The organism is Flavobacterium sp. RHBU_3, assembly GCF_046613565.1.
Classification (GTDB): Bacteria; Bacteroidota; Bacteroidia; order Flavobacteriales; family Flavobacteriaceae; genus Flavobacterium.
Window position 1 is genome coordinate 403,701 of sequence record NZ_JBKJHC010000001.1, and the last position, 84,892, is coordinate 488,592.

At 42.2% G+C, this 84,892-nt stretch carries 69 protein-coding genes, 1 tRNA gene and 1 pseudogene (1 of these 71 running past the window's edge); 43 read left to right on the forward strand and 28 right to left on the reverse strand.

The genetic code is table 11. The features are described 5' to 3' along the window. The 3 genes in view from ACLI1A_RS01885 to ACLI1A_RS01895 are tightly spaced (each overlapping or abutting the next) and all read left to right on the forward strand, a layout consistent with a single transcriptional unit that may run on beyond the window. Positions 1–954, forward strand: partial view of a polyamine aminopropyltransferase gene (locus tag ACLI1A_RS01885; RefSeq protein WP_411405496.1) — the 3' portion only. 567 nt of this gene lie to the left of the window's left edge; the window shows 954 of its 1,521 coding nt (coding positions 568–1,521); its start codon lies off the left edge, out of view; it ends in the stop codon at positions 952–954. Beyond that, positions 902–2,548 (forward strand): FAD-dependent oxidoreductase, encoded by a 1,647-nt coding sequence (locus tag ACLI1A_RS01890; RefSeq protein ID WP_411405498.1) that lies wholly within the window; start codon positions 902–904, stop codon positions 2,546–2,548. The genes ACLI1A_RS01885 and ACLI1A_RS01890 overlap by 53 nt, the downstream gene beginning before the upstream one ends. Then, positions 2,526–3,551, forward strand: a complete 1,026-nt coding sequence (locus ACLI1A_RS01895; protein ID WP_411405500.1) for a hypothetical protein — start codon at positions 2,526–2,528, stop codon at positions 3,549–3,551. Before ACLI1A_RS01890 ends, ACLI1A_RS01895 begins: the two co-directional genes overlap by 23 nt. Here the strand turns inward: ACLI1A_RS01895 and purU are convergent, their stop codons facing one another. After that, on the reverse strand, positions 3,552–4,379 hold the full coding sequence (gene purU, locus ACLI1A_RS01900; RefSeq protein ID WP_411405502.1) for a formyltetrahydrofolate deformylase: 828 nt from the start codon (positions 4,377–4,379) through the stop codon (positions 3,552–3,554). Positions 4,380–4,946: 567 nt separating this feature from the next. Here purU and ACLI1A_RS01905 point away from each other — a divergent pair. The 5 genes from ACLI1A_RS01905 to ACLI1A_RS01925 are packed head-to-tail and all read left to right on the forward strand — an operon-like array spanning position 4,947 to position 9,479. Beyond that, positions 4,947–5,807, forward strand: coding sequence for a prephenate dehydratase (locus ACLI1A_RS01905; RefSeq protein WP_411405504.1), 861 nt, complete (start codon positions 4,947–4,949; stop codon positions 5,805–5,807). After that, the gene (locus tag ACLI1A_RS01910; RefSeq protein ID WP_411405506.1) at positions 5,804–6,949 is read left to right on the forward strand and encodes a pyridoxal phosphate-dependent aminotransferase; all 1,146 of its coding nucleotides are present in this window, start codon (positions 5,804–5,806) and stop codon (positions 6,947–6,949) included. The genes ACLI1A_RS01905 and ACLI1A_RS01910 overlap by 4 nt, the downstream gene beginning before the upstream one ends. Positions 6,950–6,998: 49 nt before the next feature. Beyond that, positions 6,999–7,898 (forward strand): prephenate dehydrogenase, encoded by a 900-nt coding sequence (locus tag ACLI1A_RS01915; protein ID WP_411405508.1) that lies wholly within the window; start codon positions 6,999–7,001, stop codon positions 7,896–7,898. 35 nt (positions 7,899–7,933) lie between these two features. Beyond that, the gene (locus ACLI1A_RS01920) at positions 7,934–8,362 is read left to right on the forward strand and encodes a hypothetical protein (RefSeq protein WP_411405510.1); all 429 of its coding nucleotides are present in this window, start codon (positions 7,934–7,936) and stop codon (positions 8,360–8,362) included. A 34-nt stretch (positions 8,363–8,396) separates the two neighbouring features. Next, the gene (locus tag ACLI1A_RS01925; protein ID WP_411405512.1) at positions 8,397–9,479 is read left to right on the forward strand and encodes a chorismate mutase; all 1,083 of its coding nucleotides are present in this window, start codon (positions 8,397–8,399) and stop codon (positions 9,477–9,479) included. A 74-nt stretch (positions 9,480–9,553) separates the two neighbouring features. Here the strand turns inward: ACLI1A_RS01925 and ACLI1A_RS01930 are convergent, their stop codons facing one another. After that, complete coding sequence (locus ACLI1A_RS01930; RefSeq protein ID WP_411405514.1) at positions 9,554–10,876, reverse strand: phosphatidylserine decarboxylase family protein; 1,323 nt, start codon at positions 10,874–10,876, stop codon at positions 9,554–9,556. A 264-nt stretch (positions 10,877–11,140) separates the two neighbouring features. Between ACLI1A_RS01930 and rsgA the strand changes: the two genes are divergently transcribed. The 13 genes from rsgA to ACLI1A_RS01995 all read left to right on the forward strand — a co-directional run bounded on the left by rsgA (position 11,141) and on the right by ACLI1A_RS01995 (position 29,756). Then, a complete protein-coding gene (gene rsgA / locus ACLI1A_RS01935; RefSeq protein WP_411405516.1) occupies positions 11,141–12,115 on the forward strand; it encodes a ribosome small subunit-dependent GTPase A in 975 nt (324 codons plus the stop codon). Then, positions 12,115–12,567 (forward strand): D-aminoacyl-tRNA deacylase, encoded by a 453-nt coding sequence (dtd, locus tag ACLI1A_RS01940; protein ID WP_411405518.1) that lies wholly within the window; start codon positions 12,115–12,117, stop codon positions 12,565–12,567. Before rsgA ends, dtd begins: the two co-directional genes overlap by 1 nt. A gap of 57 nt (positions 12,568–12,624) precedes the next feature. Beyond that, on the forward strand, positions 12,625–14,520 hold the full coding sequence (locus tag ACLI1A_RS01945; RefSeq protein ID WP_411405520.1) for a DUF3857 domain-containing protein: 1,896 nt from the start codon (positions 12,625–12,627) through the stop codon (positions 14,518–14,520). Between the two features lie 18 nt (positions 14,521–14,538). After that, entirely contained in the window at positions 14,539–16,497 is a 1,959-nt protein-coding gene (locus ACLI1A_RS01950) for a transglutaminase domain-containing protein (protein ID WP_411405522.1), read from the forward strand. 21 nt (positions 16,498–16,518) lie between these two features. Then, positions 16,519–18,459, forward strand: a complete 1,941-nt coding sequence (locus ACLI1A_RS01955; protein ID WP_411405524.1) for a DUF3857 domain-containing protein — start codon at positions 16,519–16,521, stop codon at positions 18,457–18,459. 17 nt (positions 18,460–18,476) lie between these two features. Next, positions 18,477–20,489 (forward strand): DUF3857 domain-containing protein, encoded by a 2,013-nt coding sequence (locus tag ACLI1A_RS01960; protein WP_411405526.1) that lies wholly within the window; start codon positions 18,477–18,479, stop codon positions 20,487–20,489. Positions 20,490–20,545: 56 nt separating this feature from the next. Further along, positions 20,546–20,962, forward strand: coding sequence for a hypothetical protein (locus ACLI1A_RS01965; protein WP_411405528.1), 417 nt, complete (start codon positions 20,546–20,548; stop codon positions 20,960–20,962). A gap of 71 nt (positions 20,963–21,033) precedes the next feature. Beyond that, positions 21,034–21,360 carry a nucleotide pyrophosphohydrolase gene (locus tag ACLI1A_RS01970; protein WP_411405530.1) on the forward strand — a complete coding sequence of 109 codons (327 nt, stop codon included), beginning with the start codon at positions 21,034–21,036 and terminating at the stop codon, positions 21,358–21,360. Next, complete coding sequence (locus ACLI1A_RS01975) at positions 21,360–21,569, forward strand: hypothetical protein (RefSeq protein ID WP_411405532.1); 210 nt, start codon at positions 21,360–21,362, stop codon at positions 21,567–21,569. Before ACLI1A_RS01970 ends, ACLI1A_RS01975 begins: the two co-directional genes overlap by 1 nt. Before the next feature lie 6 nt (positions 21,570–21,575). Next, on the forward strand, positions 21,576–22,892 hold the full coding sequence (locus ACLI1A_RS01980) for a 3-phosphoshikimate 1-carboxyvinyltransferase (RefSeq protein WP_411405534.1): 1,317 nt from the start codon (positions 21,576–21,578) through the stop codon (positions 22,890–22,892). A 187-nt stretch (positions 22,893–23,079) separates the two neighbouring features. Continuing rightward, on the forward strand, positions 23,080–23,397 hold the full coding sequence (locus ACLI1A_RS01985) for a hypothetical protein (protein ID WP_411405536.1): 318 nt from the start codon (positions 23,080–23,082) through the stop codon (positions 23,395–23,397). Positions 23,398–23,504: 107 nt separating this feature from the next. Then, entirely contained in the window at positions 23,505–24,554 is a 1,050-nt protein-coding gene (gene queA / locus ACLI1A_RS01990) for a tRNA preQ1(34) S-adenosylmethionine ribosyltransferase-isomerase QueA (RefSeq protein ID WP_411405538.1), read from the forward strand. Positions 24,555–24,920: 366 nt separating this feature from the next. Then, positions 24,921–29,756, forward strand: coding sequence for a T9SS sorting signal type C domain-containing protein (locus ACLI1A_RS01995; RefSeq protein WP_411405540.1), 4,836 nt, complete (start codon positions 24,921–24,923; stop codon positions 29,754–29,756). 77 nt (positions 29,757–29,833) lie between these two features. Here ACLI1A_RS01995 and ACLI1A_RS02000 read toward each other — a convergent pair whose 3' ends face one another. Further along, the gene (locus tag ACLI1A_RS02000; protein ID WP_411405542.1) at positions 29,834–30,598 is read right to left on the reverse strand and encodes a hypothetical protein; all 765 of its coding nucleotides are present in this window, start codon (positions 30,596–30,598) and stop codon (positions 29,834–29,836) included. 93 nt (positions 30,599–30,691) lie between these two features. On the opposite strand from ACLI1A_RS02000, the gene kynU reads away from it, so the two are divergent. The 5 genes from kynU (at position 30,692) to ACLI1A_RS02025 (ending at position 37,644) form a co-directional block, all read left to right on the forward strand. Continuing rightward, a complete protein-coding gene (gene kynU, locus ACLI1A_RS02005) occupies positions 30,692–31,975 on the forward strand; it encodes a kynureninase (RefSeq protein ID WP_411405544.1) in 1,284 nt (427 codons plus the stop codon). A gap of 119 nt (positions 31,976–32,094) precedes the next feature. After that, entirely contained in the window at positions 32,095–35,019 is a 2,925-nt protein-coding gene (locus ACLI1A_RS02010) for a BspA family leucine-rich repeat surface protein (protein ID WP_411405546.1), read from the forward strand. A 62-nt stretch (positions 35,020–35,081) separates the two neighbouring features. Then, positions 35,082–35,921 carry a zinc-dependent peptidase gene (locus ACLI1A_RS02015; protein WP_411405548.1) on the forward strand — a complete coding sequence of 280 codons (840 nt, stop codon included), beginning with the start codon at positions 35,082–35,084 and terminating at the stop codon, positions 35,919–35,921. A gap of 81 nt (positions 35,922–36,002) precedes the next feature. After that, complete coding sequence (locus ACLI1A_RS02020) at positions 36,003–36,722, forward strand: zinc-dependent peptidase (RefSeq protein ID WP_411405550.1); 720 nt, start codon at positions 36,003–36,005, stop codon at positions 36,720–36,722. Between the two features lie 91 nt (positions 36,723–36,813). Next, the gene (locus ACLI1A_RS02025; protein WP_411405552.1) at positions 36,814–37,644 is read left to right on the forward strand and encodes a zinc-dependent peptidase; all 831 of its coding nucleotides are present in this window, start codon (positions 36,814–36,816) and stop codon (positions 37,642–37,644) included. 3 nt (positions 37,645–37,647) lie between these two features. On the opposite strand, the gene ACLI1A_RS02030 is transcribed toward ACLI1A_RS02025, so the two are convergent. The 5 genes from ACLI1A_RS02030 to ACLI1A_RS02050 form a co-directional block, all read right to left on the reverse strand. After that, a complete protein-coding gene (locus ACLI1A_RS02030) occupies positions 37,648–38,148 on the reverse strand; it encodes a DinB family protein (protein ID WP_411405554.1) in 501 nt (166 codons plus the stop codon). 107 nt (positions 38,149–38,255) lie between these two features. Next, positions 38,256–38,714 carry a VOC family protein gene (locus ACLI1A_RS02035; protein ID WP_411405556.1) on the reverse strand — a complete coding sequence of 153 codons (459 nt, stop codon included), beginning with the start codon at positions 38,712–38,714 and terminating at the stop codon, positions 38,256–38,258. 25 nt (positions 38,715–38,739) lie between these two features. Then, the gene (locus tag ACLI1A_RS02040) at positions 38,740–39,204 is read right to left on the reverse strand and encodes an SRPBCC domain-containing protein (protein ID WP_411405558.1); all 465 of its coding nucleotides are present in this window, start codon (positions 39,202–39,204) and stop codon (positions 38,740–38,742) included. Between the two features lies 1 nt (position 39,205). After that, the gene (locus ACLI1A_RS02045) at positions 39,206–39,739 is read right to left on the reverse strand and encodes an SRPBCC family protein (RefSeq protein ID WP_411405560.1); all 534 of its coding nucleotides are present in this window, start codon (positions 39,737–39,739) and stop codon (positions 39,206–39,208) included. Between the two features lie 30 nt (positions 39,740–39,769). Next, entirely contained in the window at positions 39,770–40,192 is a 423-nt protein-coding gene (locus ACLI1A_RS02050) for a DoxX family protein (RefSeq protein WP_411405562.1), read from the reverse strand. Positions 40,193–40,354: 162 nt separating this feature from the next. On the opposite strand from ACLI1A_RS02050, the gene ACLI1A_RS02055 reads away from it, so the two are divergent. After that, positions 40,355–41,320 carry a GlxA family transcriptional regulator gene (locus ACLI1A_RS02055; protein ID WP_411405564.1) on the forward strand — a complete coding sequence of 322 codons (966 nt, stop codon included), beginning with the start codon at positions 40,355–40,357 and terminating at the stop codon, positions 41,318–41,320. Between the two features lie 156 nt (positions 41,321–41,476). On the opposite strand, the gene ACLI1A_RS02060 is transcribed toward ACLI1A_RS02055, so the two are convergent. From ACLI1A_RS02060 to gap, 3 genes are all read right to left on the reverse strand, one after another. After that, positions 41,477–42,049: a Crp/Fnr family transcriptional regulator gene (locus ACLI1A_RS02060; RefSeq protein ID WP_411405566.1), complete on the reverse strand. Its 573-nt coding sequence runs from the start codon at positions 42,047–42,049 to the stop codon at positions 41,477–41,479. Between the two features lie 48 nt (positions 42,050–42,097). Further along, complete coding sequence (locus ACLI1A_RS02065) at positions 42,098–42,445, reverse strand: nuclear transport factor 2 family protein (RefSeq protein ID WP_411405568.1); 348 nt, start codon at positions 42,443–42,445, stop codon at positions 42,098–42,100. A 74-nt stretch (positions 42,446–42,519) separates the two neighbouring features. After that, positions 42,520–43,518, reverse strand: coding sequence for a type I glyceraldehyde-3-phosphate dehydrogenase (gene gap / locus ACLI1A_RS02070; RefSeq protein WP_411405570.1), 999 nt, complete (start codon positions 43,516–43,518; stop codon positions 42,520–42,522). Positions 43,519–43,650: 132 nt separating this feature from the next. On the opposite strand from gap, the pseudogene ACLI1A_RS02075 reads away from it, so the two are divergent. Continuing rightward, positions 43,651–43,827 (forward strand): annotated as a pseudogene (locus ACLI1A_RS02075) (DUF2683 family protein); the annotation flags it as partial. Between the two features lie 4 nt (positions 43,828–43,831). Here ACLI1A_RS02075 and ACLI1A_RS02080 read toward each other — a convergent pair. The 4 genes from ACLI1A_RS02080 to ACLI1A_RS02095 all read right to left on the reverse strand — a co-directional run bounded on the left by ACLI1A_RS02080 (position 43,832) and on the right by ACLI1A_RS02095 (position 46,409). After that, positions 43,832–44,371 (reverse strand): GNAT family N-acetyltransferase, encoded by a 540-nt coding sequence (locus ACLI1A_RS02080; RefSeq protein ID WP_411405644.1) that lies wholly within the window; start codon positions 44,369–44,371, stop codon positions 43,832–43,834. A gap of 11 nt (positions 44,372–44,382) precedes the next feature. Next, positions 44,383–44,835 (reverse strand): hypothetical protein, encoded by a 453-nt coding sequence (locus ACLI1A_RS02085; protein WP_411405572.1) that lies wholly within the window; start codon positions 44,833–44,835, stop codon positions 44,383–44,385. A gap of 27 nt (positions 44,836–44,862) precedes the next feature. Further along, positions 44,863–45,753, reverse strand: coding sequence for a lipoyl synthase (gene lipA, locus ACLI1A_RS02090; protein WP_411405574.1), 891 nt, complete (start codon positions 45,751–45,753; stop codon positions 44,863–44,865). Between the two features lie 218 nt (positions 45,754–45,971). Next, positions 45,972–46,409 carry a retropepsin-like aspartic protease gene (locus tag ACLI1A_RS02095; RefSeq protein ID WP_411405576.1) on the reverse strand — a complete coding sequence of 146 codons (438 nt, stop codon included), beginning with the start codon at positions 46,407–46,409 and terminating at the stop codon, positions 45,972–45,974. A gap of 113 nt (positions 46,410–46,522) precedes the next feature. On the opposite strand from ACLI1A_RS02095, the gene ACLI1A_RS02100 reads away from it, so the two are divergent. The 5 genes from ACLI1A_RS02100 (at position 46,523) to ACLI1A_RS02120 (ending at position 50,789) form a co-directional block, all read left to right on the forward strand. Further along, the gene (locus ACLI1A_RS02100) at positions 46,523–47,296 is read left to right on the forward strand and encodes a TatD family hydrolase (RefSeq protein WP_411405578.1); all 774 of its coding nucleotides are present in this window, start codon (positions 46,523–46,525) and stop codon (positions 47,294–47,296) included. Positions 47,297–47,370: 74 nt separating this feature from the next. Then, a complete protein-coding gene (locus ACLI1A_RS02105; protein WP_411405580.1) occupies positions 47,371–48,504 on the forward strand; it encodes a 1-acyl-sn-glycerol-3-phosphate acyltransferase in 1,134 nt (377 codons plus the stop codon). After that, a complete protein-coding gene (locus tag ACLI1A_RS02110) occupies positions 48,497–49,522 on the forward strand; it encodes an asparaginase (RefSeq protein WP_411405582.1) in 1,026 nt (341 codons plus the stop codon). Before ACLI1A_RS02105 ends, ACLI1A_RS02110 begins: the two co-directional genes overlap by 8 nt. 40 nt (positions 49,523–49,562) lie before the next feature. Beyond that, positions 49,563–49,650: transfer RNA gene (locus tag ACLI1A_RS02115), tRNA-Ser, on the forward strand. Between the two features lie 53 nt (positions 49,651–49,703). Further along, on the forward strand, positions 49,704–50,789 hold the full coding sequence (locus ACLI1A_RS02120; protein WP_411405584.1) for an SGNH/GDSL hydrolase family protein: 1,086 nt from the start codon (positions 49,704–49,706) through the stop codon (positions 50,787–50,789). A 20-nt stretch (positions 50,790–50,809) separates the two neighbouring features. On the opposite strand, the gene ACLI1A_RS02125 is transcribed toward ACLI1A_RS02120, so the two are convergent. Further along, a complete protein-coding gene (locus tag ACLI1A_RS02125) occupies positions 50,810–51,121 on the reverse strand; it encodes a winged helix-turn-helix transcriptional regulator (RefSeq protein WP_411405586.1) in 312 nt (103 codons plus the stop codon). A 176-nt stretch (positions 51,122–51,297) separates the two neighbouring features. Here ACLI1A_RS02125 and ACLI1A_RS02130 point away from each other — a divergent pair, with 176 nt between their 5' ends. Further along, positions 51,298–52,218 carry a DsbA family protein gene (locus ACLI1A_RS02130; RefSeq protein WP_411405588.1) on the forward strand — a complete coding sequence of 307 codons (921 nt, stop codon included), beginning with the start codon at positions 51,298–51,300 and terminating at the stop codon, positions 52,216–52,218. A 76-nt stretch (positions 52,219–52,294) separates the two neighbouring features. Here the strand turns inward: ACLI1A_RS02130 and ACLI1A_RS02135 are convergent, their stop codons facing one another. Beyond that, on the reverse strand, positions 52,295–55,459 hold the full coding sequence (locus tag ACLI1A_RS02135) for a DUF4450 domain-containing protein (RefSeq protein ID WP_411405590.1): 3,165 nt from the start codon (positions 55,457–55,459) through the stop codon (positions 52,295–52,297). Between the two features lie 188 nt (positions 55,460–55,647). Here ACLI1A_RS02135 and ACLI1A_RS02140 point away from each other — a divergent pair, with 188 nt between their 5' ends. The 4 genes from ACLI1A_RS02140 (at position 55,648) to ACLI1A_RS02155 (ending at position 59,519) form a co-directional block, all read left to right on the forward strand. Next, positions 55,648–56,523, forward strand: a complete 876-nt coding sequence (locus ACLI1A_RS02140; RefSeq protein WP_411405592.1) for a T9SS type A sorting domain-containing protein — start codon at positions 55,648–55,650, stop codon at positions 56,521–56,523. Between the two features lie 51 nt (positions 56,524–56,574). Next, entirely contained in the window at positions 56,575–57,864 is a 1,290-nt protein-coding gene (locus tag ACLI1A_RS02145; RefSeq protein ID WP_411405594.1) for a M43 family zinc metalloprotease, read from the forward strand. 92 nt (positions 57,865–57,956) lie between these two features. Next, a complete protein-coding gene (locus ACLI1A_RS02150; RefSeq protein WP_411405596.1) occupies positions 57,957–58,568 on the forward strand; it encodes a peptidylprolyl isomerase in 612 nt (203 codons plus the stop codon). Positions 58,569–58,652: 84 nt separating this feature from the next. Next, positions 58,653–59,519, forward strand: a complete 867-nt coding sequence (locus ACLI1A_RS02155) for a DUF808 domain-containing protein (RefSeq protein WP_411405598.1) — start codon at positions 58,653–58,655, stop codon at positions 59,517–59,519. A 66-nt stretch (positions 59,520–59,585) separates the two neighbouring features. Here the strand turns inward: ACLI1A_RS02155 and ACLI1A_RS02160 are convergent, their stop codons facing one another. Further along, a complete protein-coding gene (locus tag ACLI1A_RS02160; protein ID WP_411405600.1) occupies positions 59,586–59,948 on the reverse strand; it encodes a heavy-metal-associated domain-containing protein in 363 nt (120 codons plus the stop codon). Positions 59,949–60,402: 454 nt separating this feature from the next. Beyond that, entirely contained in the window at positions 60,403–62,397 is a 1,995-nt protein-coding gene (locus ACLI1A_RS02165) for an ATP-binding protein (protein WP_411405602.1), read from the reverse strand. A gap of 280 nt (positions 62,398–62,677) precedes the next feature. Between ACLI1A_RS02165 and ACLI1A_RS02170 the strand changes: the two genes are divergently transcribed. Then, entirely contained in the window at positions 62,678–63,325 is a 648-nt protein-coding gene (locus tag ACLI1A_RS02170; protein WP_411405604.1) for a response regulator, read from the forward strand. A 73-nt stretch (positions 63,326–63,398) separates the two neighbouring features. Here ACLI1A_RS02170 and ACLI1A_RS02175 read toward each other — a convergent pair whose 3' ends face one another. From ACLI1A_RS02175 to recF, 9 genes are all read right to left on the reverse strand, one after another. Then, positions 63,399–64,256, reverse strand: a complete 858-nt coding sequence (locus tag ACLI1A_RS02175) for an energy transducer TonB (RefSeq protein ID WP_411405606.1) — start codon at positions 64,254–64,256, stop codon at positions 63,399–63,401. 207 nt (positions 64,257–64,463) lie between these two features. Next, positions 64,464–65,027 (reverse strand): RNA polymerase sigma factor, encoded by a 564-nt coding sequence (locus ACLI1A_RS02180; protein WP_411405608.1) that lies wholly within the window; start codon positions 65,025–65,027, stop codon positions 64,464–64,466. After that, positions 65,018–66,124, reverse strand: coding sequence for a glycosyltransferase (locus ACLI1A_RS02185; protein WP_411405610.1), 1,107 nt, complete (start codon positions 66,122–66,124; stop codon positions 65,018–65,020). Before ACLI1A_RS02185 ends, ACLI1A_RS02180 begins: the two co-directional genes overlap by 10 nt. Positions 66,125–66,182: 58 nt before the next feature. Continuing rightward, the gene (locus ACLI1A_RS02190; protein ID WP_411405612.1) at positions 66,183–67,664 is read right to left on the reverse strand and encodes a LytR/AlgR family response regulator transcription factor; all 1,482 of its coding nucleotides are present in this window, start codon (positions 67,662–67,664) and stop codon (positions 66,183–66,185) included. Next, positions 67,661–68,221, reverse strand: a complete 561-nt coding sequence (locus ACLI1A_RS02195) for a hypothetical protein (RefSeq protein WP_411405614.1) — start codon at positions 68,219–68,221, stop codon at positions 67,661–67,663. The genes ACLI1A_RS02190 and ACLI1A_RS02195 overlap by 4 nt, the downstream gene beginning before the upstream one ends. Positions 68,222–68,574: 353 nt before the next feature. Beyond that, positions 68,575–69,588 carry a UDP-N-acetylmuramate dehydrogenase gene (gene murB / locus ACLI1A_RS02200; protein ID WP_411405616.1) on the reverse strand — a complete coding sequence of 338 codons (1,014 nt, stop codon included), beginning with the start codon at positions 69,586–69,588 and terminating at the stop codon, positions 68,575–68,577. A gap of 43 nt (positions 69,589–69,631) precedes the next feature. After that, on the reverse strand, positions 69,632–70,300 hold the full coding sequence (locus ACLI1A_RS02205) for a DUF2461 domain-containing protein (RefSeq protein ID WP_411405618.1): 669 nt from the start codon (positions 70,298–70,300) through the stop codon (positions 69,632–69,634). Between the two features lie 74 nt (positions 70,301–70,374). Next, positions 70,375–70,962: a hypothetical protein gene (locus ACLI1A_RS02210; protein ID WP_411405620.1), complete on the reverse strand. Its 588-nt coding sequence runs from the start codon at positions 70,960–70,962 to the stop codon at positions 70,375–70,377. Positions 70,963–71,063: 101 nt separating this feature from the next. After that, positions 71,064–72,143, reverse strand: a complete 1,080-nt coding sequence (gene recF / locus ACLI1A_RS02215) for a DNA replication/repair protein RecF (protein WP_411405622.1) — start codon at positions 72,141–72,143, stop codon at positions 71,064–71,066. Between the two features lie 141 nt (positions 72,144–72,284). On the opposite strand from recF, the gene ACLI1A_RS02220 reads away from it, so the two are divergent. From ACLI1A_RS02220 to ACLI1A_RS02235, 4 genes are all read left to right on the forward strand, one after another. Further along, the gene (locus tag ACLI1A_RS02220; RefSeq protein WP_411405624.1) at positions 72,285–73,085 is read left to right on the forward strand and encodes a tetratricopeptide repeat protein; all 801 of its coding nucleotides are present in this window, start codon (positions 72,285–72,287) and stop codon (positions 73,083–73,085) included. Positions 73,086–73,087: 2 nt separating this feature from the next. After that, on the forward strand, positions 73,088–73,579 hold the full coding sequence (ribH, locus tag ACLI1A_RS02225) for a 6,7-dimethyl-8-ribityllumazine synthase (protein ID WP_411405626.1): 492 nt from the start codon (positions 73,088–73,090) through the stop codon (positions 73,577–73,579). Between the two features lie 650 nt (positions 73,580–74,229). Next, a complete protein-coding gene (locus ACLI1A_RS02230) occupies positions 74,230–80,088 on the forward strand; it encodes a pre-peptidase C-terminal domain-containing protein (protein ID WP_411405628.1) in 5,859 nt (1,952 codons plus the stop codon). A gap of 311 nt (positions 80,089–80,399) precedes the next feature. Beyond that, positions 80,400–84,892 (forward strand): GEVED domain-containing protein (locus tag ACLI1A_RS02235; RefSeq protein ID WP_411405630.1); only part of this gene is annotated, 4,493 nt, incomplete at its 3' end.

Consider the following 84,892-nt stretch of genomic DNA (forward strand, 5'->3'; position numbering starts at 1 on the left):
AATGAATTAAAGCGCGTGGCATTCCTTAAGGCGCGTGCCATTTTATGTTTTGGTATTTTAGTAACCGTGTTTATTTTCTCCGAAGATATATTGTCGTATTCGGAGGGTAAGCTTTATGGGGAAAATATCATTTACACCCATTCCACACCCTACCAGCGTATAGTGCTTACGCATAATAAAAGTGATTACCGCCTGTACCTAAACAACAACCTACAGTTTAGTTCTATGGACGAGTACCGCTACCACGAAGCCTTGGTGCATCCGGTTATGGCTGCTGCCAAGAGCGTAGAAAACGTACTGGTTATGGGTGGTGGCGATGGCCTAGCCGTGCGTGAAATCCTGAAATACCCTGAAGTAAAAAACATAACGCTTGTCGATCTTGATGAGGGGATGACCAATCTTTTTAAGACCAATACCATACTTACGGGTTTCAATAAAAACTCCCTGAACAACCCTAAGGTTACCGTGATAAACAGCGATGCCTACATTTGGGCAAAAGTAAGCAAAAAGCAGTACGATGTGGTGATTGTCGATTTTCCTGACCCGTCTAATTACAGTCTGGGCAAATTGTATTCGCTAAGTTTTTACAGAGCGTTGCAGCATATTTTAACGCCCGATGCATTGGTAGTTATACAAACTACCTCACCTTATTTTGCACCCAAATCGTTTTGGTGTATTAACCAAACACTGGCGCAGGTAGTTCCGAAAACCGATGCTTATCATGTATATGTACCATCGTTTGGCGAATGGGGCTACACTATAGCAGCAAATAATGGCAAAGCCGACTTTAATAAACCTGTTCGCAGGGCTAATGAAAAGCTGCGTTTTTACGATTATAACTTCAATAGTCTTAACGGTTTTACTAAAGATATGCGGGCGGCAAACGTAGAAATTAATCGCCTTGATAACCAAATCCTCGTACGCTATTTCGATGAAGAGTGGGGCAGGCTATAACCGTAGGCGCTTTGTAAAGCTGGCTGCTCTTGGCGCACTTGCAGTGCCCATATTAAAGGCATGCGGACAAAAAGTAGCTGCTATGATAGTACGCCTTACGGGTACACGCCATGTGCTGGGACACAGGCTCTGGGCTAAGGATTTCCCGAAGCCTACAGAGAAGATTAGTATACCCTATTTAATTATAGGAGGGGGGATTTCCGGATTAAGTGCTGCGCGCCAACTCACCCAAAAAGGCATTACCGATTTCCTCATTATGGAAATGGAAAGCCATACGGGAGGAAACTCCTCTAATGGTGAAAACAAATATTCTAAATATCCGCTGGGTGCGCATTACCTGCCATTGCCAAATCCTCACGATAAAGAACTGATACGTTTTTTGCAGGAGTCAAAAATCATTACCGGTTTTGATACAAACGGATTACCAGTGTTCGATGAGGAGCAGCTAAGTTTCGATCCTCAAGAGCGCTTGTATTACCGCAATACCTGGCAGGAAGACCTAATTCCGCGCTACGGGAATACAAAGGCGCAGGATACGCAGTTTGCCAAATTTTTTGCTGAAATGAAGCGATTCCGTGAGGGTAGGGGCGCTGATGGTAAGTATTGGTTTGATTTGCCAATTCGTAATGCTTCGACTGATGCAGAAATAAAACAACTCGATACCCTGACCATGAAACAATGGCTGGATAGCAATGGTTTTACAGACGATTCATTACAGGAGTATGTGGACTATTGTTGCCGGGACGATTATGGTTTGGGTATTGCTGGGGTCTCGGCTTGGGCGGGTGTACATTACTTTGCTGCCCGCAAGAACGGTGCTTATAACAAAGACAGCGTGCTTACCTGGCCTGAGGGGAATGCCCATTTGGCTTCATATTTAAAAGAGTATACAAAAGACAAAGTCTTGCTGAACCATCTTGCTTACGATGTAAAAACGGAACGAAATGGCGTAACAATACTGGCTTTTGATGCCGATAAAAAACAGTCAGTATACATACAGGCTGGTAAGGTAATTATGGCTACACCGCAGTTTGTAAACCAATACCTTTTTGATAATAGAAAACCGTTTACTAAAAAATTTACTTACGCACCCTGGCTATTGGCTACACTTACCCTGCGTGATTTGCCCAGCGATGGCTCCTACCCGTTGTGTTGGGACAATGTGATTTATAAAGGCAAAGGGTTGGGGTATATTTACGATCAGCAACAAACCGTAAACCAACTTAACGACCGTATTGTAATTACATACTACTATAGTTTTTCGGATGTTGATACTAAGAAGTCGCGCAAAGAACTGTATAACCGTAATGCAGAGCATTGGAAAGAATTTGTGTTTACCGACCTCGAAAAAGCCCATCCCGGATTGCGAGAATACTGCGATGAAATTCAAATTCACCGCTTGGGTCACGGTATGATTAGCCCGGTGCCGGGTTTTGTAACTTCCAATGAAAAACAACAGGCAGCAATGCCAATTGATGATAAAATATATTTTGCCCACAGCGACCTCTCGGGTATTTCGGTATTTGAAGAGGCGTTCCATCAGGGTATAAACGCTGTAAACCAATTATTGCATGGCTCAACCGTGGATACATAAGGCTAAGACCGACAGCCTGTTCATCCTTTCGCCACCGTTTGTAACGCTGGCGGTGGTACTGTTATGCCAACCCCTGCTCACCCGCCTGGAAAACCATTACTCGTTTTATACCTGGCTGTTTTTTGTGGTGTTTATAGATGTGGCGCACGTTTACGCCACGCTGTTTAAAACCTATTTTGTGCCCGCCGCCTTCCGCGAACGAAAGAAGTTATTACTGGCATTACCGGTTATTTGCTTTGTAATCGGGTTGGTGCTGTTTTTACTGGGCAGTAAGGTATTCTGGGTAACTATGGCGTATGTGGCGGTGTTCCATTTTATACGGCAGCAGTACGGTTTCATGCGGCTGTATGCCCGCAAGGAACCCAAGACGAAATTCAACCGCTATACCGATAGTTTAATTATTTACGCCGCTACGGGCTACCCTATGCTGTACTGGTTTATGAGTCCGCCACGCCAATATACCTGGTTTATGCCGAATGAGTTTTTCTCGTGGCACAACCCTCAGGCGTTACAGGTGTTAACCTGGGTGTATTACAGTATACTTGTGTTTTATGTGCTGCGCACAGCTTACATTGGCTTTAGCCAAAAATATTTCAACATCCCTAAAAATGCCATAATCATCGGTACCGCCCTTTCGTGGTATTTTGGAATTGTGTATTATAATAACGATTTGGTTTTTACACTGCTCAACGTGATTTCGCACGGTATACCTTATATGGGGCTTATTTACCTTAAGGAAATACAACAGCCATCGCAGCCTGTGCCTACCGCATACGGCTACCTGAAACGCTACTGGGGCATTATCCCGTACGTGGCGGTGTTACTGCTGTTTGCCTTTTCAGAAGAATACCTGTGGGAAATCTTCGTGTGGAACGGTCATTTTAACGTTGGCTTAGGTAGCGCAATGCAAAGCTGGCAATTCCTGCTGGTGCCGCTGCTTACTGTTCCACAGTTCACTCATTACATTTTAGACGGCTTTATCTGGAAAAGCAAGAAAGGTTAGTTATTCAAAAACCACCGTTTTGTTACCGTATACAAACACCCTGTCCTGCAATATCAGTTGTACGGCTTTCGCCAAAACGGACTTTTCGATTTCCTTGCCGGCCTTAACCATATCGGCAGGGGTAAACGTGTGGTTTACCGAAATGGTTTCCTGTGCAATGATAGGGCCTTCGTCCAGGCTGTCGGTAACAAAGTGTGCGGTAGCGCCTATGAGTTTTACACCGCGCTCAAACGCTTTTCTATACGGGTGCGCCCCGATAAACGCAGGGAGAAAAGAATGGTGTATGTTAATGACCTGCATAGGATAGGTTGCTACAAAAGCGGGCGACAGTATGCGCATGAATTTGGCTAAAATGATATAATCAAATGTGTAGCTATTTAGTGTACTGATAATTTCCTGCTCAAAGGTTTCTTTGTTCTTCTCTTCATGACTAACAAAGTGGAACGGTATGGAAAAGCGGTTGCACAAATCCTCCAAATCCGGGTGGTTGCCTATAACACACTCCACCGAAGCGCCCAGTGTGCCAAAGTGGTTGCGTACCAGTATATCGCTAAGGCAATGGTATTCTTTAGTTACTAATACCGCTACCTTTTTATCAGGGTTAGGGTTTATGGTAATGCTTGCATCCTGGGGCAGGGCTATAGTAAGGTCGGTTTTAATAGCCGTATAGTCGGCACTGCCTTCGCATACAAAGCGTGCAAAGAACTGGTTGCTGTCCTGGTCTACAAATTCGCGCAGGGTGGTAATGTTCAGTGAATATTCGGCCAATACGTTAGCTATGGTGGCTACAAGGCCTTTGCGGTCGGTACATTGTATCAGTAAAACCATAATGGATTTAGTTTTTGGCAATATAATATTAAGACGTGAATTACACTAATTATTTTATTTCAGGATGGTAGAAGCACACCCCGGCTTTCAGCCACCCACCTTCGGGCTATGGTGTGGACACAAATCGCTTTGTGAACTTTTTTGCTTTCCAAAGGAAAGCCTTCGTGTTCGTATTAAGCATAATTTAGGTCTTTTGTGCCCTTTGTGAAAAACTTTGTGCACCTTGTGGTAGAAAATTCCTCGCAAAGCCGCTAAGTCGCAAAGATGTGTCCACACCATAGTCCTTCGGAGGGGTGCCCGCGGCGGCGGGTGGGGTGGTAAAAGAAATCTTTGGTTAAACAAAAACAACACTTTTCCTTAAAAAAGTTAAAAAGTACTTGCGTGTATTAAAATAATTACTAAATTAGCCTCATACACATAGTAAATATGAACAGCTCAATTTTTTATAACACCTATTTTTATTTCTTCTGGAAAGAGGACAGGGGTTATATGGCTGTATAGTAACAACAGAATTAATACAACAGATATATAATCCCGATGCAAATCGGGATTTTTTTTTGCCTGAAAATGAATACAACAGAAACAACAGCCGCCACGAGCGTAGCCACCAAAATAGCGATACAGGGGATAAAAGGGAGTTTTCACCACCAGGTAGCCGGTGCATGGTTTGGCAACGACGCTCCGCTTGCCGAGTGCATGTCGTTCCCGGCGCTAGTGCAAAGCCTTGTAACTAAGGAGTCGGGGCTGGGCATCATGGCCCTGGAAAACTCTATTGCAGGGAGCATCATCCCGAATTATGCGCTTATAGACAACAACAACCTGCACATTATAGGCGAACATTACCTGAACATCAGCATGAACCTGATGGCGCTACCGGGGCAGACACTAAGCGATATTACCGAGGTACATTCGCATCCTATGGCACTGCTGCAATGCACTGAGTTTTTGGGTCGGTATCCGCACATAAAACTGGTGGAAAGTGCCGATACTGCCGAAAGTGCCCGCTATATCTTCGAAAAAGAAATGAAGGGTATAGCAGCTATTGGTAGCCCCATAGCAGCCGAGTTGTTTGGGTTAGAGGTGTTAGCAGGGAGTATCCACAACATTCAGAATAACCAAACGCGCTTTGTAATTGTAAAGACCCAAAACAGCGTGCTGCCGCCGGAACAAATAAACAAGGCATCGGTAAAGTTTACGCTTGAAGATACACCCGGTAGCCTGGCTACAGTACTGAATGTGATGAACAATTGCAAGCTGAACTTGAGTAAGATACAAAGCATGCCGATAGCCGAAACGCCTTTTAAGTATTCCTTTTTTGTGGATGTGGTGTTTGAAAAATACAAGCATTACCAAAAGGCAAAAACGATTTTAGAACTGATGACTACCCAGTTTAAGGTACTGGGCGAATATAAAAACGGAAAGTTATGATAACAGCAGCCAAAAGGCTCGATGAGGTGAAGGAGTACTACTTTAGCGGAAAGCTGAGGGAAGTGCGCCAAATGATAGCAGAAGGTAAAAAGGTAATCAATATGGGAATAGGCAGCCCGGATTTGCCACCCAGCCCCGCGGTGCTCGATGCGATTTCGGGTTCGTTTAACGATGCCAAAGCCCACGAGTACCAGAGTTATCAGGGACTACCCGAATTGCGTGAAGCCATAGCTTCTTTTTATGCAAACCATTTTGGTGTAAGCCTTAACCCGGTTAACGAAATACTACCGCTTATGGGCAGCAAGGAGGGCATAATGCATATTAGTATGGCATTTCTTAACGAAGGCGACAAGGTGCTGATACCTAATCCGGGGTATCCTACCTACACATCGGCCACTAAGCTGGTAGGTGGTAAGCCTGTGTATTACAACCTAAGTGAAGCCAACGACTGGGAGCCTGATTTTGAGGCGTTGGAACAGTTGGATTTGGCAGATGTAAAAATAATGTGGGTCAACTATCCGCACATGCCCACAGGAGCTAAAGGGAGTAAGGTAATGCTGCAAAAATTGGTTGATTTTGCCAAAAAACACAGTATATTGCTGGTAAACGACAACCCGTATAGCTTTGTTTTGAATACAGACCAGCTTTCTATTTTTCAGGCGGAAGGCGCTAAGGATGTAGCATTGGAACTGAATTCCTTAAGCAAAACCTTTAATATGGCGGGCTGGCGTGTAGGTATGGTTTCGGGTAATGCAACGTTGATTGATGCCGTGCTGAAAGTGAAAAGCAATATGGACAGCGGTATGTTTTATGGTATACAAAAAGGAGCTATAGCTGCACTAAACAGCAGTGATGAATGGTTTAGTAACCTAAACGAAACGTACAACAAAAGGCGCGAGCTTATCTTTACCCTGGCCGATAAATTGGGGTGTACGTATAACCGCAATACCGCTGGCTTGTTCGTATGGGCTAAACTACCCGCAGGCATAGAAAAAGCCGAACCGTATGTAGATAGCATTTTGTACGATAAGCATATTTTCCTAACGCCGGGCACGGTGTTTGGTAGTGCAGGAGAAGGATATGTACGCTTCTCGCTGTGCGCATCTGAAGATGTAATTTCTCAGGCAATACAAAGATTTTAAGGTACAGAACCTGAAACTTTAAACTTTAAACCTGAAACAAAACAAATTAATGAACGTAACCATAATAGGCTTGGGGCTCATAGGCGGTTCCCTGGCGCTTGATATAAAAACAGCCTTTCCTGAGGCGAAAATTTTGGGAGTAGATGCCAGCGATAAGCATGTGGAGGAGGCGTTATTGTTAGGGTTTATCCATCATGGAGTTTGCCTGCACCACAACAATCCGGTAGGCCATGCCGAAACACCGGAAACCCGATTGGCGCACGCCGTAAAGGATGCGGACTGGGTTGTGGTAACCGTTCCGGTTAACCATATTACTATAATGCTACCTGAAATCCTGGATAATATTAAAGACACAGCAATAGTGTTTGATGCCGGGAGTACCAAAGCCGCAATTTGTAAAGCCGTAGAACACCACCTGAAAAGGCGCAATTTTATAGCAACACACCCTATAGCAGGTACCGAGTTTAGCGGGCCATCGGCAGCGATACACGGACTGTTTAATGGCAAAACAAACATTATTTGCGAGGTTGAAAAAACAGCCTTTAAGCTACAGGAAAAAGCGTTGGAATTGTTTAAAAAAATAGGAATGCGCATCCGTTATATGGATCCTGTATCGCACGATACGCACATAGCGTATGTATCGCACCTGTCGCACATCAGTTCGTTTATGCTGGGTAAAACGGTTATTGAAAAAGAAAAGGACGAAACCGACATCTTTGATATGGCGGGCAGTGGTTTTGCCAGTACGGTAAGACTTGCCAAGAGTTCGCCTACCACCTGGGCAAGCATCTTTAAAGAAAATAAAGGCAATGTAACCGAAGCACTGCGGCTGTATATTGCCAACCTACAAAAGTTTCAGCAGCTTTTAGAGCAGGATGATTTTGAAGGTATATATCAGGAAATGGAAGATACAAACAGGATAAAAGATATACTAAACGGGATTAAGTAGGTATTTAGACCCTGAGATAAAAGATAATAGACGATATGGAGAATCTTGATTTAGATGATTTTACGAGTGGTTTTTCTGTTAAGAAATGGAAAATTGAAAAAGGTAGCTTAACTAAAAACAATTTTGATTCTTTCAATATTGTTATACCGATATCAAAATTTGTGATAGACGGCGAAATCGTTGAAACTTCTATTCGTCTTGAATTTATAGAACTTGTAGAGCCAATTTCAAATTTGGTTGGCAAAACGGTTGTGTTTCCTCTTAATCCTGAAGAGGGATATATAGACGGTTCGGTTTATCTTAGAAGTGTACACAATCCTGTAGATGTAACAGAAATTCGGTTTGATAATATTGAGAGTAATATTCTTTCATTAGAAATAGTAATGCGATTTGATTTTGAATATGAAGGCATTGGTTTTGAGAATGAAAGTCTTACAGAAAAATTTGTTTTAGAGTTAGTATAAAAAATAGACAATAAAAAATATAAAATAAAGAGTTATGGAAAATAGCACCGCCCTACGCACCTGGTTAGATGATTTTAAACTAACACATCCGCTGGTTATAGCGGGTCCGTGCAGTGCCGAGACCGAAGAACAGGTTTTAAAAATTGCCCACGAGCTTAAAGATAGTGATGTAAGTGTATACCGTGCCGGTATCTGGAAACCGCGTACCCGTCCGGGTGGGTTTGAAGGTGTGGGTGCCATAGGGCTAAAATGGTTGCAAAAAGCCAAAGCCGAAACGGGCCTGCTTATGGCTACTGAGGTGGCTAATGCTACCCACGTGAAACTTGCCCTTGAGCATGATATTGATGTGCTTTGGATAGGGGCACGTACTACCGTAAACCCATTTGCCGTACAGGAAATAGCCGATGCGCTTGCCGGAACCGACAAGATAGTTTTGGTGAAAAACCCGGTAAACCCGGATCTTGCCTTATGGCTGGGTGGTGTAGAGCGCTTGTACAATGCAGGGATTAAAAAGCTTGGTGTTATTCACCGTGGGTTTTCTACGTACGAAAAAACCAAGTACCGTAACATACCGGAGTGGCAGCTTGCCATTGAACTGCAAAATAAGTTCCCGGACCTGCCGCTAATTTGCGACCCGAGCCACATTACCGGCCGAAGGGATATGATTCAGGAGGTAAGCCAGCAGGCGCTTGACCTGAATTACGACGGACTTATTATAGAAACACACATTGACCCTGACAATGCATGGAGCGATGCTGCACAGCAGGTAACGCCTACTAAGCTGAAACAAATTTTTGAAGACCTGCGTGTACGTAAAGAAACCGAAGCTAATGCCGACTACGATAGTAAAATGGCGGGTCTTCGTGTTAATATAGATGAATACGATAACAAGATCATCGATTTGTTAGGTAAACGTATGAAAGTGTCTGAGCAGATAGGGGCGGTTAAAAAAGAGTTTAACGTAGCCGTACTGCAAAACAAACGCTGGAGCGAAATACTTGAAAAAATGACCGCCCAGGGTAAAGAAAAGGGACTGAATGAAGAATTTATCATAGATATCTTTAAGGCAATACACCAGGAAAGTATCAGTCATCAAGAGAAGGTGATTAACAAATAGTAATGCTAAAACATAACAAAACCGGCAGTAGCAATACTGCCGGTTTTTTAATAACCCTTATGAAAATAAAATACTTACTTTAATACTGCTATTCTTGCTTTTACAGGGATGTTAGATGTGGTTAATCCCGGGGTTTGATTGTGAAAATCAAATTGCAGGTTAACACCCGGCCTAAAAATAAGGCAGTGCGTGGAACCACCAAAATGGAAGGTGCCTATGGGGTCGCCTTTTTTAACGTATTCGCCCGGCTGTACTGTGATTTCGCAACTTGAAACCTCCGCCATACCTATGGCTACAAAGCACATTAGGCCTATACCGGGATTGTTGCTTTCTATAAAAATAAGTGCCCGTGCCGCTATTTCGGCAATATATCCTTGTGAGTCGTTAGGGCCTGCCGGGTCGTAGCCTTCTACGGGTGCTTCAGAATAGTATGTGCCGGGTATGTTTTGTATTTCTACTATAGTCCCTTCTACAGGGCTGTTCCACCTATGGTAGGTTTTGGCACAAAGAAATGCTTGGTAAACGGTGCTGTTGTCTCCAAATTTACTTGCAAGGTAATGGTTTGCCATTATATCCTGAATGGAATAGGGTTGCCCCTTCATCCAGAACTTGTCTTTCATTTTTGCGTTGGTTACACAATTGTACGGTGCCGATTCGCAGGCGTTTACCACTACATTCCAGTCCTGGTCTTCCGGTGCTACTTCCCTTACTCCGGGATTAAATTCCCGGGTAAAAAAGCTGTCCCAGCTGGTATAGCCCAGGTAGGGTTGCGTAATATCGCATTTGTAGTTGTATATAAAATTGGCACATGCATCGTAGGGGTCGTTTCCCTGTCCGCGCAGCGGATCCATTGCGGCAATGGCTTCCAGGGCCTGGGGCGAAAACCATCCTATAGGATTGTCATAATCCGGCTGGCTGGGATATACCGGGCCGTCTACCAGTACATATTTTGAGGCATCAGATTGTAAAAAGGTTTTCCAGTCGTTTAATATATTCTGTAGTTTTTGGTTTACAACAGGGTTGGTAAACGTCATAAAGCCATATGTGGCACCCATAGCCCAGTCCAGTATGGCATTTATAGGAAAACCTACCAGGCCTATCTGGTCTTCAATAACGCTATAAGCAGGTGCTTCGGTAAGAATAAGATCCATGATTTGCAGCATGGTTTCAAAGTTTTTTACCTGCTCGTTGTATCCCTGCGGTATCTGGTCGTACATGGCTGTAAACCCCATGTACAAAATCGGGTCGGCATAAATAGCATTGCGCAGTGCAGCAACCGATGGACTCAGTGCAGTGTTTTTGTCGGTTGCCTGCCGTGCTTTTTTAGCAATCCATTGGTTAAGAAAATCCCTGTCTGAGGGGAGCCATTTACCCACTCTGTACCTTACATGTTTCATAATTTTGGTTGTCGTTAATGGTTTAAATTTGTTTATTTTCTGTAAGAGGAGTTGTTTTTTAGCGCGAATTTTCTTTCGCTTTTATCAAAGCTACTAAAAATGGCAAAGATGTCACTGCGTAGAATTACCTGTTTTTAAATCAAAAATGCATAGGTAAAACTGCTTTATAGTAATTAATTACGTAAAGTTTAGTTGTTTAGTTCTTGGTTAACTTTTGCTTTTACTAAAGGTGTTTTTTTTTAGGGGTATTACTATCTTTGCGGCATGACAGGACTGGTTTATAAATCTACGGGAAGCTGGTATTCGGTAAAAACCGAAGACGGCGCTGTGTACGAATGCCGCATTAAGGGTAAGTTCCGTATTAAGGACATTAAGAGTACAAATCCCGTGGCGGTGGGTGATGTGGTGGATTTTGAACTTGACGAAAGTGCTGATACAGTTACAGGGCTTATTCATAACATTCATGAAAGGAAGAATTACATCATCAGGAAATCAGTAAACCTAAGCAAGCAGGTACATATCATTGCCGCAAACATTGATAAGCTTTTCCTTATTGTTACCATAAACAATCCGCCTACTACTACCAGTTTTATAGACCGTTTTTTAGTTACTGCCGAAGCGTATGGTGTAGAAGCCATTTTGCTGTTTAATAAGATAGACACTTTTGATGATGCTATGCTCGATGAGCAGTTGTATCTGCAGTTTATATACAGCCGCATTGGTTACAAATGCCTGCGGGTATCGGCCATAAGTGAAAAAGGTATAGAAGAGCTGAAAGCTGAAATGAAAGACAGCGTAAGCATGTTCAGCGGGCATTCGGGTGTGGGTAAAAGCACTTTGGTTAATGCACTGCAACCCGGCCTTGAGCTAAAGACCAAGGCTATAAGTGAGCAGCACAGCCAGGGGCAACACACCACTACTTTTGCCGAAATGTTTGACCTTGATTTTGGTGCACAGATTATCGATACGCCGGGTATACGCGGTTTTGGTATTGTAGATATGGAAAAGGACGAGCTGGGCGATTATTTCCCTGAGTTTTTTGCGCTTAAAGACCAGTGTAAGTTTAATAACTGCCTGCATAAGGAAGAACCGCACTGTGCCGTGAAGGAAGCGCTGGAAAATGATGAGATAGCCTGGAGCCGCTACCAAAACTACCTGAAAATGCTGGAGGGCGATGAGGAACACTACCGTCAGGATATTTATGCTGAGGGTAAAAATAACGACAATACTGAAGAATAATGCGTGCCGTAATACAACGTGTAAGCCGAGCATCAGTAACCATAGAGGGTGAAAAGACTGCCGATATACAAACCGGGCTACTGGTACTGGTGGGTATAGAAGATGCCGATGCGCAGGAAGATATCGACTGGCTTTGTGCCAAGATTGTAAAACTCCGCATTTTTGCCGATGCAGATGATGTTATGAATCTTTCGGTTCAGGAAGCCGGTGGAGATGTTGTTGTGGTAAGCCAGTTTACGCTACATGCCCTTACCAAAAAAGGCAACCGCCCCAGCTATATTAAGGCCGCCCGCCCCGAAGTGGCCATACCGCTGTATGAAGCTTTTGTAAAACAAATGGAAGCCGAACTGGGCAAACCGGTTCAAACAGGACGTTTTGGCGCCGATATGAAGGTAGAGTTGCTAAACGACGGTCCTGTAACCATACTTATTGATACTAAAAACAGGGAGTAAAAAATCATTTTGAGGTTTGTGCAAAATAGTTATATTTGGCAAACCAACTAATTTAAGATGATTTTAAGATTTGCCCTTTTCGTCCTTGCATTTTTTTCGCTAAATGCTGTTGCACAACAAAATTATAGTGCTGTGCTAATTCCTCAGGAACTTACTGAAAATGCGAACGCTGTACTGCGTTACCAGAAAATTGACATCAACATTCCGGAGCGGGATGAGATAAAAACTACCACTACCCGCGTGGTTACGGTAATTAATGAGCACGGCCTTGATGATATAGGTGCGCAGACCAGTTATGATAAAAGTACATCAGTACGGAGTATTGAGGCGCTTATATTTGATAAAAACGGTTCCCAGATAAAAAAAATCAAGCGCAAAGAGTTTAAAGATGTGGGCGTAAGCGGCGGTAATGAAGTTACCGATAACCGGATGCTTTATCTTGATTATACCCCTGTTGCATATCCGTTTACTGTAGTGTTTACCTGCGAATCTGAGGGCAGCAATACGGCCTTTATACCACAGTGGTTGCCACTGGAAGGTACTTTTTTCAGCACCGAGAAATCAGAACTTAATATTACAGTAAACCCGGCTCTTGGGTTTCGCTTTAAGGAATATAATTTCGGTGAAATAGTACTGAACAAGCAACAGGGCGCAGCTTATTCATTTAGTGTACAGAATGTTCCTGCCATCCGTTCGGAAGATGCATCACCGCTGTTTAATAAGGTAATGCCTTATATAGTTTTCGGTCTTGATAAGTTCCATCTTGAAGGGGTGGATGGCGAAGCATCGAGTTGGGAATCTTTCGGGACCTGGATGTACAATAACCTGATTACCGGTACTGATGAGCTTCCTGCCGAAACCATAACAAAAGTTAAGGCGCTTGTGGGTACTGAAACCGATCCGCTTAAGAAAGCTAAAATCCTGTATGAGTATATGCAGAGCAAAACCCGCTATGTTAGTATTCAGCTGGGTATAGGCGGATGGAAGCCTATGCAGGCAAAAGATGTAGACCGCCTGGGCTATGGCGATTGTAAGGCACTGAGCAATTATATGCGTGCGTTACTTAAAGCTGTAGATGTACCGTCTTATTGTGCGGTTGTATATGCGGGCAATAAACGCCGTGACCTTAACCCGGATTTTGTAAGCATGCAGGGTAACCACATGATACTGGCCATACCAAACAATAACAAGCTGGTGTGGCTGGAGTGCACAAGCCAAACCATGCCGTTTGGGTTTCAGGGCGATTTTACAGATAACCGCATGGTGCTGCTTGTAAAACCCGATAAAGGTGAACTGGTGCGTACCCGCATATTTGACGTAAAGGAGAATACGCAGGTTACTAAAGGCAACTGTAGCATAGCGGCCGATGGCTCGCTTACGGGAGGCTTTAACAGGATTAGCGGCGGACTGCAGTATGATAATAAGTTCGGCCTGGTAAGGCTATCTCAGGACGACCTTACAAAAAATTATAAGGAAGAGTTTGATAACCTAAACAGCCTTAAGCTTAAAAAGATGGTGCTGAACAATGATTCAGACAACCAAAAGCTGACTGAAGATGTAGGGGTAGAAGTACCTTCTTATTGCAGTAACAGCGGCGGCAGGCTCATATTTGCGGTAAATGCTTTTAACCAAAGCAGCAGTGTACCGGCGCGTTACCGCAGCCGAAAAATGCCGCTGGAAATAAACTTTGGGTTTACAGACCAGGATGAGGTAACCATAACCCTGCCTGAAGGCTATGCTGTAGAAGCCCTGCCACAAAACACTACCATTACCGACAAGTTTGGAGAATATAAAGCCGAGTTCAGCCTTGTAGGCACTAACCAGATTTTGTATAAGCGCAGCCTGCAGATAAATGCCGGTAGTTATGCCCGCGAGGATTATGATAAGTACCGCGATTTTCGTGAAAAGATAGCGCGAAATGATAATGCCAAAGCTGTATTGGTAAAGAAATAAACCACCCCTTTATAACCAATGACCATTAAAAAATTACAGGTACTTTTTGTACTTCTTTTTGTGTTTTTTGCTGCTTCGGCACAGGAAAATGTGAAGCTGGCCAAGGCCCCCGATGTAAGCATTAACGACCTTAAAGAAAAAATACACCCGCAGGACACTGCCGCAGTAGCAGCCTACCTGTACAAATACGGGCGTACCTATTTTGAACTGGTGGATAACTACTGGGTAATGACCACTGAGGTTTTTAACCGTATTAAGATATACAAAAAGGAAGGCTATAAGTATGCCGACCATGAGATTGTTTTTTACAGCGGTTCACGCAAGGGGAAGGGGACTATAAGCGAAGCAGCAACCTATAACCTGGTGAACAACGCCATTCAAAAAACACCGGTGCTGCCCGAGAGTGTTTTTGAAGACGAACCCGAGGAGGACTACACCCGTAAGCGCCTGAAGATGCCTAATGTGCATGAAGGCAGTATAGTAGAGTTTAAATACAAAATACGTACCCCTTATTTTACCAATATTGAAGATTTTTATTTTCAGTATGACATTCCTGTAAATGTGGTACGCTATGACCTGGCCATACCCGGATATTTTTTATACAATGCATACACATGTGGGTTTATAAACATACATAAGGCTGATTATGTTATAAAGGACAATTACAATCTTGAAGTTAAGGAGGTTATATATTCATATAGTGCTGAGAACGTGAAATCGTTACAAGATGAGCCTTATGTAAACAACATGGAGAACTATACCGGTATGGTAAAACATGAGCTTGCTGTGGTGCAGATGCCTAACCGTATTAAGGAAAATTATGCTACAGACTGGACCAGTGTAGCCAAGAGCATCTATGATATGGACGCGTTTGGTAAACAGCTGAAACAGGAATCCTATTTTGAAAAGGATATTGATGCCCTTATTGCAGGTGCCAAAACCGAAGAAGAAAAAATGATGCTTATTTTCGGGTATGTGCAGGGGCGCATGAACTGGAACGAAATAAACACCTACCGCTGTAAGGATGGTGTAAAAAAGGCGTATGAACTGCGCACCGGAAATACCGCCGAAATAAACCTTATGCTTACCGCCATGATGCGCTATGCTGGGCTCGATTCCAGTCCTGTGGTTACCAGTACCCGCAAGCACGGTGTGGCAATATATCCTACACGCACAGCGTATAATTATGTAATATGTTCGGTAAAAACCGGGGGTAAACAATACCTGTTTGATGCTACCAGTAAATACACCGCCCCTAATATTTTGCCGGTACGGACTATAAATTGGGAGGGAAGGCTGATTAAAAAGAATGGCGATTCTGAAGCCGTAAACCTTATACCGGAAACCCTAAGTAAGGAACTGCTTAATGTACTTGCTGAGGTAGATGTTCATGGTATTGTAAAAGGTCAGGTGCGCAATCAGCTTACCGAACACGAGGCCTACATACGACGTGAAAATTATGCCGAAGTAAAAAAAGACAGTTATATAGAAAAGCTTGAAAAGAAATACACGGGTATTTCTGTAACTGATTATAAGGTAACCAGCGACAAAGAAACCAGTAAGCCTTTTGTTGAAGAATATTCGTTCACACACAATGGGTTGTGCGATGTTATTGGTGACAAAATTTATTTGAAACCTATGCTGTTTATGGCAAATACGCAAAACCCGTTTAAGCAGGAAAAGCGTGATTTCCCTATAGATTTTGTGTATCCGTTTCAGGAGCGTTATGCCTTTAGCATTAAAATACCCGAAGGTTACACGGTAGAGTCTGTACCCGAAAAAATACAGTTTGCCATGGAGCATAACATTGCTACATTTAATTATATGGTGCAGCAAAACGGCAATACGCTACAGTTTGTGGTAATAACCCAGTTAAGCCTGCCGGTAATTTCGCAGGATTATTATACCGGCCTGAAAGATTTTTTCCGCAAGCTTACTGAAAAGGAAAATGAGAAGATAGTCCTTAAAAAAGTATAGCGGTTTATAGCCGACACACCCATGAAAAAAACATATTTGCTGCTCTTTATACTGTTGCCGCTTTTGGCTTTTGCCCAGGAAAACGCCTTGGGTAAGGTTACTGTTGCCGAACTAGAGTCTAAGAAGTATGAAAAAGACACATCGGCACCGGCAGCCATATTGTTTAGCAAGTGCAATGTACAGGTGCATTTTGGAGATAATATATCTAGTGCCAAGCGGACGATAGAAGTACAGCAGAAAATAAAAATATACGATAAGGCCGGGTATGAATATGCTAATAAAAGCATACCCTATATAGGGCATAAACGCGAAGGCGAAAAGGTAGAAGTAAAATCGGCTATAACCTACAACCTGGTAAATGGCGAAATTGTAAAAACGCCTTTGGCACCCGAAGGAACTTTTGATGAAGAGCCTGTAAAAGGGCTTAAGGTAAAAAAGCTGATACTGCCCAATGTAAAAGAAGGAAGTATTGTAGAGATGCGTTACGTAATAACCTCTCCATTGTTTTTTATGATACCCGATTGGGATTTTCAGGAAGACATACCGGTATACCATACTGAAATGAATGTGCAGATACCCAGTTATTTTACATTTAATAATACCTTCAGGGGGTATCATAAGGGGAGTATAACCCACAGCGTTTTACCATACGTGGGCAATGCCGATATTATTACGCATTACGTCTTAGACACCGTACCTGCTCTTAAGGATGTAAGCTTTGTAAATAATATAGATAACTACAAAATATCGGTAGAGCATGAACTGAAAGCCATAAGCCTGCCCGGAATTTCGTATAAAATGTTTGCAAGCTCCTGGGAGTCAGTTGTGAATAAAATATACAGAAGAGAAGACTTTCTTGATGAGTTGAATAAAGACGGTTACTTTAAGGAAGATATCAATGCCGTTATTAGCTCATCAGCCTCAGAAGAAGAAAAAATGAAAGCCGTTTTTTCTTTTATACAAAACCGTATGGCCTGGACAGGGCAGCGTGGTGCTGTTTGTGCTAAAGGTGTTAAGGCAGCCTATAAAGAAAAAAGCGGCAATGTAGGTGATATTAACCTTATGCTGGTAGCAGCCCTGCGCTATGCCGGTATTATTGCAAATCCGGTACTGGTGTGTTCACGCGAAAATAAAATACCTTTTTACCCCACCTATAAGGCGTTTGACTATGTGGTGTGTTCGGCCAGTGTAAACGGCAAGGTTTACCTGCTCGATGCCACCTCAAAGTGGAGCACGCCCGATGTTTTGCCCGAAAGAGCAATAAACTGGCAGGGGTACCAGGTGGCACTAAATGGGGGAATAGATGTGGTGCCTCTTATTCCTGTAAATCCTTCCAGCGAAACCATGATGGTGACTGCCACACTCGATGCTGAGGGTACCATAGCCGGCAAGCTAAGAAAATACTATACCGGGCATGAGGCAATGTTGTTTAGGGAACTGTACAGTGATATTGCCGGAAAGGAAAAGTATATTGAGGTTTTGGAAAAGATGTATAAACGCATCAGTATTTCTGATTATAAGGTAAAAAACCTTAAAGATGCTCCGCAACAGTTACTTGAGGAATTTGACTTTACTTCAAAAGAAGGCGCCGAGATTATAGGGGACCGGATGTACATTACCCCACTGTTGTTTTTTACGCAGGATAAAAATCCGTTTATAGCAGAAAAGAGGGATTATCCCATAGATTTTGGGCATCCGTCACAACAGAAGTTTATGTTTACTATAGCACTCCCGCAAGGATATATAGTAGAGTCGGTTCCGGCTGCAGTGGGTTATTCTATGGAAAACAACGCAGGCAACTATAAATACTCCATACAGCAACTGGGTAACTCCATACAGCTTAGTATAACTACCTCTATAAACCAGGCAATTGTAGAGGCTGAGTATTACCAGTTTTTAAAAGACCTTTTTCAATTAATAATAACCAAGCAAAACGAGAAAATCGTATTAAAAAAAGCATAATCAACAATTAAATCAATATGAAAACACTAAGTGCGATAATGATGTTTGCATTGGCTACATTGCTATGCCATGCACAGGATTACAAGCTGGGTAATGTTACCGTAGCCGAACTGGAGGAAAAGGCGCACCCGAAAGATGCTTCTGCTCCGGCCGCTGTTCTGTTTGCCGTGGGGCAAACAACAATAAGCTATACCGAAAGCAAAGGTTTTGTAGCCACCACCGAGGTGGATATGAAAATTAAGATTTACAACAAAGACGGGTATGCTTATGCTAATAAAATAGTAGGATTGTATTATGTGGATAGCGACAGCGAATCGGTTGATTTTTCCAAGGCTTATACGTATAACCTGGTAAACGGTAAGATAGAAAAGACCAAGCTGAAAAGTGAAGGGGAATTTTTTGAAGTAGTGAGTAAGAACTGGAAGCGAAAAAAAATAATGATGCCCGATGTAAAGGAAGGCAGTATTGTAGAATACAGGTTTACCTTAATATCACCTTTTTTGTCTACATTGTACGAATGGGATTTTCAGCGCAGCATACCGGTAAACCATAGTGGCTACACTACACGCATACCCGAATATTATATGTACAGCCCTAACTTTAGGGGTACCATAACACCGGCGGTAAAAAAGACAAGAGGTACTAAGAGTATCCGCTGGACAGAAAAGGAACGTAACACTTCAGGGCACGGTACAGTTACTACCACTTTTTCTAACGAAAAGGTAGACTATCAGGAGGATGTAGCAGAGTACATCATTAAAGATATACCGGCACTTAAGGAAGAAAGCTTTGTAAGTAATATAGACAACTATAACTGTACAATAGAACATGAACTTACAATGATTAGGAGGCCAAACGAACCAATGAAACCGCTTTCAACTACCTGGGAAGAACTGGCCAAAACCATATACAGGCTTGATGATTTTGGGCCCGAGCTTAAAAAGAACGGTTATTATGAAGATGAAGTAAAAGGAATTATAGCGCCGCTGAAAACCCCTGCCGAGAAAACAGCTGCTATATTCAGTTTTGTGAAAAACACCATGAACTGGAATGGTGATTATGGTTATACCGCCCGTCAGGGGGTAAAAAAAGCTTATAAAGAAAAAAGCGGTAGCGTGGGCGATATTAACCTGATGCTTACATCGATGCTGCGCTACGCCGGTATAGACGCTAACCCTGTGCTGGTAAGTACGCGAGACAGGAAAGTACCTCTTTTCCCAAGCCATAGTGCATATAACTATGTTATTTGTGCCGTAAACATAGACGGTAAATATGCCTTGCTCGATGCCACATCTAAGTACACTGTACCAAACGTGCTGCCTACACGTGCCATTAACTGGATAGGCCGCCTGATAAAAGATGACGGTATAAGTATGGAAATAAACCTGATGCCCGAACAACTGTCAAGGGAAGTAATAGTGCTTTCGGCTAAGCTTGATGCTACAGGTAAGTGTACCGGTAAGGCACGCGACCAGTATTTTGACCAGGATGCATACCATTTTAGGGAAAACTACATGAGTGTAAACAAAGATACCTACATTGAAAAACTTGAAAAACGCTATACCGGCCTGGAAGTAGACGGGTATAAAACCCAGAACGATAAAGAACTGTCTAAGCCTATTATGGAAGAATATGATTTTGCGTATAACAACGCTGCTGAGATTATAGGCGATAAAATGTATTTTAACCCTATGATGTTCTTTGCCCGTTCAGAAAATCCGTTTAAGCAGGATAAGCGTGAATACCCGGTTGACTTTGTATACCCTAACCAGGAAAAGTACATGATTTCTATATCAATACCTGATGGATATGTAGTAGAGTCTATACCCGAGTCGATAAACATGAGTATGGAAGAGGGTATAGGGAACTTTAAATTTACCCTGCAGCAACAAGGCAATTCCATACAGCTAATGGCTACGACCGATATTAATTATGCGGTAGTCCCTGCTGATTATTATGGTACCCTAAAGAATTTCTTCCAGAAAAAAGTGGAGAAAGAAACCGAAAAGGTTGTGCTGAAAAAATCATAAATTTAAGCAGGGGGTAACAGCCCTGCTTTTTTGTTTGTCATTGATGGTTCATAAATATGAAGGTTTTACTTTTTTCTATATTGGTTCTTATTTCTGCAAATTATAATCCGCCTCCGTTGGGGCAGGATTGTGATAAGTTAGCCGTATGCCTGAGATCTAAAGAATTTCAGGAGTTTATTCATTGTGATGAAATTATTGATACGGAAGTTGTTTTATATGATAATACAGGCTTATTTAATAATTGCGATGCTTTAAATATAAACGGGAAAATTTTTAAAATAAGGGTTCCTGATTTTAAAGTGGGAGTAAATGAAACGGTAATTAAAGGCGCGAACAAGATTGTTTTATTTAAGGCCGAAAAATTAAAAAAGGCAACGAACTTTAGCTTTTTCCTGTCGATTACTAATGCAAATATTACATTAGAAGTTAGTGATAAGAATAAAATTAAGGTAATTAGCAGGGGTGTATTTTAAAACTTGACAAATTTGAGTTTTTGTAACTTCCTAACTTTGTAACTTTACAACTTTTCAATATTACAACAGCAATGGACATAAAAAACGCGCAACTCGACGTTGACAACTGGATAAAAGAACACGGCGTACGCTATTTTAACGAACTGACCAATATGGCCCAACTTACCGAAGAGGTAGGCGAGGTAGCCCGTATTATAGCCCGCCGCTATGGTGAGCAAAGCGAAAAGGAAAGCGACAAAAACAAAGACCTGGGCGAGGAACTGGCCGATGTGGTATTTGTAGTGCTGTGCCTGGCTAACCAAACCGGGGTAGACCTTCAGGCGGCATTTGACAAGAAAATGGAACTTAAAACCAAACGCGACCACGACCGCCACCATAACAACGAGAAACTGAAGTAATGGAAACTTCTTCAAAGATAAAATTAGCCAATGTGGTTACCGCAGCCCTTATCAACTTTGGTATTGGGTGCCTTATAGAGGCGGTAACTTCGGGCGATAAGGGCTTTAGGTGGTGGTTTATTATACTATGGACGGTATTAATAACCGCTGCCCAGGTGTTTTTCATGAAAAGGAAAAAGAAGCAGGAAAACAGCCCTTCAAAAAAGTAAAACAACATGGATATAAAAATAAGTTGCCCCAAACTTGTAACAACGTCTTCAGTAAAAATAACAGGCAGTAAAAGTGAAACTAACAGGCTGCTGCTGTTACAGGCGTTGTACCCGGGCATTAGCATACAAAACATATCAGAGAGTGACGACAGTATAGCCATGCAGGGGGCACTGGCCAGTACAGGTAATGTAGTAGATATACACCACGCAGGTACCGCCATGCGTTTCCTTACGGCCTACTTTGCACAAAGCGAAGGCCGAAGCGTACTGCTTACCGGTAGCCAGCGCATGCAAGAACGCCCTATAGGTGTACTGGTAGATGCACTGCGCAGCTTGGGCGCCGATATTGAGTATGCGGGCAACGAAGGATATCCGCCGTTAAAAATAAATGGTAAAAAATTAGCAGGGGGCAAAGCGTCTATCAAGGCCGATGTAAGCAGCCAGTATATTACGGCATTATTGCTAATAGCAGGCAAGCTTGAAAACGGACTGGAACTTACCCTTGAGGGCGAACTTACATCCATCCCTTACATAAAAATGACCCTCGGCCTGCTCGATGAAGTGGGTATAGAAAATACGTTTGACGGTAACATCATTACGGTGAAACCAACAACCAACAACCAACAACCGTCTACCATTGTAGTGGAAAGCGACTGGAGTTCGGCATCGTATTTTTACAGTATAGTGGCGTTAAGCGAAGTGGGTACAAGCATTACCCTTTCGGCGTACAAGGAAAACAGTTTGCAGGGCGATAGTGCCTTGGCTGATATTTATAAAGACTTTGGGGTAAGCACAACTTATAATGATAATAGTATTGTTTTGACCCGTGAAGGCCAACAACTAACAACTATCAACCAAGAATTAAACAACACGCCCGATATTGCGCAAACCATAGCGGTAACTTGTTTTGCACTGGGTATAGGTTGTCACTTAACGGGGCTGCATACCCTTAAAATAAAAGAAACCGACAGGCTTGAAGCCCTAAAAGCCGAGCTGGGTAAATTTGGTGCAGAGGTTACCGTTACCAATGACAGTTTAAGCCTCACCCCCGACCCCCCTCCAAAGGAGAGGGGGGAGAGCTTCACTCAAAATCCAACAGACAGAGAAGATTCGAGTGAAGCTGGCACCCCTCCTTTGGAGGGGCTGGGGGAGGCCGTTGAAGTAGCCACCTATAACGACCACCGTATGGCTATGGCATTTGCACCGCTGGCGCTAAAAGTGCCGTTTGTGGTAAAAGATGCCGGTGTAGTAAGCAAGTCGTTCCCTACGTTTTGGGAGGATATGGAGAAGCTGGGGTTTGAGGTTAAAGCTTTCAGCCATTAGCTCTCAGCTTTTAGCCCATTGTGAAGGGCTGATGGCTGAAAGCTGACCGCTATAACTAACTGCTAAAAATATGCTTTATAAAAGAAATCCGAATTACATTTATTACAATTTTGCTGCAGCTGTTGCATTCCCTTTAGTTTTTATAATTTTTATTGCTAAAGAATGGATTTTTACACCCTTTTTAGGAGTGGTTTTACTTTTTGTTTCAGTTGGAGAGTTTTATCAAAAAAACCTTAGGGCTATTTATTTTAAGGAAGACGGTATTACTTTTTATTACTGGGAAGGTTTTAAAAAGAAAGCCATGTTTTATAAAACAGAGTCCTTGTCTTATTACAACGATCCGTATGCCTCAGGGCTGCAATCCAGGGTGGAACGTAAGCTGTCATTGTATTACAGGGGCGAGCTGATTTTTATGCCTGTGGAATGGAGCAATGATGTAATTGCACAAATAGTGGCAAATTTAGAGCAGGCCGGGGTGAGGAAAGAGAAATATCTTCAGTACTAAACAGGCTGCTGAGCATTAATAGCTAAAAGCTTAGTAAAATAAATCCCAAAACACTTGACAACCCCTGTTTCAGGATAGTATATTTGCACGCAATTTAAAATAGAGAAATGAAATTATCTAACTTCAATTTCAACCTGCCAAAAGAACTTTTAGCAGAATTTCCGGTAGAAAACAGGGACGAATCAAGGCTTATGGTGGTAGACCGTAAAACGGGTACCATAGAGCACCGCCTGTTTAAAGATGTTATTGATTATTTTGATGAAGGCGATGTTATGGTGCTTAATAACACCAAGGTTTTTCCTGCACGCCTTTATGGTAATAAAGAAAAAACCGGCGCACGTATTGAAGTTTTCCTTTTAAGGGAGCTTAACAGCGAGCAGCGCCTTTGGGACGTACTGGTAGATCCGGCCCGTAAAATACGCATAGGTAACAAACTTTACTTTGGCGATGACGACAGCCTTGTGGCAGAAGTTATAGACAACACTACCAGCCGTGGCCGTACACTGCGTTTCCTTTATGATGGTAGTTATGAAGAGTTCCGCAACAAACTTACTGAGCTTGGCGAAACACCAATACCTAAGTACATTAACCGCGAGGTAGTGCCGGAAGATGCTGAGCGTTACCAAACCATTTACGCTAAGGAAGAAGGTGCTGTAGCAGCGCCTACTGCAGGCCTTCACTTCTCTAAGCACCTGCTTAAGAGGCTGGAGATAAAAGGACTTAATTTTGCCGAGATTACCCTGCATGTGGGCCTTGGTACCTTTAACCCTGTAGAGGTGGAAGACCTTAGTAAGCACAAAATGGACTCGGAAGAGCTTATCATTACCCAGGAAGCTTGCGACGTGGTAAATAAAGCCAAAACAACCAAGCACAAAGTATGTGCAGTAGGTACTACAACCATGCGTGCTATGGAAAGTTCAGTTTCGTCATCTAAAACGCTTAACCCTTATGTAGGCTGGACAAACAAGTTCATCTTCCCTCCGTATGATTTTAGCGTGGCCGATTGTATGATTACTAACTTCCACACACCTAAGAGTACCCTGCTAATGATGATTTCGGCATTTATGGGTCACGATCTTATGAAAAAAGCTTACGAAGAAGCAGTAAAAGAAGGTTACCGTTTTTATACCTACGGTGATGCTATGCTTATACTGTAATCAGGCTTACACTATATACTTAAACGGCTCCGGAATACGGAGCCGTTTTTTTATGGATAATTCAGGGTAAATTAGTGTAAGAATTTATGTAATATTTCACAATCTATAATTAGGAGCCATTAGGTATAGTTAAGTCAGATTATTGTTTTATTGGTAGTGTTGTTTAACTAATAAATAGATGACCAAATATTCGATGAATGGTTAATTAATCGGTTAAAACAAGTGTTTTGCGCTATTTGTCGTCCGTTTCTTACCATTCGCCGAATGTTAATATGTGTTAAACGAATAATGAGGGAGTAGCGGTAATTGCTGTAGTAATTTCGTCGGGTAGAATTTAACAAAGTTGTAAGACAGCAAAAAATACTAATGATGAAACTGCTACCCAAATTTACAGGTAAAATTATTAAAACACTGGTGTGTATAGTCACCATAATGATTTCTATTAATGCAAATGCACAGTGCACGGCACCCGGAGATCAGGTAACCTATGGACAAAATCAATGGACGGGTTATATATATTCAAATGGAGGATATTTTTCGAGCCCTCCTGCAAGTGTTTCGGCGTTTACATATCGTGGTTACAATACCCAGGTAGAATCATTTGATTTTAATCCGGGTACAACAGCCATTAGCGGTACTAACATATGTGGTACTTATGCCGATTATTATACCATACGTTTTAAAATGAATAAAACGTATGCAGCCGGATACTATTCTATTACTGTAGGGGCCGATGACGGTTACCGTCTTAGCCTTGATGGGGGCAGCACCTGGACTACTTCATTAAGCGACTGGACACTGCATGGCTATACCACAAAAACTGCAACAGTATACCTTAGTGGCAGCTCTAATCTTGTTTATGAGTATTTTGAAGCAACAGGTAGTTCAAGGGTTAGTTTTAGCATAACATCGCTTTCTTGTGATTCTACTGCGCCTACATCAATAGCTGGTACTACTGCTCTTGATTGTGCTACAACTTCTACAACACTTACTGCTACCGGTGGTTTTGCCGGTGTTGGTGCTACCTATCAATGGGGTACTGGCAGCGTAGCGGGTCAGAATATTATATCAGGTCAAACGGCTGCTTCTATAACAGTGGCTCCGGCAGTTACCACATCATATTGGGTACGCAGGGTAAATGCTACCCCATGCTCAGGTTATACAGCTGCGGCTACTGCTACGGTTACAGTAACAGGCCGTGGTACAGATCCATCTGCTTTTGGGGCTAACACATGGAATGTGTATAGCTACAATGGTGGCAACCTCGATGTAACTACTTTACCTTATATGGGTAGTTATACCCAAAGTGGTGTTAGCCTAAATACCCTTAATTCATGGGGTAGTAGTGTTTCGCCTTCATCAGCTACGGGTTACCAGGGTTGTACAGTGCCTGCCGACTATTTTACTTTTGTTGCAAAGCGCAAAGGATTTCCTTGTGGAAACTACGTTCTTACAATGGCACAATGGGATGATGAGGCAATAGTGTATGTAGATGGTGTACAGGTATGGTACAGTGCTACATGGGGAGGCCAGGGAACAAACTCGGCTGTAGGTTCTTTCAGCCTTAATGAAAACTCTACCGTAGAGGTTAGGGTAAGGGAAATTACAGGTAGTGCTAATGCGGTGCTTAACTTTGTAACTTCGGTTCCGCCTACATCTATAACAGGGGTAACCAGCCTGGGTTGCGGAGTTACTTCTACAACCTTAACGGCAGCCGGCGGTACCATTAACGGAACAGCTGCTTACCAATGGGGAACCGGTGCTGTTGCGGGCCAAAATATACTTTCAGGTCAGTCTGCTGCTACCTTAACAGTATCGCCTACAGCTACTACTACTTACTGGGTAAGGCTTATTAATTATACAAACTGTACTCCTATAAGTGATGCTGTATATACCACAGTAACCTATACTCCTGTACCGGGTGATCCATCAGTTTTTGGTGATAACAGCTGGAATGTTTATGGATATAACGGAAGTAGTATGAGCCTTTCATCGGTTACTTACTTAGGATATTATACTCAAAATACTCTTGGTTTTGATACTACTGCTGCATGGGGTACTGCTTTGTCTCCATCGTCTGCAACTAACTGGCAGGGATGTACCATACCAAACGATTATTTTACGTACGTATACAAACGTAAAGGTTTCCCATGCGGAAAATATACTTTAAAAATGACATCTTGGGATGATGAAGTAGCAGTGTATGTAAATGGTACCCAGGTATGGTTTGGTTACTACGGAGGGTCTAACTATACCATAGGCGTGTATGACCTTGACCAGAATTCAACCATCGAAGTAAGGTCGAGAGATGCTTATTCTGCTGCTTACAGCGTGTTAAACATTGCGCCTGCCACAGTGGCTCCTACATCCATTTCAGGAAACCTTATATTAAATTGTTCTACGCTGTCTACTACACTTACAGCTACAGGTGGAAGTATAGCAGGTACTGCAGTATACCAGTGGGGTACAGGCAGTGTTGCAGGAGAAAACATTATTTCAGGGCAAACTGGTGCTTCAATAACAGTAGCTCCTGCCAGTACTACATCTTACTGGGTAAGGATAGCTAACTTTAATACCTGTACAGCTTACAGCGCAGCTGCTACAGCTACGGTAGTGGCCACTGCCACCCCGGGTAATCCTTCAGAGTTTGGCAGCAACCAGTGGAATGCTTATGCCTACTCAGGTACAAGCCTTACATTATCTGGTGCTAATTACTTAGGATATTATACACAAAATACCTTAGGGTTTGATACCATGACAGGTACAAACAGCTGGGCTGATACATTGTCGCCATCGGCTGCGATAGGTTATCTGGGATGCCCTGTGCCAAATGATAACTTTGTATTAGTTTATAAACGTAAGGGGTTTGATTGCGGTTCTTATCAAATATCATTTACCCGTTGGGATGATGATGCAGAGCTTTATATAGATGGCACAAAAGTATGGTCTAAAACGGCATGGAGCGGTACGGCCCTTGTAAATGACATTGCCGGTACTTATCAGCTTGGCGCTAACTCAACAATAGAATTCAGGGTGCACGAAAATTATGGTTCATCTCATGCCACAATGATAGTAACTCCTCTTGGTATATCAAGTACAGCTCCTGTGGCCATAACCGGTCCTTCGGCTACACAATGTGGTGGCAGCGCTACACTTGTAGCTACCGGAGGTGTGTTAGGTACAAATGCCGTGTACGAATGGGGTACTGGTACCGTAGGCGCTAACATTATTGCAGGTGCTACCAGCGCCACTATAACAGTAGCCCCTCAGCAAACTACTACGTACTGGGTTCGTATAAAAAATACTACCTGTAGCACCTACACAGCTGCTGTAACTTTTACGGTAAATGCGGCGGTAACAGTACCGGGAGTATTAACATCGGCTGTAACTTCGGTTTGTAAAAACAGCATGCCGGCAGCAATTACCCTTACCGGTTATGTAGGTAATATAATTAAATGGCAATCGGCTAACGATGCAGCCTTTACACAAGGGGTAGTTGATATAGCAAGTACTAATGCAGTGCTTACTCCTGCTGAGATAGGCATGATTAGCACAACAAAATACTTTAGGGCAATAGTGCAAAATGGTACATGTGTAGCATCTGCTACTCCTGCACTACAACTAAACGTTCCTGCCCCGGTAATTTGGAATGGTGCATGGAGCAGCACTCCTACAGCTGCAACTGCAATAGAAGTACAAGCAGACCTTGCCCTTGATGCAGATTTAAGCGTATGTTCTTGCCAGGTTAAAAACACGGCAGTATTTACAGTAAATTCGGGTGTAAACCTTACAGTAAAAGGTAAAGTAACCGTAGATGCTACTGCAAGGATGATATTGCAAAATAAAGCCTCTCTTTTACAAACTGATGAGGTAGCAAACGAAGGTAATGTAGAAGTACACAGAAATAGTTCTAAGCTGAAAAGGCTTGATTATACCATATGGTCATCTCCGGTAGACAACCAGCAACTTTTGGCTTTCTCTCCTAATACCATAACCACACGTTTTTATGAGTATAATACACAGGAAAGTTATTATCAATCTGTAATTGTCGAAAACAATTTTGAAACAGCAAAAGGTTACCTTATACGTGTGCCTAATAATCACTCTACAACAACACCAACAGTGTTTGAAGGAATATTTACAGGTACACCACACAACGGAACCATTACAAAAGCATTGGCTTATGATGCTGCATGGAAAAACTTTAATGCCATAGGTAATCCTTACCCATCGCCAATAAGCATAAATGCATTTATAGATGCTAACATAGATAACATGGAAGGAACACTATGGATTTGGAGAAAGACAAACAATGCTACCCAAAGTAGCTATTCTATACTTACTAAGTTTGCCTATGTCGCAAACACAGCTCCGGGTGGCGAAAATGAATATGCCGTAAACCCTAACGGTTACCTAAATACAGCACAAGGCTTTATAGTAAAAGCTAAAAATGGTGGAAACGTTGTATTTACTAACAGCATGAGGTATGGTAACAGCAGTAACCAGTTTTTTAAATCGGCACAAACTGTACAGGCGTCTAAGTACTACCTTAATGTTACAGATGTAAATGGTTCTTTTACTCAGGCAGCCATCGGTTATACATCTGAAGCTACACTGAACTATGACAATGGACTTGACGGAAAATCGATAGTAGACAATAGTATTAATATCTACTCTATACAAGGAGAAAATAACCTGGCTATACAGGCTCGCCCTGAGTTTAACAGCCTGGATATAGTGCCGATAGGTATTAAAGCAAACATTGCAGGTACATTTAGTATATCGCTTACCGATACCGACGGTATATTTGCAGATGAGCAGCAGCCGGTATTTGTGTGGGACACTACCGAAGGTATAGTATTTAACCTTAAAAATGGTGCTTATACCTTTTCTACAGAAACAGGAGTGTATAACGAGCGTTTTAAAGTGATATACAGTGCTCAGGCATTAGGCACCGATGCGCCTCAGCTTACGCAAAACAGTGTAATCATTTACGGTACAAACGGAGAACTGAAAGTAGTATCTGACGAGCCTATACAATCAGTAGCTGCTTATGACATACTTGGAAGAGAACTGCTTAGCAAAGCTAACGTAAACAATACAACATTTAACGCAAATGTATCTGCCAGTCAACAGGTGGTTATTGTGAAAGTGATGCTTGAAAACGGTAGAACAAGTGAGAAAAAAATTATAATGAAATAATACCAAAAACTATTTATAACTAAGGGAAACCCCTGTGCCGGAAACGGACAGGGGTTTTTAGTTTTTCTTTACAAATTTCAGGGCTTTAATACTATTTTGCCGTTCTTCCATATGTAGCGTTTTGTTTCGTTGGTGTATTCTTTATCCGGCTCATCATCGTCGCTCAAATATCCCGTGGTATGCTTTATCCATATTTCATTTTCCGAGGCATCAGTCGGGGGTATAATCTCATAATCGTCATAATCGGTCCCCACTTCAGCGATAGAAAAAGTGCTGAGTCCCTTTATAAGTGTTTTGCCTTGGCGCATAAAAAATAATCCGGTAGTACCGTAGCCACAGGCAGGGAAGCCGAAACCAAGGTTAATAACTTCATCAATACCTTCAAATGTAATTTTCATCGGTTCAAAAGTGTGTACAACCATCGAGTGGAATTCCTCCTCTTTATCATAGCGCAGCGCATAAGCCGTAATTTCATTTTCCTGCAACAGTATCGTAAGCGCTTTTTTGCCCGATGTTTTTTCATACCCCAGCAGGTAGCGGTAGCTGCTCTCCGGTTGTGTTTTTATAACATACTTCAGCATTACATTTCCCAGGCGGCCTTCGGCATCATATAGTTCAGTTTTATTTAGCGTTTCATGTTTACTTTTTATAATAACTGTATCCCGTTCAAAAATCTTTTCAGGCTCGGGAGGAAATTCTTCCTGTACCCGCAGTGTATCCATTATGGTTGCTGTGGTGTCGCCCGATGGTGAATAAACGGCAACGGGGGCGGTGGTTTCCTTTTTTGCGCAGGAATATAAGGTAAGCAAAGCCAATAATGTTATAGAAAGCACTCGTTTCATTAGGGTTAGTTTTTACAAATATATTCAAAGTATATTATGGTGTGCACCCAAAATTTATTTCTCTATTTTTGCACCGTACACAAACACAACATAATGGACTTTCAAAATACACGCGACTACGCAAAACAACTCGATGCTCAGGATAAACTGGCTAAATACAGGGATGAGTTTATCTTTCCGCATGTAAATGGTAAACAGGTTATTTACTTTACAGGAAACTCACTGGGGCTGCAGCCAAAACGTACTAAGGCTTACGTGGATGAAATTATGAACGACTGGGCAAACCTTGCCGTAGAAGGTCATTTCTATGCCGATAAACCATGGTGGGACTATCAGGAACGTTTTGCTCAACCGCTGAGTAAAGTAGTAGGTGCCTTGCCAAGTGAAGTTACTGTAATGAATACACTTACCGTAAACCTGCACCTGCTTATGGTGTCGTTTTACAGGCCTACGGCAAAGCGTTTTAAAATCCTTTGTGAGGAAAAAGCATTCCCGAGCGACCAGTACATGATACAAAGCCAGGTAAAATTCCATGGGTACGATCCTGCCGATGCTATTGTGGAAATAAAACGCAGGCCGGGCGAGCACAACATACGCCTGGAAGATGTACTTGCTAAAATAGCCGAGGTGGGCGATGAGCTTGCCCTGCTGCTTATAGGTGGTGTTAACTACTACACAGGGCAGGTTTTTGATATGAAAACCATAACCAAAGCTGCACAGGAAACGGGTGCTTACGTGGGTTGGGACCTTGCGCACGCTGCGGGTAACATACACCTGGAGCTGCACAACTGGAATGTGGACTTTGCTGCATGGTGCAGCTATAAATATATGAACTCGGGTCCGGGTAATGCATCGGGTATATTTGTACACGAAATGCACCACAACGATACCGACCTGCCGCGCTTTGCAGGCTGGTGGGGGCACAACAAGCAGCGCCGTTTTCTTATGGAACCGCAGTTTGACCCGGTTCGTGGAGCCGAGGGCTGGCAGGTGAGTAACCTCCCTGTAATATCATTAGCGCCGTACCTTGCTTCAGTAGAAATGTTCGACGAGGTGGGTATGCCCGCACTTATAGAAAAACGCGACCGCATAACGGCTTACCTTGAATTTATACTGCACGAAATTGACCGCGAGGTAAACGGCCACTTCGAAATTATAACCCCGGCAGAGCCAAACGAACGTGCCTGCCAGCTTTCGGTATTCCTGCATGGCGAAGGCCGCCAGTTGTTTGACTATCTTATGAAAGCAGGTGTTATTGTAGACTGGCGTGAGCCAAACGTTATCCGCCTGGCGCCGGTGCCTTTGTACTGTTCGTTTGAAGACATGTACGAATTCGGCCAGGTACTTAAAGCCGGAATTTTATCGCATAAGAAATAGTATGTTATAAGCTTTATAAATGAGCCTGGAGTAATCCGGGCTTTTTTAATTAATTTTTTATATATTTTCACTGATGTGATTAAAAAAATAGTATTTTTCAAGAATTAAATCAACTAATCATGAAAAATATTTATCTTCTTATTTGCTGCGTATTTGGCATGTCCTTTTGTTACGGGCAGGAGCCGTTAATAATGACTTTTGAAGTATTTGAAAATCTCCCTTACGTTACTATACCTGTTTATGGTGACGGTAATAATTATACAGTAGATTTTGGTGATGGCCAGGTTTTTTATAATCAAACGGGTACAATCACATATTCGTACGAAAATCCGGGGACTTATACGGTTACAGTTTCCGGTACCGTACATTGGATTAATTTTGGTTCTCTGACTATTGCCAGCCAAATTAAAACCTTGGAACAGTGGGGAGATATGCAATGGTTATCTATGGAAGGAGCGTTTAAAGGCTGTAATAATCTTACTATTGCTGCAACAGATGTACCTGATTTAAGCATGGTGACAAGCATGAAAGATATGTTTAATGGAGTTTTAACTATTAACCAGCCATTAAATAACTGGGATGTTTCTACGGTAACAAATATGGAAGGTTTGTTTAGAAGTTCAGGTTTTAATCAGCCATTAAATAACTGGGATGTTTCTTCAGTTACCAATATGGCACATATGTTTCATAGTGCAGAATCATTTAATTATCCCATAGGTAACTGGAATGTTTCGTCTGTAACTAATATGGAAGGGATGTTTAGCCAAACTTACTTTAATCAGCCTATAGCCGATTGGGATGTTTCGTCTGTAACAAATATGAAAGGGATGTTTGAACAAGCCAGTGCGTTTAATCAGTCTATAGACGGCTGGGATGTTTCTTCTGTGACCAATATGCAAGGCATGTTTAAGTTTGCGTCATCCTTTAACCAGCCTGTAAATGACTGGGATGTTTCCTCAGTTACTGATATGTCAGGTATGTTTTACAGTGCAGATGATTTTGATCAGCCATTAAATAACTGGAATGTTTCTGCTGTGGCAACTATACAGGAGATGTTTTACGGAACAGGATTTAACCAGCCACTGAACAATTGGGATGTTTCCTCGGTTACTAATATGCAGAGTACATTTGAATCTACCAATTTTAATCAGCCACTTAATAATTGGGATGTTTCTTCTGTAGTCAATATGTCTGACATGTTTAGCTATAACAACCAATTTAATCAGGAACTTGATGACTGGGATGTTTCATCAGTTACAGATATGCAATATATGTTTTACGGAGCAGGGGCATTTAATCAGCAATTGAATAATTGGAATGTATCTTCTGTTACTAACATGCAATATATGTTTAACAGTGCAGATGCATTTAACCAGCCATTAAACTCATGGGATGTGTCAAATGTTTTAAATATGATAGGGACATTTATGAATACAGAATCATTCGATCAGGATCTTTCAGAATGGACATTTAATCAGGGTGTTTCTTTTTCCCCAGCAACAAGCGGAGGGTTTCTTTACAATAGTGTTATAAGTACTAATAATTATGACGCACTTCTTTATAGATTTGCAGAATTAGGGCTACAGAATAAATATTTTCGTGCCGCATATGTAAGTTTTTGCGATGCAGGTGTAAGAGAGTATTTAATTGATGAACTCGGTTGGACTTTCATTGGTGACAGCTTAGGTGAGAACTGCGTTGGAAATTCTTTAACGGGTAATATACGTTTTGATGAGAGTGCTGATGGTTGCGATGTAAATGATATAATTATTTCAAATATATTAGTTACCGGAAATGATGGCACATATTCATATACTACAATGCAAGATGGTGAAGGTGGATATAATCTTACACTTCAGGATACATCTTATGTTGTAACACTTTTAAACCTTCCCCCTTATATTTCTGCAGACCCTGTTTCACCTGAAGTAACGTTTACAGGTTTTGGAAATAGCGAAGTAGTAGATTTTTGCCTTACCGCAAACCAACAGGTGAATGACCTTAATGTAACACTTGTACCGGTTTCCGAAGCCCGTCCGGGGTTTGAAGCCCAATATCAGCTTGTTGTACAAAATATCGGTACACAGACAGTAGCAAATGCCATCGTTGGTCTTGAATATAATACAGATTTCCAAAGCTTTGTAAACGCCGCTGAAGCTCCGGTTTCAAATATAGCAGGATTACTCTCGTTTAATATAAGTAGTTTGCAACCCTTTGAAATTAAGACAATAGTTTTTTCAATGCTTACAGCACCACCACCAACTGTAAACGGAGGAGATGTGCTAGAATTTACGGCTACAGTAACACCGGATACTGATGATTATACTCATGCAGATAACACCTTCCTATTAGCACAAACCGTAGTAAATGCCTTTGATCCGAATGATAAGCAGGTATTGCAGGGCAGTGAAATAACATTAGAACAGGCGCAGGGTTCCCTGGATTATGTTGTCCGTTTCCAGAATACAGGTTCTGCAAGTGCCATTACAGTACGCATAGAAGATATAATAGATGAAAAACTTGACTGGACAACCTTTATGCCGTTAACTTCCAGCCACAATTACAAGGTTGAAATAACGGAGAGCAATAATGTTAACTTTATTTTCAATGATATTAATTTACCATATGAAGCTTCAGATGAGCCAGGTAGTCATGGTTTTGTTGCCTTTAAAATAAAGCCGGTTGATAACGTTGCTGTGGGAGATGTTATTAACGGCCAGGCTTCTATTTATTTTGACTACAACGCACCTATAATTACTAATATGGTCAGTACCGAGATTGTAGCACCAACATCGAATACCAGTGAAACGATAAAAGAATCAATGGTTTCAGTTTTTCCTAATCCAACTGATGGTTTGGTGCATATAAAGCATGCAGAGGGTATTAATGTTCAAAAAATAAGTATTATAAACTTGCAAGGCAGGATTTTGATGTCGAAAGTAGATAATGATGTTATTGATGTTAGTGGCTTAAGCCCGGGTATGTATATGGTTTCTGTTAAGACAGACAAAGGTACTGTTACTCAGAAACTGATAAGGAAATAGTATACGAAACGGGGCATTGCCCCGTTTTTTGTTTATATTGATCAACCAATAACAAACACCTTATGGAAGAAAATACCGTTGGGCTTATATTTCTTGTGGTAGTAAGTCTTAGCGTTGTGGCACTTACACTCTTTTTATTTAGTTACCTTTTTCTGGATGTGGTAGAAACATTTTGGGTTAAACACTTCGAAAGGCCGCCCTTTGTACACTTTTATCTGTTTAAGAAAGATATTCCGGGACCATTAAGGCAAGTGCTGCAAGATGATTTTTCCTTTTATCGTAATTTATCATCAAAGCATAAAAAATATTTCAGGCACAGGGTACACGGTTTTATAAAAACGTATGAGTTTCATGGGCGCGAGGGCATTGTAATAACCCCCGAAATGAAAGCAAAGGTAGCTGCCAGCTGGGTAATGCTCACCTTTGGTATGCGCAGGTATCTTCCCAGTATTTTTGAGCATATAATCCTGTACCCGGATGTGTATGAAAGCACGGTAACCGGGCTATGGCATAAAGGAGAGTTTAACCATCCGGCGGGTGCGGTGGTGTTTAGCTGGAAACACTTTGAAGAAGGCCTGAAGCATGGCGTACACAATATTAACCTTGCGTTGCACGAGTTTTCACATGCACTGCATGTATGTGCCACAGCAACCGATGAGGGCGGGGCTTCGGGAGATTTTTATGCATCAAAATTTGATGAGGTAATTACATACGTAAACCGTCCCGATACGTTGCGTAACCTGGCCGAACTGGACTATCTGCGTAATTATGCATTTACAAACCAGCACGAGTTTATGGCGGTGACACTGGAAACTTTCTTTGAAACCCCGGGTGAGTTCCATGAAAAATTGCCGGAACTGTATACCATTATTTCCAAGATGATAAATTATAAACCGGTATAGTATGGTAGTGGGCGTAATTGTTATTTTTATTGTAATCGCGATTATTTTTACCTCCTCGGCAGTATTGCCGATTCGGTTTATATGATGGTTTTTAAAAAGCCAATTTTTGTGCATTATTACCATACGCAGCTTGATGTTACTGATGAGGAGCGCGCTGTGTTAGAGCATAATTTCTCATTTTACCGCAGGCTCGATGAAAAGCATAAAGGCTATTTTAGGCACAGGGTAAAATCGTTTACAGATAAGTATACTATAGCAGGGCGTGGGGTAGAGGTTACTACCGAGGTAAAAATTAAAGTAGCAGCCACCTGGGTAATGCTCACCTTTGGGATGCGTAGTTATCTAACCGAGTATTTTGATGCGGTAATACTTTATCCGGATACTTTTGAAACTTCGGTAGGTGAGTGGAGCAATAGCGAATTTAATCCGAAAGCAGGAGCTGTGGTTTTTTCCTGGGCCGAGTTTGATGCCGGGTTGCAATATGAAAACGACAACATAAACATAGGCTTGTACCAGTTTGCACGCATACTGCATTTGTGGTACAGGATTGAAGACGAATCTGATGCTACGGCTTCCTTGTATTCTATGTTGTATGATAAGTTTCAAAACTATCTTGATAATCCCCGTAACCGCGCCAGGATTATGGAGTCTGGCTATTTTAATTATGACGGTTTTAGCAGCAATGAAGTTTTTACAGCTGTGGCGCTCGAACATTTTTTTGAAACCCCCGATACATTTAAAAAAGCATTACCGCGTGTTTATTGGCATATTGCAAGGATGGTTAATTATAAACCCGTGTAAAGGATATACTAAAATTAACACGCTATACGTTAATTAATTGTGTCCCGTATTCGGGTAAAATGCTTATCTTTAAAAATTAATACCCTGTACAGTGCTTGCAATTGCTACTTCCCACATTATCGTTATTGTTTTTGTAGCCCTTATGGTTGTGCTGCTTGGTTTTTATATGTCTGCCAAGTTTGCCGAATCGGCCTATTTACTGGCGTACCGTAAACCTGCTGTGGTACATTTTTACCCCATAAAAAGAAAGTTGCCTCCCGTAGCACGTATATTGCTGGAAAACGAATTCCGGTTTTACAACGAACTTACCGAAGAGCATAAAGAGTATTTTCAGCACCGGGTTTCCACGTTTATGAGGAAGTATAAGTTTGTAGGGCGCGACGGACTGGATGTTACCGATGAAATGAAACTGAAAATAGCTGCTACCTGGGTAATACTTACCTTTGGGCTACGCCACTATATTACTGATTTGTTTAATGTAATTATACTGTACCCTGATGTGTACCGTTCGCGCATAGCCGGTAATTACCATTTTGCCGAGTTTAATGAACCTGCCGGAGCAGTAGTGTTTAGCTGGCCGCATTTTGAGGCCGGACTCGATTTTACAGCAAATAATGTAAACTTAGGCCTGCATGAATTTGCCCACGTAATCCATACAGGTTCGCTGAATAAGAATTTTGGGGCAGGAGGTGATATGTATGCCGATATGTACCGCAAAATTATAGAGTACATACTGGTGGAAGAAAACCTGATTCAGATAGTAAATGCCAACTATTTCAGGCATTATGCCTATAAAAACGAACAGGAGTTTATGGCGGTAGCCCTGGAATACTTTTTTGAAACTCCCGAAGAGTTTAACCAAAAACTTCCCGAATTATACGGTATGATGGCTACTATGGTAAACTACCATAAAGCAGCCTAACGTTTAGTTTAGCAGTTCCTTAATCTTCTCTATCTGCCTGTTGTGCCTTATGGTGTGATACAGTAAAAAATATGCTATTTCCAGTTTGGTGCTGCCTTTAAGTGGTGTTTCGTCGCCTATAGGGGCCAGTTCATTAAGGTTGGCAGTGCCAATAACAGGCAGTATTTCATTTTTCACAATGGTAAGTGCATTGATAAGTTTGTCTTTATCATAGGTTTCATTTTCAGGAACCAGAAAACCGGGCGACTCCATTTTATGCTCGTAGTTAGTTAATATCTCCCTGTAATTTTCTATACGCTCACCCGGATCCCTTCCTGCCTCACCTGCCGGTTGCAGCATCATGGCATCGGTACCTTTTTGAGATTTGTACAAATGCCTGGCTACCTGTGCGGCTGTCCAGCTGCCAGTAAAGGGTACCTGGTTCATAGCATCTTCGCTCATACTGTTTAGCAGGTTTATGGTTTGGGTTAGTGCACCGTCCAGTTGTTGGGTTAAATCTTCCATAATAGTATCTTTTTTTGGTTAAAAATTAGCCCCCTCTTTTTTGTAAAAGGGGGCTTTCCACTCTGAATGATGATGATTGAATTGCTGGTTACTATTGTTTGTTTTTACTATTCTCTTGGCGGCTGGTGGCCTGTGCTGTGGTTTACCATCCACTGTATGCCGAATTTGTCTACAAGCATCCCGAAATAATCGCCCCAAAACATATCGCCTAGGGGCATGGTTACACTTCCGCCTGCGCTAAGTCCTGCAAAAACCCGGTCGGCTTCTTCACGGCTTTCCACGTGTATGCTAAGTGATGTGTTAGTGCCTGTAGCTACCTGTGGCATGTGGCTTGGTACATCGCTGCCCATAAGCACATTATTTCCTATTGGGAGTGATACGTGCATTATCAGGTTGCTTTCGTCTTTTGCGGGTTCGCCTTCTACGCAGCCGTCCATTGGCACATCGGCAGGGATGTCCTTAAAGCGCATCAGCATGGCAAATTCGCCGCCAAAAACACTTTTGTAAAAGTTAAACGCTTCCTCAGTGCTACCGTTAAAATTCAAATACGGATTAAGAGCTTTCATAACTGTTTGTTGTTTTTTGTTGATATTAATTGTTTGTCATTTTTTCAAGTACGGTTTCCAGCCTGTCAAAGTTCTCCTCGTTTTTTTCAAGGCAAAAACTCCTCAGGTTTCCGGCAGCTTCCGGTGTTTCAAAAACCATTTTAAAGTTAACCAGCGTACTTCCCGGCTCCGTTTCGGTAAACGTTACATCAATCTGGAATACCGGCGGGGTAATATGGTTCCAAACCAATCGTTTGCCTGGTTCTATTAAAATAAACTCGCTCAGGTTTTTAAAGTCTTTTCCATCCGGGCTGTGCATAACAAAATCCCATTTACCGCCCGCCCGCAGGTCATATTCGTTAAAGGTATTGGTAAAGCCTTCAGGTCCCCACCATAGGGCAAGCCATTGCGGGTCTGTCCATGCCTTGTATACCGTGCTTATCTCGTAATTAAACATGCGACTGTTAAGTATAACGCACTCATCGGGTTGTGGTAAAAGGGTAGTTTCCATATTATTGCTGTTCTATTTTTGCTTTCATATTATCCAGGTTTTGCTGTATGTCTTTGCCCAGCATACCGTCCATCATAAAGTTCATAATATTCCACGGGTACGAACTTTCACCCTTACAGCCCCATATTAGTTTTGTAGTATTTGGGTTAATGCTTTCGGTTAGGGTATAGCCCTGCATTACACTTTCAAAAGGCTCTTTAAAGCGTACTTCCACATCCATGCGCTTGTTTACATCTATAGCCTTTATTTCCTGTTCGCCTACACCTACCTTGTCGTTGCCACTCCAGCTGTTTATAAAGCCTACTTCGCCATCGGTACCGCTAAAAGTTTGTTTCTTATCCATGTCGCCCATATTCCATACGCTGTATTCGTCGCCGTTTTTCAGGTGGCGGGCGTAGTCAAATACTTCGGCTACGGGTTTGTTCACCACCACTTCGCGCTCTACTTTGTATTCTTTTGGCAGTATCAGCGCTATAACCAGCAGCAATACAATGATTACAAGTATAGCAATCCCTATTTTCTTTAAAATTTTCATGGTGTTATGTTTTTGTAATTTGGTGTATTGTTAGTTAGATTCAGGTTGTTTGCGGTTAAAAATAAGCGCATCCACAGAGTATTTACCGCTTCCGTTTATAAAGATGATTACCGAAAGTATCAGGTACGAAAAAGCCGGTATTTTATCGGCAAAAGCATCGTTAGCATGGGCTACAAAAAAAGCCACTACCATGGTTATAAAACTTGGGATAACCGACAAACGGGTAAATAGCCCCAATGTTATAAGGATGCCGCAAACAAACTCACCAAAGATTACCAGGTTAAACGACAGCTTTGAGCCAATACCTATGATGTCGCCAAATTGTGGCAATATCATATTGTAATTTTCTATTTTTCCCCAGCCAAAGTAGATGAACATTCCCCCGAAAAACAGGCGAAGTAATAGTACACCCAGGTCGGTGTCCAGAGGAGGAAGACGTAATAGTTTTTTCATAAGATGCAGATTTACGTTGTTATTATTATGAAAGTACTAATTTTTTGGCTCTGATACAAAGGTATCTATACCTTTTGTAACCCCTGCTGTGCTAAAAAGTCAATCAAAGGGGGTATTTAGGACAAAAAAGAATATCTTTGGATTTACAGAAAAAATAAAGCTATGAAAGTAGGAGTAGTATTGGTTAAGGATTATCGGCTGCTGAGCATTGCGGCTATAGTAGACGTACTGGAAACAGCCAACAGTTTTTATAGAGAGGCCGGTAAGGAAGAACCTTTTTCAATCAATCTGCTGCGTTTTCCCGGTCACGGTAGTGTGGCTTACGAGGAGTATACGGTTGCCGATATTTCGCCTGAAGATAATTACAGCCTGCTACTGGTACCTGCTTTTAAAAATGATGCCCTGCCCGATAGTTTGGGTGCAAATGGGCCCTGGTTTCCATGGCTAGTGAGGCAGTATGCAAAAGGTGCTGCCGTGGCCAGTTTTTGTACCGGGGCATTTGTGCTTGCTGCTGCGGGGTTACTAAACCATAGGCCTGCTACTACCCATGTTAACGCGGGTGGTAATTTTGTCCGGTTGTTTCCGCAGGTGCAATTAAAGCCCGATGCGGTTGTAACCGAGCAGGATAAGGTGTTTACCAGCGGTGGTGCTACAAATACCTTCCACTTACTTATGTTGCTGCTGGAAATTTATTGTAGTAAAGAAGTGGCGGTAAGGGCGGCAAAAACATTTAGCATAGACCTGGACCGTAACCGACAAACGTATTTTGGCTCGTTTACCCCTTACGAAGATCATGGGGATGATTTGGTAAAACAGGCGCAAGAGGAAATAAAGAAAAACTTTAGCCGCGCCAATACCATTGAAGAAATTATTACCGATGTACCTGCCAGCCGCCGTAACCTGGTGCGCCGTTTTAAACAGGTAACGGGTATAACCCCTATAGAATATCTGCAAAAGACCCGTATAGAGGCAGCCAAACAAATGCTGGAGCAATCACGCTACAGCATAACCGAAGTGATGCTGGAAAGCGGTTACAACGACCTGAAAACATTCCGTACGTTGTTTAAACGCACTGTAGGCATGACGCCTACCATGTACCGCGAAAAGTTTAGTGGGCAGGTGGTGTAAAGGTTGATGGTTGTTGGTTGTTGGTTGTTGGTTGTTGGTTGTTGGTTGTTGGTTGAAGGTTTTTAGGAGCTTCACTCAACTAGAAAATCTGTATGTATCTGCATGTGCGTAGCAGCAATGTCATCAATGTTCCTCTTAATATTTTGATACAATAAGTTATTTATTCCGTAGCATGCTTAGGAACACCGGGGTAATGCCAAGGTAAGAGGCTATATGCTTCTGAGTGATGCGCTGTTCCAGGCTGGGGTATAGTTTTTGGAATAGCCTGTAGCGTTCTTCAGCGGTTTTAGACAGGTTGGAATTAAGGCGGTTTTGGTATAAGGCAAAACCATTCTCTGTCATTATCCGAAAAAAACGTTCAAGTTTGGGTACTTCTTCATAAAGCTTCTGGAGGTTGCTATGGCTAATAAAAAACACAAAGGAATCTTCCAGTGCACTGATGCCGTAACTGGCAGGTTTTTGCGAAGAAAAACTGGCTATATCTGTAGCCCACCAGTTTTCCGGACAAAAAAGTACGTTGTGCTCAATTCCGTTTTTATCAAGGTTAAAAACACGCAGGCATCCGCTATCGGTAAAATAGATGTTTCGGCAGATTTCTCCCGGGTTTAGCAATGCAGTATTCTTCTTTATGGCGAGAAATTGCAGCTTATTCGTTACAAGCTGTATTTCTGCATCGTTAAGCTGAATGTGTAAGCTAAAATTAGAAAGTATACGTGCGTACATGTTCATTGTTTATACAAAAGTACGCTGTACGCACGTAACAAATTTTAATCCCGGTTAAAAAAACGTGATGATGCGGGTTATCAGCCCTACTTCGTTAAACTCTAAAATATCCTGGCCTTCAACCCGCCCTGTAGGTATGCCCGTGCCTTCCCAGGTGTAACGGGCTACATTGTGGTGGTATTCAGGTTCTGTAACTGCCCTGAATTTCCTCTCGGGAGCTTTTTCAAGTGATCCTTGTGCCAGTGCTGCCACGCCGTCAGGTCCATCTGCCTCAATGTTCGGGTCGGTGTATTTTACTTCCGGTGCCAGGCATTTGGCAAATTCGGTTTTAAATACTTCAAGGCCTTCGTTGTTCCATGCATTAACATACTGATGGACGATTTCTTTAACTGATGGTTTCATAAGCTGTAAAATTTATTTACGGCAAAGTAACGGCCATCAATCCTGGTAAAAATTAAAGTAGTTTAACAGATAAATTATTTGTTGATGTATCCTATCAAATCGATAATCCTCGATGAATAGCCGATTTCGTTATCGTACCAGCCTACTACCTTCACCATTTTATCTATTACCGACGTAAGCTGCGCATCAAACAGGCACGAATTTCTGTTGCCCAGCACATCTACCGATACTATCGGGTCTTCGGTATACGCCAGTATGCCTTTCAGGTTGTATTGCGCTGCGGTTTTAAATGCATTGTTTATCTCATCGATGCTTACTTCCTTGCGCACATAGCAGGTAATATCGGTAAGCGAACCATCGGGCACAGGCACACGAATACCCCCTCCGCCTATTTTACCCACAAATTCAGGGAATATTTTGGTTAATGCCTTGGCAGCACCGGTTGTGGTAGGCACTATGCTTTGGGCAGCCCCACGCGCACGGCGCAGGTCTTTATGTGGCTGGTCGTGCAGGCTTTGGTCTGTAGTGTACGAGTGTACTGTGGTTATGTATGCCTGCTCTATACCACACAGTTCGTTTATCACCATCATCATGGGTGCGGCGTTGTTTGTGGTACAGCTGGCGTTAGATATTATTTTCTCGGTGCCATCCAGTATGTCGTGGTTTACACCCAGTACCACCGTTTTTATGCGGTCGTCTTCAGGTGGGGCAGACAGGATTACCTTTTTAGCCCCCGCAGCAAGGTGTTTTTCGGCTTCTTCCAGGGTTTTGAATTTCCCGGTAGCCTCTATAACAATATCCACGTTAAACGAGCCCCAGTTGATTCCCTCCACCTCTTTGTGGCGGATAAAAGGGTAGGAGTGTCCGTCTATTATAATAGAATATTCGGTATGTGAAACTTCATACGGCAGGGTGCCGTGTATGCTGTCGTATTTTATAAGATGCGCCATAGTACGGGCATCGGCTATATCATTTATGGCTACTACTTCAATTTCAGGGTGGTTTAGCAGCAACCTGAAAAGATTACGGCCTATGCGCCCAAAACCGTTAATGGCTATTTTTGTTTTTTTCATCGTTTGTTGAAGGCAAAAAATAAGGATGCAAAGGTACTAAATCTTTACAGTTTGTTTTTGTATTTTTGTAGTTATAAATCAGGATGTATGACAACGATAACCCTAAAAATAAACTAGCGTACTAAAGCAGGTAAGGCATTGCTTTCGCTGTTGGATTTTTTTACCAAAGAAGGTAGCAAAGGAGTGGAGGTTATAGAGACACCTTATGATCCTGATTTTGTAACTATGGTAAAAGAATCGGCAGCAAGTCCTAAAAAGAAAACCGTTAATCCTGAGGATGTATGGGGAAGTTTAGGGTCGGTTTATTAATAGTTTATAAAGCAAATTCATGCTTTAATAACGAAAACATTAGCGAGTCTTCCATTTTGTCGCCTACAAGGTAATGTTCCCGTAGTATGCCTTCTTGTGTAAAGCCAAATTTTAAAAGCGTGTTGATGCTTGCGGTATTATAGCTTGCCGTCATGGCTTCTATGCGGTGTAGGTTCATGTTGCTGAAGCCAAAAGCCAATATTGCATTAAGAGCTTCGGTCATTATACCTTGGCGTTTATAGTCGTCGCTGTAAAGTCCGTAGCCTATCTCTGCCCGGTTGTGCTGTGTATACCAGGTATGGTAACCGCACCAGCCGATAATATTACCCGATTTCCTCTCAATAATAGTATGGTAAAGGTACGATTTATTGAACGTAACCAATCCGACAGCATACTTCGCTTTTTCTTTTGCCAAAGCCTCGGTATCAAGCCCCAAAAAGGCCATGAGTTGGGCATCGGTAAAATTGCTGTAGATATAATTATGCACCTCCGGGTTTATTTCCCTAAGGATAAGCCTTTCGGTATGTAGTTCGCGGAAATCCAGCTTGTGCTTTTTTAGGCGTTAACAGGCAATTTAATATTCAGGTCAGAGCGGTGTTTGAATTCTTTGGTGAGATACCATGCCAGCATATCTCCGAATGTTAAGTCAGAAGTCTCTCGATGAAAATAGCGATCAGGAGGTAGCAGGTTTATCTTTCCAAATGAAATCATTTTTATGATATAAAGAGGAATCATAATAGCGTGTAAAAATGCACTGCCAGAGCCGAATAACTCGCCTTCCGAAAGAAAATGAGCACTATAATCAAAACCTTCATGGTTAAGATCATACTTATCGGTGAATTTCACCAATAACTCATAATTATCATCTCCTGAACAACCCAAATCACCATCTATTGTTGTGGATAGTGATTTGACTTTATCCCATGTTTCCTTTTCAATGAAACTCTTTACTTCACAGTATGCCTCACGGAGTGTAGAAAAACTAACAACTAAATCCTGCTTTTCCATAACCTGAAACTTTAAACCTGAAACAAATTAAAGAATGTGCTTCTGCGCTTTGTATGACGAACGCACTAATGCACCGCTTTCTACGTGGCGGAAGCCCATTTCAAGGCCTATTTCCTCGTATTTTTTAAACTGGTCTGGGGTAATGAACTCCTTCACCGGAAGGTGTTTTTTACTTGGCTGTAGGTATTGGCCTATGGTAAGCACGTCAAGGTTTACATTGCGCAGGTCTTCCATGGTTTGCAGTACTTCGGCTTCGGTTTCACCCAGCCCCAGCATAATGCCCGATTTGGTGCGGTTAATGCCGCTTGCTTTTAGGTAACGCAGTACCTCAAGGCTGCGCTCGTATTTAGCCTGTATGCGTACCTCGCGGGTAAGGCGTTTTACGGTTTCCATATTGTGCGAAACCACTTCTGGTGCTACCTCCACTATACGGTCTATGTTTCGGGTTATTCCCTGAAAGTCCGGTATAAGGGTTTCCATGGTAGTACCCGGACTCATCCTGCGTACCGCCTTAACGGTTTCAGCCCAGATTATAGAGCCGCCGTCTTTAAGGTCGTCTCGGTCTACGCTGGTAATAACCGCGTGCTTAATGTTCATCAACTTTATAGAACGCGCCACTTTTTCGGGCTCATCCCATTCTACCGTTTCAGGCCTTCCGGTTTTTACGCCGCAAAACCCGCACGAACGTGTACATACGTTGCCCAGTATCATAAACGTAGCGGTGCCTTCGCCCCAGCATTCGCCCATGTTAGGGCAGCTTCCCGATGTGCATATAGTGTGTAGCTTGTACTTGTCTACAAGCCCGCGAAGTTCAGTATATTTTTGGCCTGTAGGGAGTTTTACCCTAAGCCATTTTGGTTTTTGTGTAAGCAGCCCGTTTTGTGCAACAGGCCTTGTAGTGTCTAAAACTGTTTCCATGCAATCAAACTCTCGAAATCAGGATACAAAGATACGGTATTTATATATACGCACACTGTGTGGTTTTTTACAAATAAGCCGGTTTTAAAACAAAAAAATGGCCTGCGTTTCGGCAGGCCATACTTAGTTTAACTAACTAAAAAAACTTTTATGCTTGTGGTTTTGTTACTATAAATACAGTTGAGAGCTAAAATACCCTACCTGTAAAGTGAAAAAAATTATTTCAGGTACAAGCAAAAATCGTTGTAATCTACTATCGCTTTTCCTTTCAGTAATATATCGGCGCCTATAATGCCGTGTACGGGCTTGGCTTTGTACTGGCGCAGGGCTTCATTTACGTGGCTCATGTCAAAGATTACCAGCCCCAGGCTATTGGTAGTCCAGCGGCCCAGTTTCAGGGTGTTTTGTAATGAAGTTTGTGTAAGCATGCCGGTGCCGCCTGCTCCTGCTGCGCGCGTGTCTGAGTCTGTTGCGTGCAGTGCAAAATGCGCTATGCCTTCAAAGTCTACGCAACTGTTGCTGGCGCCGGTGTCCAGGATAAAATTACCGTCTACACCGTTTATTTTTCCCTTTATAAGCAGGTGCTGGGTGCTGCTTAGTTTAAACTTAATACGTTTGTAGCCTTCCTTTTTCAGGATTGCATGCAGTTCTTCCATGTAGGTGTGTTATAGCTTTATTGATGGTTTTGGTAAAATTAGATTAAAAATCGGTACTTCAAAGCTAAATTTTGCATCAACTTCGTATTTTTGCTGCCGGTTTATTGATTATAATGATACTTACCGATACACATACCCACTTATACTCCGAAGAATTTTCGCAAGACCGCGATGCTATGATGCAGCGCGCCTTTAATGCCGGGGTTACCCGCCTTTTTGTGCCGGCCATAGACAGTACGTACACCCCTGGTATGTATGCCGTGCAGGAGCAGTACCCAGAGAACGTTTTCCTGATGATGGGGCTGCACCCTACGCATGTAAAAGAAAACTATGAAGACGAACTGGCTTTTGTGCAACAGGAGTTGGCTCGTGCCGATAAAAAGTTCTATGCCGTAGGCGAAATAGGGGTAGACCTGTTTTGGGACAAAACTTTTCTGCCGCAACAGCAAGATGCTTTTTCCCGTCAGATAAAAATAGCCAAACAATACGGCCTGCCCATAAACATTCATTGTCGTGATGCTTTTGACGAAACTTTTGAAGTGCTGGAAAGCGAAAAAGGAGAGGGACTGTACGGTATTTTTCATTGTTTTACCGGAACACAGGAGCATGCCGAGAAAGCCATAGGCTATGGTATGAAGTTGGGTGTAGGTGGCGTTGCTACGTTTAAAAATGGTAAAATAGACCAGTTCCTTGCCGACATTGATATTAAGAATATAGTGCTTGAAACCGATGCGCCTTACCTGGCACCGGTGCCCCACAGGGGTAAGCGGAATGAGAGCGCTTATGTGGCTCTTGTAGCCGAAAAACTGGCTGCTATTTATGGCCTTTCGGTAGCGGAAGTGGCACGTATTACCACACAAAATTCGGTTGATGTGTATGGTATTTAACGCGTAATTCCGGTTAAAATCCAATAAATTTTCGTTCATTTGTAAATTCACCTAAAAAACTATTTAAGAAGCACATGCAGAAGTTTGATCAGATCCGGCCTTTTTATGATAGCGAAGTAAATGAGGCCCTGCGCGGTGTGATACATCACCCGATGATGAAAGCACTCATGAGTTTCACGTTTCCGGAAATGTCTGAAGAGGAATGGAAAACGCAGTTGTTGCGCACGCATTCTAAACGTGATTTTCAGGCAAACTTCATTTATAATGCCATACAGGAGGTGCTTAAAAAAAGTTCGGAAGGACTAACTACCTCAGGTTTTGAGCATCTAGAACCGCATACATCGTATCTTTATATAAGCAATCACCGCGATATTATCCTGGATACATCGCTGCTGAATGTTACCCTGCTTGAAAAAGGCCTTACCATGACGGCCAGCGCCATAGGCGACAACCTGGTGCAAAAGCCTTTTTTACAAACATTATCAAAGCTTAACAGGAACTTCCTGGTACAGCGTAGCCTTTCGCCGCGCGAAATGCTGCAAAGCAGTAAGCTGATGAGCGAGTACATTTACCACCTTATACGCCGTGAAAACCGAAGCGTATGGATAGCCCAGCGCGAAGGCCGTACCAAAGACGGAAACGATGCTACCCAACAGGGGGTGTTAAAAATGCTGGCTATGGCCAATGAAGGCCAAACCCTTACCGAGTTTTTCCGAAAGCTGAAGATAGTGCCGGTTTCTATTTCGTATGAATATGACCCTACCGATGCCCTGAAGATGCCGCAACTTTTGGCTAAGGCAAACGATGAGGTGTACGTTAAAGAAAAGAATGAAGACTTTAATACCCTGCTTAGCGGTATTATAGGCCAAAAGAAAGGTATACACCTGCATGTAGGCACGCCGCTGGATACTGAGCTGGATATTATAGCTACAGAGAGCGACAGTGCTAACAAGCAGCTGCAATCATTGGCACAGGTTATAGACGAGGCTATTATTACCGGCTATAACCTATGGCCTACAAACTACATAGCTTACGACCTGCTTAACGGTACCACACGCTTTGCTGACAGGTATACCGAAAAGGAAAAACAGGTATTTGAACGCAGGCTGGAAATGCGTATTGATGTAGAAAACCCGATACTGAAAGAAGGCTTCCTGGCTATGTATGCTAACCCGGTGGTAAATAAAATGAAGTACCAGGATGCATAGGCCCCGTATACTGCTCATATATACCGGAGGCACCATAGGCATGGTGAAGAACTTTGAAACCGGTGCCCTTAAGGTATTCAATTTTAGTAAGCTGCTGCAACGCATACCGGAGCTAAGGCAACTGGACTGCGATATAGAAACCATGTCGTTTGAAAAACCCATCGATTCCAGTGATATGGATCCGGCCAAGTGGGAAAAGATGGCTCGTATTGTTGCTGATAATTACAATGATTTTGACGGTTTTGTAATCCTGCACGGCAGCGATACCATGAGCTATTCGGCATCGGCACTGAGCTTTATGCTTCACGGCCTTAAAAAGCCTGTGGTATTTACGGGCTCGCAATTGCCTATCGGCGACCTGCGTACCGATGCCAAGGAAAACCTGATTACCGCCATACAGATAGCTTCGCTGCATCATGATGGGCAACCCATAGTACGCGAAGTTTCCCTTTATTTTGAATACAAGCTCTACCGTGGTAACCGTACCACCAAGATAAGCGCCGAGCACTTTAATGCATTTACATCGCCCAATTACCCTGCACTTGCCGAAAGCGGCGTACACCTGCGCGTACACAAAGAACAGCTTTTGCCGTTAAACGGCGAAGAGTTCGAACTGCGTTCCGGGTTTGACGGTAATGTGGCTATCGTAAAAATGTTCCCCGGTATTACGGCACAGGTACTACGCGCCATAACTGCTATAGAAGGCCTTAGGGGTATAGTGCTGGAAACCTATGGCAGCGGCAATGCACCATCGGCAGAGTGGTTTATCGGCATACTGCAAAAAGCCATAGAAAGTGGCGTACATGTGGTAAACGTAACCCAGTGCAGCGGAGGCCGCGTAAACATGGGCCAGTACGAAACCAGTACCCTGCTGAAAGAAATAGGTGTGATAAGCGGTGCCGATATTACCACCGAAGCCGCCATTACCAAAATGATGTACCTGCTGGGTATGCAGGTGCCTGCGCACCGTTTTAAGCTACTTTTTGAAGCGCCTGTGTGCGGGGAGCTTACCCAATAAGTTTGACGTTAGATTTTTTAGACTATTTTTGTCTGTATACAGAAGGGTGGCCGAGTGGTCGAAGGCGCACGCCTGGAAAGTGTGTATACCTCAAAAGGGTATCGAGGGTTCGAATCCCTTCCCTTCTGCAATAAAATATTATCCCAGATCTCCCATAACAAAACTAAAGTCCACAATTGTCATGATAAAACTGAAGGTACTTTTTACACTGTTAATATGTTTTATAGCTTCTAATGGTTTTTCGCAGGTTGTTATAAAGCCGGGTAATAAGAAAATATGCTACACCGGCAGGGTAGAGGTTAAGGCCGACTCAACACAGTTTTACTGGCCGGGAACATCCATAAAAATAGCCTTTAAGGGTACGGGTGCTTCGGTAAAAATGAAATCGCTGAAAGAAAAAGCCGATTTTTATGCCATTGTAGATAATGATGCCGACCATGCTTTCAGATTCCAGTCGGATAGTGAAGTAAGGACGTTTACCGTTGCCCAGGGACTTAACCCCGGTAAACATACACTGGAAATCTACAAGCTGACAAACAGCACCTCAAAAAATATATTCTATGGTTTTGAGCTGGAAGGAAAGGCTTCGCTTTTAAAGTTTAAAGATACCCGCACAAGAAAAATAGTTTTTTACGGCAACTCTATTACGGCGGGGCATGGTGTAGACGTGCCCGAAGGCGGTGTAGATGCCGGTACACCCGAACAGTTTAATAACTACTACACTTACGGTGCCATTACAGCACGCCATTTTAATGCAAAGGCATCAATAGTAGCCCGTAGCGGTATAGGTATTATGGTGAGCTGGTTTCCGGAAATTATGCCCGAAACCTTTGGACGTATAGACCCGCTGGATCCAAATAGTAAGTACGATTTTAATGTATTTCAGCCCGATGTGGTCGTGGTAAACCTGTTCCAGAACGATTCTTGGCTGGTAAAACTGCCAGAACACGAACAGTTTAAAAGCAGGTTTGGCACCACAAAACCTACAGAGGATTTTATTGTACAGTCGTATAAAAACTTTATATCCTCGGTAAGGGAAAAACATCCCCAGGCAAGTATTATATGCGCTTTAGGTAATATGGATGCCACCCAGGAAGGTTCTCCTTGGCCTGATTATATCAGGAAGGCAGTAGGCCAGCTGGAAGATGAAAATATCTACATTACCATATTCCCGTACAAGAACACAGGTTCGCATCCGGTAAGGAAAGAACAACAGGCCATGGCCGACCAGCTGATAGAGTTTATAGAAGGGCATATTACCTGGTAATATTGCCGTAAAAACACGTCCTATTCGCCCGAAAAAGGTTCCAGTTGTTTTATAACCGGAGCTAATGATTTGCTTTTTTCGGTAAGGGTGTATTCTATATGCAGCGGTTTTTGGCTTACAACAATTTTCTCCAAAAGCCCTGATTCTTCCATTTCCCTAAGCGCCGTGGCTATAGATTGCTTACTGGCTCCGTTGATTTCCCGCAGCAGGCTGTTAAAGCGCACATTTTCATGAAGCGCTAATGAAAATATCTGCATTTTCCACTTTCCGGCTAATTGTTTTAGCAGTTCTTCTACAGGGCAGTTTACCCCGCTGTTTTCGGTTTTTTTCATAGTCCGGTTTTTTTGACTAATTGACTGGTGTTTGTAAAGGCTGCACCTTTGTGGCAAAATTAGCAATAATTCGCAAAAGCGGGTTAGTGCAGTACCCCCAGATAATGAAATCGCTGTACTTTCTATTGCTAATCACGTTATGCTTAGGCTGCCGCACACAGGAAAAAAAGAGTGTTATGACAGAGAACAAAACAAATCCGTTAATGTGCGATCCGCAAAGCGGCATGTGCGAAATGCCCGAAACTGCTGCGGCATCTTCAGGTTTAAAAACCATTCCGGCAGTAAAGCCGGTAAGGATTATTTACTATACCGATCCTATCTGTTCGTCGTGCTGGGGAATAGAACCGCAGCTGCGCAAACTTAAATCAGAGTACGGCGATTATATAGAAATTGATTACCGTATGGGTGGGCTGTTGCCGGACTGGAGCTATAATAGCGGAGGTATCAGCAAGCCATCGGATGTGGCGCATCATTGGGATGAAGCCAGCCTGTATTATGAAATGCCTATAGACGGCGATGTGTGGTTGGAAGATCCTTTAGACTCATCTTATCCTTCGTGCATTGCTATGAAAGCGGCACAGCTTCAGGATAAGGATAAAGCGGTAACGTTTATGAGGATAATGCGCGAAAAGCTTTATCTGGACAAAAAGAACATTGCCAAATGGGAAAATATATCCGAGGCCGCGGCCCTGGCAAATCTTGATGTAGCACTGCTTAAGCAGGATTATATGGGGCAGGGGAAGATATACTTTGAACAGGATTTAGCACTTGCACGTCAGCTTGGTGTGCGTGGTTTTCCTACCATGTTTTTTACCGATGCCTCAGATAACAGGCTGATGGTATATGGTGCCAAGCCTTATCAGGCCTATGAAAATGCAATACTGGAACTGTACCCCGATGCTAAAAAGAAACAACCGGTAACCACAGGAAATCCGTTAGCGTTATTCGAACGTTACCCTACGCTTACCGCTAAGGAATATGCGGTAATACTAAACCATACCACCGAAGTGGCTACGTCAATTTTAGAACAGCTGGTACAATCCGGCAGTTTAGACGTAAAAACAATTAAAACAGGAAAGCTTTATAAAAGGAAATAGTTCACTGGTCAATCATCCAATTTATGTAGTAAATCCCCTGTAGGCACTATTGCTTGCAGGGGTTTATTTTTTTGGATTATTTTACCAGTGTCACCGCCATAAGCCCGATGATAACCTCATTAGCTACGGCTTTCCACTGTATGGATTTTAGTTCCCTGTGTTTATCCATTGGTATATCCAGTATAATACCTGCACCACCGTCTATGGTGCGTGCGTATACGTCGGTAGGCTTTATACCGGCGGCAGTTTCCATATCACGGCTTATAATCCCTGTTTTAAACGCCACCCTGTAAGGGCGGGGTGCATTTAGTTTAAAGGCAAGACCATCGGTGTGAAAATCCTGTTCTATGGGGCACCACGTATCGGGGTTTGTCAACTCAAGTACCGTTTTTGTACCGTTAGTATAAGTTATGGTAATAAGCCCATTGGTTACACCATATTGCATGGGGTTTGTAGTGCCTGCCATAAGCAGGTAGGCGTGCTGCGCCTTGCCGCTCAGTGGCACCGAAAGCGAATCGGGGTAGTTGTCCCACAGTGTGGTAAAAGCTATGTTGTTCTTACCCTTCGGCATACGGAACGGCACACCAAACGGGGTTTCCAATACTTCATTTTTTATAGCATTGCGAAGCCCGGTGTCGTCAATTTTGTATGTAAGCTTGGGGTGGCACCATTCGCCCACACCCTGTACCGGAGTTTGCATGGTGGTGTATGGTGAACGCGGAGTAAGGTAGCGGTTCTTAAAAATATCGGTTACAGAGGCATTAAGCGCTGAATCAATATTCACCGGTACATATTCATGTTTAACAGATTTGTTAAGGCTTGCAGAATCATATTCAGACGGAAATGGTTCGGGCTCTAATTTGTGGTAGTTTTCCATGGGTACCCACCAGCTCATTTGTCCTTGCTCCCGTTTTTCAAACTGGTCGAAATCATGTTTTATGTTCCGGTTTTCGAGCCATATTTTCTTGCCGCTCCATACAATTTCTACCGTGCATTTTTGGGTAAAATCAAATGTGATTTCTATTAAAGGGGCTTCAATCCCGTCTTTTAAAAGCCATTTCGTTTTTTTACCGTTTACTTTTATCCACTCAATGGCATCGTTCAGGGCCTTAACCTGTAAATGTAATTTTAAGGCTTTACCAAAATTATTTGAAAATACATATACATCCTTATCGCCTTCACGCTTAAAAGAGTATCCCATATCCGGATGCTGTATTTCTGCAAATTTCCAGTCACCCGGAAAACCCGGTTGCACTGTTATTTCATTATGCAGCAAGTTGGGCGCTATGCCAAAAAGCCCTTGCACCACCGCACGTGAGTATACGCCTATAGGGTCGCCAAAGTCGCGGTAGCTTTCACCGCGTGCCGCATCGTAGTAGCTTATTTGTCCTATATTACCCGGCGAATTTCCCAGGTACATGCCATCTAAAACTGCGCCTTTAAATAGATTGTAGGCTTCATTGGCACGGCCTGCCTGCCAGTACGCCAGTGCGGTGTGACCCGTTTCGGCGAAAGCCACATTGTTTGTACTCCAGCAATAAGGCATCCACGATGAGGTGGCAATGGCATTGTATTCCCCATCTAAATTATCAGCTTTTATGGGGATGTGCGGAATGTATTGGTCTACATAACTTGTAGCGCTATAAGCCTTAAACGGATTGTGTATGCCGGAATCTATAGCAGTATAAATGGACCACACGCCTGCGTAAGGATGCACCATTTTATTACCCATAAAATCTACATACTCCGCCCACCAGCCTTGGTTTTCCAACCAAAGTTTCTCGTTTATGGCCTTGAGTATCTTGTCTGCTTCGTTGCGGTATGGGGCAGGATTTTCGCCTATAAGGGTTGCAATTTCGGCAGCTGTAGCATTGGCACGATAATTATATGCCGAACCCACTGTAGTACCGCCGCTGTTGTACATAACACCGTCGCTGGCCCAGGTAGCAGCATAGGCTTCATACAAGCCATCACCGTCAGGATCAAAGTTGCGCTTTTCCCACGCAAGGCTACGTTGTATTACCGGGAAAATCTTTTTGGCGTAAGCCAAATCACCCGTCCATTTCAGGTGCCACAGCAGTTCGTCTATGTACACCAGGTTCATGTCGTAGTGGTGCATCTGGGTATTGTTATTCGGGTTACGGCAGATGTAGCCGTTGCTGTACATGGGCGTACCCCATTTTTTCAGGGCGCGGGTAAGGTCCAGTACCGTGTCCTGCTGTGGATGAGCGTATATTGGCTCTACATCGGTTACCTGAGATGCCGCGTAGTTATCAAAATGCGTGCGTGCGCGGTTGTGCCAGCCCAAAGCATCGCCTGTATAGGCTGCCCGCCACCCGTTTAGTTGCATGCGCCAGCCTATAGCACCATGCAGCCATACCTGTTCGTCCCAAATACCATCGGCAGCCATAGAAATGGTAGCGCCCAGCGGGTTCATGTATGGGTCGGGGGTGGTTATTTTCAGGGTTCGCGACAGTTTGATACGAGCTGCGTCGGCAGTGTTAAATAGCTTTTCGCCAATGGTATTGTCTACTTGTTTCAGCTCCCCGTTTTCGTACACCATATACACGGTAGGCTGTATTGCTGTTTCCAGGGTTTTTAACTGCTGCGGATGTTCCGGCATTTCAAAGGCATCGGGTGGGTCGGCACCCATATCGCCGTTGCGGTTCAGCTTGGTCAACTTAATTTCCGAAGTAAAGCACAACAGTTTTATGTTTTTACCTACCATACTTTTCGGGAAGGAGAACTTCCAGATGCCGCCTTCGGTATCGTAAAATGCCTGAGCTGAAACAGCGAACCCTTCATTGCCAAACCGTGTGTCGTTCAACTCATAATCACGCCTGCCGGGTTTGTACACTGACTTACAATGCACAGAATCGATAGCTATAGTATTGTTGCCTAACTTTATTTTAAATGCAATATGCTTTTTGTCTTTTTTAGAATAAATGGCAAATACAGGCCTGTCGCTGGTTTCTATCCGGAACTCGGTGTGGCTGCCGTACAATGCCCGCGTAAAGCGGTTGTTGCCGTTAATGCATACAAAGTCTTCGCCTTCGGGAGTGTATTGCAGTACGCGTTTTTCGTTTCTATTGTGCTTGTTATACGAGGTGTTTTCTATAAAGTCGCCCGCGCTGGTTTTGGTTTGCGCCCATGCCCGGTTAGGATATAGGCACAGCGATAGTAGTATAAAACTGCATAGTAGCAGTCTTAGGGGTATAGGGTATGTTTTTGTAGTAAGCATGTACTGTAAATGTAAAGGTTTTTGGTCAATGGTTTTGTCCTGTACTATCCTGTGGTTGGTTTTTAAGTAGTGTTATTTTATTGTTTTATAGTGGTTTAACCGTGTTTAACCCTTGTTAACACAACTTAACAGTGTTTGCTAAACCTGCAAGATACATTTGCATAGTAATCTTAAAAAACAATCTAAAAATGAAAACAGTAGTACTTATGGGTTTATTGCTTGCGGGCAGTATTTCTTTTGCACAACAAACCGTGATTTATTCGCAGGATTTTGAAGATCTTGAATCAGTAGCAGGCGAACTATGGGGAGGTATAGATATAGATGCTGAAGACGGAGTTTCGTTTGGGCTTACATATTCGCAACCGATTTTGGTACAGCTTGGCTTTACCGGAAATGTAATGACAAGCAGCAACTTTTACCTTGATGATGAGAATAACCCGGTTGTGATAGAGGATTCAGACAACATTCTTGTGTCGCCCTTTATAGAACTTCCCGATGAAGATAATATTAACTTCTCTTTGAGGATATGCGGCATAGCTACAGAACCGGAGTCCTTATCATCATACCAGGTGTACGCCATAGCTGCCGAAGTATTTGATAACCTTAGCACTGTTAACGAGCTTTTAATTGCCCTAAATAGTGCCACTCCACAGGCCCAGGCCAGTGTAAACGGGCTGTCGTCTGTTGTAAATATAGATTTGTCTGCTTATCATGGTCAGGTTATTTATTTGTTTGTAAGGCACAGTGGCTCTACAGGTGCGGGCTACCTTTTTGTAGACGATTTTACCATAACTACCGGTGAACTTGCTGCCGTTGATGGTAACCAAAAGCCTGTTTTTACAGTATATCCTAACCCTGTGACTAATGTGCTGAACCTGAATACTGCCGGTGTTGCGGTAAACAAAATTACTATAACCGATATTAACGGCCGTACCGTGAAAACCCTTGTACCACAGGTAGGAAGTGAAATAAGTGTCGACCTTACAGGGCTACAAACAGGTACTTACCTTGTGGCTGCAGAAACCGATAAGGGGCGTGTGGTAAAACAGGTTATAAAACAATAATACAGGAATTAACAAAACCCAATTCCGTAAAATCCCAAAAACAATAAAGCCATGAAGAATATTATATCCCTCTGCATTATGGCTGTGCTTTTTACTATCCCATCATTATTTGCACAGCAAAAGAGCACCTTTGCGCCTTGTTTTTCAGATGAATACAGCAGGTTGCGCCAAAGAGATAACACCCGGGCTTTTGAAGGCTGGATGGCTTCAAAACTACTGTCTCCACGTAAGGCATTTTCTGCTAACGACGATGATAATGTGGTTACCCTGCCCGTTGTGGTACACGTTATACACGATGGCGATGCGGTAGGCGTAAGCGAAAATATACCGGACGAACGCATTTTTGCACAGTTACAGGTGCTTAACCAGGATTTTAGGCGTATGGAGGGTACTCCCGGTTATGCCGAAAATACTGCTGGCGTAGATACACACATACAGTTTTGCCTTGCGCAGCAGGACCCGGACGGTAACCCCACTACGGGTATAGACCGGCAAAACCTTGGGCTGGCTAACTGGAATACTATGGATGCTGTAGATTATGATTTAAAGGCAGCAACCCAGTGGGATCCGGAGCGATACATAAATATTTGGGTTTGCCGTTTCGGTGGGGAGCTTGCACAGGTAGGCGGCTATGCTTACTTTCCTGAAGCATCAGGGCTTAGCGGACTGGAAGGGGCAGAAGCCACAGCCAATATCGATGGTATAGTAATGTCGTTTAAGGCTTTTGGCAGTTCCGATATTTTTCCGGCCACTACTTATTTTCCCGAGAATGATAAGGGGCGGTCGCTTACCCACGAAATGGGACACTTCCTGGGGCTGAGGCACATTTGGGGCGACCAGAACTCTTGCCTTGCAACAGACTATTGTGAGGATACCCCGGCGTGTGTAGGATTGCATTTTGACTGTACTCCTGTAGATACCTGTACTTCAGACGATGTGTGGGACCAGATAGAAAACCACATGGACTATACCCCCGATGTGTGTAAAAGCGTATTTACCGCCGGACAGAACGACCGTATGTGGGTAGTGCTGCAAAATGCACCGCGTAGGGTTTCGTTGCTTACATCTGATGCGTGCCAGGCGCCGGCTGCCGGAGTAGGGGAACAATGGCAAAAACAACTGCAACTATACCCTAACCCTGCACAAAACAGCATAAACATCAGTGGCGAAGGCCTGGATAATGCCCGTTACCAAATATATACCGTACAGGGCGTACGTGTAGCCGAAGGGGCTGTTAACAAACAAGCACAAATAGACATACAAATGCTTAGTGCCGGTGTTTATATTATAAAACTGGCCGATGGCAGTAAAACTGCTTCACTGCGTTTTATTAAGCAGTAAGTTTTTTCAATGAGGTTTTTTAAGCGGCTGATTGCGCAAAATCAGCCGCTTTTTTGTGTTATTTCTGTACCTTCGCTCCAAAGAAATAACCCATGAAAAAACTCCTACTCCTACTAATAGCCACAACACTTTTCGCTTGCAAACCCGATAAACCAAAATCAGGTAAGACGCCCGAGGTGTACACAGCCACCTTTGAGACTACCAGTGGTGATTTTGAGATAGAAGTTACCCGAGCATGGGCTCCCATAGCCGCCGACAGGTTTTACCAGCTGGTTAACAGCGGTTTTTACGACGGCGAACCGGTGTATAGGGTAGTGGAGGGTTTTGTGGCGCAGTTTGGCAGTATAAGCGGTACTAAAATGAAACCGTGGAAAGATAAGATTATGCCAGATGAGCCACTGCTGCAAAAAAACAAAAAGGGATATGTAAGCTTTGCCCGCCAGGGTAAGGAGTCGCGTAGCACCGATGTGTTTATCAACCTGAAAGACAATATATCGCTTGATACCCTAACGGTAGACGGACTGAGGGGGTATACACCTTTTGGCAGGGTTACCACTGGTATGGAAACGGTAGAGGAGCTGTATGCTGATTACGGCGAACTGGTAATGCAACACCCGGAGTCGTTTGCTACAGCTACTAAGTTCAAAAAAGCCTTCCCTAATCTGGATTATATAGAGAAAGCTTACATCAGTTCGGGTGAGTAATTCTTTATAAATTTCTTATAAGGTATTTCCATATTTAATTTCTAATTTTACGCCCTTACAAATCAAAACAACTAAAAACTCCTTATGGCATCAGGCTTTTTTGCAATTTTAGATGATATAGCTTCATTAATGGACGACGTGGCTGCAACCAGTAAACTGGCCACCGGAAAAACCGCTGGTATACTGGGTGATGATCTTGCCGTAAATGCCGAAAAGGCTACAGGTTTTGTGTCTTCACGCGAGTTGCCTGTGCTTTGGGCCATAACTAAAGGTTCGTTGTTAAACAAGGTTATCCTTATCCCTATAATACTATTGCTAAATGCATTTTTTCCTGTAGCTATAAAGATAGTACTGGTTATAGGCGGTTTTTACCTGGCTTATGAAGGGGTAGAGAAAATTGTGGAATATGTGTTCCACCACGGACATGATAGTGAGGAAACTGCTGAAGAGGAAAACCAGACTGAGGCTGAAGCCGAAAAATCTAAAATTAAGTCGGCCATAACTACCGATTTTATCCTTTCGCTGGAAATTGTAATTATAGCACTTAGTACGGTTTTAGATAAACCACTTGGAATACAAATCATGACGGTGTGTATTACAGCACTGCTGGCTACCATAGGCGTGTACGGCATTGTGGCACTTATAGTGCGCATGGACGATGCAGGTTTCAGCCTTATAAGGGCTTCAAAAAACAAAGGCTTTTTCTCTAAGTTGGGTAACCTGCTTGTTAAAGCACTGCCTTGGGTTATAAAGGCGCTTGGCGTTATAGGTACTGTAGCGCTTATTATGGTATCGGGTGGTATTTTTGTACATAGCATAGAATACCTGCACCACCTTGTGCCGGGCTGGCCTTCTATAGTTAAAGAAGTGCTTGTAGGACTTGTAGGAGGTTTTGCGGCACTGATTGTAATTACTGCCGGTAAAAAAGTAGTAGCCCTTGTAAAGAAATAAATCCTATACTTTTATAAAACAACAAAAGCTCCTTGTAGGAGCTTTTGTTGTTTTATAAAATATCGGTTATCCTTTTTTGCAACAGCCGTCCAGGCCTTCATAAGCGGTAGGGTCGGCTTTAAGCTCGTCTGCATCGTACCCCAGTTTTGTAATAGCCTGTTTTATCTTGGTCAGGTCTGTTTTCTTTGTGTTATAGGTTACCTTAATGGTCATGGCTTTTTCATCAAGCACTACCATCTGTACTCCCTTTTCTTTAAGTAAGGTTTGGTTAAACCTTTGTCCGCAGCTTTCGCAGGCTTTGCAATGGTCGCAGTAAATTTTTGTTTTTATTACAGCTGTCTGTACGGTTTTTTGCTGCTGTGCCGATGCTGTTGCAGTAATAAGTAATAGTGTACAGGCAATGAATACTGTTTTAAGAATCGTTTTCATAATGTTGTTAATTGCATTGTGGCAAACTTAGGTTTTAGTTCATTAAAAAGCAATTGAAAATATTTACGGTTATGATATGCTTCGTTTACGTTTTTAAGAAAGAAAATGGTTGTCTTAATGCTTCTTTTTGAGGCAAATATAGAGAGATAAAAAATAAAAAAAGTTTTGGGCATTCTTTATAGGCTTTACTGCTACGATAATCAGGAAAAAGATTTAAAAAGTAATTTCTGTAGGTTTTAACTTACTTAATGGTTACTGTTTTTCCTCATTTAACATTTATAAATAAGTGTGCTGCTTTGTAAAAAAATGTTAAATACTTAGGTTTGCAGCATCGTACTTAACATTTCCAACCTAAAAGAAAAAACTTTTACCAATTCCTTGCATGCAAATGCGCTAAACCAAAAGTTTAAGAGGTGTGCCTTTCAACCGGGCACACCTTTTTTTATGTTTTTACTTATACAATAACTTCAATAACGGTACCCTTTCCTTCACCGGAATTAATGTTTAGTGTTCCGCCAAGGGCTTTTACACGTTCGTCTATATTGCGCAGTCCTATGCCCATACGTGTTTTCTTAATGTCGAAACCTTTGCCGTCATCCCAAATGCGAAGCTTTACCATAGTACCCTGCGCCATTAGCGCTATGTTGCAATTAGCAGCGTTACTGTATTTCTTTGCGTTTGTGCAGGCTTCCTGTACAATACGGAATAGTGCTACGCGGGCTTCCGGTGAAACATTTGCCCAGTTGATAAACTTATCTACATAAACATCAAATACCGGCCCCTTAGTTTCTTGTTGCCTGCTTACCAGTTGCTTCAGTGCTTCGGCATAGCTTTCGTCTCCGGTAAAGCTTTCTTTAAGGTCATGCGATAGCTTGCGTATTTCATCCTGGGTTTCCTGAAGCTCGTTAACTAACAATTCTTTTTTCTGGCCTTCTTCTGTTTCCAGTTGCATCAGGTTAAAGCGCGTGGTAAAAATGCGGTTTATTACCCCGTCATGCAGTTCCATGGCTATACGGTTCCGTTCTTCCATTTTAGCATTTTCGGCGCTACTTTCCTGTTGTAACAGCAGGCTGTATATTTTTTCGTTTGCTTCCTGTTGTTCCTGTATGTAAAGAAGTTCTTTGTTACGTGCCCTAAGCCTTATAATAACTACGGTACCTATAGCAAAAAGCCCTAGTACTATAGCCGCCCACAGTGTATAATTTACACGGCGGTGCAATGATTTGTTTTGGTTTTCTACACTTTCTGTTTCAAAAGCTATCCTTGCAAATTTGTTTCGCATGGCGCGTTCAGCACGTTGCAGGCTATCATTCAGCTCAAAATACAGTTTAGAATAGTATGCCCCCTTATGGTGGTCGTTTACCGCCAGGAGCGACAGTACTTCCATTTCATCGTTGCTACTTTGTTCTTTTACTGCTTCGGTATAAGTTTTGCGTAGCAGCGCTACTGCGGCCAGGGTGTCTTTTTTATGAAGGTAATGCTTAGCTATGCTTTTTTCTGTTTCCAGTTTAAAGTAAGATTCTTTCATACTGTCCAGAATACGGAGTGATTCAAAAAGATCAGGAGCATAATCTTTTTCTTTATATCCCTGCATCATTTTGGCATAACCTATGTTTCCTAAAAATAAGGCATGGCTTATTTTATCGCTTTGGGTATTAAGTTCCATTGCCATAGTGTAAAACTTAATTGCGGTAGCATAATCGCCCTTTTTATCGTACAATACCCCCATATTGTTATAGATGTTTTGCCTGTGCCATAGTATTTTTTCTTCGGGTATTTTGCTCTTTGCCATTTCATGGGTACCCTTTAATGCAATTTCTAAATAGCTAAGGGCCTTGTCATAATTTTGCATGCTGGATAAATCATTTGACAGGGATACATAGGCATCGTTAAGGGCTTCCTTATCATTTGCTTTTTGCAATAAGCGGATGGCCTTGATTTCTTCAGCTTCAGCTTCAGAAAAATTTCCGTGTATAAACAGCACGCGGGCATTTCCGTGCAGCGACAGCCCGAAGTTTAAGGTGTCGTTCAGTTTTTCATAAATATTCTGTGCCCGCAGCCTGTAGTAATAGGCACTGTCCAGCACGTTCCGGGCTTCCATGTTAGACGCTATATTGTAGAGCGAAAACGCCAACGTTGCAGAGTCTTCCCTTTTTTCTGCCGAACTATACAGAAAACGCATAATAGACATGTGTTTATCCATTTCATCATCATAGTAATACCTGTACGCTATAACCTTCATTATTTCCTGGTTAAGGCTGTCTTCAGGGCGCGTTTTGGTTTCTGTATACATACTATCCAGTATCCGTGTACGCTCGGTAAGGGACATATTGTCAGTTCTTTCCAGGTAGGCAAGCTCGCCCAGTTCGTCCTTGCTGTTTTTTCTTCTGCTACAGGCAGCAGCTAACACCAGTAATATAAGTATAAATAGCGTAAAAGTTTTTTTCATATGCAGCTGAAAATAAAACCGGCACAGGTGGTTACCTGTATAACAGTCAAATAATTTGAACCAAAGATAATTAAAGGTTCTAATTTATGTACCCGGTGTTGTATAATCTGTTATGATACCATAGTATTTTTCATTTTTAAGCAATAAATTTTCATAAAATCGTTCAATAGTTTTTTAGAGAAGCGCATTTCTCGGAAACCTTAGGTTTTATTGGGAAAAAGCGCTAATTTGGTGCTGGGGAAACAATTTTTGGGTGCCCTTTTCAACTAAGGAGGCGAAGATGGAAATATTGCTTGTAGACGATCATCCTTTTACTATAGAAGGATATCAAAATGTAATGAATAATACCTTTGTGCCACAGCCGTTTATTACTGTGGCAGGAAGTTGTGATACTGCCTGGGAAGCCATACAAAGGATTCAGGTAGGAAAAAGTTTCAACCTGGCAGTGATAGACCAAAGCTTGCCGCCAAGTCCGCAGCATAAGCTTAATAACGGTACTGATATAGCACTGTTACTTCGTAAAGTTATGCCCGATTGCAAAATAATAATGGTTACGGCGCACAACGAAATATTAGTGCTGTACGACATTTTTAAAAAAGCCGAACCTGAAGGCTTTATTACTAAAAGTGAACTTACGCCCCAAAAACTTAGTGAAATTGCTACACGTATAAACGATGGGGACACATATAAAAGCCCGGCAATAAACAAGAGCATTAGTCAGGTATGGATGAAAGAGCTAATGGTAGACGATACTAACCGACAAATTCTCTTTTTTATGGCAAAGGGATACAAAGCCATGGAACTGGCCGATTTAGTATTCCTATCAGACAGTAGTGTGCAGAAACGTATAGCCAGCATGAAAAAAGCATTTAATGTTACTGATAACAACTCGTTAGTAAAAGAAGCTATTAACCAGGGCTTTTTGTAGAGTTTGTGTCAATATGCATAATAACAAAACCCTGCCTCCGGGCAGGGTTTTTCGCGTTATAAATATGGACTGATTAATGAATATTAATAGTTATAGGCAGGTTGTAAGCGGTGCGTACAGGCTTGCCATTTTTAATGCCGGGTTTCCATTTGGTTTTCATTTTTTGCAGCACCCTTACTGCTTCTTTACCTAAACCAAGTGCCGGACTTGCATCTCGGGTAACCTTAACATCAGTTATGCTGCCGTCTTTTTCTACCACAAACGATACAAATACCTTAAAGCTCTGTTCCTGGTCGCTTGCCGGTACATTGTAGTTGCGCGCTACTTCCTTGTAAAAGTTTTTAAGCCCGCCCGGGTATTCCGGCATTACATCTACAGCGCCGGTAGGCACGGGGCCTTCTTCGCCTGTACCTACAGCAGGTGAACTGCCTGTGCCACCTTCTACTCCAGGGCCGGTGGTGTTAAGAGGGTCGCCGGCACCATCTGTACCTTTTACATCTTCCTGTCCCGGGTTTTTGTCTGTAAAGTCATCCATTTTTGGAGGATCTGCTACAGGGTCAGATGTGGCTACAAGTTTATCGTTAAACTTTACAACATCCTTTACCGGTGGTGCAGCAGTGGCCGGTTGTTGCTGTTGTGCAGGTTCGGGTTTTGGAGGTTCTGTTTTAAAGATTAAATCGTCTTTGCCCAGGTCGGTTATAACAATTTTAGGTTCCGCCTCGGTAGTTACAATTGCTGTTTCATCGTTAGAGAAATAGTTTACTGCTGCCGGTATGCACGCTGCCATGCCCAGTAAGCCTATGCCACTAAAAAGGGCAATCATGGTATTGCGTGATTCTTGTTTACGAAGCTGGTATGCGCCGTACTGCTGGTTTCGGCCTTCAAAAACAAGGTCGATCCATGCGTTTCCAAATACATCTACTTTAGACATAATAAATGGTGATTTTAGGTTTGTAAATTATTTATATTAACTACAACGATATAGTAGGCTTGCATATTATATGCCATTTTATTGTGTAGCTGTTTATAAATACTTAAAATCAGTGTTTTATTGAATAAAGGAACGTAAAACGAAAAAAGTGCGCAACAAAGCACACAGTTTTAGGCCGGCGGGTTAAAATTTTTATGAAAAGTGTACCTATTTTTTTTTCAGTATTTCGAGCAAAAGCTTTTTGGCACGCAAAATTTTTACTTTTACGTTGTTAAGCGGCTCATTAAGCTGACTGGCTATTTCCTGGTAACTCAGCTCCTGAAAATAGCGCAGTTGTATAACTTCCTGGTACTGGGGTTTTAGATGGCGTATGCATTGCAAAAGGTGCGACAGGTTTTGCTCACGTATAAGTAAATCCTCGGCGGTAGGGGAGCTGTCTGCTACGTTTTGGGCACTGCTGTCTTCGTCATCGGTAATTTCTACAAATATTGACGATCTCTTTTTGCGCAGCATGTCTATATGTACATTTTTGGCAATGCTTATCAGCCAGGTATTAAAAGCGTATTCGGGATTATAGGTGCTTATACGATCAAAAGCCTTTGAAAAGGTTTCTATTACAATGTCTTCTGTGTCGGTTTCATTCTGTGTACGCTTCAGCATAAAGGCATATACCTCGTTCCAGTAAAAATCAAGCAAGGTGGTAAAGGCCACCTGGTCGCCTGTTTTCGCTTTTTCTATATGTTGCTGTATGCGCTGGGAATTTATTGCCAATGTACCTTCTTTGAAAACAGGTTAGCTGCAAACACCTGCAGTTGTGTGAAGATAAGCATTATTTCCATAAAAGGGAACCAGTAAATGGTATCTTTTTCATTAAGTTTAGCAGCGCTTTGTGCCATTACTATCCAGCAGATAAGGTAACGGAATACAATAACGGGAACTAAAAACATCCAGTTAAACTGCATGGCTATAAGGGTTGTCATAAATATGAAGAATAATACCTGTAGCCACACAAATATTTTTAGCCTCACCTGGTCGCCGGTTTTAAAGAAGGATGTAGTGTAAGCGGCTTTGCGTTTTTCCATAATCCAGCTTTTATAGCTTACAGGAGCATCACTAAACGTAAAGCTTTCGGGGGTGTAGCATACAGCGGTATTTTTTCCGGTGGCAGCCTCGTTTATAAACAGGGCATCTTCGCCGGTACGTATGTTCATATGGTTTATGTAGCCGTTCCTCTTAAAGAATTCGTCTTTTTTATAAGCCATGTTTCGCCCGTCTCCGCTAAAAGGCAGGCCACTTTTTGCCCATGCAAAACGCTGAGTGGTATTTACAAGAGCATCAAAACGGATAAGTTTATTTACCAACGAATTTTTTACCAGCCTGTAGGCGCTAAAGCCCAGTACTATGGTTTTGCTCATGGTAAACTGCGATGCCATGTGCATAATCCAGTCCGGACCAGCAGGTTGTGTATCGGCATCTATAAACAGCAGGTATTCTTTACGGGATGCTTTAATACCCAAGGTAAGAGCGTACTTTTTATTGCCCCAAAAAGCCTCATTGTTTTCTACTTTTACCAGCCTGATATTGTGGTATTGTTTTTCAAAATCTTCAAGAATGTCAATACTTTCATCGCTTGAAGCGTTATCTATAATCACCAGTTCAAAGTCAGGGTAGTTTTGTACCGCCAGTTTAGGTACCAGTGTTTTTAGTTGCTCGGCATTATTTTTTGCAAGTACAATAACCGATACAGGCAGTTTCTTTTGGGTAACCTGTTGTGGTCCCGCAAAAATAAACCTGCCAAACACACCAAGGTAATAGGCAAGCTGCAAAACAATTACACCAATAAAAGTGTAGAAAATAATTTCGGGCATCAGGGTCTGAATTTTGCGGCAAAATTACTGCTTTTAAGATTATTTTATCATAAAAAAATCAGAATTTAAAATTGCGCGATGTAGGTACTTCTTCTTTGTTTTTTAGCACAACAAATCCGCGGCCGTAAGTAGCTATAAAGTTTGTGTTTACAATATATGACCGGTGGCACTTTACAAAGTTAGGTGGCAGTTCTTCTATAATCTGCGATATTTTGCCGCGTACCAGGTGTTTTTTGGCATCGGCATTAAATAAATGAAGATAGTGGTCTTCGGCTTTTATGTACATCAGGTCATTCAGGTACACTTTGGTGTTGTCCTTTAAGGTAATGTGCTCTTCTGTCACTATGCTTTTTACCTTTTCCAGTTCTTCTACTGTTTTATGATGTATGCGTTCTATAACCTGTTTTTCTTCCTGTACCTGCAGTTTTTCTTTTTCAAGGGTACGTTTGTGGCGATCCAGTTTTTTCCAGCGTACAAATGAGTATAGGGCTAACAGGAATACAAGAAACAGCAGTATCCCGAAAACCAAGCGATTTTTGTAAAATTTGTCTTTAAATAATTCCAGGTTGCTTATTTGCCTGTCCTTTTCATCGGCATTGTATTTTTGTTGTGCCTCGTGTATGGCTATGTTTTGTGCCTCATCGTTTATTTTAGCCTCAAGGTCCATAAACAGCTTTTGGTAGTGGCGTCGGTTTGGCTGGTCATTCAGGGCATCATAGCTTTGCATAAGCTTTTTGTACAACACCCGTTTTGTTTTTAGCTGGTAGCGTGGTAACGGAATGGTTTCGGCCAGTTTCAGCCACTTTACTGCAGAGGAATAGTTTTCCTGATAAAAATAGGTGAGGCCTGTATTGTAATGATGAGAGAAAGTATTGTAAGTGTCGCCTTCTTTTTTTGCGTAAAATAACGATTGATCTAAATAATTGCGCGCAGCAGTATAGTCCTCATTGTTTAATGCCACCACAAAAAGGCCCTTATAGGCTTTGCTCAGCGGAATGGGCTTTTTGCTTTTCTTGGCAAAGCGTAATGCGGTTTCAAAAATGGTTCGGGTAGAATCCAGGCGATATTGTTTTGGTATGCTGTCGTTTTCCCATACATCCAGTGCATCGCTGCCAAATTCATAATATGCCAGTGCCAACCGTTCATCAGAATGGGTTTTCTGTGCAAAACTAAAATATTCGGATATAAAGTTGTTATTAACAGACTTATAGTGCTCCTGAGAAGATACAATGGTATGTATTTCCAGGGCAAGGTCGTTTGCAGCGGTGGTAAAACCACTTATTTCAAAAAGTTTTTTGGCATTAATCAATACCTGGGTAGCCTTTTCTTCCTGGTTAAGATATTGTAAACAATGGCCTACGTTATAAAGTATTCCGGCGGCCTGTATTGTGGTCGCCGGATAATTTTGTGGTATATGAGCCAAATATCCTCCGGGGTCTTTTTCTACCCTGGGGTCTGCAAATTGTTTTAAATCCTGCCCGTAGACAGATGACAACAAACTGCTAAGGGCGAATAAAACCAGGAGTGTTATTCTTCTCATTTGAATGCTATAATAAAGAGCATTGTGTCTTTTTTAGTAAGGCGTGGTTGCACATGCGCGGCCGGCTCGGCAACCACTTTAATAGAATCATCAATTGCGTAATTACCAGCAGTAGGTGAGCCAGAGTACAATTCCGGATAGTTTATTACCGGTGCATTGGCGTTAGCCGCCCGGCTATTCCATTGAAAGTTAATTTCTTCAAGGTCTTCCTGTGTGCATACGCCGTCCTGTAAGTATTCCAGCCTTTGGGTAAAGTAAGTAGAAAGGTTATCAAAGTTGGTTTGCGTGTCTTCGTTAAGGCTCATAATCCTTACGGAGTCACCCACTTTCCATTTATAGGTGTTGTCTAGCTCAAAAGTTACAGTCATAGGGTAGCCGGTGCCATTATCGGCGGTGTTGTTTACTATGTCGTAATAACGATAGGCTATGCCCTTATAACCCGAAGCGCTTTGAAAAAGTTTGCCCGGAGTTACTGCCCTGAAGTTTGCTGAAGCCACATCAAGCGTTACCGAAATGTATAGCTTTCCGGTAGCCGCATTTAACTTAATTGTGTCCATAATTGTAAGGTGGTTTTAGAATTTTTAATTCAAGGTCTAAAAATAGTAAGAATGCTTTTGGTTTACATCATAATGTTTGGTTTGTTAAAGATTAGTTTTAAAAAAAATACCCCGAAAACTATCGGCGGCTAATGCCGGGGGGTGCCTTTGGTACCCGGGGTGTAATCGCGATTTGTTAGGCCAAAAGAACAACACACCAGTGTTTTATGAAAATAAATGTCGTGAATGGCGTGAAATGCAACGCCAAATGCGGCAGCTTTACCGTGTGTGGTGCATTTTGCGACACATGAATACAGGGATAAACAAAAAGCCACCCTTTTGGGCGGCTTCAGTGTTTTGTGTTGTAGAGCTGTTTATATAACGTTTACTTCGGCTTCTATGGCTATGCCGTAATTTTCAAAAACGGTTTGTTGTATTTTTTCAGACAGGTTAAGTAATTCCTGACCGGTAGCATTACCGTAGTTAACCAGTACAAGTGCCTGGCGGGCATGTACACCGGCATCACCAAAACGGCTGCCTTTAAAACCGCTTTGTTCTATGAGCCAACCTGCCGGAACCTTTATCTCGGTGTCGCTTACCACATAGTGGGGCATAGTGGGGTGCTTTTTATACAACGCGTCAAACTGCGTCTTACTGATCACCGGATTTTTAAAGAAGCTGCCACTGTTGCCCAGTTCTTTCGGGTCGGGTAGCTTGCTGCTTCGAATGGCAATTATGGCATTGCTTACATCCTTTATAGTAGGGGAGGTGATGTTGTTTTTTGTAAGCTCGGCTACAATATCGCCATAAGCTGTGTGTATTTTATGGTTTGTTTTACTAAGTCCAAACGTAACCGAAACTATAATGTACTTCCCTTTTAGTGCTCCTTTAAAAATACTCTCCCTGTACCCAAACTCGCATTCGGCATTGGTAAAGGTGCGCAGTGTTTGTGTGCTTATTTCCATGGCAAGGCAGCTTACCATAGTATCTTTTATCTCTACGCCATACGCACCAATGTTTTGTATGGGAGTAGTGCCCACATTACCGGGAATAAGCGACAGGTTTTCTATACCGCCGTAGTTTTGGGCTATGCAGTATTGTACAAAGCTGTGCCAGTTTTCGCCGGCCATAGCGGTTACATTAGCCGTATTGTCATCCTGGCTAACTACCTCTATGCCTTTAAGGTTTACGTGTATTACCAGTGCATCTATATCCTGTGTAAGCAGCATATTGCTGCCGCCACCCAGTACAAACAGCTTTTTGCCTTCGTTTTCTTTTAGTACGATAGCCAGTTCTTCAATGGTGGTTACTGATACAAATTCTTTTGCGTTTGCGGCAATGCCAAAGGTGTTAAGGTCTTTAAGAGGATAGTTTTTTAAAATCTCCATAGCGGATGAAAACGTGTTTATATACAGGTGCAAAAATACGGTTTTACTCTTCGGTAGTAAGGCCGCGGTTTAAAAAATCATTCAGCGGTTTTAGCACAGCAAGCTTTGCCACGGTATTTTGAATAAAGTTTTTAGACAACAGCTCTTTATCACTTATGGGAGCCTGGGCTATAAAGCTTTTAAGCTTAAGGAATTCGGCTGCCGGATGGTCCTTTTCAAAACCTTTCGGGGTGGTTTTCAGGGCATCTTCAGTACTAAGGGCTTTAAAAATAGTTTTGAAGTCGTTGTTAGCTACTACTTCCTCAAGGTCTTCGTAAAAACCGTCTATTTCGCGGCGTACTTTTTTCAGCGCATCGGGTTGCGGGCAGTACAGTCCGCCGGCTATAAACGATTTGCCTTTTTCAATATGCATATAATATCCGGCAAGGTTATCGTGCTTAGCGCCCGGGTACATCCATATACCCATATTGGTTTTATACGGTGCTTTGTCTTTGCTAAAACGGATGTCGCGGTTTATACGGAACGAACAGTCTTTAAACTCAAGGTGCGAAACGGCTTCGTCATACTTGCCCATTTCGGCTATAAAGGCTTCGGTAGTGGCTTTGTAGTCTTTTTTATAATCGGCATAGCGGTCCTGGTGTGCCTGGAACCAATCGCGGTAATTGTTTTCTCTAAGGTCTTCCAGGAACTGTAGGGTAGTAGTTGTTATCATTACAATGATGTGATTTGCGGATTTAAAGATACAAATAAACAGATTACAGTTATCCTCCGTCTAAACGGCATAGTTTAATTGTAAAAATTATGGATAATATTCTGGAAATCCTTTGTCTTTTTATACTTATAGTTGTTTACGGATAAATCCATTTGCAGATAAAAATTTTCCTTTTTTGATATAATGACGTATGAATAATACCTGAATTCCTTTTTATTAGACCTGAATACAAAATCGTTTACCTGTCCATTTTTAAGTTTGTTTTCCATAATATAAGTTACATACACTATGTGGTTTTTACCATCAAATACTTTTTTAAGATTACCTTTTTCTTCCCTAAGTTTTTCTTCAACAATCTTTAGAGGTTTTTGTCTAAGAAAGAATGGAGAGATGGAATATGTTAAATAGTTCTCATCTAAGGTATCTATATAGAAACTTACAGGATTTTTTTTGTCATAAAATTGAAAGCCTTTAGCTTTTAAATAGTTATAATAACTTTCTTTTTTATAATAGCTTGGTATGATGATACTTTTTAAAGAAGATTCAGTTGGGGTTATGTTGTCTTTTTGTTTTTTAAAAGACATAAAAAGTAATACAACCATTAAGAAACAGAGTCTTTTTATAAAAGTTTGTATGTTATTCTTTTTTAATACTGTTTCCATTGGTTGTGTTTTTGGTTTGTTACCGATAAAGTTTTATCTGAATTTATTACTGTATAGGCTTCCTGTTTTTAGTCCATTTTTCCGGATTACCAAAAATAACCCTACAACGTAAAAATCTTATAGCTTTGGTGGGTTTCCTTTACTATGGCTTCGGTGCGGTCAGTGTGGGTGTCGCTTATAAAAATCTGCCCGAATACCTTATCGTCTATCATCTGTACTATGCGGGCCACACGGGTTTCATCGAGCTTATCAAAAATATCGTCAAACAGCAGTATGGGCAGTACGCCGCTTTGTTGTTTAATAAACTCAAACTGCGCCAACTTTAGTGCAATAAGGAAGCTTTTTTGCTGCCCCTGCGACCCAAACTTCTTTATAGGGTGGCTGCTTATTTCAAACAGCAGGTCGTCTTTGTGTATACCCACGCTGGTATATTGCAGTACGCGGTCGCGCTGCAGGTTTTCGTCCAGCAAAGTGAGTAAATCGTTTTTATGCAGGTGGCTGTCGTATATTAGGGCTACTTCCTCGGCCGAGTCGGTAATGGCGTTGTGGTGCTTATTGAATATTGGCACAAAATCATTTATAAAGGCTTTGCGTTTTTCATAAATATGCTGTGCCATGCCGCTAAGCTGCTCGTTGTATATATATAAGGTGTCGCGGTCAAAGGTGTGGTTAAGTGCAAAATACTTCAGCAGGGCATTACGTTGGCTAAGCACTTTTTGGTAATTAATAAGCTCCTGTAGGTAAGCGGCATCGAGCTGGGAGATAACACTATCCAGGAATTTTCGGCGCGTTTCGCTGCCCTCTATAATAAGGTCGCTGTCATACGGTGAAATCATTACCAGCGGAATGAAGCCAATGTGTTCGCTAAAGCGGTCGTATATCTTGCCATTGCGTTTCAGTACCTTTTTTGAGCCTTTTTTCAGGCTGCATACTACCTGCTCTTTACGACTGTCTTTTTCAAAGGTGCCGTCTATTACAAAAAAGTCTTCGCCGTGGCGTATGTTTTGCACTGCCAGGGGGTTAAAGTAGCTTTTTCCGTTAGCCAGGTGGTATATGGCGTCGAGCACATTTGTTTTTCCTATGCCGTTGCGGCCGGTAAAACAGTTTATCTTTGGGTCAAACTCATAGGCGCCCTCGGCAATGTTTTTGTAATTAAGGAGTGATAAACTTTGTAAGTGCATTGTAAACTGAACTGAATATGAAAACCTTCCGCCAAAAGGCCCGGTTTTTTTCACATGCTGCAAATTATTGAAAAATATCCATAAAAAGGTATTTTAATTTTCAATAAAAATTTTATTTTTGCGCTCACTAAAATAAAATAAATGGCTACATACAACAAAAGAGGATACAAGGCGCCGAAACCCGAAGTGGAAAAAGAGGCAGTAGAAGTAGAACAACAGCCGGTTGAAGAAACATTTGACGGCAACAGTACTACAGCTAACGTATTTAACTCACTTGATGCGGGCGCTTCTAAAACAGAAGAATGGGTAGAAAAGAACCAGAAGACTATTTATGTAGTGCTTGCGGCTCTTATTGTTGTGGTAGTGGGCTACCTTGTTGTAGACAGGGTAATGATAACCCCGAAAGAGGAAGAAGCTGCTAACGAAATGTACCAGGCAGAACAATACCTTGACCAGGCGTTAACCGCAGAGAAATCTAAAGATTCTCTATTTAATCTTGCCCTTAATGGTGGTGAAGGTAAATTTGGTTTCCTTAAAATCATTGAGGAGTATGATGGTACAGATGCTGCTAACCTTGCTCATTATTTTGCAGGTACAGCTTACCTTAATACCGGTAAATACAAAGAGGCTGTAGAACAGCTTGAAAAATTTGACGCTAAAGACGATGGTCTTAAAGCTTCGGCTATTGGTGCTAAAGGTGATGCTTATGTGCAACTTGGTGGTAATGCTAACCTGGAGCAGGGACTTAAGTTTTATGTTGACGCTGCCCATGTAAGCGATAACGATGTGTTTACTCCACGTTTCCTTTTTAAAGCAGCTCAGGTGTCTGAAGCGCTTAACAAAAAAGCCGATGCTCTTAAATATTACACTGAAATTAAAGACAAATACAGTGCTTCTCAGGAAGGTATGCTAATAGATGCGTACATAGCCAAAGTAGAATAAGTATGGCAACAGAAAATAAAAATTTATCTAATTACGATAAAAACACAATCCCAAACACGAATGGACTTCGGTTTGGGATTGTTGTTTCAGAATGGAATGAGAACGTTACAGGTGGCATGTATAAAGGTGCTGTAGACGCCCTGCTGGACAATGGTGTGCCTCAGGATGCTATTGTAACCTGGAACGTGCCGGGCAGCTTTGAGCTGGTGTACGGTTCTAAGAAAATGATAGAAACCCAAAATGTAGATGCTGTAATAGCTATAGGCAGTGTTATACAGGGTGAAACCAAACACTTTGATTTTGTGTGTGAGGCGGTGTCTCAGGGCATAAAAGACCTGAATGTACTTACTGATGTGCCGGTTATATTTTGTGTGCTTACAGATAATACTATGCAGCAGGCTATAGATCGTAGCGGCGGTAAGCATGGTAATAAGGGTACAGAGGCTGCAATTGTGGCTATACGTATGGCGCATTTGCGTAATTCATTGCTGTAAACTGAGTTTGTAAAAGAGCTTTTTACGTCGAAACAGGATTTTTTAAAAAGCTGATATGTGTGTATTTATTTGAATTATAGATAATTAGTTTATTGCTTGATTTTGAATCTATTTAGATTTTGTCAGAAATCAGTATTTAATTAGCTTATTTTTTAAAAACTACATACTTATATGCTGAGTTAGTCGTGTTTTGCATAATAATCTTACATATTTATAAATAGTGTTAAAATACCCGTTAAAGGGTATTTTTTTTTACCTGAACTTTTTATAAGTTTATACTGTATAAAATGGGCGTCTGATATCCACAATTTCAAATGGGCGGAACGATGTCTTCACATGGGGGTGTGATTTATACAATGACCATATTCAATTTATTATTACAAGTTGTCTTGAGAGGTTAATACCTTGAATGGCAGTTTAACGGGCTTTTGTCTCCGGCAGAAGGGTTGTATAGGTATGTCTTTTTGTACCGTACAATTCAGCTTTCTGCGCGTGGAAAAAACTTGTGGGTGGATAATTATATCTGCTTGTGTCAGTGCATGGCATTAGCCTCTTTTGATGGCCTGTAGTAAATAAACGGATGACCACTGGTGTAATATGCTTACACCACGTGGGGTGGATTTTATTGTCTTTTTACAAAAACAGAAACCATGATATTTAGAAACTTTAAAATGTCAAATGCATTGGGCAAATACACTGTATTGCTTTTTATGCTGGCCGTAATTTGGCCTTCCTGCGCGCAGGTAATTGTTGATCAGCAATCATTTAGTGGAAGCACGATTCCTTCCGGCTGGACCGGTAACAACATTATTGTTTCCGGCGGCTACGCTAAGTTTGCTACAGTAGGTTCGTCTCTTACTACACCGTCTTATAATCTTTCGGTGTACGGGGGAGTAACCCTTTCGTTTGAGCTGGCTAATGAAACTGCTTCAGCCGGTGGGCCCATAACTATAAATATATCTTCTGACGGAGGTGCCAGCTGGAATGCCCAGACCATGGTAACACCATCGCCTTCAGGGGTATTCTTTTTGAGTTATACCAGCCCAGTAAACGTTTATAGTAATAATGTTAAGATTAACTTTAGTAAACAAGAGGGATCAGGTCCGCTAAAGTTCCGTACGTTTAAGATAGAAGGGGTGTACCAGCCCCAGCTTATGCTTAACGGTAGCCTTACAGAAGATACAGTAGCAGGTGCTACTATTGTGGCAGACCTTACAGTAGGTAATTTTGCTGCTACCCTTGATAAAAACTACTTTTCACTTGTAAATGCCCCTTCGGGATTATCTATAGCTTCAGTTACAAAAACCTCAGATGTACAAGCTGTAATAACATTGGCTTCAAACAATACTGATTTTGATGTTAACTATGATTTCGGGGTTAGCATTGCGGCTAACCAAACATTGCAGGGATATGCAGTAACGTCGTTTAATACGGTGCCGCTGCTTGCCCATTTAGAAAGTCTTTCATTTACACCATTGGTAAGGAGCGGGCTTAATTATTTAGTAGGTAACGGGCCTTCTATAGCTAAAACATTTACCATTTCAGCAGCCGATGTAGCACCGGGCCCTGGTGGTGTTACCATTTATGGAAATACTTACTATGAGGTTTCGGTTACCGGGCCTACAACAGGTTTTGGTAGTACTGCTGTTATTACTTATGATAGTGCTAATGCATTTGCAACTAATGTGTTTTATGTTCGCCTTAAGGCAGGTCTTGCTGCCGGAACGTACAATACCCAGGCAATAACAGTAGTGGGAGGTAAAGCTACTGTACAAATGGCTGTAAACGGAAAGGTTATAGGCTCTACAATTACAAACGACACCTGTGCTTCGGCTGAGTCTCTGGAATCTTTTTATGGTAACATAACAGGGTCTCTTGCAGGGAGTACTTATACAGCATTAACCGGAGGTGATAGTGCAAAAGATGTATGGTATAAATTTTATGCATCGTGCCCCGGTACATATAGTATAACGCTTACGGGCTCTAACGGTAATGCTGATTTGTTCTTATTTAACTCGGCTTGTCCTTCTTCATTACTAAGCGCCGTGGCAAGTGCACAAACAACTAATCAAACCGAGGTACTTGAATATTTTGTCCCACAATCAGGTAACTACTATATTAGGGTTGCCGCTATGGACTATCAGGCCGAAGGAGGTTTCCTTCTGGATTTTCATAAGCTTATGGAAGCCCCTGTAGTGAGTGTAGGTGGTGCTGTTAATAGTATTACAACATCATCGGCAGTTATTAGCGCAGCGCCTCAGGTAAGTTGTGGTAGTACAGGTTATGGTATAGAGTATAGTGTAACGAGTGATTTTGAACAAGGTACAGGTTCGGTGCTAAGTGCGTCAGGACTGGATTCAGGAAGTTATAGCTTATTGCTTAGTGGGCTTTCGGCAGGTACTACTTACTACTTTAGGGTATGGGAAACCGGCCAGTATGGTACAGGTTATGGCCCGCTTCAAAGTTTTACTACCGGGCAAACTACATTAGGCCAGCTTGCTACAGAGGCTCCGGTAGCACAGTTACCTACAAACGTAACTATTGGTTCGTTCAGGTCGCGTTGGTTTGATGATAACGATTATAACTTTAAGCTCGATGTAAGCACATCGCCTACATTTGATACAACATTGCTTACAGAAAACTTTAGCGGTTTCTTTGGTAGTGGTACAGTACAGGTAACGGTGCCTGATGGATATTTCCAGCAAAGTGGCTGGAGTGTAGACAATGTGTATTCAGGGCCTGGTAAGGCAATAATAGGCACTGATACCCTAACGGGGTCTGTAACAACACCGGCTTTACAGCTTTCGGGTGTAAGTGGCGATACGTTTATAACTTTTGACTTAGAGCGTTATGCAACCGAAATAACAAAAGTACAGGTAATGTTCTCAGCAGACGGTAGTACTAACTGGGTGCAGCTGGGACCTGACCTTTCTGTTGCAGATACTGCTCAAACTTTTGTGTTACCTGTAACAGGTGGTACTGCAAGTTCTAAAATTAAAATACAAAGTACAGCTACAGCACCGGGAAAAAGATTTTACCTGGACAATGTTTCGGTTACAAACTTCTCGGGTACTATATATAATATGACGTATGCCAGCCTTATTTCTACAGCACAGAGTGCTGAAGTAAATGGTGTAAGCGGACTTGTATTTTACCGTGCTGTAAACTCTTTACCGTCGGGTACAACATATTACTATAGGGTTAGGGCTGAAAGTCAGGGTGTGTACTCTGTGCCATCGGATGTAGTTTCGGTAAGCACGCTTACAAATAACATACAAAACGGTATTCTGTATGTAAGGAAAGGACAAACCGGTACTGGTGAAAGCTGGACGAACGCTATGGGCGAACTTGCCGATGCGCTTTATACAGCTAAGGAACTTAACGATTCTGCGCCAAACACCATCAGGCAAATATGGGTGGCTACCGGAAAGTATAACCCAATGTACAGGCCGGATAACTTTAGCAACGCAGACCCTAACGACAGGGATAATGCTTTTGTACTTGTAAAAGGTGTTTCTATATACGGCGGATTTGAAGGTTATGAAACTTCAATTAACAACAGGCAAAATATGCCGTTTACCAGCACAAGCGGCGAGGCAATACTTAGTGGTAAGATAGGGGAAGAAGGTGATTTTGATAACTCTTACCATATAATACTTGCTCCTGGCCTTGGCGATAATTCGGGTGTGGTAGTAGATGGTTTTGTAATACGAGATGCCATGACAAATGGTACCGGTTATATAACCAGTAACGGATACAACATTCAGCGTTATAACGGTGGTGGTGTTTATAACGTAAACAGCGGATACGAACTTAAAAACAGTATTGTAGAAATAAACATTGCTACAGGTAACGGTGCCGGTATTTATAATGAAAACTGCGGAAACAGTATGGTAATAAATACGGTTAGGGTTAAAACAAATACAGCCACTTCGGGTGCGGGTATTGCAAACGTAAATGGCTCGCCGGTAATAAAATCAGCTGAAGTAACAGGGAACACGGCTTCGGCTTCCGGTGGTGGTATTTATAATGAGTCATCATCAGCAAGTATAACAGATTCTTCGGTTTCTCAAAACAGTGCTATTTCAGGTGGTGGTGTTTATAATATTCATACAGGTGCAGTGCTTACTAATGTGGTGGTTTCATTAAACACAGCCGATTATGGTGCAGGTGTGTACAACGCGGTTTCTAACCACACGTTGCTTAACAGGGTAAAGTTGAAGGATAATTCGGCTAATTATTATGGTGGTGCCTTATATGTAGAAGGTGATACAGAATTGCAGGCAAGCGGTACAGATAGTTTTGTTAACTGTCTTGTTACCGGTAATACGGCTTCTGCTAAAGGAGGTGTGCTTTATTATGAAAGTGGAAACAATACTGCATTCTCAGGAATTACCGCAGGGCCGGTATTTACAAACTGTACATTTGATGCTAACACTGCCGGTACTGCGGGTGGGTTCTATTATTATGACAACCAGGGTGCTGCTGTGGCTCCTGCGGTTTTCAGGAATTCAATAATAATGAGTGGTACAGGCAGCTTTGCTGATGCAAGTGCCAGTAGTGGCATAGATGCTGCAATTTTTAGGAATGTACTTACAGATCAGGCAACGCTGGGTCAAAACTACAACTCAGGTAATAATTTATTGTCGTCTAACCCTCTTTTTGCAAATGCTTCGCTTGAAGATTATGAATTAGACACAGATAGTCCGGCGGTTAATGCCGGTGATACTGATTATTATACAGGAGGACAGGTGCCGAACCTTTACAATATTACCACAGATTATGCAGGTAATGATAGGGTATATGATGGTTTTATAGATCTTGGTGCTTATGAGTGGCAGGAAGAAACTCCGTGTGTTTATCAAACCGTATGGGATGGTACATCGTGGAGTAACGGCGAACCCGACTCTATAGAGTATGCAGCAATTTTTGAAGGTGATTTTACATCAACAGAAAGCCTTACAGCGTGTAGTGTTACCGTAAATAGTGGTATTGTAAATATATTATCTGGTCATAGTCTTAAGGTAAAAGGTGCGGTTACCGTAAATTCAGGCGCCCAGTTAATTATAAATAATAATGCTGCGCTTGTTCAGGTAAATAATATACATAATACAGGGTCTATTAGTGTAATTAAGAATGCTAATCCATTATATAGGCTTGATTATACATTATGGTCTTCTCCTGTAGATGGACAAAGTTTAGGAGATTTTTCTCCGCTTACTGTTTCTACCAGGTATTATGAATATAAGTACGGCTACGATGGTTCTGATTGGGTGGAAGTTTACTGGCCAATACCAGGTAGTACAATATTTAGTAAAGGTAAAGGGTATCTTATAAGAATGCCAAACGCATTACCCTCTGTGCCGGGTTATGCTGAAGGAACGGCTAGTTATGTATTTACCGGTACTTTTAACGGTGTTCCAAATAATGGTAATGTAACAGTTGACTTGTCTACTTCGGCCGGTAGATTTACAGCGGTGGGTAACCCTTATCCGTCTCCTATAAGTGTTGCAGATTTCTTTGCGGCTAACAGTGGAGTTCTTGATGAAGCTTCACCAATATATTTATGGAGAAAGAGAAATAACAGTAATGCTACATCATACGCCACGCTTTCGCTGGCAGGATTTGTTGCTAATCCAGCTCTGGGGGGTGGTGCAGGCCAGGCACAATTTTTTACCGGTCCGGTAAATACATGGACGCTTTCGCAAGGTCAGGGCTTTTTTGTAAAAACTAAATCGGGTGTTGCTACTCCGGTACTAAGGTTTAACAACAGTATGCGCCGTCAAAGTCCGGGTACCGCACAGGCATTTCTTAAGTCGGCTCAGCAGGATGCTTCCGTTGCAAAAGTGTGGTTAAATATTTTTGCGGAAGACGGAGTTACAGCAGCGCAAACTGCAATAGTGTATATGGACGGCCTAACCACCGGAATTGACTACGGTTATGATGGTAAAATGATGTCGGGTGGTAATGTTCAGATCTATTCAATATCTGATTCGGATAACTTTACAATTCAGGGAAGGCCATCGTTTGAGGTTTCAGATGTAGTTTCAGTGGGTTATAATGCAGTTTTGCCAGGTACTTATGTAATAAGTGTAGACCATACAGAAGGTGTATTCTCAGAGGGACAAGCAGTTTATCTTAAAGATAAATTACTAAATACCATACACGAAATAACTACAGGTGAATATTCGTTTGTTACTGAAGCCGGAACTTTTGACGAAAGGTTTGAGATAATCTATTCTGCATCGGCACTTAGTGTAGATGATATTACAGCACCACAGCTAAATGGTGTGGTAGTCTATAACAATAATGGTGTTATAAATATTAATGCCGGTACATTAACTATTACGGATGTAAAAGTTTATGACATACGTGGAAGGGTTATTTATACTTCTGGTAATGTAAATAATACAAAAACGCAGCTATCGGGGCTTGCGGCACAAAATGAAGTGCTGCTGGTAGAGATAGCTACGGATAAAGGTAAGACGACGAGAAAAGTAATTTTTTAAATAATCGTTAGTTCTGTTTTTGTTAAATACCGGCTCCCCGTAAGCCGGTATTTTTTTGTTAATTTTTAATAAAATTATTCTTTGTGGTTGTTTTATAGCGGTTTATGTTGTTTATGTTGGTTTTTAAATGTTAAAAATGTTAATGAAATTTTACGACTATGTTAATTTTAACATATTCAAAACATCAATATGTTAAAATTAACCAATACCGAAAACGTTTTAGTTGTTTATTAGCTAAAAACACCTATATAAGTTAAATTATTATGTATTATTTCTATTTTTAAGTTAAATAATCAAAATAATTTAGCTTAATGGAAAAAAACTACAAAACTTACTATTGTTTTGCGGCTTTTTCTGCTTTAGGGCAGGGAGAGTTAGGCAAAGCAGGGTGGGCAAAATTGAAAAAAACGGGCGTACTAAGTTTGTTATTTCTTTTTTTGTCTGTTGCTCAGCTTAATGCCCAAACGTACTCAATAGTAGGTAGCGGTACTGCTTCAAATGGCAGTTCGGCTTATCCCTGTCCGCTTGGTAATTATTACTATGGTAACAGGACACAAATGTTTGTTACTGCGGCACAACTTACTGCTGCAGGAATTAGCTCGGGTAACTACATTAACTCGTTAGGGTTTAATGTAAGTGCGTTAAACGGAGTTGCTACACTTAATAGTTATACTATAAAGGTGTATACTACAACAGCTGCTAACCCCATTTCATCGGGTTGGGTTACCAGCGGGCAGGTGGCTACCGGAAACGTGGGTAACGTAACTGTAACAACAGGTTGGAATCAATTAAATTTAGACGGAGGCTTTACCTGGGATGGAACCAGTAATCTCGTTATTGAAACCTGTTTTAACAATACTGCCTGGACCAGTAATCCGGGTGTTGTATGGACTACAACTGGTTTAGGAACCGGTACTTGGTCCAGATGGTATCGTGCAGATATATCTGGCGTTTGTAGTAGCACAGCAACAACAAACACAAGTGCTAGTACAAGGCCAAATATTCGTTTTGGTTGGCTTGCTGCCGCTCCGAGCTGTGTGCAACCTACATTTCCTACTATTGTTTCAACCGGGGGGACTACTGGAAACATAAGCTGGACAGCTTCTGCCAGTTCTCCTACAGGTTATGAGTATGCCGTGACAACATCGGCTACTGCACCTGCGAGCGGAACTGCTACAACAGATACTTCAGTTACAGGAGTTACATTGACCCCAAATACAACGAACTACCTTCATGTACGTACTAACTGTTCGGGGACTTATAGTGCATGGGCAAGTAGCTCATTATATATAGGGTATTGTATACCGGCTCCTACAAGTCAGGACGGAAGTGGTATTACTAATTTTACTCTTGGTGCTATAAATAACACTACTGGTAGCGAGAGTGGTTACTATGGTAACTATACAAGCTTATCTGCCAGTGCGGGACAGGGAACTACCCAGCCATTTAGTATTACATATTCTACAGGTTTTACTTATGGTACAAAAATATGGGTTGACTGGAATAATGATTATGATTTTACCGATTCGGGAGAGTTAGTATACACAGGGCTTTCTGCTGCTAATAACCCTACAACTTTAACGGGTTCATTTGTTGTTCCGTCAGGGGCATCATTAGGGGCACACCGTATGAGGGTGGGAGGAACCGATAATGATTCGGGCCCAGACACTCCTTGTTATGCAAGTTATTATGGTACATTTGAAGATTATACTTTAAACGTAACGGCACCGCCGGCTTGTTTTACACCAACTAACCTTACAGCAGTTCCGGCTACCTATACTTCTGCTACTGTATCGTGGACGGCTTCGCCTACTTCTACGGCGGGGGGGTATATCTATTACTATTCTACTACAAATGATATAAGTACTGCCGCAGCAGGCACTACTTCGTCTACCAGTGTTACACTTACAGGTTTATCTTTTGGTACTACTTACTATGTGTGGGTTAAAACCGATTGTGGCGTTGACGGTTTAAGTGAGGTTGTTACCACATCATTCTATCAGGGATATTGTGTGCCAAGCTATACTTATACAGGATATAATATTTTGAGTTTTAGTACTACAAATGGTCTTAGTACTAACATAAGTAATACTACTGCACAAACAGCTGCCTATTCTAATAACGTATCCAGTATGGCAGGTGTAGACCAGTTTGCGGGTAGTTCATTTAACTACAGTCTTACCGTACCGGGTTATACTGATGCTGAAATATGGATAGACTGGAACCAGGATATGGATTTTGCAGACGCTGGCGAGCAGATGTCGAGTCAAACTGGTTACGGTTCTGGTAATACTACATACACAGGGACTGTAACCGTGCCAAGCGGTACTGCAAACGGTACTTATATAATGAGGGTGCGTAGCAGGTATTATTACTATGCATCATCACCATGTGATAACTATTATTATGGTGTTGCGCAAGATTATAGGATTACTATTTCAGATCCGCCTGCTTGTGCGCCTGTTACAGGTTTTACAGCCAGTGCCGTTTCTTTAACAAGCGCCGTGCTTTCATGGACTGCTTCCTCAAGTTCTGTTGCAACATATATATATGCTTACTCCACAACTAATGACGTAACTACGGCCACTACAGGAACTACTTCGGATACAGGTGTTACAATTTCCGGTTTAACTACCGGGGCTACCTATTATTTTTGGGTACGCACTGCGTGTACAAGCGGTATATCAAGTAGCTGGGTAACATCGTCTCCTGTACTTTTAAACTACTGTACGCCTTCTTCATCATATACCGGTTATAATATTAATTCATTTGTTACAGCTTCCGGATATACAAATATTAATAATACAACTGCTCAAAATACTGGTTATGCAAGCCTTACTACTCAGTTTGTGAGCCAAAGCGCTGGAGGCGCATTTACATATACGCTTAATGTACCAGGCTATACTGATGCTGAAATTTGGGTAGACTGGAATGGGGACCTTGATTTTAGTGATAGCGGCGAACAAGTGGCATCGCATACTGTTTATGGTGCATCGACTACTAACTTTACGGGTACCATTACAGTGCCTACAGGTACTGCAAACGGTAGTTATGTAATGAGGGTGCGTAGCAGGTACTATTATTATGCAGCATCACCATGTGGTAATTACTATTATGGTGCTGCCCAGGATTACACCATTACAGTAGCTGATCCGCCTACGTGTCCTAGTGTTACGGGGCTGTCTATAGTGCCAACAAGTTTAACCACGGCTACTGTGAGCTGGAATGCTACAACCCCTGCTCCGCTTCAGTATGAATATGCTGTAACAACATCTTCTACTGCGCCAAGTTCGGGTACTTTATTCACAACGGCTACCAGTGTTACAGATGTAGCTGTAACATCAAATACAGTAAATTACCTTCACGTACGTGCTGTGTGTGATGGTTCTGTAGGTTTCTGGATTACTACTTCGCTTTATGTAGGATATTGTATTCCTTCTAGTGTGTATGGTTGTACAGACCAGGATGTTATAGCCCGGGTTATACTGAATACACTTGATAATCAAACCGGTTCTTCATGTCCGGGTGGTACTACAGGTTATTCTGATTATTCTTCAAATCCATCGCTTACTACTACACTACAGGCGGGAGGTACATATAACTGTACAATTTACTCTGATTATTGGAGCGAAGGTTATGCTGTATGGATAGACTATGATGATGATGGTGTTTTTGATAATGCCACAGAACGTATCGGTTATTCTGCAGGCACAATAGGTAATTATTCTTCTGCTACATTCCCTATTTCGCTTTCTTGTACGCCTCCTGTAGGAACACACAGGATGAGGGTTCGTGCAATGTATAGTACAAATGGTGTAGATGTAACACCTTGTACAGGTAATAGCTATGGTGAAGTAGAAGACTATACCATTACTATTACTGCTCCAGATCCGTGTCCTGCACCACATAACCTTGCAGTTAGCAGTACATCAATCTCAACAACAGGTGCTACGCTTACCTGGACTCAGGGATGCGAAGAAACAGTGTGGGAAGCAGCTATAGTGGCTAACGGTGCCGGTACACCTATAGGTGCTGGTACATCTACAACAGCTATGAGTTACTCGGCTACAGGCCTTTCAGCAAGTACTACATACCAGTTTTATGTTAGGTCGGTATGTGAAGCTGGAGTAAGTTATAGCACTTGGGCTGGTCCATTTACATTTACAACCAGTCCTATTAATGATGTTTGTAGCGGTGCGATTTCTCTTGAGTCGCAAGTGTCACCTCTTACAGCAAGTACAACAAATGCTTCTCATGATTTTTCTCCATCTTGTGATGTATCAACTTCACCTGATTTGTTCTATTCAATTTCTGTGCCTCAGGGTTATACAGTTAATATAACGCAAACCAGTAATGATTTTGATTCTGTAGTTTCAGTATTTTACGGAAGTTGTGCTTCGCAAACATCGATTACTTGTTTTGATGACCCGGACGATATTGCTGTATCATGGACAAATACTACCGGAAGTACACAAACAGTATACTGGGTAGAGGATGGCTATAATGGAGGTTCAGGCTCATTTACTCTTGTTTGGTCTTTAACAGTGCCAACTTGCTTTACATGGACGGGTGCTACCAGTACCAGCTGGACTACAGGCTCTAACTGGTGTGGCAGTGTAGTGCCTACAAGTGCAGACGATGTTGTTATTGCCGATACTGCTAACGACCCTGTAATAGCTTCGGGCGTGGCTTATGCACACAACCTAACCCTCGGTGCAGGTGCTACGCTAACCGTAAGTACAGGCGCTACACTTAGTGTAGACAACATACTTAGTGTAAACCCTACAGCAACCCTAACCGTGCT

Coding starts and splice junctions, on each gene's coding strand:
- ACLI1A_RS02145 (WP_411405594.1), top strand. CDS start 56,575: ATGAAGAATATTATATCCCTCTGCATTATGGCTGTGCTTTTTACTATC.
- ACLI1A_RS02150 (WP_411405596.1), top strand. CDS start 57,957: ATGAAAAAACTCCTACTCCTACTAATAGCCACAACACTTTTCGCTTGC.
- ACLI1A_RS02105 (WP_411405580.1), top strand. CDS start 47,371: ATGCAGAAGTTTGATCAGATCCGGCCTTTTTATGATAGCGAAGTAAAT.
- ACLI1A_RS02210 (WP_411405620.1), bottom strand. CDS start 70,962: ATGGAAACAGTATTAAAAAAGAATAACATACAAACTTTTATAAAAAGA.
- ACLI1A_RS01960 (WP_411405526.1), top strand. CDS start 18,477: ATGAAAACACTAAGTGCGATAATGATGTTTGCATTGGCTACATTGCTA.
- purU (WP_411405502.1), bottom strand. CDS start 4,379: ATGGTTTTACTGATACAATGTACCGACCGCAAAGGCCTTGTAGCCACC.
- ACLI1A_RS02175 (WP_411405606.1), bottom strand. CDS start 64,256: ATGTCTAAAGTAGATGTATTTGGAAACGCATGGATCGACCTTGTTTTT.
- ACLI1A_RS02155 (WP_411405598.1), top strand. CDS start 58,653: ATGGCATCAGGCTTTTTTGCAATTTTAGATGATATAGCTTCATTAATG.
- ACLI1A_RS02065 (WP_411405568.1), bottom strand. CDS start 42,445: ATGAAACCATCAGTTAAAGAAATCGTCCATCAGTATGTTAATGCATGG.
- ACLI1A_RS02040 (WP_411405558.1), bottom strand. CDS start 39,204: ATGGAAACTACCCTTTTACCACAACCCGATGAGTGCGTTATACTTAAC.
- ACLI1A_RS02020 (WP_411405550.1), top strand. CDS start 36,003: ATGATGGTTTTTAAAAAGCCAATTTTTGTGCATTATTACCATACGCAG.
- ACLI1A_RS01910 (WP_411405506.1), top strand. CDS start 5,804: ATGATAACAGCAGCCAAAAGGCTCGATGAGGTGAAGGAGTACTACTTT.
- murB (WP_411405616.1), bottom strand. CDS start 69,588: ATGGAGATTTTAAAAAACTATCCTCTTAAAGACCTTAACACCTTTGGC.
- ACLI1A_RS01930 (WP_411405514.1), bottom strand. CDS start 10,876: ATGAAACATGTAAGGTACAGAGTGGGTAAATGGCTCCCCTCAGACAGG.
- ACLI1A_RS01980 (WP_411405534.1), top strand. CDS start 21,576: ATGGATATAAAAATAAGTTGCCCCAAACTTGTAACAACGTCTTCAGTA.
- ACLI1A_RS01965 (WP_411405528.1), top strand. CDS start 20,546: ATGAAGGTTTTACTTTTTTCTATATTGGTTCTTATTTCTGCAAATTAT.
- ACLI1A_RS02085 (WP_411405572.1), bottom strand. CDS start 44,835: ATGGAAAAGCAGGATTTAGTTGTTAGTTTTTCTACACTCCGTGAGGCA.
- ACLI1A_RS02230 (WP_411405628.1), top strand. CDS start 74,230: ATGATATTTAGAAACTTTAAAATGTCAAATGCATTGGGCAAATACACT.
- ACLI1A_RS02010 (WP_411405546.1), top strand. CDS start 32,095: ATGAAAAATATTTATCTTCTTATTTGCTGCGTATTTGGCATGTCCTTT.
- kynU (WP_411405544.1), top strand. CDS start 30,692: ATGGACTTTCAAAATACACGCGACTACGCAAAACAACTCGATGCTCAG.
- ribH (WP_411405626.1), top strand. CDS start 73,088: ATGGCAACAGAAAATAAAAATTTATCTAATTACGATAAAAACACAATC.
- ACLI1A_RS01950 (WP_411405522.1), top strand. CDS start 14,539: ATGACCATTAAAAAATTACAGGTACTTTTTGTACTTCTTTTTGTGTTT.
- ACLI1A_RS02060 (WP_411405566.1), bottom strand. CDS start 42,049: ATGAACATGTACGCACGTATACTTTCTAATTTTAGCTTACACATTCAG.
- lipA (WP_411405574.1), bottom strand. CDS start 45,753: ATGGAAACAGTTTTAGACACTACAAGGCCTGTTGCACAAAACGGGCTG.
- ACLI1A_RS02110 (WP_411405582.1), top strand. CDS start 48,497: ATGCATAGGCCCCGTATACTGCTCATATATACCGGAGGCACCATAGGC.
- ACLI1A_RS01995 (WP_411405540.1), top strand. CDS start 24,921: ATGATGAAACTGCTACCCAAATTTACAGGTAAAATTATTAAAACACTG.
- ACLI1A_RS02165 (WP_411405602.1), bottom strand. CDS start 62,397: ATGAAAAAAACTTTTACGCTATTTATACTTATATTACTGGTGTTAGCT.
- ACLI1A_RS02140 (WP_411405592.1), top strand. CDS start 55,648: ATGAAAACAGTAGTACTTATGGGTTTATTGCTTGCGGGCAGTATTTCT.
- ACLI1A_RS02045 (WP_411405560.1), bottom strand. CDS start 39,739: ATGAAAATTTTAAAGAAAATAGGGATTGCTATACTTGTAATCATTGTA.
- ACLI1A_RS02050 (WP_411405562.1), bottom strand. CDS start 40,192: ATGAAAAAACTATTACGTCTTCCTCCTCTGGACACCGACCTGGGTGTA.
- ACLI1A_RS02055 (WP_411405564.1), top strand. CDS start 40,355: ATGAAAGTAGGAGTAGTATTGGTTAAGGATTATCGGCTGCTGAGCATT.
- ACLI1A_RS01920 (WP_411405510.1), top strand. CDS start 7,934: ATGGAGAATCTTGATTTAGATGATTTTACGAGTGGTTTTTCTGTTAAG.
- ACLI1A_RS02170 (WP_411405604.1), top strand. CDS start 62,678: ATGGAAATATTGCTTGTAGACGATCATCCTTTTACTATAGAAGGATAT.
- ACLI1A_RS02125 (WP_411405586.1), bottom strand. CDS start 51,121: ATGAAAAAAACCGAAAACAGCGGGGTAAACTGCCCTGTAGAAGAACTG.
- ACLI1A_RS01895 (WP_411405500.1), top strand. CDS start 2,526: ATGGCTCAACCGTGGATACATAAGGCTAAGACCGACAGCCTGTTCATC.
- gap (WP_411405570.1), bottom strand. CDS start 43,518: ATGAAAAAAACAAAAATAGCCATTAACGGTTTTGGGCGCATAGGCCGT.
- ACLI1A_RS02035 (WP_411405556.1), bottom strand. CDS start 38,714: ATGAAAGCTCTTAATCCGTATTTGAATTTTAACGGTAGCACTGAGGAA.
- dtd (WP_411405518.1), top strand. CDS start 12,115: ATGCGTGCCGTAATACAACGTGTAAGCCGAGCATCAGTAACCATAGAG.
- ACLI1A_RS02190 (WP_411405612.1), bottom strand. CDS start 67,664: ATGAGAAGAATAACACTCCTGGTTTTATTCGCCCTTAGCAGTTTGTTG.
- recF (WP_411405622.1), bottom strand. CDS start 72,143: ATGCACTTACAAAGTTTATCACTCCTTAATTACAAAAACATTGCCGAG.
- ACLI1A_RS02160 (WP_411405600.1), bottom strand. CDS start 59,948: ATGAAAACGATTCTTAAAACAGTATTCATTGCCTGTACACTATTACTT.
- rsgA (WP_411405516.1), top strand. CDS start 11,141: ATGACAGGACTGGTTTATAAATCTACGGGAAGCTGGTATTCGGTAAAA.
- ACLI1A_RS02015 (WP_411405548.1), top strand. CDS start 35,082: ATGGAAGAAAATACCGTTGGGCTTATATTTCTTGTGGTAGTAAGTCTT.
- ACLI1A_RS02185 (WP_411405610.1), bottom strand. CDS start 66,124: ATGCCCGAAATTATTTTCTACACTTTTATTGGTGTAATTGTTTTGCAG.
- ACLI1A_RS02095 (WP_411405576.1), bottom strand. CDS start 46,409: ATGGAAGAACTGCATGCAATCCTGAAAAAGGAAGGCTACAAACGTATT.
- ACLI1A_RS01945 (WP_411405520.1), top strand. CDS start 12,625: ATGATTTTAAGATTTGCCCTTTTCGTCCTTGCATTTTTTTCGCTAAAT.
- ACLI1A_RS01970 (WP_411405530.1), top strand. CDS start 21,034: ATGGACATAAAAAACGCGCAACTCGACGTTGACAACTGGATAAAAGAA.
- ACLI1A_RS02135 (WP_411405590.1), bottom strand. CDS start 55,459: ATGCTTACTACAAAAACATACCCTATACCCCTAAGACTGCTACTATGC.
- ACLI1A_RS02120 (WP_411405584.1), top strand. CDS start 49,704: ATGATAAAACTGAAGGTACTTTTTACACTGTTAATATGTTTTATAGCT.
- ACLI1A_RS01955 (WP_411405524.1), top strand. CDS start 16,519: ATGAAAAAAACATATTTGCTGCTCTTTATACTGTTGCCGCTTTTGGCT.
- ACLI1A_RS01905 (WP_411405504.1), top strand. CDS start 4,947: ATGAATACAACAGAAACAACAGCCGCCACGAGCGTAGCCACCAAAATA.
- queA (WP_411405538.1), top strand. CDS start 23,505: ATGAAATTATCTAACTTCAATTTCAACCTGCCAAAAGAACTTTTAGCA.
- ACLI1A_RS02220 (WP_411405624.1), top strand. CDS start 72,285: ATGGCTACATACAACAAAAGAGGATACAAGGCGCCGAAACCCGAAGTG.
- ACLI1A_RS02000 (WP_411405542.1), bottom strand. CDS start 30,598: ATGAAACGAGTGCTTTCTATAACATTATTGGCTTTGCTTACCTTATAT.
- ACLI1A_RS01975 (WP_411405532.1), top strand. CDS start 21,360: ATGGAAACTTCTTCAAAGATAAAATTAGCCAATGTGGTTACCGCAGCC.
- ACLI1A_RS02100 (WP_411405578.1), top strand. CDS start 46,523: ATGATACTTACCGATACACATACCCACTTATACTCCGAAGAATTTTCG.
- ACLI1A_RS01925 (WP_411405512.1), top strand. CDS start 8,397: ATGGAAAATAGCACCGCCCTACGCACCTGGTTAGATGATTTTAAACTA.
- ACLI1A_RS02205 (WP_411405618.1), bottom strand. CDS start 70,300: ATGATAACAACTACTACCCTACAGTTCCTGGAAGACCTTAGAGAAAAC.
- ACLI1A_RS01915 (WP_411405508.1), top strand. CDS start 6,999: ATGAACGTAACCATAATAGGCTTGGGGCTCATAGGCGGTTCCCTGGCG.
- ACLI1A_RS02195 (WP_411405614.1), bottom strand. CDS start 68,221: ATGGACACAATTAAGTTAAATGCGGCTACCGGAAAGCTATACATTTCG.
- ACLI1A_RS02130 (WP_411405588.1), top strand. CDS start 51,298: ATGACAGAGAACAAAACAAATCCGTTAATGTGCGATCCGCAAAGCGGC.
- ACLI1A_RS02030 (WP_411405554.1), bottom strand. CDS start 38,148: ATGGAAGATTTAACCCAACAACTGGACGGTGCACTAACCCAAACCATA.